This window comes from Pseudomonadota bacterium (assembly GCA_016719885.1).
In the GTDB taxonomy this organism is placed as follows: Bacteria; Pseudomonadota; Gammaproteobacteria.
The window spans coordinates 283,209-398,551 of sequence record JADJYF010000026.1 but is presented as its reverse complement, the minus strand read 5'-3'; the positions used below and the strand labels follow the sequence as shown (position 1 = coordinate 398,551).

Sequence of the window (115,343 nt, the reverse complement as noted above, 5' to 3'; positions counted from 1 at the left end):
CGAGGTCGCTGACGTGGATGTAGTCGCGTACCCCGGTGCCGTCCTTGGTCGGGTAGTCGGTGCCGAAGATATAGAGCTTGTCGCGTTTGCCTAGCGCCGCCTCGACCGCGACCTTGACCAGTAGTGTCGATTCGGGGGTGGATTGCCCTATGCGGCCATCGGGATCGCTGCCCGCGACGTTGAAGTAGCGCAGGATCACCGAGCGCAGGCCATGGGCGATGCCGGCATCACGCAGCATCAACTCGCTCATGAGTTTCGATTGGCCGTAGGGGTTGATGGGGCTGGTGGCGGTGTCTTCGGCGCAAATGCCATCGCCGGGCATGCCGTACACGGCCGCGGTCGACGAAAACACGAATTTTTCAATGCCGGCCGCGACACAGTTCGCCAGCAGACTGCGCGTCGAACAGGTGTTGTTGGCGTAGTACTTGAGCGGATCGCTGACCGATTCAGGAACTATCGTAAACGCGGCGAAATGCATTACCGTATCGATTGCATACTCGCGCAGGACCCGCGCCACCAGGTCGCTGTCGCCGGTGTCTCCGACCACCAGTTCCCCGTACAGCACCGCGTCGGCGCGGCCTTTGCTCAAGTTGTCGAGGGTGGTCGGTTGGTGTCCGGCCTCGCCCAGCAGTTTGACGACGTGACTGCCGATATAGCCGGCGCCGCCGGTTACCAAGACTTTATTGCCCATTTCCTGTTTCGGCCTTTAGTTGCGTTTATCGAACGGAGGAAGCCGCGGCCGCCATGCCGCGACCGCGACACGAGTCTTGCACAGCCGCGCGAGCGCGGACCGTGTATTCGGTCACGCACCGAGAGGCAAGCGCAGGCTTGCCATTGGTGTCGGCCCCGCGCACCAAAGGTTGAGTGGTCTGCGCGGCTGCGGAAGACCGCAATCTGCTCATGTGTGGTGCGAAACCTCTCGGGCCGCGTGTCCATGTTTCGACTCGGTACGCTGCAGGCTTTGCCCGATTTGGAGACCGGCGACCAGCAGGCCAATGCACCATAGCTGGATCTCGGCCTTCATGTAGTTGGCGAACAGACCTGCAACGAACGCCACTGTCAGCGAGCCGCAGATGGCGGCGAGCATGGAGGAAAGCACGATATTGGTCCCGGTTTGCGCCACGCGCTTGGCGCGCAGTCCCAGTCGCAAGACCGCCAGCACACCGAAAAATGCCAGAAAGATGCCGGGAATACCTTGATCAGTGACGATGGTCATGAGCGTGTTGTGGGATGCGCGCCCGCCTTGCGCGGTCAGCCACGTGGTATCGAGGTAGACGGGGCTCAGTTCGGTGGTGGTATCGAAGCCCAGACCAAAAGGGTGGTCGAGGAACATCTGCCATTGCGCCTGGATGATCACCAGACGCGAGCGCGCGCTCTTGTCGGCTCTTTCTTCGTCGCGTGCGGCTTCGGATATGGTGCCGATGCGCTGCCAGTACTCGAGGGGGGTGTACGCCACCAGCGCGACCAGCGAGAGCGCGGCAAGCGCCATGATCGTTTTGCGATGAATCTTCGGTGAAAACATCAGGTAGACAAAGCCACCGCACACCGCCCCCAGGAACGCGCCGCGGCTCTCGGTCTGCACCACGCCATTGGCGATGAGCGGCACGGCCAGCACGACCAGCCATCGCCGCCAACCTTTTTGCGTCAGGATCAGCGAACCCGCGAACAGCAGGCCGGTCGACATGTGCATGCCCAGCGTATTGGAGTCGCTCACGCCTGGCCCGCCGACGCCCTCGAGGCGCCCGTGGCCGGCGGCCTGGTAGGCCAGCAAGCCGAAATACAGGCAGCCTGCCACATGAGCGTAGGCGAAGCCGACCAATCCCTGCTCGTCGCGAATCAGGCGGTACATGAGGTACAGGAGCACGATGTACTTGGTGAAAAGGATTAGTCCGTCGAAATGGCGGGCGCTGGCCCACGGCAACTGGATCCACATCCAGACGACATAGAAGACCGCGAGCTTGGTCACGGTGTGGGAGAACCAGGGTGTCTGGTTCTTCAATGAACTCGCACTTGGCAGCGCAATCAGCGTCGCCACTGCCGCGGTCAGCGACCAGCGCAGATCGGGCAGGCCCGCACCCCACCAGCGCATCGGAGGGTGAAGATAGAAGGCGCCGATGTAGGTATAGAAGCCCCAGCGTGGGTCGGTGGTGAAAGTCTTCAGCAGGCCAAACAGGTAGGCCAAGACGAAGGCTATCCCGGTTAATGACATTGCGGTTCGACTCCAATCCCGGGGCGCGCCGACGCTACGCGCAAATCCGTCCCTGTGCCTGCGGGCGTATTGACAGGTGGCCGCGGCCATTATCCGTGCAACGATCGCTCTGATACCATAGCTCGATGCGAGGTATTGCCATGAAAACTGTGCTTCCGCTGATAGCGCTGTGGCTGCCCCTGACGGCAGCGGCGAACGATTATCCGACACTCGAGCGGGTCGACCACGTCTTGACCTGCATGCGAACCAATGGCGGCCAGAATGTCGACAATCTTTATGCCTGTTCCTGCGAGATAGACATCGTCGCCCAGCAGCTCAGCTTCGAGGATTTCACCGAGGCGCGTACTTTCGAGATCTACAAGCGCATGCCGGGCGAGAAGGGCGGGCTGTTCCGGGACAGCGACCGCGCCAAGGACGTGGTCGGCAAGCTTGAGCAGGCGCGCGCCGACGCCAAGAAGCGCTGCTTCGTGGGCAAGAAAGTACCGCACGCCGATCCGGCAAAAGGCAAACCTGAAGGGGGGGCGGCGAACGGCGTGCCGAGCGCGATTACGCCTGCCCCGGGCGGTTCCTGAGGGTGCTTTCAACGCTTGTGCAAGGGCTCGCAATGGCGGCGCCAAAGCGGTTGCCGCCTAGGAAAATATCCCTATAATTGATTTCAACCTGGGTCAGGATCGCTCGTTATTTCCTGCCCGGGATCAACAAGAAAACAGCGCCCGCGACATGCTTCATGCGCGGGAACGCGAATCGAGAATCGTGCCGGGCAGCGCGCTTCTCGGAGCGACAAAGCGTCGCTAACCGTTGTGCTCTTACTCGCCGATGCGGTCATGATGACGCAATGCGAGGCAGGCGCGACCAGAGGGGTGGATCAACATTGGGCGAAAACTCGTTTTCGTACATGTCATCCGGCTCGCTTACGCGGGTCTGCGCCCCGCTCAGCCTCGCCCCCAGCCATTCGGCACCGTATTCTGAATTTCACCCTACCGCTTTCCTATGCTCTGAGCCGGCTTATCGATCTCGGGTCGGTGCGGAGCTAAAACTTTCAAGAGATCCATGAAGTGATTGTTAACAAGAAAGTGTGAAGGAGGAGGTCATGAGGAAAGCATCGTTGAAACGATGGCTCATTGCGGCAGCCTCTCTGGTAGCGTTTACCGGCACCGCCCAGGTGTTGGCCAACGAAGGACTCGAGAAGCTGATGAAAGATCCGAACTACTGGGTCTATCCCGGTGGTAACTACTGGAACTGGCGCTATTCGGAGTTGAATCAAATCAACAACACGAATGCCCAGAAGCTCCAGGCGGCGTGGACGTTCTCCACCGGCGTGCTGCGCGGCCATGAGGGTGGTCCGCTGGTGCTGCCGGCTTCGGCCACGGGCCTGAAGAACGACACGCTTTACATCCACGCTGCGTTCCCGAACAACGTATTCGCGATCGACCTCGATACCCTTGAGGTCTTATGGGAATACGTGCCTGTTCAGGACTACGACCAAACCGTGCCGGTCATGTGCTGCGATACGGTCAACCGTGGTCTGGGTTTCGGCGACGGCAAGATCCTGCTGCAACAGGCCGACACCACGCTGGTCGCGCTGAACGCGAAGACCGGTGAGAAAGTGTGGTCGGTCAAGAACGGCGATCCCAAGCTGGGCCAGACCAACACCAACGCACCGCACGTCATGAAGGACAAGGTCATCACCGGTATGTCGGGCGCCGAATTCGGCGTGCGCTGCTGGATCAATGCCTACAGCCTGAAGGACGGCAAGCGCGTGTGGCGTGCCTACAGCATGGGTCCCGACGCGGATATGCTGGTCGATCCGGCCAAGACCACTGCTCTCGGTCAGCCGATTGGCCCCGATTCTTCGCTGAAGACCTGGAAGGGTGACCAGTGGAAGATCGGTGGCGGCTCGGTGTGGGGCTGGTGGCCGTACGACAAGGAGCGCAATGCGCTCTACTACGGTACGGGTAACCCCTCGACCTGGAACCCGGTCGTTCGTCCGGGCGACAACAAGTGGTCGATGTCGGTCTGGTCGCGTGACGTCGATACCGGTATGGCCCACTGGGTCTACCAGATGACGCCTCACGATGAGTGGGACTACGACGGCATCAATGAAATGATCCTGGTCGATATGAAGGTCAAGGGTCAGGACACCAAGGCCCTCGTGCACTTCGATCGTAACGGCTTCGGCTACACCCTGGACCGCACCAACGGCGCCTTGCTGGTTGCCGAGAAGTTCGATCCGGCGGTCAACTGGGCCACCCACGTCGACATGAAGACCGGCCGTCCGGAAGTGGTTGCGAAGTACAGCACCCATCACAACGGCGAAGACGTCAACAGCACCAACATCTGCCCGGCGGCTCTCGGTTCCAAGGACCAGCAGCCTGCCGCGTACAGCCCCAAGACTGGCCTGTTCTACGTGCCGACGAACCACGTCTGCATGAACTACGAGCCCGTCAGCGGTGGTGAGTATGTCGCTGGTCAGCCCTATGTCAACGCGGTCCTGAGCATGTTCCCGGCTGGCCGGGTCTCGCCCGGTGCCGAGTTCGGCAACAACGCCGACAACAACAACCTCGGCAACTTCATTGCCTGGGATGCGGACAAGGGCAAGATCGTATGGTCGATTCCGGAGCGTTTCTCGGTGTGGTCGGGCGCCCTGGCAACCGCCGGTGATGTCGTGTTCTACGGCACCCTCGAAGGTTACCTGAAGGCCATCGACTCCAAGACCGGCAAGCTGCTTTGGAAGTTCAAGACGCCGTCCGGCATCATCGGCAACGTCAACAGCTGGGGCCATGGCGGCAAGCAGTACGTCGGCGTGCTGTCGGGCGTCGGCGGCTGGGCCGGTATCGGCATGGCGGCAGGCCTCATCAACGCTACCGACGGTCTGGGCGCCGTGGGTGCGTACAAGGGCCTTTCCAGCTACACCCGCCTCGGCGGTGTGCTGAGCGTGTTCAGCCTGCCCTGAGGCAGATTGGACAGGCGACGGCTCGGACCTTGATCCGAGCCGTTGGATCCTCGAACCCGGCGCTCACAACAGCGCCGGGTTTTTTTTGGAACTCGCGTACGAGGGCCCGGTCTTGGCAATGACGCGCGACCAACCGCGAGCCGTTGCGTTGGCCAAGGTGCGGCTCGCGAGCCGCGGCACGAGACATGGATTTGATCCGGATTAAGCGCGCCGCGCGTAAGCAGCTTTCCAAGACGCGACGTCGGCGGCATGTTGGTTGACTCGCGAACGACCTCTGGTATATCAAGGCGCCGCGAAGTTCAGCACGAATTCACCGGTTCACGCTTAGCGTCAACATGACTGCGGCCAGCAGCCGCATTCTCAATTCAACTCACGGGGAGTCCAGATCTGATGATTAAGAACGCGGTCGTTATTGGCGTTGGCGCAATGCTGCTTGGAGCCGCTACGTTTGCCCAGGCCGACGAGCACATCGTGCAGGCCGTGGTGACCCAATGGCGTCCGATGGTGACCTTTGCCAAGCCCGGCGACACCATCCGTTTCACGGGCATGGCCGGCCATGATACGCAGACCATCGAGGGCATGATCCCCGAGGGCGCCACCACCTGGCAGTCCAAGCTCGGCGAAGAAGGGTTCGTGGCCACGGTCGACAAGGAAGGCGCGTGGATCTTCAAATGCAATCCGCACATGACCACCGGTATGGTCGGCGTGGTGGTGGTGGGCGATGCTCGGCCGCCGGTCAACCGCGCGGCCATGGAAGCGGCTCTGCCCAACGTCAAGGTCGGCAAGAACATGGTGCAGCGTGCGCTCAAGAAGATGGATCAGGCGCTGGCCTCGGGCTCGAGCGCGGAGTAAGCGGTCGTGGTGAAAGACGACACCGCCTACCCGCGCGCCGCCGGTGACCAGCGGTGGCGTCGTAAGTGGCAAGTGGCGGTGTCCGTCGTGCTGTGCGTGCTCGCGCTCGAGTGCGCTCGTGCCGAGGCGGGGACCGAGCGCACCGCGCTCAAAGTGTGCGCCGACCCTTACAGTCTGCCGTCGTCCAACAAGCAGCTCGAAGGTTACGAGAACAAGATTGCCGCCTTGTTCGGTCGCAAGCTCGGACTGCCGGTTACCTACGAGTGGTTCCCGCAACGGATCGGCTTCATTCGCAATACCCTGACGAACAACGACACGCCGGATGGCAGCTACCGCTGTGACCTGGTATTGAGCGTGGTCGAGCATTTCGACATGGCGGCGACCACGCGGCCCTGGATGCGCTCGGCCTGGTCGATGGTGTACGTCAAGGGGCGCGGCCTGGACTACCTCAAGACCCAGGACGACTTGGCCAACAGCACGCCGGAGCAACGCGCCGCGCTGCGCATCGGTATCTGGGACAAAGGGCCGGCGACGCAGTGGCTGGCGCAAAACGACCTGATGGAGCGCGCTACGCCCTACCAGAGCATGACCGGTGACGTGCAGGAGAACCCTGGCAAGATCATCGAACGCGACCTGGTCGACGACAAGATCAACCTTACCTTCGTGTGGGGGCCGATAGCCGGCTTTTACGCCAAGCAGATCAAGAATGTCGACGTGGTGGTGGTGCCGCTGCACAACGAGCCCGGCATGCGTTTCGATTTCCAGATCGCCATGGCCGTGCGCTTCGCCGATAAGGCGTGGAAGGCGGAGGTCGAGAAGCTGCTGGCGGACAACCAAGCCGAGATCGACGCCATCCTCAAGGACTATGGCGTTCCCTTACTGCCCCTCGTGAACCAGGACAGCTCGCATGACGACGATGATTAAACTGCTGGCCGTCGGTTGGCTGACGTTTGCCTTGTGCGCGCCGGCACTGGCGGCGGAAGTGCAGGCTGCTCCGCAACCGGCAGACGCGAAATTCTCCGAAGCCGAGACGCGCATGTGGATGACCGACCAGCTGCGCAATGTCACGCGACCCATCAATTTGCACTACGAATTCCACAAGACCGGCAGCTTCGAGCCGGACTTCAACTTCGATGACGGCGTCGAACTAAAGGTCGAGAAAATCAACGCCGACGGCAGCAAGGACGGCACGGTGCAGTTCTTCACCGGTGAGCACAATTTTCCGGCGCCGCCGATGGAAAGCGTGACGGTCAACCCGGTGTTGGGCCACTACCTGTACGGCGACGTGATGCAGATGAACCGCCTCACCGATCCCAACGGCGAGGCCCGTGAACGCTGGCGCTATTTCCAGCGCCGTATCAAGTTTGCCTTGTCGGACGACGCGACCGTCAAGCCGGTGAGCTTCGAATTCGACGGCCGCACCTGGCAAGGCCATGAGATCAGCTTCATGCCCTACGCCAAGGATCCCAAGCGCAACATGTTCGAGAAGTTTGCCGACAAGCGCTATAGCGTGACGGTCAGCGACGAGTTGCCGGGTTACCTCTATCGTATCGAAACCGTCATTCCGGATGCGAAGCCGGAGCAGCCGCCGCTGATCCGCGAAGTGCTGCAACTGACGAAGGCCCAGCCGGCAAGCTGAAGGCCTCGCGCCGAGGCGCAGAGGACGGGGTGACCGCTCAGGCCTGCGCGGCCACCAGGATCTCGCCCTTGCCGCCGTAAGCGATGTCGCCGCACAGGCGACGCGCGCTGGCAAAAGCCGCCAGGCGTTTGGCGAAGGCCGGATGAAACCCGGCGAGGTACTGGCGCAGCAGCGTCATCACGCCCAGTTCGAATTCGCCGCATTCGCGGAAGTTGCCACTCACGGACGAAGGTGTCTCGCTCAGGAGCAGGGTGCCACGCCGCATGCCCATGCCGGCGTGCGCCGCGGTGTGGCCGAACACCACGATGGTGCCGGCCAACATGCGGTCGCCCAGATACTCGCCGGCGTTGCCGCCGACCACCAGCAGGCCGCGGCGCATGCGTTCGCCGCAGCTCGTGCCAACGTCGCCGTTGACCACCAACACGCCGCCGTTCATGCCGCGTGTGGCGCCGGGCGCGAGGCCGCCCACGGCGCGGCCGGCCGAGCCGCCGATGTGGACATGGCCACCCAGCATGCCCATGCCCGCGCCATCGCCGGCGTGACCGCTGACGCGGAGTTCTCCGCCGCGCATCTCGCGACCGAGCTCATCGCCGACCCGGCCGCGAACCTCGATAAGACCTTCACGCATGCCGTTGCCGACCCGGTGACACCCGCCATGCAGATTCACCAGACGCAGGTGGCCGGCATCGTCACCGCTCAACTCGAACAGCTCACCGAGCGCGCGCTGACGGCCGCCCGTCGGGATACGCAGACGACGCAGGGCAGCGGGCGTGAGGCCGCGCAGCGCGGCGGGCGTGAGCACGCCGAGATCCAGCGAGCCGCCCTTGTCCATGAGCTTGAGGGTCAGCGCACTCATTTCAATATGGTCCGCAGCTTGAAGTGGTAGGGGCCGAGATTGCCGCCGTAATTGCCCGCGCTGATGCGCAACACGCCATGCTTGCGCCCACGACAGGCGGCGATCACACCCACCCGCGTTGCTTCGGAGATGCACTCGGCATCCAGGCCATCGATGACGATTTCGAGCACCGCGCCGACCTCGGCGCCGAGTTCGCTGTTCACCGCGCCTTTCAAGGTCGGGCAGAACAGATGATTGGTCGAGGCCGGCAAGGTCTTGTACTTCGAACCGACCTTGGATCCCGAGCGCACCACGCCGCCCGGAAAGGGCATGATCACGCCCGGCACTTTCTGCATCGCCACGATGGCGCGCTCGGCCGAGGCCAGCGCGCTGTCCTGGTCGGTGGCGAGGATGAGGAAGTTACCGCCGCCGATGGCCTTCACCACCCGCGTGTTCTCCTCGCACAGAAACTCGCCATCCATCACCGGTACACGCCAGTAACGCTTGGCGCCGAGCTTCTTGGAAAGCTGCCAGCCATCGCCGAAGAACCTCAGGTTCTTGCCCAGCGGAATCGGGTCGCCGGCATCGAGTCCAGCGAAACAGGCGCTGGTCGGCGAGGTCAGCACGCACTGACCAACGCGGTTCTGCACCTGCTTGATGAGTTCCTTGTTGCTCATGGTGAACAACAGCACGGCGGCGCCTGGGCGTCCGTCCGGCGTCTCGGCGCCCTTGAGACGGCGCTCCACACCGGCTTCGCAGCCGCAGGCGATGACCGAGGTCGCGAAGCCGGTCATGGCACGCACCGCGTGATCGACCCAGGTCTCGTTACGGGCGGTGACGATAATGCGCGTGGCCTTCATCGGAAAGGCCTCGGCGAAAGTGTTATCGATGGCGACGCCGTTGATTTTCATGCGGGCCTGGTCGCGTGCACCTCGAGCGCGCCGCGTCCCCCGTCGCGGATCTCGTCATCCGCGAGTCGTTGATTGTCCTTGCGCACCGTCATGTAACGCTCGAAGTACTGGTCGAGTTCACGTTCGATGGCGTGGTCGTAGTCGGGATGCACCGCATGGGTTGTGCCCCATACTTCTTCCACCACGCGTCCATCCCTGACGATGAGCTGGCCGTTCTTGAACACCAGTTCCGGCGTGCTGAACATCTTTTCGCGATCGGCATCGTCGCGATACACGGTGATGTGAGCCGCCGCGCCGATGGCCAGCGAGCCGAAACCGTCCAGGCCCAGGGAGCGGGCCGGCGCCGCGCGCGTCAGGATGGCGATGTCGTAGAGCGAATACTCGCGGTCCAGCGCCGCCAGGCTGCTGGCCGCCGCCGCATCGGGGTGGATGGTCGCCAGCATGTCGTTACGGAAACTCCTGTCCATCAGCAGGCGGATGAGGTGCGGGTAGCTCGTGAACGGCGCGCCGTTGGGATGATCGGTCGTCAGGAAGATGCGCCACGGGTCGTCGACCTTGAGGAACAGTTCCAGGCCGATGGCCCATTGCAGCGCATTGACGAAGTTCTGGTTCTTGTAACGGAACGGCACCACGCCACAACCGGCATCGCATTCGATATCCATGCCCACCCATTTCTTCGGATTGGCAAAGGCGCTGCCGGCATACTGCCGCATGCTGTCGCCGGATTCCGTGACGGTGCGGCCGAACATGATCTGGCCGACGTCCAGCGAGATGTTCTTGTGGTGGTTGACGGCTTCGGCTATTTGCGCCGCGCCCGACGAGAACTTGCGATCGCCCTCGGTGCCGTAGCTGTGAAACTGCACATGGGTGAGATGGGCGCGCAGGCCGTCGAGGGCCTGGATGGTGGCGAGCGTCGTTTCGAAATTGCCCGGCACGCCGAGATTGCAGCCATGGATATGCAGCGGATGGGCCACGCCGAGTTCACGCACCGCGTTGGCGAGGGCCAGCAGGATGTCGCGCGGCGTGATGCCGTAGCCGCTGTTCTGTTCATCGAGATCGAGCTTGCGCTGGTTGAACTTGAAGGCGTTGATCCCGCCAGGATTGACGACCTTGATGGCCATCGCCTGCGCGGCGTTCAAGGTCCACGCCACGTAGTCGCGGATGAAGGCCGGCGAGCGTTTGTCGCGCAGCGCGCGCAACAGGAAGTCATCGTTGCCGAGCAACACGTAGGCGCCCTTGTCGACCATCGGCGTGTCGGCCATTTCCATGTGGGCCTGGCGCGCGTTGGCGGCGAGCATCGCCGGTTCGAAGCAGGCGACGTAGCCCATTTCCGCGTAGCGATAACCGGTGGTGCGAGTGGCGGGCGCGGCGTGACCGCAGCCGGCATGGGGATGGCGCCCGCCGTCGACCAGCGACGCGGCGTGGTCCTCGGGCAGCATCAGGCGTGCGATGTTGACCTTGCCGCCGCCGATGTGGGTGTGCAGATCGATCGCACCCGCCATGATTACCCGGCCGGCCAGCGCGAACTCCTGGTCGGCCGGCCGGCCGTCGCGCGGTGGCGCGACCAGGCGGCCGGCCTCGATGTAGAGATCGCGCACTTCGCCGTCGACGCCGTTGGCCGGGTCGTAGATGCGCGCGCCACTGAGCTTGATGAGCGCGCTCACAGGGCGGCCTCGATGGCGCTCACCACGCTCGCAACCGACGGCAGGCAGCTGTCGCGCTGGCGAGCGAGCGGCAGGCTGACGACGGTATCGGCGCGCAGCAGGCGAGCGGCGTGATCGAGGCCGGGCGTGCCGACCGGGATGAACACCGCTGGTTCGGCGCCGGGCGCGACATCGCTGGCGCCTAGCACGACAGTCTCGGTCAGCGGCGCACCGCGTGGTAGCTGGCCGAGTCTGCCGAACGCATCTATCCACAGCAGCGCGTCGACGCCCGCGGTCTCGAGCAGCTTGGCGGTGGCGATACTGTGCGGCTGGTAATCGATGCGATTGCCGTAACGTATGCGCAGCGGATAACCCGTCAACCATGCGCAGGTGCCCACCGCCGTCTGGCCGCCATCGTCGCCGCCCAGCGGCAGCAAGGCCGCGCGCGTGTCGCGATTGAGTTCATCGATGATTTCGCACAGCAACGTCAAGGTCGGGTCGCGCGGTTCGGCGAGGCGCCCGGGAGCGAATACCAGGCCGCTATAGTGGGCGCCGCGCAAACTGTCGGCGAGTGTCACGAGCTTGGCCATCGGCAGGCCGGCCACGCGCGTGGCGGGCAACGGCTGTTTCTTCAACAGCGCGAGCAGCGCGTGCAGCACATCGACGATGGCATCGTTGCTGCACTTCAGCGTTTCACAGTCGAGCAGGGCGGGCGCGGGCGGCGTATTGCCGAGATAGACGATGCGCCTCGCCGCCAGCGTGTCGGCATCGAAGGCGTGTTGCGGACGCAGGCATCGGCGCGCGAGATTCTCGTAGCGATCGGCCAGATCGAGGCCGATGAGCAAGACGAAGTCGGCGCGATTGCGCAGTTCCGACAGCGTGGTCGCATACCAGCCACGGGTTTGCAGCAGACGCGCCATCGCCGCCAGCGCTTCGCCGTGCGCATGATCGAGGGCGGCGCCGCAGCGCTCGGCAAGATTGACGACCGAACGCATGCCGTCGACGTCGGTGGCGAGGCCGGCGAACAGCGCTTGACGTGCGGGCTTCAAGATTTTCGCCGCGGCGCGTATCGCGGCATCGAGCGTGACTTCGCGTCCGCCTACGCGCGGTGTCGGAGACAGCGGCGCGCGTGCGAAGTCCTGGCTCGCGCGGCGGCACGCGTTGCGCGTGACGGTGAAGCCGCGATCGGGCGTCGGGGCGAGCGCGATGTCATCGCACAGCAGGGCGCAGAACGGACATACGGCTGCGTGTGGTGAGCCTTTGTCGGCGCTCTCTACCAGTGGCTGAGTTTCGCTCACGCTATGCAATCCCGATCCGATGACACCGGTGCCTTGGCGATGTCCATGTTTGCCATCGCCGTGGGCGCGTCCTGCAAGCAAAACTAACACAGCTCGCGATGCCACTCTAGGCTTGCCGTCGACCTCGATCGAGGGCGCGCGCCTCTGTCCGAAGATCGTCACCGCATCCTATAATCCAAGGCATTCCATGGATCACGAACAGCGATGGCGACAGCACCCCGCAGTACGCGCATTGAAGCCCCGGCTCGCCTGCACCTGGGCTTTCTCGATCCGAGCGCGAGCCGTGGCCGGCGCTTCGGCAGCATCGGGCTGGCGCTCGACAACATCGCGACCGTTGTCAGTGCGGCACCGTATGCCGAGTTCGTGATGACCGGAGCGGGCAGTGAACGCGCGCGCGAACACGCGGCAAACGTCATCAGCCACTACGGTTTGAACGACGGCCTGCGCGTCGAGATAGAACAAAGCATCCCGGCCCACGCCGGGCTCGGCTCAGGCACGCAGCTCGCGCTTGCGGTCGGCACCGCGCTGCTCGAAGCCAATGCGCGCAGCGCCGACATCACGGAGCTCGCGAGCCTGCTCGGGCGCGGCAAACGCTCGGGCATCGGTCTTGGCCTGTTCGAGCACGGTGGTCTCATCGTCGACGGCGGCCATGGTCCGCTGACCAGCAGTCCGCCCATCATCAGTCGCCTGCCGTTTCCCGCGCACTGGCGCATCGTGCTGATTTTCGATCATGCCAGCGAAGGCCTGAGCGGGCGCGCCGAGAGCGCGGCGTTTGGCGCGCTCGAGCCGATGCCGCGAGCACAGGCGGCGCGCCTATGCCACGCCACGCTCATGACGCTGCTGCCGGCGGTGGCGGAGCAGGATTTCGACGGCTTCAGCACTGCCATTGCCGAAGTGCAGACCATCGTCGGCGATTATTTCGCGGCCATGCAGGCGGCTGGCGCCTACACCAGTCGGCGCGTGCGCGCGGCCGTCGACCACGTGCAGGCGGTGTGTGGCCTGGCCGGCGTGGGACAAAGCAGTTGGGGCCCGACCGCCTTCGTGTTCACGCCATCGCAAGCAGCGGCCGAAGACGTGGTCGCCGAGTTGCGGCACGCCTGTGTCGATATGCCCGGCCTCGATTACATGATCACGGCGGCACGCAATCACGGCGCCCGCATCGAGCGCGACGCGCCGAGCACGGCGCCTCGCATTGCCTTGGCCTGACCGCGCGCGGCGCGTCGACAGTCGCGCGAAGTTTTGAAATCTGCGGGAGCAATCAGCATGCAACATCCCCACCTGCTGCACATCTTCAGCCCCACCAAGTACGTCAGCCCGTTCGACATCAACATGGCCTATGAAGCCAAGTTCGACGCGGTGATCCCGTATTGCAACGTCGAACTGGAGGAGATCCAGGCTCTCACCCAGGACACGATTTTCTCGCGCAGCCCGGAAGGTGTACGTCGCACCGGCATCTTCATCGGCGGCCGTGAATTCGATCTGGCCTTGAAGATGCTGGAGGCCGCGCGGGCCGCGATGGTGCCGCCCTTCACGGTGTCGGTGATGGCCGATCCCAGCGGCGCCATCACCACGGCCGCGGCAATGGTGGCGCTGGCCGAGCACTGGGCGCGCAAGAAGGCCGGCGGCGATCTCGAGGGGCGCCGCGTGTGCGTGTTCGGCGGCACCGGACCGGTGGGTGTGTGCACGGCCTTGCTCGCCGCGCGCTGCGGCGCCGAGGTGGCGATCGTCAGTCACCAAGGACGTGGCGCGGCGCTGGTGGCGGCCGATCGTCTGAGTCGCGCGCACGAGGTGAAACTCGACGGCCTGGATGGCAGTTCGCCGGCGGCGGTGCGCGCTTGGTTGCCGGATATCGAGGTGTTGTTCAGCGCCGCGCGCGCCGGTGTCGAAGTGGTGAGCGCCGATACCTTGCAGGTCGCCTCCCGTCTGGCGGTGATCGCCGACGCCAACGCCGTGCCGCCCGCCGGCATCGCCGGCGTCGGCGTCAAGGACAAGGGGCGTGCGCTGGCGCTGGCCGGCGGTCATGAAGCCAGTGCGCTAGGCGCGCTCGCCATCGGCGACATCAAGTACAAGGTGCACACCGCGTTGCTGCAACAGATGTACGCAGCCCCGAACCCGGTGTTCCTGGCCCACGAGGAAGCGTTCGCGACCGCGCGTGAGATTGTTGCCCGCCAAAAAAAATAGCCTCTTGATCGTTGCCCGCACCGCGCGGCCACTGGTCGAGATGGCGCGTGAGGCGGGTTATGTGCCGCACGCCATCGACCTGTTCGGCGACGACGACACGCGCGCCGCGGCGTGCAGCACCACGGTCCTCGAGCCCGACAGGCATTTCGATTTCGATGGCCGCCAACTGTTGGGCGCGGTGGCCGCCTACCAGGCGTTGCAGGGGCCGCTGCCGGTGGTGTGTGGCAGCGCCTTCGAGCGCGCGCCCGGCGTGTTGGCGAAGCTTGCGCGGCACGTCACCGTGCTCGGCTGCGATGACTATGCCTATCGTTGCCTGCTCAATCCGCCGGCGCTATTCGCAAGCCTGCGACGTGCCGGCATCGCGACACCCGCCACGCGCTGGCAAGCGCCACGTCGCGTGCAAGGCTGGTTGAGCAAGCAGGCGGGCGGCAGCGGCGGCGCGCACGTGAGCGTGCTGGAAGAGGACGGCAGGCGAGGCATCGCGCGCTACTACCAGCGGCACGTCGAGGGCGCGAGTCGTTCGGCGCTGTTCATCGGCAATGGTCGCGAAGCGCGTTTGCAGGGCTGCTCCGAGCATCTGCGTTGGCATCGTCAATCGCGCTTTCGCTACGAGGGCGCGCGTCGTCTTGACGAAGTGCCTGGCGAGTTGCGTCGGCAACTCGTTCACATCGGCGCGGTGCTCGCCGCAGCGCTGCGTTTGCGCGGCTGCTTCGGCATTGATTTCCTGTGGCGCGAAGGGCACGCGCCGCTGCTGGTGGATATCAATCCGCGACCGACGGCCACACTCGAGCTGTGGCCCGAACGGCAGCGTATGTTCAGCGCGCATCTCGCGGCTTGTACCGACCAGACGCTCTTGTATAGTAGCCGCGAAGATTCGCGCCAGCGTGCGCACCTGGTGTTGTACGCGGAGTGTGACTGGCGCGTGCCGCGCGCCGTGGCCTGGCCCGAATGGATAGCGGATCGCCCGCCGGCCGGCAGCCTGATAGTGCAAGGTGCGCCCCTGTGCACCGTGCGCGCGGAGTCGGCCACGCACGCCGCGCTGGCGCAACTGCTTCGCAAGCGTTATGCCGACCTGCGCGCATTACTCGACATGCCCGCGCGCGCGCCGCTGCCGGCAAGCATAGACATAAGAAACATGTGAGGGGAGGTCAACATGTCGGAACTCAAGCTCGACAGGAACTGTAACGTCAATCTCGCGGTGCAACCCTTGGTCAGCGCTTTGCGCGAGCACGCCGCGCGCTACCGTGTCGGTGTCAGCCGCCTCGACAACGGCGTGACCATCATCGATGCCGGCATCGCCCACGTCGGTGGCCTCGAAGCGGGACGCATCATCAGCGAGATCTGCATGGGCGGCCTGGGCTGCGTCACGATCACCAGTGGTTCGCCGTTCGCGCAATGGCCGTGGCAGGTCAATGTCACCGCCAGCCATCCGTTGATCGCATGCCTCGCTTCTCAATACGCGGGTTGGAGCCTCAATCACGGCGAGGGCAAGGAGGCGTTCTTCGCGCTCGGCTCCGGGCCGGCGCGCGCGATGGGCAGCAAGGAACCCTTGTTCGATGAACTCGGTTATCGCACGCCGGCCGGCGACACGGTGATCGTGCTGGAAGTCGACAAGCTGCCGCCCGCGCCGGTAGCCGACAAGATCATCGAACGTTGCGGCATCCGCCCCGAGCAGCTGACCATCATACTCACGCCCACCACCAGCCTTGCCGGCGGCGTGCAAATCGTGGCGCGCGTGCTGGAAGTGGCGTTGCACAAGTTGCACGAATTGAAATTCCCGCTCGCTGACCTGGTCGACGGCGCGGCCAGCGCGCCGCTGCCGCCGCCGTCGCCGAACTTCATGAAGGCGATGGGGCGCACCAACGATGCCATCCTGTTCGGCGGCCAGGTGCAACTCTACGTGGCGAGCGACGACGATGCGGCGCGGGCCTTGGCCGAGCAGATGCCGTCGTCGGCCTCACGCGACTTCGGCAAGCCATTCGCCGAAGTGTTCAAGGGCTATGGTTACGATTTCTACAAGGTCGACCCGATGCTGTTCTCGCCGGCCATGGTCACCGTGACCAACGTCAAGAGCGGCCGCAGCTTCAGCGGCGGCGCCTTGAATGCCGGCTTGCTGGAGCAGTCCTTCGGCGCGTGAATCGGTCTGCCCGCGCGCCGCGCATCGTTATTTTCACGGACGAACCGGGCTGGCACGGTGCGCAGCTGAGCGCGTGGTTCGCCGCACACGGCGCGCATGCCAGCTACGTGTCCTTGACCGAGTGCCACGTCGATCTCGAGGCCAATGCCGCCGGCTTCGTCGTCGGTGCGCTGGGCGATGCCTTGCCCGACGGCGTGTTCGTGCGTGGCATTCCCGGCGGCTCGCTGGAAGCCATTACCTTGCGTCTCGATGTGCTGCATCGACTCGCCGCGCTCGGCGTACCGGTGATCAATTCGGCGCGCACCATCGAACGCACCGTAGACAAGGCCATGACCAGCCTGCTGCTGCACGGCCATGGCATACCCACGCCCGCGACCTTCGTCAGCGAATCGCTGGAGCGTACGCGCGCCTACGTGGAGGATGCGTTGTCGCGGGCGTGACGCTGGTCAAGAAGCCATTGTTCGGCTCGCAGGGCAAAGGGCTGCGGCGCATCACCGCCATGTCGGATCTCGGTTACCTGATGCCGGGCGAAGTCTGTTACCTCCAACACTTCATCGCGCTCGACGCCGAGCATTACAGCGATTATCGCGTGATGGTGGTGGAGGGGCGGGCGCTGGCCGCCATGCAGCGCATCAGCAGTCATTGGATCACCAATCGCGCGCAGGGCGCGAGTTGTCATGCCTTGCCGCTCAGCGATGAACTCGCGCACTGGGCGGAACAGGCGGCGCGCGCGGTGGACGCTGATTACGCCGGTGTCGATCTGCTGCGCGATGCCGACGGCCGTTGGCTGGTGACGGAAGTCAACGGCATTCCCGCCTGGCAAGGCCTGCAATTCGCCACCGGTCTCGACATCACCGCGGCGCTGGCCGCGGCCTGTCTGCGCCGCGTGCACGCGGCGCACGCATGAGCGTATCGCTGGACCAAGGCCAGGTGGCAGCGGCACTGGCGAAAGCCTGTCGCATGGACGTGGTCGCATTCAAACCGGGCAATGTCAGCCTGTGGTCGGCCGGCCACGGCATGGCGGCGAGCGACTTCCTGCGCAGCGCCGAGGTCGCGGTGCCGTGCTTGAGCGCACCCGCGGCCAGCATCGGCGCACGCATCGAAGGCGCGGTCGCGGCCACCATCGCGACGGTGGGATGCAATACCAATCTCGGCATCGTCCTGCTGTTGGCGCCGCTCGCGCGCGCCGCGCAGGACCTCGCGCAAGGCGACCTGCGCGCGCGACTCGCGCGCCAGCTGTGCGCGCTCGACGCCGAGGACGCGGCGGCCTGCTTTCGCGCCATCTGCGTGGCCGCGCCGGCCGGGCTCGGCGAAGTGCACGAGGGCGATGTGCGCACGCCGCCCGCCATGGGGCTGCGCGATGCGATGCAGCTCGCCTCCGTACGCGACCGCATTGCCGCTGCCTATGTCAGCGACTACGCCGAGATCTTCGAGGTGGGCGTGCCGCTGCTGGTGGCGGCACGTCAACGCTGGCGTTCGCTGGCCTGGGCAAGCACCGCGTGTTATCTCCACCTGCTTGCGCGTGCGCCCGATACGCACATCGAAAGGAAGTGGGGAAACACGCTTGCCATGGAGGTTTCCACGCGCGCCCGAGCGGTGGAATCGACCCTTAAAGCGTGCGAGAATCCAAGAGCGGCCGTCGCCCATCTACGGGACTTCGACGACGAATTGAAAGCAAGAGGCGTCAATCCGGGAACCAGCGCGGACCTGACCGTGGCATGCGTCGCGGTACTGCTGCTGCAATCGCGTCTCGCAGGACAATAACAAAGCGGGCGCGTGCCGATTCCTAAGCCGCACGCGTATACGAACGCTGACGAGGGGTTGGCGCAATGTCGATTTTCAAAGCACTCTTCACAACTCAGACTGCACACTCAGCAGCATTAGAAGGAGAACAAGGCATGGCAGTGGTAGATCGTGTTCTGGTAGGCGAATCCTTGGTCGGCGATGGCAATGAAGTCGCCCACATCGATTTGATCATGGGGCCGCGCGGCAGCGCCGCGGAAGCCGCTTTCTGTAATTGCATCACCAACAACAAGGACGGCTTCAGCAGCCTGCTGGCGGTGGTTGCACCCAACCTGGCGTGCAAGCCGAACACCGTGATGTTCAACAAGGTGACCATCAAGGGTTCCAAGCAGGCCGTGCAGATGTTCGGCCCGGCGCAGCGCGGTGTGGCCATGGCCGTTGCCGACAGCGTCGAGGATGGCACCATCCCGGCCGCCGAAGCCGATGACATCTTCATCTGCGTGGGCGTGTTCATTCACTGGCTGGCGGAAGACAACGCCAAGATCCAGGACTACAACTACCAGGCCACCAAGCAGTCGATCCAGCGCGCCATCGCGCGTTCGCCGAAGGCTTCGGAAGTGGTCGCCAAGAAGGGCTCGGTGGATCATCCGTTCCAGGCCCACAGCTAAGGCACACTGCCCGATGCGAGCGGCGGCATCAGCCGCCGCGAGACGCCCCGCCCATGCGGGGCGTTTTTTTTGGTGTCGCGCTCATACCGTCGCCGTCGATATGCGGCCTTCATGCAAGGCGGTCGCCACCAATGCCCCGGCCACGCCCTGCGCGGCGAGTGCGCGAAGGTCGGCGTCGTCGCGTACGCCACCGGCCGCGTACAGCGCGCAATGCGGCGCACGCGCGCGCAGCGCGGCAAGCCCCTCGAAGTCCGGCCCGCCACCGCTGCCGACGCGCGCGAGCGTCATGTGGATGAGGCGCGTGGGCCACAGTGCCGCGTCATCGAACAGCGCAGCGCAACCCAAGGGGTCACCTTGCGCGGAGCTGTCGAGCGACAGCACGCGGCGCGTGGCCGGCACCAGGTCGCACAGGGCGTGGTAGTCCTCGATGCCGGGCAGCGATTCACTGCCCAGCACCACGTCGATGTTCGGCAAGGCCGGCAAGGCCGTGTACTGCGTCGGTGTGCGTAACCCCGAGTCCAGCCACAGGCGCAGGCGAGGGTGGCGCAGGGCCAGCGCGTGAATGATGGCGAGGTGCGGCGCGCCGCCGCCGATGGCGTCGAGATCGGCGATGTAGAGCTGGGAGAAATCGCCATGGGCGAGGATGCCGTCGACCACCGCGCGTGGCTCGGCGCTGTTCGCCAACGGCGTCACCAGCGGGCGATAATTGCCGCGGTCGCCGCGCCGTGCGTGCACCACCACGCCGCCCTTGAGATCGATGACAGGAATGATGTCCATGCGAATGAGTGACAAGCCAAGGTTGTGCGCGGCGCATGGTAACGCAGGCATCGCTGGCATGCCGCGCGCGCCGTACGTGACGAGCATGGCATGACGGGCGAGTTTTTTGGCTGGGACATCGGCGGCGCCCACCTGAAATTAGCGCGCCTCGACGCCAGCGGGCGGCTGCGCGACGTGCGCCAGGTGGCGTGTCCGCTGTGGCAGGGCGTGGCGCGACTGGAAGAGGCCTGCGCCGCGCTTGGTGTCGGTGCGCTTGCTTCGTCAGCGGTGCATGGCATGACCATGACCGGCGAGTTGTGCGATGTGTTTCCCGATCGCGCCAGCGGTGTGCGCGCCATCCTCGAATGCCTGGGCGCGGCGCTCGGGCCACGCGCGGCCGTACAGGTCTACGCCGGCGAGCAGGGCTGGCTGAGCGTCAGCCAGGCGATCGCAGCCGGCGCCGCGGTGGCGTCGGCCAACTGGCTCGCCACCGCCCAGCTCGCGGCACGCGGCGTCGAGGCCGGCGTGCTGCTCGACATCGGCAGCACCACCACCGACGTCATCCTCATCGAGAACGGCAAGGTGCGCTGCACGGGACGCGACGATGCCGCGCGTCTGGTCAGCGGTGAACTGCTGTATACCGGGGTGGTGCGCACGCCCTTGATGGCCGTCGCGCGGCGCGTGCCGGTGCGCGGCGCGTGGCAGACCGTGGCCGCCGAGTACTTCGCGACCATGGCCGATGTCTACCGGGTGCTCGGATGCCTGGACGAACGACACGACCAGATGGCGACGGCCGACGGCCGCGCCAAGGACAAGCCATCGAGCGCGCGTCGCATTGCGCGCATGTTGGGACGCGACCTCGGTGTCGACGCAAGCATTGACGATATCGACGCCGTGGCGACCCATCTCGCCCGTTGCCAGGCGCGCGACATCGAGGATGCGCTGGCGCTGCAAACAGGGCGCGCCGCCGAGGCGGGCCGTGGCTTGCCCGTCATTGGCGCCGGTGCCGGCGCAATGCTGGCCGCCCGCATCGCAGCCCGGCAAGAGCGGCCCTACCGGTCCTTCGCCTCGCTGCTGGACGCCGATGCGTCGTTGGCCTCGGACATCGCGCTGGCGGCGCCGGCCGTGGCGGTGGCGAGACTCCTGTGGCTCGCGCGATGAAGAACCTTACGCAGCCCGCGCGCGTCGAGCTCGAATATTGGCCGGACACGGCCGTGCGCGTGCAGCGTCTCGCGTCACGGCCGTGGTTCTCATTCCTCGACAGCTGCCGTTTCGCGCCGGGCAGCGGCCGTTACGACATCGTCGCCTGGGACCCGCCGGTGCGTCTGCGCACGCGCGGCGCGACGACGCTGATTGAGCAGGACGGTGTCGGGCGGCACAGCGATGAGGATCCATTCGCGCTCCTGCGCGCCCACCTTGGGCCGAGCGTGGACGGCTTCGACCTGCCGTTCTGCGGCGGCGCCATCGGCGCCTTCAGCTACGACCTGGCGCGCCGCTGGGAAAGCTTGCCCGCCACCGCCGCGCGCGACATCGACCTGCCGGAAATGGCGGTCGGCATCCATGACCGTGCGCTGGTGGTCGACCACCAGCAACAGCGCGCGTGGTTCGTGCATCGCGGCCTGTCCTCGCAGGCCGTGGCCGAGGCGCTGGCGCTGGTCGCGATACCGCGCACGCTCACGCCGCCGGTGCTGGCGCCGCGCTTCGTGGTCACCTCGGCGGTCGCGCCCGATCTCGGTTTCGCCGAATACGCGTCGGCCTTCGCGCGCATCAAGCGCTATCTCGCCGACGGCGATTGCTACCAGGTGAACTACACCCAGCGCTTCTCGGCGCGCGCGGCCGGCGATCCCTTCGATGCGTATTTGCGGCTGCGACGCCTGAACCCCGCGCCTTTCGCCGCCTTCCTGCGTCTGCCCGAAGCGGCGCTGCTCAGTTCCTCGCCCGAGCGTTTCATCGAGGTGCGTGGCCGCACGATCGAGACGCGTCCGATCAAGGGCACGCGGCCGCGCGCCGCCGATCGGGCTCGCGACCAGGCCTTGGCCGCCGAACTCGCGGCCAGCGCCAAGGACCGTGCCGAGAACGTCATGATCGTCGATCTCCTGCGCAACGACCTCGGCAAGACCTGTGCGGTCGGCAGCGTGACGGTGCCGACACTGTGCGCGGTGGAATCCTATGCGCGCGTGCATCACCTGGTCAGCCGCGTGCGTGGCGAACTGCGCGCCGATGTCGACGCCTTGCAGGCGCTGCGCGGCTGCTTTCCCGGCGGTTCGATTACCGGCGCGCCGAAACTGCGCGCCATGCAGATCATCGAAGAGCTGGAAGCGACGCGTCGTGGCATCTATTGCGGCGCCATCGGCTACCTGTCGCAGGACGGGCAGATGGACACCAACATCGCCATCCGTACCTTGCTCTACCAGAACGAACGCCTGTACTGCTGGGCGGGCGGCGGCATCGTGATGGATTCCGAACTCGAGGCCGAATACCAGGAGAGCCTGGACAAGGCCGCCGCGCTGCTCAACGTATTCGCCGATGCCGCCGTTCAATACATGGGTGATTAAGCTCGGCGGCGCGTTGCTCGCCGCCGACGAACTCCGCGACTGGCTCGCGGCGTGTAGCGCGCCGTCGCCGCAGGTACGCTGCGTGGTGGTGACGGGCGGCGGCGCGCTGGCCGACGAGGTGCGCACGCTGCAGGCCCGCTGGCACTTCGACGACCGCGTGGCGCATGAACTCGCGCTCGACACCATGCGCCTCAATGCGCGCGTGCTGCAGGCGCTGGCGCCCGGGCTGGCGCTGTGGTCGACGCCGTCCGGCGACCAGGCGCCGGCGTCATTGCCCGAGGGCGATTGCCTGTGGGTGCCGCCGCCGGATTTCGCGCCCACCGAGCTGCCGATGTCGTGGGCGGTGACGTCCGACAGCATCGCGCTGTGGCTGGCGCGGCGCCTGGACGCGCAGGCCTTGCTGCTGGTGAAGTCCCTGGCGCCTTCTGCCTTGCACGCCGCCGCGAACGCCGGCCTCGCCGCACAAGGCGTGGTCGACGATTATTTCTCGACGCTGCTCGCCGCCGGTAGCGTAGCGCTACGCGTGACCAGCAAGCATTGCTTTCAGCAATTCATCGCGCGGCGTCAGCAGGGCGCAGTTGCCGGGGGCAGGCATCGAACGGGTGTGAACGGCAATCGCGCGGCGGCGCGACGAAGGGGTGGGCAAGCGAGAGGATTAAAAAGGCTGGTGAGGCTGTTGCCAGCCTCACCAGCGAATGCAGCGCATCTTAGCTCCCATGCGAGGAGGTCTGGTCTAATGCCCAATTAGTCCCAGCTAAGAGCGCCGCCGGTCTGGTACTCGGTGACCCGAGTTTCAAAAAAGTTCTTTTCCTTCTTGAGGTCGATGACCTCGCTCATCCACGGGAACGGATTGCTGGCGCCCGGGTACTGCTCCGGCAAACCGATCTGGGCGCAGCGCCGGTTGGCGATGAAACCCAGGTAATCCTCGAACATGTTGGCGTTGAGGCCGAGCACGCCGCGCGGCATGGTGTCGTGTGCGTAGGCGATTTCCAGATCGACCGCCTCGCGAATCAAGCCAATCATTTGCTTCTGGAAGGCCTCGGTCCACAGGTGCGGATTCTCGACCTTGATCTGGTTGATGACGTCGATGCCGAAATTCATGTGCATCGATTCATCGCGCAGGATGTACTGGAACTGCTCGGCGACGCCGGTCATCTTGTTGCGGCGGCCCATGGACAGGATCTGCACGAAGCCGACGTAGAAGAAGATCCCTTCGAACACCACGTAGAAGGCGATGAGATCGCGCAGCAGGCGCTGATCGGCTTCCATGGTGCCGGTGTTGAAGGTCGGATCGCCCAGGCTCTGGGTGAAGCGCAGCGCCCACGCCGCCTTGTTGTGCACGGCCGGCACTTCGCGGTACATGTTGAACACTTCCGCCTCGTCGAGGCCGAGGCTCTCGATGCAGTACTGGTAGGCGTGGGTGTGCAGCGCTTCCTCGAACGCCTGGCGCAGCAGGTACTGGCGGCATTCCGGGTTGGTGATGAGGCGATACACCGCCAGCACCAGGTTGTTCGCGACCAGCGAGTCGGCGGTCGAGAAAAATCCCAGGTTGCGCTTGATGATGGTGCGCTCATCGGCGGTCAGACCGTCCGGGTCCTTCCACAGGCTGATGTCCGCATTCATGTTGATTTCCTGCGGCATCCAGTGGTTGGCGCAGCCATCCAGGTATTTCTGCCACGCCCACTTGTACTTGAAGGGCACGAGCTGGTTGAGATCGGCCCGGCAGTTGATCATCTTCTTGTCGTCGACCGCCAGCCGGCGCGCGCCGAATTCGACTTCTTCCAGGCCGGTGGCGCCGTGATCGGCATCGTCGTGCTCGACCGGCGTCGGCGCCGGTGCGCTGACCGCGCGCATCACGGCGTGCTCGACGCGCGTTTCCACGCGTACTTCCTGGCGCATTTCTTCGCGTTCAATCTCGACCAGCGCCTCGGTGGCCGCCATCGCGCGTGCATGGCGTTCCACCGCCACGGGCGTCGGCGCCGGTGCCGGGGCGCTCGCGCCGGACTTGAACTTCGCTATCGGGTCGTCCCAATTCAACATCGTCTATCCTCTCAAAGCGTCTCGTCGTGCGTGCCGCGCTTACTGGCAGGCTTCGCAATCGGGGTCGAGTATCGAACACACCTTCGGTCCTTCCTCGGCCACCGGCATCTTCTGCACGGCATTGAGGCGACCGTCGGCCAGGGTGCTCTTCTCGACGTGCGTGGCGCCCATCGTGCGCAGGTAGTAGGTCGTTTTCAGACCGCGCACCCACGCCAGCTTGTAGAGGTTGTCGAGCTTGGCGCCGCTGGGCTCGGACATGTACAGGTTCAGGGACTGCGCCTGGTCCAGCCATTTCTGGCGACGCGAACCGGCTTCCACCAGCCAGCGCGGATCGACTTCGAAGGCGGTGGCGTACAGTTCCTTCAACTCGTTCGGAATGCGATCGATCTGGGCGACGCTGCCGTCGTAGTACTTCAGATCGTTGACCATCACCTCGTCCCACAGCTTGCGGCGTTTCAAGTCGTCGACCAGGAACATGTTGATGACGGTGAAGTCGCCCGACAGGTTGGCCTTGACGAACAGGTTCTGGTAGGCCGGTTCCACCGATTGGCTGACGCCGCAGATGTTGGAGATGGTCGCGGTCGGCGCGATCGCCATGCAGTTGGAGTTGCGCATGCCGACGCTGCGCACGCGCTCGCGCAGGCTTTCCCATTCCATGCTGGCGTCGTGGTTCATGTCGATGTAGCCGCCGCGCCCTTCCTCGAGCAGGCGAATGGAGTCGATGGGCAGGATGCCCTTGCTCCACAGCGAGCCGTCGAAGCTCGCGTACACGCCACGCTCGGCGGCGAGATCGGTCGAGGCCTTGATCGCGTAGTAGCTCACCACTTCCATCGAGCGATCGGCGAACTTCACCGCTTCTTCGGTGGCGTAGGGGATGCGCAACTGGTACAGGCAGTCCTGGAAACCCATGATGCCGAGACCGACTGGGCGATGGCGCAGGTTGGCGGCACGCGCGGTCGGCACGCTGTAGTAGTTGTAGTCGATGACGTTGTCGAGCATGCGCATGGCGATGCTGACGGTGCGCGCGATCTTGGCTTCGTCGAGTTGGCCGTCGGTGACGTGCTGGGCAAGGTTGACCGAGCCCAGGTTGCACACCGCGATCTCCTGGCCGGCGCGGGTGTTGAGCGTGATCTCGGTGCACAGGTTGGAGCTGTGCACCACGCCCACGTGCTGCTGCGGCGAGCGCAGGTTGCAGGCATCCTTGAACGTGATCCAGGGATGGCCGGTTTCGTACAGCATCGCGATCATCTTGCGCCACAGGTCCACCGCGCGCAGACGCTTGACGTTGCGGACCTGGCCACGCTCGGCCATTTCTTCGTACTGCGTGTACTTGCGCTCGAATTCGGGACCGATGGCGTCGTGCAGATCCGGCACTTCGTCGGGCGAGAACAGCGTCCACTGGCCGTCTTCGACGACGCGCTTCATGAACAGGTCCGGCACCCAGTTCGCGGTGTTCATGTCGTGGGTGCGGCGGCGATCGTCGCCGGTGTTCTTGCGCAGTTCGAGGAATTCCTCGACGTCCATGTGCCAGGTTTCGAGGTAGGCGCACATCGCGCCCTTGCGCTTGCCGCCCTGGTTGACGGCCACCGCGGTGTCGTTGGCGACCTTGAGGAACGGCACCACCCCCTGCGACTTGCCGTTGGTGCCCTTGATGTGCGCGCCCATGCCGCGCACCGGCGTCCAGTCGTTGCCGAGGCCGCCGGCGTATTTCGACAGCAGGGCGTCGTCACGGATGGCGCTGAAGATGCCCTCCAAATCGTCCGGCACCGTGGTCAGGTAGCACGACGACAACTGCGGACGCAGCGTGCCGGAGTTGAACAGCGTCGGCGTCGAGCTCATGAAATCGAAGGACGACAAGAGGTCGTAGAACTTGATGGTCCACTCTTCCGGCTCGATCTCGTTGATGGCGAGGCCCATGGCGACGCGCATGAAGAACGCCTGCGGCAGTTCGAAGCGCGTGCCGCGGCTCTGCAGAAAGTAACGGTCGTAGAGGGTCTGCAGGCCGAGGTAGGTGAAGTTGAAATCGCGCTCGGGCTTCAAGGCCGCGCCGAGACGCTTGAGATCGTAGTTGCCGAGGCGCGGGTCCATGAGTTCGAGGTCGATGGCGCGCTTGACGTAGGCTTCGAAGTAGAGCGGGTAGCGCTCTTCCATCTCGGTCTGGGTCGCCTCGTCGCGGCGGTGGTTCAGGAAGCTCAGCGCTTCCTGGCGCAGGGTGTCCAGCAACAGGCGCGCTGCCACCAGCGTGTAATTCGGTTCGCGTTCGATGAACAGGCGGCCGGCCATGGTCACGCCCTTGGAAACGTCGGACTCCGACACGCCATCGAACAGCGAGCGTAACGCTTCCTCGATGACGGTGGCCGGCACCGCGCCTTCGACGCCGTGGCAGGCTTCTTCCACGACCTTGCGCAGACGGTTCTCGTCCAAGGGCACCTTGCTGCCATCGGCCAGCGTCACGCGCAGCGCGCTGCGGGTCGGCGCCGGCGCCTGCTTGTCCTTGGCGGCCTGACGCTCGCGCGCGCGCTCTTCGCGGTACAGCACGTAGGAGCGCGCGACCTTGTGTTCGCCGGCGCGCATCAGGGCCAGTTCGACCTGGTCCTGGATGTCTTCGATGTGGGTGGCGCCGCTGGCGGGCATGCGGCGCGTGAGCGCGGACAGGATCTGATCGGTCAGTTCGTCGACGCGCTGATGGATACGGGTGGAGGCGGCGGCGCTGCTGCCCTCGACGGCCAGGAAGGCCTTGGTCAGGGCCACGCGAATCTTGTTGCCGTCGAAGCTGGTGACCTTGCCGTTACGGCGGATGACCTTGAAATCACCCGGTGCGGTGGCGCTGATTTCCGCGGTGGACTCCGCGTGGGCATAGGCTGCCGGAGCCGAAATCACATCCCTGCGCACGGCCGCATTCTCAAATTCCATGTCGCCTCCCGATATCAATTGCGTGGCTGCTGGCGCGCTGTCGTGAGCACGCCTGTTGTTGTTCTGGTCGCGATGCAGGCGACTATATAGCACCCACAACAAAATGTGGTCAAGAAAATTAACAACCACAAGATAGTGTGGTTCTTTTGTGGATTAACGACCCGCAATCTGGGTAAAAACTGGGTATAAATCCTGTATGGATCGGCAGATCGCGTGGGGGATCAGGGGCTTAGCGCGGGCACGCGCAAACCGCCGCCGACCGCGCCGCTGAGGCCCGTCTTGTGGTGCTGGAAACACCCTTGCCGGGCGGTCCGGCGCGGCGCCCGGAGCGCCTCGCCGGCCGCGCTCAGTCGAGGGCGCCGCGCAGGTAAAGGGGCAGGGCGTGGGCCACGTCGACGCTGTCGCCGCGCGCATGCATGGCGGCGCCGAGGTGCGCGACGTCGGTGGCGTGGGGGAACAGCAGCGGCACGCGCCGTACCGCCGCCAGGTCGTCGGCGAAGCGCGTTGCGTACACCGACCAGCCATTGCCGACCGCCAGCCACGCGGCGGGCGCGGCCACCGTCACCGCCTCGGGCGCGAGCACGCAATCGGCTATCGACTGCTGTTCGAGTTCGCCGCGCGCATCGAAACGGTAGGCGGCGAAATAAATCTCGTCACGACGCGCATCGATGGCGGCCAGCACCTCGCGTCCACCATGCAGGCGCGCGCCGCCGGCGGCCAGCGCGGCGAGGGTCGAGACCGGCGCCAGCGGCAGGTCGCACGCCAGCGCGATGCCCTGTGCCACCGAGGATGCGACGCGCACGCCGGTAAACGCGCCGGGGCCGCGACCGAAGGCGACGAGATCCAGCGCCTGGCGCGCGATGCCGGCCTCGGCCAGCACGCGATCGACCATGGTGAACAGCAGGTCGGTGTGCTGGCGCGGCGCAACCTCGTGAAGTTCGAACACGCCGCCGGCGGTCGCGAGCGCGACCGAGCAGGCCTCGGTCGCGGTCTCGAGGGCAAGAACGTTCATGCGCGTGTACATGCGTCGCGGGCAGGGACAAGCTTTTCGCTATAATCCGCGCCCATGATCGCGCCGGTAGATTGGTTCATTGGCATTCGCTACATCTATGCGCGGCGTGGCAATCATTTCAGCGGCTTCATTTCACTGACCGCCATCGTCGCCACCGCGCTGGGGGTGACGGTGCTGCTGACCATATTGTCGATCATGAATGGTTTCGAGGGCGAGGTGCGCGATCGCATTCTCGGTCTCGCCGCCCACCTCGAGGTCGACAGTCCACCCGGCGCCGACTGGCACGCGCTGCTCAAGCAGGTCGGCAGCCAGCCGGGCGTGGTGGCCGCCGCGCCCTACGTGACGCGCGACGTGCTGATTGCCGATCGCGGCGCGGTGCGTGCGGTCGAGGCGCGCGGCATCGATGCCGCGCGTGAGATCGGCGTCACCCAGCTCGAAGCGCATCTCAAGGCCGGCAGCCTGGCGGCGCTGGCCGACACGCCGTTCGGCGTCATCATCGGCCGTGAACTCGCCGAATCCCTGGGCGTCGACGTCGGCGCCACGCTGACGCTCATCACGCCACAGCCGAGCGTCACGCCGGCCGGTCTCGTGCCGCGACTCAAGCGCTTCGTGATCACCGGCGTGTTCGAATTCGGCCTGCAGGAATACGACGCCAGCCTGGTGCTGATCAATCTCCGTGACGCGCAACGCCTGTTCCGCAGCGCCGACGCCATCGATGGCGTGCGCGTCAAGCTTGCCGACGGCGGCGCCGCCACGGCCGTCAAGCACAGCCTCGCCGCCAGCCTTCAGCGCCGCGCCGACGATGGCAGCATCCGTGACTGGACCGACACCCACCGTAACCTGTTTCGCGCGCTGCACATCGAGAAGACCGTGATGTTCGTCATACTCGCGCTGGCCATCGGCATCGCGGCGTTCAATGTCGTTTCGATCCTGGTGGTGGCGGTCACCGACAAGCGTGCCGACATCGCCATGCTCGGTTCACTGGGGCTCGAACGGCGCGACATCATGTGGGTGTTCCTGGTGCAGGGCGGCGTGACCGGCGCCATCGGCGTGGTGCTGGGCGTCGTATGCGGCGGCCTGCTGTCGGCCAATATCGATGTGATCGTGGCCGGCGTCGAGCGGCTGTTCGGCTTCAAGGTGCTGTCGCCGGAGGTGTACTACATCAGCAACATCCCGTCCGAATTGCGTAGTGGCGATTTCGTTCTCACCACCGTGCTGGCGGCATTGTTGAGCCTCGCCGCACCCCTGTATCCCGCGTGGCTGGCCGCCACCACCAACCTCAGCGAAGGCCTGCGGCATGACTGAACAAGTGATCGATTGCCGTGGCGCCGGACGTCGCTTCGACGATGGCGCGAGCGTGGTCGAAGTGCTGCGCGGCGTGGACCTCGGTGTCGCGGCGGGCGAGACCGTGGCCATCACCGGCGCGTCGGGCTCGGGCAAGAGCACCTTGCTGCATATCCTCGGTGGCCTGGATGCGCCGGACAGCGGCAGCGTGCTGCTGTGTGGCCACGATCTCGCGCGCGCCAGCGAGCGTGAACGCGCGCGCCTGCGCAATCAGAATCTCGGCTTCGTCTACCAGTTCCATCATTTGCTGCCGGAGTTTTCCGCGCTCGAGAACGTGGCGATGCCGCTGCTGATCGGGCGCCGCCCGGCGGCGGAAGCAGCGCGCCTCGCGCGCGCCATGCTGGAACGGATCGGGCTTGGCCATCGTATCGAACATCGGCCCGCGGAATTGTCCGGTGGCGAGCGCCAGCGCGTGGCGATCGCGCGCGCGCTGGTCACCGCGCCGCGCTGCCTGCTGGCCGACGAACCGACCGGCAATCTCGACGCGCGCAATGCCGCGACCGCCTGCGATCTGCTGCTCGAGCTGTGTCGCGACCAGAATGCCGCGGTGGTGGTGGTGACCCACGACGAGCGCATCGCCGCGCGCATGCAGCGCCAGCTGTGGCTGGAGGAGGGCGCGCTGCGGACCGCGGGCCCGCGCTAGCGGTGCGGGTCAGCGCGTCAGCGGCGTCGATGGCGGCGCTGCTTCAGACGTCGCAAGAGATGCAGGCGCCACAGGCCGCGCACCGCGGCATTGCCGAGCGCGCCGGCCGCCGCGCCGCACAGCAGGCAACCGACCACCAGCGGCAGCCACAGCTGAGCGAACACGTCGCGGACATTGTCCCAGGTGGCATCGAAGTCAAGTGCGCCAAAGTCGATGTCGTGATGGGTGACGAGGCCGCCGACCTTGAGCGCGAAGATGAACATCGGCGCGACCGTGACCGGATTGGCTATCCACACCGCGGCCACCGCCACCGGCAGGTTGACGCGACACACCAGCGCCAACAGCACCGCCATCACCATGTGCATGGGCAGCGGCACGAAGGCGAGGAAGAAGCCGATGCCGACGGCGCCCGCCACCGCCCGCCGGCCGAAGTGCCAGATCTCCGGATCATGCAGATGCGCGCCCAGCCAGCCGCCCACGCGTGAATTCAGAATCGCGTCGCGATTGCTGAAATAGCGCTGGAGCTTTTGCTTGGGACTCATGTCGCGGGGCCGGGATTTCTGCACTGCATGGCCGGGTGTCGCCGTTCGCGCACCGCCGCGCCATGTTCGGGGCGCGGCGTGCAAAGGTCAAATCCGCTACACTGCCGCGCGCTTGTTCCGCACCTGTCATGGATGACGTATGCGACTTGTCGGCCTGTGCTTCGTGGTGGGTGCGCTGTGCGGTCTCGTCACCGCCGCGCGCCCCGCGCTCCTGTGTTGCCTGTTGTTGTTGTCGCTGCTGCCGTGTCGGCGGCGCTGGCGCCTGCTGGCTTTGTGGCTGTGCCTGGTCGCGGGCAGCGGCTGGGCGCTATGGGCTAAAGCACGTGCGGAACATGAACTGCTGCCCCGCGTTCACGAAGACCAGGCGCTCGTCATCGGTGCGCGCGTGACTGGCTTTCCCATGCCCGGCCCTGCTGGCGTCGTGCTCGAACTCGGCGACGTGCAAGCGCGCGGCGCGCGCCACGCGCCTCTGCCGGCGCAGGCGCGCGTCAGTTGGCGAGATGCGTCCCACGCGCCGCGCCTCGGTGACTGGTGCGAACTGCACGTGCGACTGCGGCGTCCGCGCGGGCTGGCCAATCCCGGTGGGCGCGACGTCGAACGCGCGGCGCTGGTCAAGCACCTCGGCGCCAGCGGCCATGTCGTCGCGCACCCCGGCAATCGCTGTGAACACATCGCCACGCGCCGCGATCTCGCGGGGCTGCGCGCATGGCTGTCGCGCGACATCGCGCGCGCGGTGGTCAACCCGCGGGCGGTCGGTCCACTCAAGGCACTGGCGGTGGACGATCGCAGCGCGCTCGACGATGCGCAGTGGCAAGTGATGCGTCGCACCGGCACCGCGCACCTGTTGGCCATCTCCGGCCTGCAGATCACGCTCGCCGCCGGCACCTGCTTTGCGCTGTGTCGTTGGCTGCTGGGCCTGGCTTGGGCCTGGCGCCAGGACTACCTGGTGCTGCGTGCCGCGTGGATCGCGAGTGCCCTGTGCGCGTGGGCCTACACCTGCGTCGCCGGCGCCGGCGTGCCGTCGGTGCGCGCGGCGGTGATGGTCGCGTTCGCGGCCATCGCGGCATTGCGCGGGCGCCGCGCCGTGAGTTGGGACACCTGGCTCGCGAGCCTCACGGTACTCGTGGCGTGGGATCCCTTGTGCCTGCTCGGCAGCGGACTGTGGCTGTCGTTCGGCGCGGTGGCGGTGCTGGTGGCGCTGGCCGGCCATCGCGAGCGCTTGACGCCATGGCGTCTCGCCTGGCGCACCCACCTGATCATGGCCATCGCGCTCACGCCACTGACGGCCCTGCTGTTCGGCGAAGTGCCGTGGTGCGCGCCGCTCGCCAATCTCATCGCCGTGCCGTGGAGCAACGTGCTGGTGGTGCCGCTGGTGTTGCTCGGCATGGTGTGCGCGCCGCTTGCGCCGATGGCCGCAGCCCTGGCCTGGGATTGCGCCGCGCGACTGTGGGCGCCGCTGGAGGCGCTGTTGACGTGGATGGCGCAAGCGCCGACCTGGCAACTGCACCATGAGCTCGGGCTGGTCGGTGGCGCGCTGTGGAGCGTGGGACTGGCGCTGCTGGCCTTGCCGCGCGCCGTGGCCGGTCGCTGGCTGGGCGCGCTGCTGTTGACCATCGCGCTGGTGCCGCGTGAGCGGCCGCTGCGCGACGGCGAGTTCCGCGTCCTGCAACTCGATGTCGGCCAGGGCCTCGCGGTACTGGTGCGCACCCGCCACCACGCGCTGCTGTATGACGCCGGGCCGCGCTGGTTCGATGGCGGCGATGCCGGCGAAAGCGTGGTGGCGCCGGCGCTGCGTGCGCTCGGCGTCCACCGGCTCGATGCGCTGGTGGTGAGTCACGCCGATCTCGACCACGCGGGCGGCGCCGCCTCGCTGCTCGCGCGCGTGCCGGTTGCGCGCGTTCTCGCCAGCGAGGCGATCGCGAGTCTGCGCGCCGTGGCCACCGAGACCTGTCATGCGCCATTGACCTGGAGTCATGACGGCGTGGTTTTCGAGGTCCTGCATCCACACCCCGGCGCACGCAATGCGCCGCGCAACGACAGCTCCTGCGTGCTGCGTGTGCGCGGCGCCCACGGACGCGCGCTGCTGGCCGGCGACATCGGCATCGAGGCCGAGCGTGAGCTGCTCGCGCGCGGGCCGTCGGCACTGGCGGCCGACGTCCTCAGCGTGCCGCACCATGGCAGCAGCAGTTCATCCAGCCCGCGCTTCGTCGATGCCGTGCATCCGCGCGTGGCGCTGATCGCGGCCGGCCATCACAACCGCTACCGGCTGCCGCGAGACGAAATCGTGGCGCGCTACCGGGCGGCCGGCGCGCGGGTCATGAACGGCGCGGACCTCGGCGCCATCGAGGTCGAAGTGTCGAGCGATGGCTTGCATGTCGAGAGCTATCGCGCGCGTCATTGGGGCTGGTGGCATCATCGACCGCCATGAGGCGCCGCGAGCCTCGCCACTTTCGAGGGGAGGCGCGGTTTGCTAATGTCTGCCCGCCGTCCGGTCGCGGGCCGACGCTTTTCAGGAGAATTTCAACTCGTGTTAGAAATGGTGATTGCCGGCGGCATCGTGATGCTGCCGCTGTTGGCCTGCTCCGTCGTCGCGCTCGCGATCGTCATCGAGCGATTCTGGACCCTGCAGCGCAAGCGCGTGGTGCCGGACAACCTCGTCGCGCAGGTCTGGCAGTGGGCGCAGGCGGGAACGCTGGACGAGCGCCGCGTGCAGGCACTGAAAAGCGGATCGCCGCTGGGGCGGGTGCTGGCCGCGGGTCTTGTCCATCGCCACGCCGATCGCGCGAGCATGAAGGAAGGCATCGAGGAAGTCGGGCGGCACGTGGTGTTCGAACTCGGGCGCTACGTCAACGTGCTCGGCACCATCGCGTCCATCGGCCCGCTGCTCGGCCTGCTGGGCACGGTGATGGGCATGATTCGGATCTTCTCGGCGGTGACCAAGCAGGGCGTCAGCGACCCTTCGATCCTGGCCGGCGGTATCGCCGAGGCCTTGATCACCACCGCCAGCGGATTGACCGTCGCCATTCCGGCCTTGATTTTCTACCGCTATTTCAACCGCCGCATCGAGGGCTTCGTGGTGAGCATGGAAAGTGAAGCGCTGAAGCTGGTGGAAGCGATGCACAGCCAGGGCGGCGCGGACACGGACCGGCCGACATGAATTTCCGCGCGCCGCGCAACGACGAGTTCGAGCTCAACGTCACGCCGCTGATTGACGTGGTGCTGGTGTTGCTGATTTTCTACATGGTCTCCACCACCTTCGTCAGCGAGTCGAAGATGGAGCTCACGCTGCCGCAGGCGAGCAAGGAGGTGCCGAGCGAGCCACCGGACAAAATCGAGATTGCCATCGACCACCAGGGCAATGTGTTCGTCAACAACCAGGCCCTGCTCAACACCCAGCTCGAGACCATTCGACGGGCCCTGAACGACGCGCACAAGAGCGGCGCCGAGCCGGTGGTCATCATCAGTGCCGACGCCGCCGCGAGCTACCAATCGGTCATCGACGTGATGGACGCCGCGCGCCAGGCCGGACTCTACAAGATCACCTTCCCGACGCGCGTGCGCGCCGACAAATGAGGGGCGTCAACGAGGCCGGGGGCGGCGCGCGATGAACGACACGCTGCGCAACCTGGTCGACGACATCTGGTACGGCCGCCATCCCGCGCGCCTCGCGCTCATGCCTTTGACCTGGCTGTATCGCGGCGTGACGGCGCTGCGACGCACGGTCTACGAATCGCGCCTGCTGAACGTCTACCGCGCGCCGGTGCCGGTGATCGTGGTCGGCAACATCACGGTCGGCGGCACCGGCAAGACGCCGCTGGTGATCTGGCTGGCGCGCAAGCTCGAGGAATACGGTTTCAAGCCCGGCATCGTGGCGCGCGGTTATCGCGGCGCGGCGCGCAGTTGGCCGCAGCAGGTGCGCGCCGACAGTGACGCGGTGGCGGTCGGCGATGAAGCCTTGCTGCTGGCGCGTCGCACTGGCCTGCCGGTGGCGGTCGGCCCGCGGCGCGGCGACGACATCGCCGCGCTGCTCAAGCATGCCGGCGTCGACATCATCGTGTGCGATGACGGCCTGCAGCATTACGCGCTGGCGCGCGACCTCGAAATCGCGGTGCTGGACGGCGTGCGCCGCTACGGCAATGGCCATTGCCTGCCCGCCGGGCCATTGCGTGAGCCGCAGACGCGCCTGGCCGCGGTCGACCTGGTGGTCACCAATGGCCTGGCCGCGCGCGGTGAGTTCGCCATGCGCTACCTCGCCAGCCACGTGCACCGGGTCGGACATCCCGAGCAAACGTTCACGCTCGCGGAGTTCGCGACCAAACAGGTGCACGCGGTCGCGGCGATTGGCAACCCCGACAGTTTCTTCGCGCTGCTCAAGCGCAACGGATTCCGCATCACCCAGCACGTGTTTCCGGATCATCATCCGTTCGTGCGCGAGGATCTCGACTTCGGTGACGACCTGCCCGTTGTCATGACCGAGAAGGACGCGGTCAAATGCGAGCATTTCAACGATGCACGGCTGTGGTACGTGCCGATAGACGTGGAGCTGCCCGAGGTGTTCGAACGGCGCTTCAAGACCCTGTTGCAAGAGGTGTTCGATGGACAAGAAGCTGCTTGACCTGCTGGTGTGTCCGGTCACCAAGGGACCGCTGATTTACGATCGCGAGCGCGACGAGCTCATCTCGAAATCGGCGCGCCTGGCCTATCCGATCCGCGATGGCATTCCGGTCATGCTCGAAGACGAGGCGCGCGAATTGAGCGAAGAGGAAGTGGCGCGCCTGTCGGCATGACGTTCAAGGTTTATATCCCGGCGCGCTACGGCGCCACCCGCCTGCCCGGCAAACCCTTGCTCGAGATCCACGGCAAGCCGCTCATCCAGCATGTCTACGAGCGCGCCGTGGCGAGCGGCGCGGCGGAAGTGGTGATTGCCACCGACGACGAGCGCATCGCCGCGGCGGCACGCGCGTTCGGCGCCACCGCCTGCATGACCGCGCCGGCATTGCCGTCCGGCAGCGATCGCATCGCGGCGGCGGCGCGCCAGCGTGGCGAGGCCGAGGACCAGGTGATCGTGAACGTGCAGGGCGACGAGCCGCGCATGCCGGCGGCGGTCATTCGCCAGGTCGCGCTGCTGGCGGCCGAGCCTGGGTGCGACATCGCGACGGTGTGCGAGCCGCTGGCCGCCGCGCACTTGTTCGATCCGAACGTGGTCAAGGTGGTACGCGACGACCGCCGCCGCGCGCTCTATTTCAGCCGCGCGACCATCCCCTGGAGTCGCGATGAATTCGCCGCCGGGCAGACCGACACCGCGCATCTTGCGCTGTACCGGCGCCATGTCGGCATCTATGCCTACCGGGTCGGCTTCCTCGCGCGTTTCGTCGCCACGCCGCCAGGCGAACTCGAGCGCGTGGAAAGCCTCGAACAATTGCGCGCCTTGGGGTTCGGCGCGCGTATCATCGCCGCCGACGCGCTCGAGCCTTGCGGCATCGGCGTCGATACGCCGGCCGATCTGCAACGCCTGCGCGAAGACCGCGCCTGACCCGACCGCGCCGCGTGGCGAGCGGGCGTCAGCGCCTGAATGGGAAGCCCTCGATGTCCAATATCCTGTTCGTCTGCACCGGCAACATCTGTCGCTCGCCCATGGCGCAAGGCATGCTGATGGCGGGGCTGCGTGAAGCGGGCCAGGCCGGCTTGCACACGGTCGAGTCGGCCGGCATACACGCGGTGGTCGATGCGCCGCCGACCGCCAACGCGCTCAAGGTTGCGGCATCCTATGGTGTCGACATCGGCGCACACCGCGCACGCACGTTCGACAAGGCTGACTTCGCGCGCTTCGAATTCATCTATGCCCTGGACAGCGGACACCTGGACTTCCTGCGCGAGATCCGGCCGCGCGACTACGCCGGGGAACTCGATTTGCTGCCGTCGGGCAGGGGCGGGCGCAGGCTCGAGATTGCCGATCCCTATGGCCGCTCGCGACGGGCGTACGAGCGCTCGGCACGCTTGATAGCGCTGGGGGTGGGAGTGATCCTGGCCGGTATGCTGGAACGCGCGAGTGCGGCGCGTCTGCCGGAACTCAACGGGCGCGGTAGGTGATGCGGCCCTTGGACAGATCGTAAGGGGTCAGTTCGACAGTGACCTGGTCGCCGGTCAGGATGCGGATGTAGTTCTTGCGCATCTTGCCGGAGATGTGGGCGGTGACGAGGTGGCCGTTTTCGAGTTCGACGCGGAACATGGTGTTGGGCAGGGTCTCCACGACTTTGCCCTGCATTTCGATGTGATCTTCTTTTGCCATATTGCTCTGTTGGTTGGTCTCCGGGTGGTGCGCCGGATGGCAGGCGCGCGAGTGGGCGGCATTGTGCCTCAATCACTTGGGACGGCCAAGCCCGGATAGGGGGGGCGGAATCAGACCCGCTCGGGGTCGCGCGTCCATTCGCCGCCCACGTAGAACTCGAGCGGCGCGTATTCGTGCTTGTAGGCCATTTTGCGGCAGTCTCGGATCCAGTAGCCGAGGTAGACCCATGGCAGGCCCATGGCGGCGGCCCATTCCACCTGCTTGAGGATCGCGAGGCGACCCAGGCTGCGTTCGGCCTCGCCGGGCGCGAAGAAGGTATAGACCGATGACAGGCCATCGCCGAGCCGGTCGACCACCGCCACCGCCAGCAGCTCCTCGGCGCGGCGAAACTCGTAGAACGTGGTGTCGCACCACAGCGCCGTCAGAAAGCTCATGTAGGCGCTGGGATTGGTCGAATCCATGTGCGAATCGGGATGGCGCGCCTTCAGGTAGCGCTCGTAGAGATGGAACTGCTCGCGCTCGAAGCGCGGCGCGCGCGCATGGATGTCGAGGTCCGCGTTGCGCGCCAGGGTGCGACGCTGGGCGCGATTGGGCGCGAACTCCGGCACCGCGATGCGCACCGGAATACAGGCATTGCAGTTGGCGCAGTGCGGGCGATAGACATGCGTGCCGCTGCGGCGAAAGCCATGCGCCGACAGCCAGGTGTAGGCATCGACGCTGAGATTGATGCGCGGATCGGCGAACATGGTCACCGCTTCGCGCTGTGGCAGGTAGCCACACTCGTGGGGCGGCGAGGTGAAAAAGCCGAGACGGGGTGCGCTGGGCGGCTCGGTCATGACGCGGGCGCCTCGGGTTGCCACGCGCCTGCCGCCGGCGCCTCGGCAACCAGCGCGGTCACCTGCGCCTCGAATTCGACGCGTGGCATCGGGTGCGCGCCGAGGCTCGCGAGGTGCGCGGTGTGCATCTGGCAATCGAGCATCGCGTAGCGCCACGCGCACAACCAGCGACACAGCTTCGCGAGCACGATTTTCGACGCATCGCGTTCACGCGAGAACATCGACTCGCCAAAGAACACGCGACCGACGGCCACGCCGTACAGCCCGCCCCGCAATTCACCGTCGCGCCAGTACTCGATGCTGTGCGCGTGCCCCTCGGCATGAAGCGCGAGGTAGGCGCTGCGCATTTCGGTGGTGATCCAAGTGCCGGCTTCGCTGTCGCGCGGCGCCGCGCAGCCGTCGATGGTGGCGGCGAAATCCTGGTCGACCGTCACTTCGAAGCCGCCCTTGCGCATGCTCCTGGCGAGACTGCGCGAGACATGCATCGCGGCCGGCAACAGCACGGTGCGCGGATCGGGCGACCACCACAGTATCGGCTGCCCGGCCGAGTACCAGGGAAAGATGCCGCGCCGGTAGGCGCTGAGCAGGGTCGCGACCGACAGGTCGCCGCCGATGGCGAGCAGGCCGTTAGGTTCATCCAACGCCTGATCGAGTGGCGGGAAGTCGGTGGCCATGCGACGCGAGCCGACCCAGTACAAGGGTTCCTGGAAGCGCTGGCTGTTCATGGCGCGCGCAGCCGCGGCACTATGACTCGGCTTTGAACGCGACATGCGCGGACAATTCCTGCATGTGCAACTCCATCGCCTGGCGTTCGCGCTTCAGAAAGTCGCCAACCGCCCTGCGAAAGCCTGGCTCGCGGATCCAGTGCGTGGACCAGGTGCTGACCGGGATGAAACCGCGCGCGAGTTTGTGTTCGCCTTGCGCGCCGGCATCGAGTTTGGTGAGCCCGTGCTCGATGCAATATGCGATGGTTTGATAGTAGCACAGCTCAAAATGCAGGTTGTCGAACTGCGCGTTGCAGCCCCAGTGACGGCCATACAGCACGCTGTCGCTCTTCAAGGCAAACGCGCCGGCCACGTAGCGCCCGCCGCTGCGCGCCATGATCAGCACCGCGCTGCCTGGCAGGCGTTGTTCCAGGGTCTGGAAAAACTCCTCGGTGAGGCGCGGTTCGCCCCACTTGCGTTCGAAGGTCGAGCAGTAGAAGCGGTGAAACACGCGCCAGTGTTCGCTGTCGATGTCGGCGCCGGTCAGCACCTCGATATCGACATCCTGCTCGGCGACGATGCGGCGCTCGCGCTTGATCTGTTTGCGCTTCTTGGAATTGAGCGAGGCCAGGAAATCATCGAAGTCGCGATAGTCATGGTTGAACCAGTGGTACTGGCAACCCAGGCGCCGCATGAGACGCGCGTCGTCGAAGGCCGCGAGTTCCGATTCCGCCGGGAACAGGCAGTGAAAGGACGACAGCTCGTTGCTCTCGACCGCGTCGACGGCGGTGCCGATGAGCAGCCTGGCGATGTCGGCGCGCTGCCCATGGCGCGGGTCGATCAACAGGCGCGGCCCGGTTACCGGTGAGAAGGGGATGGCGCTCACCAGCTTTGGATAGTAGCGGCCGCCGGCACGCTCGTAGGCCTCGGCCCAGCTCCAGTCGAATACGAATTCGCCGTAGGAGTTGTCGCGCAGGTACAGCGGCAGCGCGCCGCACAGGGCATCGCCGTCGTAGACCACGAGATGCTGTGAATACCAGCCCTGCGGTTCCAGGCAATGGGTGGCCTCGAGCCCGTGCAGGAAGCCATGCCGCAGGAAAGGATGGTCGCCCACCAGCGCGTCCCAGGCGCCGGCCTCGACGGCGGCCAGCGATTCGAGCACCGTGACGCGCAGCATCGATCGCGGGCTCGCGCTACTTGGCGCGCACGCGTACGTCGCGTCCGAGCGCGCGACGGATGGCCGCCGACGAGCCCTTCAAGGGAAAATCCGCTTCGTGGTAGCCGCCGTCGGCGCTCTGGTAGCGGAATTCGATTTGCGTGCCGTTCATGAGCTGGTCGACCGCCGCCGACACCAGCACGCGGTTGCGCACCGCGCCGAGATCGATCAGCGCGTGCTTCTTGTCGACGTGACAGGTCTGGTCGAGCGGCAGGTGATAGAGCGGCGATGCGCCGTCGAATTGGAAGGTCGGGCAGTGGCTGGGCGCCAGGCGATTGAAGGTGCCGGCGATCGAAAAACGCAGGTGCACCTGGTTGTCCTTGCCGCGATACACCGCCAGCTCGTCGCCGGCCGCGCTGCTGACCACTGCCCAGGGATAGGCCTTGGCTTCCGGCGCCGGCCGCACGTTCCACAGCGCCGCGCTGGCCGCCAGCGGCAGCAGCAGGGCCAGCGCCGCCAGCAGCGCTCGCGGTGGCCGCGGCGCGTCAGGACTTGGGCGATTCGTGGCCGGGTGCGAACACAGGAAAGGGTGCGACCTTGTCACTGCTGCCCTCCGCGCGGGTGATCTTGCCGGTCCCGGTCTTCTCGACTTCGTCGATGCGGATCACGGAATGCATCGGGATATAGGTGCGGCTGACGCCGTTGAATTCCGATTTCAGATGTTCTTCGGACGGATCGACCAGCAGCGTGGACTTCTCGCCGAACAGGATCTTCTCGACCTCGATGAAACCGAACAGCCCGCTCTGATGTACGTTGCGCGCGTAGATCTCGTAGACCTTGCCCTGGTTGAGAAAGCTGATGCGGTAGGTCTTCTTGGCGGCCATGTCGATGTTGCAGACGTTGATTGAAAGCGGACGCCGAATCCTAGCATACCCACGCTCGCCCGCTGGCGACGGAGCGGCGCTCAGTCCACTTCGACGAAGCGCGTGATATCGAAACCGTCGACCAGTTGATAGCCGTCGTAGCCACGCGGATTGCATACCACGCGCAGGTCGTTGGCCTGGTAGTCCGAGCGCGCGTGCACGTGGCCGTGCACCCATAGCGCGATGGGATACTGCTGGACGAGGCGGCTCAGGTCGTTGCAGTAGGCGGCCTTGAACAATGAACCGGGATTGGCGCGCCAACTGGCGAACAGCGGCGCGTGGTGGGTCACCACCACGGTCGGGCCGGCGAAACCGCTGGCCAACTGATCTTCCAGCCAAGCGCGTGATGCGCGGTTGATGTCGGCCAGATCGCCCGGCTCCAGCAGCCGGCCGCGATAGGTGATCTGCTGGTAGTCGTTCATGTTCTCGCGCAGGTTGTCCATGACTTCCTGATCGCCGCCCATGAAGTCGGTCCACAGGGTGGTGCCGAGGAAACGCACGCCGTCGATTTCCGCGCTGTCGCATTCCAGGAAGCGCACCGCGCTGCCGGCCACGGCGGCGCGGATCTCGCCCTGCACTTCGTGTAGGTCGCCGCCGTAGTACTCGTGGTTGCCGGCCACGTAGATGGTCGGTTTACCGCTGGCTTTCAGCCACGCCACGCCGCTGGCGCCGACGTTCACGTCGCCGGCCGCGATGATGACGTCCGCATCGGTATGGGGCAGGGGGGCGGGACCGAATTCCAGGTGGACGTCGGAGAAAAACTGGATCTTCACGAATCTGGGCTTGAGGCAGTCGGGGGTCGGAACTAGGTCAATCTCGCAGATGCGCGACTAGGGGTCAATCAAGCGCCCATGGCGCAGGAACTGATCGAGTTGTCGGTAATAAGCGCTTCCACCTTGAATGAAGGCGTCGTTGTGGCCGCCCGGCAGGGCGATGAAGGTCGCGCGCGCGCCGGCCGCCGCGGCGAGGGCACGACCGAAAGCCTGCGGCACGGTGGTGTCGGTGGCGCCGTGCGCGACCAGTATCGGGCAGCGCACGTCGGCGATGCGCGCCACCGAGTCGAACAAGTTGCGCGACAGCAGGCGCACCGGCAGCCACGGATAGCGATAGCTGCCGACGTCGCCGAGGCGCGTGAAGGTCGATTCGACGACCAGCGCGCCGGGCCGCCGCTCGGCGGCCAGCCAGGTCGCGACCGCGCCGCCCAGCGAACGACCGTAGACGACGATGTCGGCCGGCCGCACCTGGCGCTGCTCGACCAGGTAATCGAATGCCGCGGCGGCGTCCTGGTAAAGGCCGTGCTCGGAGGGCGTGCCCGAACTCGCGCCGTAGCCGCGGTAATCGAGGGCCAGCACGCTGTGCCCGAGACCGTGCAGCACCGCCACGGTGCGCAGGTAGCGCGAAATGTTGCCGCCGTTGCCGTGCAGCAGCAGCACCTGGCGGCCATCGGAGCGGCCCGGCACGTACCAGGCCGCGAGGCGGGTGCCATCGGCCGCCTGCAGGCGCAGCGCTTCGTAGGCCAGTCCGTCACGCGCCGGGGTGGCGGTGACCGCGGTGTCGGGTTTGAACACCAGGCGGTTCTGCCACAGGTAGAAACCGGCACATACGGCGCTGTATGCGAGCAGCGCCACGGCCACCGCGAGCCACAGCCAGCGCGCCCGATGTCGGGGCCGGATCGTCGATTTTTCCTCAGCTTTCATACTGGAGTTCATGCAGATTCCGAGATACTATTGCTTTTCTTTACATAACAGCCGCTTATTGGATCTATCGGATCAACAGTATCAACGCCATGACGCACGCGGTCCGCAGCAAGGAATCCGATTTCACCCTCTCCATCACCCGCCAGGCGGTTCAGCGCCTGCGCGAGGCCGCCCTCATCGCGCTGGGCGGTGTTTCGCTGTTCGTCTTGATTGCCCTGTGGACCCATCACCCGGCGGATCCGGGCTGGTCCCATACCGGCACCGACAGCGTCATCCATAACCAGGGCGGCCTGGTGGGGGCCTGGATAGCCGACATCGCGCTGTACCTGTTCGGCCAGTTTGCCTACCTGTTCCCCCTGATGGTGGTGTTCAGCGCCTGGGTCGTGTACCGCGAAGGCGCCGAGGATTTTTTCGCCGATTACTTTCACATGAGTGTGCGCTTCGTCGGATTCGTGTGCACGCTGGTCACGGGCTGCGGCCTGTTCTGGGTACGTGCCAGCGGCACCGTCGCCGAACTGCCGCACGATTCCGGCGGCATTCTCGGCCACGTGGTGGGCAGCGCGGCGTTCGGAGGCTTTGGCGTGACGGGCGGCTGCCTGCTGCTGATCGCGGCCTTTTTCACCGGTTTCACCCTGTTCACCGGCCTGTCCTGGCTGTGGCTGATGGACACCCTCGGCGACTATGCGCTGCGGGCGTGGGACTGGGCCGCGCTCAGGCGCGACGATTTCGTGGATTACAGCCGCGGCTGGCGCGCCAAGCGTGAGCGCGTGGCCATCGTCAAGGAAGAAATCGAGAAGATCGAGCAGCGCGCGCCGACCCGCATCGAGCCGCGCATCGTCGCACCGCCGCCCAGTGAGCGCGTGGAGCGCGAGCGCCAGGAAGCCCTGTTCGGGCATCGCGAACCGACCGAACTGCCGGAACTGAGCCTGCTCGATACGCCGGTGGTGCGCGGTGGCGGCTACTCCGCCGAAGCCCTGGAGGCGATGTCGCGCCAGGTCGAGATGAAACTGCGCGATTTCAACATCGAAGTCGAAGTGGTGGCGGTGCATCCCGGCCCGGTGATCACGCGTTTCGAACTGCAGCCGGCGCCCGGCATCAAGGCCAGCCGCATCACCGGGCTGGCCAAGGATCTCGCACGTTCGTTGTCGACGGTCAGCGTGCGCGTGGTCGAAGTCATTCCGGGCAAGACCTGCATCGGCCTCGAAATTCCCAATGAACAGCGTGAAATCGTCGCGCTGTCCGACATCCTGAAATCCGACGTCTACGAGCGCAGCAGTTCGCACCTGACCATGGCGCTCGGCAAGGACATCGCCGGTCAGCCGACGGTGGTCGACCTCGGGCGCATGCCGCACCTGCTGGTGGCGGGCACCACCGGCGCCGGCAAGTCGGTGGCGCTGAACGCCATGATCCTGAGCCTCTTGTACAAGTCGGCGCCGACCGACGTGCGGCTCATCATGATCGACCCGAAGATGCTCGAATTGTCGGTCTACGAAGGCATTCCGGCCCTGCTCGCGCCGGTCGTCACGGACATGAAGGAAGCCGCCAACGCCTTGCGCTGGTGCGTGGCGGAAATGGAGCGTCGCTACAAGCTCATGGCGGCGCTCGGCGTGCGCAACATCGGCGGCTACAACCGCAAGGTCGAGGAAGCGCTCGAGAAGGGCACGCCCATTCCCGACCCTACCTACCGCGTGTTCGATCCGGAAGCCGGCCCGCCGCCGGATCTCGCGCGCCTGCCTTACATCGTCGTGATCATCGACGAGCTCGCCGACATGATGATGGTGGTCGGCAAGAAGGTCGAAGAATTGATTGCGCGCCTCGCGCAGAAGGCGCGTGCGTCCGGCATCCATCTCATCCTCGCCACCCAGCGTCCGTCGGTGGATGTCATCACTGGTTTGATCAAGGCCAATATTCCCAGTCGCATCGCGTTCCAGGTGTCGTCGCGCATCGACTCGCGCACCATCCTCGACCAGCAGGGCGCCGAAACGCTGCTCGGCCACGGCGACATGCTCTACCTGCCGCCCGGCACCGCGATCCCGCAGCGCGTGCATGGCGCATTCGTGTCGGACGACGAAGTGCACAAGGTGGTCGAGCGACTGCGCGCGAGCGGCACGCCGGAATACATCGACGCCATCCTGAACGGGCCGATGGACGGCTTCGAGGACGGCGGCGCGGGCGGCGCGCCGGGTGCGGAATACGGCGATGGTGAACAGGACGAACTCTATGACCAGGCAGTGCGCATCGTGACCGAGTCGCGGCGCGCCTCGGTGTCGGGCATCCAGCGTCGACTCAAGATCGGCTACAACCGCGCCGCGCGCATGGTCGAGGAAATGGAGCGCGCGGGCGTGGTGGGCGAGTTGCAATCGAACGGCAGCCGCGAAGTGCTGGCGCCGCCGCCGCCCAAGGATTGATGGCGCGCTTGCCGGCCATGCGCGAGTGGCGCGCCGTGCTGCTGCTCGGCGCGTCGCTGATGGCGGCCCAGGTGCGCGGCGACGACACCGCGCCCATCGTCGAATACCTCGATACGCTTCATTCCTACACGGCAAGCTTCGAGCAGCAGCGCTTCGACGAAACCGGGGAACTGCTGGAAACCGCCCACGGCGATTGCAACATCGAGCGCCCGGGTCGCTTCCGTTGGAATTATCTTGATCCTTACAAGCAGGTCATCGTCTCGGACAGCCACAAGCTGTGGATCTACGACGAGGATCTGGCGCAGGTCACGGTCAATGACGTGGCGGGCGGCGCGCCCGGCACGCCCGCCGAATTGCTGAGCGCGGAGTTCGAAGTCACCACGCGCTACGCGGTGCGGCACATCGGTGTGAAGGACGGCGTCGACTGGTACGGCCTCACGCCCAAGGACGCGACCACGCAGTTCCAGCAGGTGGAACTGGGGCTGGCCGATGGCGACGTGAAAGCCATGCGCTTGAAGGACAACCTGGGTCAGACCACCGTGCTGCGTTTCGATGCGGTCAGGCGCAATGCGCCGCTCGCGGCCAGCCTGTTCGAATTCACGCCGCCCGCTGGCGTGGACGTGGTCACCGGCGGCGCGCCTTGATCGGCCAAGCTCAACTGCCGACCACGATGTGGCGGCGGATCTCGTCCGACTTGAAGCCCAGCGCCATCGGCCGCTGCACGCCTTCCAGCACCGCGACATCGTAGAGTTCGCGCACGAAGCCTTCGATGCGCAGCCAGTGCACGGCATCGCCGCTGCGCAGATCCACCACCGCAATCGCACAGCGCGGCTCGGCATCGCGGCGCGCGAGTTCGGCATCGAGCGGGAGTCCCGAGAAGGTGCGATTCTCGCGGCAGGTCGACAGCCCGACCAGGGCAAAATCGCCGCAGAAGGCCAGGCCGCGCAGGTAACCCGGCAGGAACGCCACCGCTTCGAATACGCCGCGTGCGAGGTCGACATAGCCGAACTCGCCGGCGCCCGAGTTCAACACCCACAGCCGCCCCTGGTGAAGGCGCGGCGAGTGCGGCATGGATAATCCTTCACATACCACCGTGTTGCTCGCGACGTCCATGACGAGGCCGCCGTTGGTGCGCCGGTCGCGCCAGCCGTCGGCGACGTCGGAACGGCTGACGGCGGTGACGTAGCGCGGTTGTGCGGCCTCCATCGCGAGGCCGTTCAGATGGCAGCGATCTTCCGCCGCGAGGCGCGATATGAACGGTGGGCGCCATACCGGCACGAAACTGGCGGTGGCGCTGGGGCGTGCCAAACAGCCGAACAGGGTGTTGACGAACAGCGGCTCGCCGTCCGCATCGATGCCGAGATCGTGGATGTCCAGGTCGCCGGTGGTGTAGGCCAGGCGCGGCACGTACAGGGCGTCATAGCCCTGGTACTGCTGGCCGGCGTCGAGGCTGTTCTCGAAGCGCCATAGTTGATAAAGCGTGCTCATCCATAGCGAACGACCATGCGCCACCAGGCCCATGCAGCGATTGAAGGTGCGCTCGAATACCGACAGGCGCCCATCGTTCTGCAGACCGATCAGGAACAGCTTGCCGGCCTGGTAGGTGGTGAAGGTGAACGACAGCTTGTGCTCCGCCAGCCACGCGGTGAGCTGGCGCGAGCCTGTGATCTCGAGTTCGGGTTGCGCTGGATTCTGCACGCGACTTTCCATGCTTGGGCGGGACGTGGGCGTCACTATAACCGTTCACGCTTGTTCCTGGCCGCGTGGCTGTGCTATCAGGACGCCATGCCGCCGCTCGCCGATCAACTGCGCCCCACCACCTTGGCCGATTTCCAAGGCCAGCAACACTTGCTGGGCGAAGGGCAGCCCTTGCGCCGCGCGCTCGAAGAAGGCGCGCTGCATTCGATGGTGCTGTGGGGCCCGCCCGGGACCGGCAAGACCACGCTCGCGCGCATGCTGGCCGTCAACGCCAAGGCCGAGTTCGTGCCGCTGTCGGCGGTGCTGTGCGGCGTGAAGGACATTCGCGCGGCGGTCGAACAGGCCGAGCAGTGGAAAGCCATGGGGCGCGCCACCGCGGTGTTCGTCGACGAGGTGCATCGCTTCAACAAGTCGCAGCAGGATGCCTTCCTGCCGCACATAGAGAACGGCACCATCACCTTCATCGGCGCCACCACCGAGAACCCTGCGTTCGAGCTCAACAACGCCTTGCTGTCGCGCGTGCGCGTGTATGCCTTGCGTTCGCTGCCGGCCGACGCGGTGCGCCAGGTCATCGATCGCGCGTTGGCCGGCGTCGGCGGCGGGCCGGCGGTGGCCATGGCCGAGCCGCTGCGGCGGCGTCTCGCCGAAGTGGCGGACGGCGACGCGCGTCGCGCGCTCAACCTGCTGGAACTGGCGTTGTCGCTGGGCGATGGCCGCGAGATCAGCGAGCGCGCTGTCAAGCAGGCGGTGGAGGGCGCCGAGATCCGGCGCTTCGACAAGCGCCAGGACGATTTCTACGACCAGATGTCGGCCATGCACAAGTCGGTGCGCGGTTCCAATCCCGATGCCGCGCTGTACTGGTTCGCGCGCATGCTCGACGGCGGTTGCGACCCGGCCTACATCGCGCGGCGCGTGGTGCGCATGGCGAGCGAGGATGTCGGCAACGCCGATCCGCGTGCCTTGAGCCTGGCCATCGATGCGTGGGAAGGATTTCGCCGTCTCGGGCCGCCGGAAGGGGAGTTGTGCATTGCCCAGGCCTTGGTCTATTGCGCCTGCGCGCCCAAGAGCAACGCGGTCTACGCGGCCTTCAACAGCGCCATGGCGGAAGTGAAGAGTCGCGGCTCCGATCCGGTGCCGGCCCACATCCGCAACGCGCCGACCTCGCTCGCGAAGAGCATGGGCCACGGCGCCGGTTATCGCTATGACCACGACGAGCAGGACGGCCTGTCCGCCGGCCAGACCTATTTCCCCGACGCCATGGGCGAACGTGTCTATTACGAGCCGGTCAATCGCGGCCTCGAGATCCAGATAGCGGAAAAGCTCGCGCGTATACGCGGCAAGCGCGCCGATTGAAGCCCGTCGCGCGCGTCGTGCCTACAGTGCACCGCGCCACCACCAGCGTGCGCTCAGCATGCCCAGCCAGGTGAGCGTGAGCGAGCCGCCGAGATGCACTCCCGCGCTCGCCAGTGCCCAGCCCAGCTGACCTCTTTGCAGGAGCGTGACGACCTCGGCCGAGAACGTCGAGAAGGTGGTGAGCCCGCCGAGAAAACCGGTGATGACCAGCAGCCGCATCTCGGGTGGCAGTCCCGATTTGACCGACAGCCCGATGGCTGCCACGCCCACCAGGTAGCCGCCGATGAGATTGGCCGCCAGCGTGCCGAAGGGCAAAGTCGGAAAGACCGGGTTCAGCGCCAGCCCCAGCCACCAGCGCAGGCAGGCGCCGATGCCGGCGCCGACGAACACCGCAATGATGGAATTGAAGCTCATGCTGTCAGCGTGCCGCGCCTGGCTGAACGGTCAAGCCCGGATTCTAACGGACTCGTGCCGACACGCGGCAGGGCTTCGAGCGGGCATGGCCCGGCGCGGATTGTTATCATCGCGCCTGCGCTGGCGCCGCTCGGGCGGCCTCGCGCGCATGTCCGTCTCCAGCACACAGGAATTCCGATGCTCGACCCACAACTGTTGCGCACCCAAGTCGAAACCGTGCGCACCGCGCTCGCCCGGCGTGGCTTTGAACTCGATGTCGACACGCTGGCGCGCCTGGAGGCTGCCCGCAAGCAGTACCAGACCACCACCGAGAACCTGCAGGCCGAGCGCAATCGTCGCAGCAAGGCCATCGGCGAGGCCAAGGCGCGGGGCGAGGATATCGAAGCGGTGCGCGCCGACGTTGCGCGTCTCGGCGAGGAGCTGAAAACCAACCAGGCCCTGCTGGAACAGACCCAGGAAGAACTCGAGGCCTTTGCCCTGGGCTTGCCCAACCTGCTCGATGGCTCGGTACCCGACGGCCCCAACGAGGAATTCAACCGCGAGGAGCGGCGCTGGGGCACGCCGCGCGTGTTCGACTTCAAGCCGCGCGACCACGTCGAACTCGGCGAGATGCTGGCCGGCATCGATTTCGACGCCGGCGCCAAGATCGCCGCCGCGCGGTTCGCGGTGCTGTCGGGCGACGTGGCGCGCATGCAGCGCGCGCTGATCCAGTTCATGCTCGACATCCACACGCGCGAGCACGGCTACCGTGAGGTCTACGTGCCGTTCATGGTCAATGCGCGCAGCATGCGCGGCACCGGCCAGTTGCCGAAATTCAAGGAAGACCTGTTCGAGATCCCGACCCAGGGCTTCTTCCTGATCCCGACCGCCGAAGTGCCGGTCACCAACCTCGTGCAGGACACCATCCTCGAAGACGCACAGATGCCAACGCGTTACGTATGCCACAGCCCGTGCTTCCGCAGCGAGGCCGGCTCCTACGGCAAGGACACGCGCGGCATGATCCGCCAGCACCAGTTCGAGAAGGTCGAACTGGTGATGATGGTGCGCCCGCAGGACTCATGGGCCGCGCACGAAACCCTGACCGGCCATGCCGAGGTCATCCTGCAGCGCCTGGGGCTGCCCTACCGGGTCATGGCCTTGTGCGCCGGCGACGTGGGTTTTTCGTCGGCCAAGACCTACGACCTCGAAGTGTGGCTGCCGGCGCAGGAGCGCTACCGCGAGATCTCTTCGTGCAGCAACTTCCTCGATTTCCAGGCGCGTCGCCTGAAAGCGCGCTGGCGCAACCCCGAGACCGGCAAGCCCGAACTGCTGCACACCTTGAACGGTTCGGGACTCGCGGTCGGCCGCACGCTGATTGCCGTCATGGAGAACTATCAGCAGGCCGATGGCAGCGTCACCGTGCCGGAGGCGCTGCGTGGCTATATGGGTGGATTGGAAGCGCTGACGCCGACGCGCTAGACCAGCTTCATCAGCAGCACCACGAACAAGGCCACGGCAACCAGCGGCAGGACGAAACCCTGCCAATCGCCGGGCTGCGCGGCCGGGGACTCGTGCATCATCTGACGTGCGCGCGGCACCAGCAGCACTATCAAGGCAACCAGCAGCAGCGCCGAAATGATGTTGATTGCCGTCATGGTGGGGGAGTGAGGCGCGGTGTAGCGCGGAGGGTCGGTCGGCCCCGGCCGTCCTGCGTCGCTACACCATCAGGATTCAGGCGACACTCTAGGTGCGAATTCACTCGCCCATCGAATCGCGAGGCCCCATACCGGGCCCCGCTTTCAATGCGCGAATGCCTGCGCACCCGTCGCCCAAGCAGCTCACTCGTCCCTGGCGAAGCCCAGCAGCTGCAGCAGGCTGATGAACAGGTTGAAGATGTTCATGTACAGGCCGACGGTGGCGACGATGTAGTTGTCGGTACCGCCGTGGATCATGCGGCTGGTATCGAACAGGATGAAGCCGCACATCAACATCACCACCGCCGCCGACACCGCCAGCGACATCGCCGGCATGGCCAGGAAGATGTTGGCCAGCGACGCGCCCAGCACCACCAGCATGCCGACGAACAGGAAGCCGCCCATGAAGTTGAAATTGCGGCGCGTGGTCAGCGCGTAGCCGGACAGGCCTAGGAAAATCACGCCGGTGCCGCCCAATGCGGTCGCCACCAGCTGCGGGCCGTGGGGCAGCTTGAGGTACATGGCGAGTATCGGCCCCAGTGCAAAGCCGAGCAGGCCGGTGATGGCGAACACCACACCTATGCCACTGGCCGAATTGGCGGTGCGCGGCAGCACCAGCCACATGAGCGCGATCGAGATGCCGACCGACACCAGGTAGGTGATGGGTGGCATGCGCAACATCACCGACAGGCTGGCGGTCACCGCGCTGAATAGCAGGGTCATGGCCAACAGCGTGTAGGTATTGCGAATGAGCTTGTTGGTACTGGTCACCGCCGACGAGGCGGTGCTAATGCTGGCGATTTGAGTCGGCATGATGATGCTCCTGTTTGATACTGCGGTCGCCTTTCGGCCTTGGTGCGCCGTCGGTCGATCGTCGGTTCGACCCGATGATAGGGCCGCCCGATCAAATTACAACCATTCCCGTACGCTTCGTGGGTGTAGCGACGCGGTGGTAATACGATGAGTGTGACCGTCGCGCGCGCCAGACGTTCGCGGTCCGATGGCCACAAGCATGGACATTGCGCGTCATTGCGGCCTAAATACCCCTTTGCCTCGTGCGCTGGGTACGAGCATCCGAACGTTCCAGGGGATGTCACTCATGAATGCCTCCACCGATCCGGTCGCAGTCGAGCTGGAGCGCGATTTGCCGCGCATGTTGCCGGCGCTGGCAGCAGCGGAGCTCGAACGGCGCACGCCCCAGGAAGGCGCCCGCATCCTCGCGATGCACGCGGGGCCGACAGCCGCCCCGGTGTGGGAGCGCCTGGCACCGGCCGTGGCGCAACGCTGTCTCGCCGAACTCGCGGTGGCCGACAGCGCGCAGGTGCTGGGCAGTATCGATCCGTCACGCGCGGCGGCAATCATCGTGCGCCTGGACGAAGACGATCGGGCACGGCTGCTGGCGGCGGTGAGCGACGAGGCGCGCGCCCTCATCGATCTCGTGATGAGTTTTCCGCCCGGCAGCGCCGGCGCCATCATGGACCCGCGGGTCTGGCATCTGCGCGGATCCACGCGTGTCGGTGAAGCGATCGCGCGCGTGCGCCAGGTCGCGCCGGTGCCGGGCCGCTCCGCCGGGCGGCGGCTGTTCTACCTGGTCGATGATCAGGGGCGTCTGACTGGCATCGTCGAAGCCCAGGACATGATCCTGGCGCAGGAGGACGACACCCTTGGTCAGTACGCACGGCCGGTACCGGCCGTCGCGCAGGTCACCATGAGCAACGAGGAAGTGGTCGATTTGATCGACCGCCACGGCCTGAGCAGCCTGCCGGTGGTGGACAGCATCGGCCGCCTGATCGGCGTCGTGCGTTACGACTCGCTGGTGGCGGCCACCCGCGCCGAGGCCTCGGTCGACCTGCAGACCATCTTCGGCGCCAGCAAGGAAGAGAGCGCGCTGTCGCCGCCAGCCTTCGCCGTGCGCAAGCGCCTGCCGTGGCTGCAGATCAACCTGGTCACGGCCTTCATGGCGGCGGCCGTGGTCGGCGTGTTCGAAGACACCATCGCCAGCAACGCGCAGCTCGCGGTGCTGTTGCCGGTGGTGGCCGGACAATCCGGCAACACCGGCGCGCAGGCCCTGGCGGTCGTCATCCGGGGCCTCGCGCTGCGTGAAATCAACGCCTCGCACTGGCGCAAGGTGGTCGGCAAGGAATTCTTCGCCGCGCTCATCAACGGCATCGCCATCGCGCTCACCACCAGCGCCGGTGTGTACCTGTGGAGCCGCTCGAAAACCCTGTCCGCCATCATCGGTATCTCGATGGTGCTGTCGATGGTGATCGCCGGCCTGTCGGGCGCGGCCATTCCGCTGGCCCTGACCAAGCTCAGGCAGGACCCGGCGCAGTCCTCGTCCATCGTGCTGACCACCGTCACCGACGTGTCGGGTTTCTTCTCTTTCCTCGGCATCGCGACCATGCTGCTGCACTCCGTGTAGGTGCGAATTCATTCGCACCTACACCTGGCACGGTCACCGAGGCCGCAGCCGCAACCCCAATGCCCTCGACCTTTGCTAAACTGCCGGCCTCCGGAGAGGTGGCAGAGCGGTTGATTGCACCGGTCTTGAAAACCGGCAAGGGTTAAAATCCTTCGTGGGTTCAAATCCCACCCTCTCCGCCATTCAAGATGATGCGACGGCCGCGATCGCGCGGGCCAAGTCCAACATTTCCGCTGAGAGCCAGACGTCGCGCACCCAATTCCCGGGTAACGACGCCAGACCACATCGCGCTCCCACCACCGCACCCACCATCGACGCGATGCTGTCGCTGTCGCCTGGACTGTTGGCGCCTTTGAGAATGGCACCGGCCTGCCTGTCGCCGGCGTCGGCGATGGCCCAGCGTGCGGCCTCCCATACCGCCGAGTCGTAGACGTCCGCGTCGGCGGGATCGCGATCGTCGAGGCCAAGCCGTCGATGAGTTCATCGAGGGCCGCGCCGGGGGCAAGGAATTCCGCGTGCAGAAATCGCGCGCCTTCAGCGTCCATCACCCGGCGAAGTGAGGCGGCATGCATGTCACGCGCACGCGCGGGGGCCCAGATTAAATTTGCGTGCGGCGCAGGCCTGGCTCCGATGGCCGCGAACACGCCAACGGAGCGGCGCGTTGTCGACGCCGGCCTGAACGATCTGGAGGCCGCCATGACGGTCGCGTTACCACCTATCGCGCGGTGTCGGTTCGCGACGGATGCCGTACAGTAGCGACCGACACGTGCTGGTGCTCAGGGGACGAGCGTGGAGTGACGAGCGCATCCGCCAGGAGTGCCCCTGGAGCACGGTCCGATTGCCGCGACGCGATGGCAATCGCCGAGCGCTCTTGCGGAGACCGCCGTGCTATCCAGATCCCGTCGTCGTTTCCTCGTCACCGGCAGTGGACTCGCCGCGAGCCTGTTGGGCGCGGGCGCGAGCGCGGCTGCCGCGGTCCGCAGTCCCGGCCTGCCGGTCAGCGGCTACGGCCAGCGTGCGCGCTTCGAAACCAGCCAGCGTTGGCTGACGCCGGCTCGCTATCTGTCGAGCACCGCATCGTGGTCGCCGCTGGCCGATCAACTCGGCGTCATCACGCCGTCCGCGCTGCATTACGAACGTCATCACGCCGGCGTGCCGGACATCGAACCGGCGAACTTCAGTCTGCTCGTGCACGGCCTGGTGCGGCGGCCCTTGGAATTCACACTGGACGATTTGAAACGTTTCCCTGCCACCGAGCGCATCTGCTTCATCGAATGTTCGGGCAACAGTTACCGCGAATGGCGCGGGCCGGGCGGCGCCGACGTGCAGCAGACCCATGGGCTGACTTCCTGCAGCGCCTGGAGCGGTGTGCGGCTGGCCGACCTGTTGGCCGAGTGCGGCGTGATGGCGGACGCGCAGTGGCTGGTGGCCGAAGGCAGCGATGCGGCGCGGCTCACACGCAGCGTGCCGCTGGCCAAGGCGCTGGACGATACCTTGCTGGCCTACGGCCAGAACGGCGAAGCCCTGCGTCCCGAACAGGGCTATCCCTTGCGACTGCTGGTGCCGGGCTACGAGGGCAGCATCAGCGTGAAGTGGCTGCGGCGCATCAAGCTTACCCGCGCCGCGGTCTACAGCCGCGAAGAGACTTCCAAGTACACCGATCTCATGCCCGATGGTCGCGCCGAGGCGTTCACGCTGGCGATGGATGTGAAATCGGTGATCACCTCGCCGTCGCCGGGACGCGCGCCGCTGGCGCAAGGCTTCCAGGAGATCCGCGGCCTCGCCTGGTCGGGGCGCGGGCGCGTGACGCGCGTCGAAGTCAGCACCGATGGCGGCGCGCACTGGCAGGACGCGACGCTGCACGGACCAGTGTTGCCGGTGTGCCATACGCGCTTCTCGTTGCCGTGGCGCTTCGATGGGCGGCCGACGCTGCTGGCGAGTCGCGCCACCGACGAAACGGGCGACGTGCAGCCGACCCGCGCGGCGCTGGTCGAGGCGCGCGGTGTGAATGCCTTCTATCACTACAACGCCATTCAACAATGGCGTGTCGACGCTGACGGCAGTGCGCACAATGCGTGAGCGCATCTGCCTGCTGTTGTTGCTGCTGTGCGCGTACTGCGAAGCGCAGGCGCAAGGACTGGGTCTCGGTCACGCGCCGAGCGCCGCGACGCTGCGCGATGCGGATACCGCGATTGGCGCCGATGGCGCCGAGCTGCCGCCGGGCAGCGGCAGCGTGGCGGCCGGCGCCGCGCTCTTCGCGCGGCAGTGCGCCGCCTGCCATGGCGCCCGCGGCACCGAAGGGCCCGACCCGGTGCTGGTGGGTGGCCAAGGTTCGCTCGCCGGCGATCATCCGCTGCAGACCATCGGCAGCTATTGGCCTTACGCCACCACCGTGTTCGATTACATCCGTCGCGCCATGCCGTTCATGGCGCCGGGTTCACTCACGGATGACGAAGTCTACGCGCTCACGGCGTTTCTGCTGGCGGCGAACGGCATCGTGCCGCAGGATACGGTCCTCGACCGCCAGCGTCTCGCCGCGCTGCGCATGCCGAACCGTGACGGCTTCATGGCCGACCGCCGGCGGCCCGCGCAACCCGGCGACACGGCACTGGCGCCGTCACACACGAGGGGAGAGAAAGCACCATGAAGTTATTCCACGCCTGCCGCGCGGCGCTCGTCGCGTGCGGCCTCGTCGCGGCGCAATCCGTCGTTGCGCACGGCACCCACGGCGGTACCGCGCAGCTCGACAGGTACAACAACGATCGCACCATCGCCATCCAGGTCTACGGCGGTACACGCAAGGACGCCGTCAAGGTGACCTTGTCCTACTACGGCAACATGGCGGTGCAGATCGAATCGCCCAAGGGCGTGAAGGTGTTCGTCGACCCGTGGCGCAACGACATCGTCGGCATGTATCCGCCCTGGTACATGCGCGAGATGCCGATAGTGCGCACCGACGTGGCGCTCGTCACCCACGCGCATTTCGATCATGACGCCATCGAACGCGTGCAGGCCGACCAGGTGCTGGACCGCATGGCCGGCGAATTCACGCTCGGTGACGTCAAGATCACCGGCATCGCCGACAAGCACGTGTGCGAGACCCAGGGCGATATTCCCTATCGCAAGCTGGTCAAGTTCTTCATCGATCAAGACCCCTGTCCGCCCAACGAAACGCTGCAATGGGACAACAGCCTGTACGTGATCGAGACCGGCGGCCTGCGCATCCTGCACTGGGGCGACAACCGCCAGAATCCGCCGGAGCGCGTGTGGGAAAAGATTGGCAAGGTCGATGTCGCGATCCTCGCGGTCAGCGATGAAGGTCACATCCTGTCGCAGAAATGGGCGGACGTGGTGATGCAGAAGAGCGGCGCGCGCATCGTCATTCCCAGCCACTACTACATCAAGGGCGTGCACATCCCCGGCGCGCTGGGTCTCGAATCGGCGGACAAGTGGGTGGCCAAGCACGAACACACGCGGCTCGACAGCGGCGTGCTGGAACTGACGCCGGCGATGGTGCAGAAGTACCAGCAGCACGTGATGTATTTCGGCGATCACGTGGCGTTCGACACCGAGGTGAAGCTGCCGGCCGACGACGGCAAGCTGCCCGAGGTGCCGGCGCCGGACAAGGCCTACGAGCGTTTCGCGCCGGACCAGCACTGAGCCCATGGCCATCACGTCCGACGAACTGGCCGACGCGCATGGCGCGCGCGGCTACCTCGTCGGGCTGTTGGCCTTCATTGGTTTCGTGACGCTGTTCGAGGGCTACGACCTGCTCATCATCAACCTGGCGCTGCCGGCGCTGGGCAAGGAGTTCGGCGTCGACGCCGCGGTGCTTGGCAAGGCGGTGGGACTCATCAACGTCGGCACCATCGTCGCCTTCCTGCCGGTGCGCCTGGCCGACAGCTACGGTCGGCGCCGCGTGTTCCTGTGGGCCATCGCCGGTTACACGGTGTTCACGCTGCTGTCGGCGTTCTCGACCCGTCTCGAGGATTTCGTGCTGTGGCAATTCCTGGCGCGCATGTTCATGGTCACCGAAATAGGCGTCGGCGCCATCATCCTCACCGAGGAGATGCCGGCGCGCTGGCGCGGCGCGGCGGTGACCTTCATGTTCGCCCTGAGCCTGGCCGGCGGCATCTTGGGCTCGGCATTGCATCCCTACCTGTCGGGCGGTGAGCTCGGCTGGCGCGCGCTCTACCTGTTCGGTGGCGTGGTGTTGCCGGTGCTGGTGTTGTGCTGGCCGTGGCTGCGCGAGACGCGCCGTTACGCCGCCCAGGGTACGGCCGCGCGCGGTGCATCGCTGGCGGCCTTGTTCGGTGCATTTGTCGCGCTGTGGCGTTCGCGTTACCGCCTGCGGGTGGTGGCCGGCGCCTCGCTGTGGTTCGCCGTCAACGCCTGGAGTTCGAGCTGCCTGTTCTTCTTTTCCTACTACGTGACCAATGAACGACATTGGACGGCGGCCGAGGTCGGGCACGCGCTGACCCTGGGCTACAGCCTCGCCATCATTGGTTATGCCTGTGGCGGCGCGCTGCTCGACCTCATCGGCCGACGCGTCACCGCCAGCCTGTTCTTCGTCACCGGCGCGCTCGCCGCGTGGATTTGCTTCACGTCGCATGATGCCACCATGATCACCGTCGCCTACGTGGTGGTGCTCGGCATGCATGCGCTGTGGCCGGTGGCCGCCACCATCACCAGCGAGATTTTTCCGACCGAGCAGCGCGCCACCGCCAATGCGCTGGTCAACAACCTCCTGGGGCGCACCGGCATGGCGATCGCGCCGGCGGTGGTCGGCGCGCTGTCGGCATGGTTGGGCAGCGTGGGCCAGGCGGTGGCGCTGGTGGCGCTGGTGCCACTGCTGTGTCTGCCGGTGATCCTGTACGCGGTCAGTGAAAGCCGCGGCCAGGAACTCGAACGCTTGAGTGATTGATGGCGCGCACGCCGCGCCGGGAGTGGAAGTAATGAGCGAAGGGCTACTTGAAATCCAGCCGCGCACCGCCGCCATCGGCGCGGACGTGGCAGGCGTCGATCTCGCACGCGTCGACGACGCGCTGTTCGCACGCTTGAAGCGCGCGCTGCACGAACACCTGGTGCTGTTCTTTCACGACCAGGCGCTGACGCCCGAGCAACACATGGCGTTTGCCGGGCGCTTCGGGCGCATGGAAGTGCACGAGGTGTTCACGCCGCTCGACGGTCACGCCGAGATCTCGGTGCTGGAACACGACGCGGCGCGTCCGCCCATCAGTGATTCCTGGCATTCCGATGTCAGCTACCGGCCGCTGCCGTCGATGGCGGCGGTGCTGTACGCGCGGCACATTCCGCCGCGCGGCGGCGATACGCTGTGGTTGAGCGCCTACGCGGCCTACGAAGGACTGTCGCCGGCGCTCGCCGACTTCCTGTGCGGACTCAGCGCCGAGCATGATTTCCTGCAGGCTTATGGTGGCTACCTCGGCGCCAAGGCCGATGGCGCCGAAAGGCTACGCCGTGCGCGCGAGGAAACGCCGCCGGTGGTGCACCCGCTGGTGGTGGTGCACCCGGTCACCGGCCGGCGCCTGCTCTACGTCAACCCGACCTTCACCAGTCGCATCGTGGAACTGTCGAAGAAGGAATCCGACGCGCTGCTGCGTCACCTGTTCGAACATCTCCTCAAGCCGGAGTACCAGGTGCGGCTCAAATGGTGCGCCAACGACGTGGCGATGTGGGACAACCGCGCCACGCAGCACTACGCGACCGGCGACTACTACCCTGAATTCCGTCGCATGCATCGCATCACGGTGGGGGGCGATCGACCGGCGGGCGTCGCTGTTCGGCGCGCGGACAAGCAGGCATCGTGAACGGCGGACGCCGCGTGTACCGCGGTCGCGGGTTAAACTCGCCGGCGCGCGGGCCGCTCGCCCGCGTTGAAACTGGGGGAAGAGGCCGGGCGGCCTCCCGTTGACGTGTCGTCGCTGCCTCGCCGTGCGACTGATGGAGCAGTTCACTTGATGCCCAAAGCCAACAGGTTCTCGTTGGAGACGCGAGTGCACGTGGTCCGTCAGCCCGACAAACCCTTCGTGCCGGGTTCCAAGCGCGCGCGGGCATGGCTGATCATGCAGGCCATGGATGGCTATCCCTTGAAGTTCATCCTCGAAGCGTGGCTGGTGATGGAAGAAGCGCAGGGCGCGCCCGGCAAGCCCATCACCTGGCTGGAACTGTTCCTCGGCGAACGCGACCCCTTGAAGACCGAGCGCCTGGTGCGGCTCGACTGAAGGAAGCTCTGAATAAGCTACTGCGCTGCTCGGGCGCGGTGTCGCGTGCTCGCTCGCTCCTCGCCTATCTATCTGATATGTCTCGTCGCTCGCTGCGCGGCTCCTAGCGCGCGAGCATGCTCGCTACGCTTATTCAGAGCTTCCTGAACTCTGGCGCGCTACCAGTAGCGCGGATAATGCCGCGAACGGAAGGCGTTGTTGTAGAGCAGCGCCACCAGCACCAGCAGCAGCGCGCCGCTCAAGGTCGGAAACCACAGGAAGTCCCAACCCGGTCGCGTAAGGTAGATGATCACCGCGTTGGAAGCCGCCGGCGGATGCAGGGTGCGCGTCAGCATCATGAGCATCACCGCCACGCCCACCGCCGGGCCCACCCACGCCAACTGCGGTCCGCACACCGCCAGCGCCACCAGCCCCACCAGTGAGCACAGCAAATGGCCGCCGATCACGTTGCGTGGTTGTGCGAAGGCGATTTCGGGATAGGCGAACAGCATCGCCGAGGACGAGCCGAACGAGCCCAGCAGCAAGGCCAGGCCATAACCCTGCTCCAGCATGGCGAGCAGCGCGACGCCGAGCGCCGCGCCCACGCCCGCCACCGCGATTTTGGTGAGCGGCGGGCGCGGCGGCGCGATGGAATCGGTGCCGCGGAATTTTTCCAAGTAGCCGGCCACGCGCGTGCTCAACTCGAGCGCAGCGTGATGCCGGCCATGCGCTTGAGCTTGGGCGCCACCACCGGAATGGTCAGCATGGTGCTGCCGACCGCCATCAGCAACAGCGCCGTGAAAGTGGTGCTGGTGATGATCTGCTTGTCGAGCAGGACGTTCGAGAAAATGATCATGATGAGGGCCTTGGTCTGCAGCAGCCAGCCGATGAGACTCGCTTCGCCCGGCTGCCAGCCGAGCAGCTTGCCCGCCAAGTGCACGCCCAGCAGCTTGCCGCCGACCGAGGCCACGAGCAGCGCGGCGGCCGCCACGAATACCGCGCTGCCGCCCATGCTCCAGCCGGTACGCAGGCCGGTGCTTAAGAAGAACACCGGCATCAACACCAGCAGCACGTTGTGGCGCAGGGCGTCCATGTCTTCGAGCGTGAACCAGTCGGTGTCCATCACCGCGCCGGACAGGAACGCGCCGACCATGAAATGCAGGCCCGACCAGTCGGCGCCGAAGCCCGAAATGCCGAGCCACATGAGACCGACATACCAGCGGTCCTTCTCCTCGAGCTTGACCATCAGGCGCCGGAACAACCACGCCGCAATCGCGAACACCAGCAGGAAACCCAATTGGCGCCCGACACGCTGCCAATCCATGAGGATCAGCGCCAGCACGCCCCAGATGGCAATGTCGTCGAGGCTCGCGTAACGCAGGATGCGCTGACCGATGGGCTGGCGCAGGATCTCGAGCTTTTCCATCAGCAGGATCAGGATGGGCAGGGCGGTGACGGCGCAGGCCATGCCGATGCCGAGCACGAATTGCCAGGTGTGCGCGCGGTCGCCCATCCAGCCCGGGAATTCAAGCAGGCCGAGCGCCGCCACGCAGCCGAACAGCAAGGGCACCGACAGCGCCATGCCGGCGGTGATACCGCTCTCGCGCCGGTTGCTCCACGCCTGGCGCAGATCGAGTTCGATGCCCGCTATCCACACGAAGATCATCACCGCCCACCACGCGATGCCGTTCAGCGCGCCGATCACCTGTGGGTTGAACACGAAGCTGTAGTAGCCGGGGAAGAGCGCGCCGAGCACGCCCGGCCCGAGCAGGATGCCGGCAATGATCTGCACCACCACCAGCGGCGCGTAATAGTCGGTACGGCCGAGGCGCCACACCAGGAAGGGCATGGAGAAGATGATGATCATCGCGATGAGGAAGATTTCGCTGGTGTTCATCGCGGGGTGCATGACGGCGTCTTGTGTTCGTGATGGGCGTGGGTGCGAATCCTGTCACACGTTCATTGCGCCGTTGATTGAATGTGCGAATGCATTCGCACCTATGACGAGGCTGTCGGCAGCTCGCAGTACTGTGATGTCTCCACCTTCTGGTGCACGGCGATGTTGCCGTGGGGGCCGGCGCACCACGACGGCATGACCATCGAGTACAGGCCCGGTCCGCCCGCCACCAGCACGTGGATGTTGGCCGGCTTGCGCACCGCCGGGATGAGCTCTTCCTTGCCCACCAGCATTTTCGGGTTGAGACGGATGAGCAACTCGCGCGGCGTGACGGCGCGTTGGGCCAGGGTTTGCTGGATGCGCGCGCGGTCGTAGTGATTGCGCCTCAAGACCTCGGCGTGATCGGGATTCAAGACCACCACCACCGCGGACTTGCCGCCGAGCTGGGAATTGTTGTTGCCGGGGCTCGCGATCACCGCGGCCAAGGTGTCGAGCAGCGCTTCGGCGGAGGCCGGGTCGTCGGCGTCGCCGGTGAAGAAGGTCGAATGGGGACTGTCGACGCCGACCACCGTCACCACGCTGTCGCTTACATCGAAACCAACGCTGGTATGCAGCGGCGGAAACGGTGAGGCCTCTTCGTCCTCGGCAATGCAGAACGTGAACTTGGCGGGAGAGCCGTGGATGGCCATGTCGGATACGCCGGGCCGCGCGCCGCCGATGTTCATCATCGCCAGGCGCAGTGCGCGCCCGAGCGTGGCGTTGGCGCGATGGCCCGGGCCCATCAGGCCGAAGCCCGCGGCGAAGCCGCCGCAGTTCATGCGCGCCGGACCGTTGACGATGACGAGCGGCGCGATGCAGTGGGTGGTGCATTGCATTTCGGTGAGATCGAAGGCGTCCTGGCAGACCGCGCGCACCGCCGCCACCACCACCGGCATGGCGTCGGGCACGCAGCCCGCCATGACCGCCGCCACCGCGACTTTCTCCACCGTGGCCACGCCGTAGGCCGGCCCCATTTCGCCGAGCACGATGTCGGCGTCGAGACCGCTGGCCAGCACCATGCGCGCGACCTTGTCCACGGTCGGCACGATCACCGGCAGGCCATCCGTGAGGCCCTGCGCGTGCAGCAGCTCCTGCGCGGCGTCGAGATCGGCGGCGCTCAGCATGGCGCTCATGCTTCACGCAGCCGGCGGATGATTTCGGCCGCGACCGCGTTGGCGGTCCGCATCATCGCGTCGGCGCCGCTGCCCGCCACCGGGTGCGGCACTTCCACGCGCGGAATGTCGGGCATGCCTTCGGCGCCCGCCACGAAATCGCCCTGCACGCGGAATTTGCTGGTCACGATGGCGACCGCCGGCTTGCCTTTGCGGGCCACTGCAATGCCGTCACGCACGGTGCCGGAAGTGCAGCTGCCTCAGTGGCCGTAGGCGGTGACCAGGGCATCGCATTCATTGGCGATACGCTCGACCAGCTCGGCGCTGGCCGGTATCGAGGCGCTGGGTTTGAGATAGCGCGCGAAACGCGCGTCCGGCAACGCGCTGGCCAGCGCGCGCTCGACGGCATCGAGGAAGGCCTCGGAGTCGGGGAAGTTGTTGGCGAGCAGGCCGATGGTCGGGCTGCCGCTCAACGCACTCTTGCAGGTATAGGGTTCGACCGCGACACGCGAGGCGCCGCGCGGATCGTGAAAGCTGATACTCATCGCTGACTCCCGTGGCCGCGCGGCCCTCGATAGGAATTCAAAGGCGCGCGATCGCCGGCCGGCATTCGCGCGCGTCGTGTCATGCCGGACGGAACACCGGCACAGGTTGTTCGTCGCGTGTTTCGAACGCGAGCTTGACCTTTTGGCCAATGGCCAGCGCATCGAGATCGCAATCGACGATGTTGGTCAGCAGCGTGGGGCCTTCCGGCAGGCTCACGAAGGCGATGGCATAGGGCGGCGTGCCGCGTCGCTCCACGCTCCACGAATAGATGCTGCCGTCGCCGCTCGCTTCCAGCCACTCGGTGTTGGCGCTCATGCAGAACGGGCACAGCGGGCGCGGGTAGTAATGCGCCTTGCCGCAGTCGGCGCATTGCTTCAGCAGCAGGCGGCCGGCGCGCGCCGCTTGCCAATAGGGTTCCAGCGCCACGTCGGCGCTGAAGGCGTCTTTCTTCTTGTCGCTCATGATTACATTCTCTCCATGATCAGCGTGCCGCTGCCGTGGCGGGTACCGAGGTAGCCGCCGGTGCCGTGGGCCAGCGCCAGATCGCAATTTTTCACCTGCACCGCCGCATGCGCTTCGCCGCGCAGTTGACGCACGGCTTCCAGGATCTTGGTCATGCCGCCGCGATTGCCGGGATGGTTGTTGCACAAGCCGCCGCCATCGGTGTTGAACGGCAGCTTGCCGACGCCGGAGATGAGGCCGCCGTCGGCGACGAAGCGTCCGCCCTGGCCGCGCGCGCAGAAGCCGATGTCTTCCAACTGCATGAGCACGGTGATGGTGAAGCTGTCGTAGAGCGAGGCGTACTTGATGTCGGCCGGCTTGACGCCGGCTTCGGCGAAGGCCGCGGCCGCCGACCACTGGCCCGCCGAGTAGCTGAGGTCAACCTGGCCGCCACCCATGTGCTTGATGGCTTCGCCGGCGCCCATCACGCGCACCTTGGGACGCTTGAGCTGCGCGGCGATCTCCGGCGCCACCACCACCACCGCGCCGCCGCCATCGGACACCACGCAGCAATCGAGGCGATGCAGCGGGTCGGCCACCACCGGCGAATTGACCACGTCCTCGACCGTCACCACGTCGCGCAGCATGGCGTGCGGATTGTGTTGCGCGTGGTGCGAGGCCGCGACCTTGATCCAGGCGAGCTGTTCGGCGGTGGTGCCGTGGTCATGCATGTGGCGGCGCGCGACCATCGCGTAGATGTTGAGCACGGTCGGCTTGAAGGGGCTTTCGAAGGGCAGGTCGGGCGGTTGCACCGCCATCGGCGGACGCCCGGGCGGCGCGCCGCCGGTGCGCGGCTTGCCGGCCAGCGTGATCAGCGCGACCTTGCACTTGCCGGCGGCTATCGCCGCCGCGGCGTGATTGACGTGCAGGATGTAGGACGAGCCGCCGGTCTCGGTGGTGTCGCTGTGGCGCACGTCCAGTCCCATGTAGTCGGCCATCGACAGGCCACCGAGGCCGGGCGCGTCGCCCGCGCAGTAATAGGCATCGACATCGCGCAGCCCGAGGCCGGCGTCTTGCAGCGCGCCCTTGGCGACTTCCGCGTGCAGTTGCGCAATCGGGATGCCTTCGGCCTTGCGCGTCGGATGTTCGTAAATGCCGGCGATGAACGCCTTGCCCTTGATGCTCATGTGTCGAGGGTTCCGTTGAAGTTGTCCATGGAGCCTGACGTCGCAGGCGCGACGCCGGGGCCGCAGCTTACAACAGCTTGAGGCGGGGGGGAGGGATCTTTGGAGGTGCGAATTTATTCGCACGCAGAAGGCACGACCTTGTGCATCGTCGTGCCACCAATGAGCGAATAAATTCGCACCTATGGGGAGTTCATTGTCGCACCCCCCACCTACGCCCGCGCCTTGATGTACTCCGAGCGGATGGTCACGACCGAATTGAACCACGCCTCCATGGCCGGCACGTCCATCGTCGACCAGTCGGGGATGGCGGTGACGAAGGCTTCGCCCAACTGGTTGCCGAAGCGCACCAGTTCGTTGTTGGCGGCGGTGCGCTGTCGGTCCCAAGTGTCGAGGGCGGCGTCGATGTCGTCGCTGTCGCGCAGCGCCTCGCCGAGGGCAATCGCGTCGTTGATGCCCTTCAGGGCGCCGGCGCCGCTATGCGGCCGCGCGAAGGCGCCCGCGTCGCCCGCCAGGCACACCCGGCCGCGTCGGTAGGCCGGCACCTGGCAGTCGTAGATGGCATAGGCGAAGGTGTCGCTGCCGCGCGCGATGATGTCGGCGTAGTAGTCCGGCATCACCGGCATGAGCCTGGCCTTCAAGGCCTGCTCGGTGGCGAGCGGCATCATGCCCGGCGGCAGCGAGCCTTGATGGACGCGGCCGGTCTTGTCGGTCATGAAAGCGTCCAACTCGGCGGCTGGCACCGCCACGTACACGCCCCAGTTGACCAGTCGCTCGCCCGCCGCGATCGAATCGTTGGCGCCGGGCACGAAATAGAAGATGCCGTGGCCACCGCGGTAGCCCACGCAGCGGATGCCGACTTCCAGCGGCGGCGATTCCGGCAACGCTGCTTCCGGCATGTGGCCGCGCCACAGCACGTAGCCGGAGTAATTGAGCGCCGCGTCGGGAAACAGCGTGTGACGCCCAAGCGAGGCATAGCCGTCGGCGCACACCACGAGGGAAAACTCCGCCGTCTCGCCATCGGCGAAGCGCAGGCGCGCCGACGATGCCTCGACCTGCTCGATGGCCGTCACCTGGCGGCGCGTGCGATATACACCGTCGGGTACGCGCTTGCGCAGGTTGCGATACAGCCCGCCCCAGTTGAGCGCGGCGAGGGTGGCGGGTTGCGCCCAGGCCAGGCGCCCGTAGCGCGGCTGGTCGGCGGTGCGACAGATGCGCAGGAAGGCGGGGGCGGGGAAGTAGGGCAGGTCGGCGTCGACCAGGTCGCGGGCGATGAAAGTTTCGAACACCGAGGCCGGCACGCCGAGGCCTGCGCCACGATCCTTCAATTCCTCGCCCGAGCGTTCGAACAAGGTCACGCGGGCGCCCAGCCGCGCCAGTTCGATGGCCGCCGTGCAGCCGGCGATGGAGCCGCCGACGATGGCGATGTCGAGATCCCGCACCGCGCCGTCGGACGGTGACGCTGCCGCCATGGTGAACTCTCCCCTGGTCCGTACCGGCGGCCACTATAGCGCAGGCCAGGGCGCGACCGTGGCCGCATGGCTCTGGCAGAATGGGCACGCACTTCAATGGGAACCGGCATGGACAGACAGGACATCTTTTTCGAAAGCGAGGGCGCCGCCCTGTGCGGCTGGCTGGCACGGCCGGCGGGCGACGGCCCGCACCCGGTCATCATCCTGGCCCATGGCCTGTCGGGCATCATCGATCTGGATCTCGCCGAATACGCCGAACATTTCGTCGCCGCCGGCTACGCCTGTTTCGCCTACGACCATCGCAACTGGGGGCGCAGCGCCGGCTGGCCGCGCAGCGAGACCGATCCGTGGCGCCAGGTGGCCGACATGCGCGAAGCCGTCTCCTTCGTGCGCACGCTGCCCGGCATCGATGGCGAACGCGTCGGCCTGTGGGGCACGAGTTACGCCGGCGGCCACGTCTTGACGGTCAGCGCGCTCGACCGGCGCGTGAAATGCGTGGTCTCGCAGGTACCGCTCACCAGCGGCTCGCGCACCTTCGACAGCTGGGTGCCGGCCGACAAGCGCGCGGCCTTCCTGGCGCGCATCGATGCCGATCGCGACGCGCGGCGTCGCGGCGCGTTGCCGGCCATCACGCTGGCCGCCACCAAGGGCTCGGAAACCGCCGAGTGGGTGGCGCGCAAGGACGGCGCGGGACGCTATCGCAACGAACTGACGCTGCGCTCCTTCGACCTCCTGCGCGGCTATGAGCCGGAGTCCTTCGTGCCGCGTATCGCGCCGACGCCGCTGATGATGATCATCGCGGCGCGCGACACCACCACGCCGACCGCCTGGCAGGAGCAGGCCTTCGCCAGCGGCGCCGAACCGAAGCAGCTCGTCAGCATCGATTGTCGGCACTACGACGTGTACATGGACAAGCTGGACGAGGCGGCGCAGGCGGCGCTGGCCTGGTACCGGGCGCACCTCTGAGGCGCACGACGAGGACGTCGCACGCCATGCGAGCAACCGACCGATGAGCACGACGCCGCGCGACCTTGCCCTGGTGCTGAAAGCCACCGAGTTCGCCGCGCGCAAACATCGCAACCAGCGGCGCAAGGACAGGGAAGGGTCGCCCTACATCAACCATCCCATCACGCTCGCCAGCATTCTGCTCAACGAAGGCGCGGTGGACGATCCGAAAGTACTGGCGGCGGCGCTCCTGCACGACACCATCGAGGACACCGAGACCAGCTACGAGGAGATCAAGGGCCAGTTCGGCGTGCTCATCGCCGACATCGTCATGGAAGTCACCGATGTCAAATGGCTGCACAAGCACGCGCGCAAGCGCCTGCAGGTGTCGCGCGCCGCGCGTTCGACGCGTGGCGCCAAGCTGGTCAAGCTCGCCGACAAGATTGCCAACCTGCGCGACATGATCGCGCATCCGCCGGACGGCTGGTCCGTCGAGCGCAAGCGCGAATATTTCGATTGGGCGAAGAGCGTCGTCGACCAGATCCGCAACACCAATGCGCGCCTCGAGCGGCGCTTCGATCGCATCTACCGGCAGCGACCCTGAGCGATGGCCGACTGTCCCTGCGGTGGTGGCCCCTACGGGCGTTGCTGTGGCCCCCTGCACGAGGGCGCGCCGGCGGCCAGCGCCGACCAGCTCATGCGCTCACGCTACAGCGCCTATGCGCTCGGCAAGTTCGATTACCTGCGCGCCACCTGGCATGCGTCGACCTTGCCCGATGACCTCGGCGAGGCCAATGGCGAGGCGGTGAAGTGGCTGGGGCTCAGCGTCAAGCGCCATGTCGCCGACGGCGACGAGGCCAGCGTCGAATTCGTGGCGCGGTTCCGCGTCAAGGGCCGCGGCCAGCGCCTGCACGAGATCAGCCGTTTCGTGCGTGAGGGTGGGCGCTGGTTTTACGTTGACGGGGAAATCCAGGAGTGAGCGTACGCAGACTCCGATGTTTGTGGGTCAGACTGAAGTCTGACCCACAGTGCCAAGGCTCGGCTCAGAATTTCTTCAGCTTGTGCCCGCCGGCCACGTACTCCTTCATCATCTCCAGCGCGCGGTCCGAGCCGCCGATGACATTGGCGAACAGGTCGCCTTCCTCGTCGACGCCGTCGGCGGTGGTCTTGCCCCAGCTCGAACGGATGACCTGCTTGATGGCGGCCAGCGCCGCCGCCGGCTTGTCGAGGAACTCACGTGCCATGTCGTGGGCAGCGGCCAGCACGTCGCCGTCGATGTAGTGATGCACGAGGCCCTCGGCCGCCGCTTCCTTGGGCGAGAACGTGCGGCCGCGCAGCACCCATTCCAGTGCCTTGCCCGGTCCGACCAGGCGCGCCAGGCGCGTGGTGCCACCGGCGCCCGGCAGGATGCCGACCAGGATCTCCATCTGGCCGATGGTGTAATCGCCGGGGCCGGCCAGGCGGATGTCGCAGGCCAGCGCCAGTTCGCAGCCGCCGCCGCCGCAGAAGCCGTTGATGGCGGCGATGGTCGGCTTGCGGAAGTTGTCCACCTCTTCCCACAACAGGCGCAGCGGCGTGCGCGCGAAACGCGGATCGGCCAGGCCCTTGGCGCGGCGCGCCTTGAGGCCGGCGGTCATCTCGATGATTTCCTCGACCGAGAAATGGCGGATGAAAACGTCCGGCAGGCCGCCGGTGAACACCACCACCCTGACCTCGTCGTTGTTGTCGAGGTCGGCGAGGATGGTGCGGGTCTGCGCCACCATGTCGGACGTGAAGAAGCCCTTCGGCGGATTGGTGAAGGTGACGGTGGCGATGCCGTCGGTGATTTTGCAGGCTACGGTGCCCATGGTGACTCCCCTTGATGCGTGGATACAATCGGTGACAGGTCATCGCACCATAACGCCTTTGCGCGGCCCCTGAAAATGGCTGCGTGGTTCCGCCCATCCGAGGACGCCCCATGAGCATCGCCAACTGCTGGAACGACACCACCGAGTACGACTACGAAGCGTTGACCGCCGGGCTCACGCGCTATCTCAAGCTCAAGACCATGGCGGTCGGCATGAAGCGCTTCAAGACCGTCGCCGACATGGAGGCCGTGCCGCGCATCCGTCGCCCCAGCCCGGCCGAGAAGCTCGCCACCGACCAAGTGGTGGGCCAGGCGCGCTGGATAGGCTGGACCATCGGCGTCACCATGGACAACCTCATGGGCCAGCAGTGCGGCGCGGTGGTCGGCCTCGCGCCGCGCGACCCGGAGTTCCTGTCCGGTGAGCGCATGAAGGGCGTGTGGTACGGCACCCTGGAGGACAGCGCCGCGCACCAGGCGGCCATGACTTGCGCTTCCCACGGAGACTACCAGGCGCTGGCGGTGTCGCCGCTGACAGCCAAGCGCCTCGACAATCCCGACATCTGCCTCATCTACGCCACGCCCGGCCAGATGATCACGCTCATCAACGGCCTGCAGTACACCGGCTATCGCAAGTACAGCTTCACGGTGGTCGGCGAGAGCGCCTGTGCCGATTCGTGGGGGCGGGCGCTTTCCACCGGCGAGCCGTCGGTGTCGATCCCCTGCTATGCCGAGCGCAAGTTCGGCGGCGTGCTGGACGACGAGCTCTTGATCGCGCTGCCGCCGAGCTACCTGCCCGGCCTGGTCGAAGGGCTCAAGTCGCTCGACAGAAACGGCTTGCGTTACCCGATCCCGAATCACGGCATACAGAAGTCACCCCTGGACAGCATCGAAACCAGCTACGGCAAATCCTGACGCCGACACCACCCCTGAAGAGGAGCCGCGACATGCGCGTACGTAAAGACATCATCCCGCCCGGCATGGAAATTATCTTCGAGCGCTTCCGCTATGCGCCTGGCGTGCTGGTGGACGACACCCTGTACATCGCCGGCCAGGTCGGCCGCAACGAGAAGCTGGAAGTGGTGGAGGGCACCGAGGCGCAGTTCACGCAGGCCTTCGAGAACGTCGGCAAGGTATTGCGCGCCGCCGGCGCGAGTTTCGACGACGTGGTGGAGATGGTGACCTACCACACCGACATGCGCGATCTCGCGCTGTTCATGGAGGTCAAGAACCGCTACTTCACCGGCCGGCTGCCGACCTGGACCGGAATCGGCACCACCGCGCTGGCGATGGCCGGCCTCGAGGTCGAGATCAAGTGCACGGCGCGCCTGCCGGATTGAGCCGGCCGGCGCGTTAGCTGGTGCGCAGTCCGGCAATTGTTCACGATACGAGGGCTCACCCGGACGCACTGATGGGCTAGGCTGGCGGTCGCTACCCGCAATAACAACATGAACGAATCGAAGCCCCATCCCGAGCGCGCGCCGACGCTCGATGCACGCAGCGATGTGAAGCGCGAGCAGTGGCAACTGCTGCTCGCCAACGTGCGTGCCTCGACCGTGCCGACCGCGCTGGTGGGCGGTTTGTTCGCGTTCTTCTTCGCGCGCTTCGCCATGGCACCGCTCGCCCTGTGGTGGTGGGCGGCCTTGGTGGCGGTGTTGGCGGCGCGCTGGTGGGTGGCGCAGGCCGGCGCCGGTGGCCATGGCCTGCGTGTCGGCCCGCCGTGGTTGCTGTACCTGACCCTGTTCGCCAGCGGCTTGCTGTGGGGCGTGGCGCCGCTGTTGGTCATGCATCGCGCCGACGACACCATGCTGTTCACCGCCGTGCTGCTGGCCTCGGGCGTGGCGCTGTCGGCGTTCGCGTCGTTCGGCGTCAGCGTGGCGGCGGTGGTGGCGATGGTGCTGCCGGTGGCGCTGGCCAATCTCGCCATGGTCGCTTTCGTCCACAGCACCGCCTACTACGCCCTCGGCGTCGCCTTGCTGCTGCTCTACAGTCACCAGGCGGTGGTGATGGCGCAGTCGCGCCGCGTGCTGGCCAACCAGATCCGCCTGCGCGTGGAGAACGCCCTGCTTGCCGCGCAATTGAGCGCGCAGGCCGAGAAGACCTCCGCCGAGCTGGAACGGCGCATGGACACCGAGCGCGTATTGCGCGCTTCGCGCGACAAGGCCGAGCGCATGTCCGGCACCGACAGCCTCACCGACATCGCCAATCGTCGCTACTTCGACAGGCGACTCAAGCAGGAGATCTCGCGCGCGTTTCGCGAGCGCACGCAGCTGTCGCTGGTGTTGTGCGACATCGACTTCTTCAAGCAGTACAACGACACCTACGGCCATCAGCAGGGTGATGAATGCATCAAGTCCTTGGCGCGCGTCCTGACCGGCTTTTGCCGTCGCGGTGGTGATCTCGCGGCGCGCACCGGCGGCGAGGAGTTCGCGCTGCTCTTGCCCAATACCGATCACGCGGCGGCCCTGCGCCTGGCCGAGAACGCGCGCACCGCGTTCGACGGCCTGGCCATCGTGCACGCCGGCTCGACGCTCAAAGCCAATACCACCGCCAGCTTCGGCGTGGCGACGGTGGTGCCGGCCCATCTCGAAGCCGGCGACGCTTTGATCGGTCGAGCGGATCAAGCGCTTTATCTCGCCAAGTCGCGCGGTCGCAACCAGGTGGTGAGCGAAAACGAACTCGAACAGAACGCACGCGCAGGCTGATCTCACCGTATCGCAGTAAGGAGTGCGTTCTTTCGCAGAAACGCACGCGGGCCGGCGTTACACTTTTTCTCAATCATCCGCATTGATGTGAGAGCCAGTAGGTGAGCGCGGCCAGTCAGTCACAGTCCCCGGCGGTCGAGATGATCGATATCGTCGATGCCGACAACCGTGTGATCGGCTGTGGACCGCGACGTGAAGTGCACCGTCTCGGCCTGCGCCATCGCGCCGTGCACATGCTGGTGCTCGATCGGCATGAACGCATTTACCTGCAGCGCCGTTCCCCCCATAAAGACGTCGACCCGAACCTGTGGGACACCTCGGCGGCCGGTCACGTCGATGCCGGCGAGGATTATCACGCCGCCGCGCTGCGCGAACTCCACGAGGAGCTGGCGCTCGAAGACGTCGAATTGCGCGCGCTGTGCGATCTGCCGGCGCGGGTCGAGACCGGGCAGGAATTCGTGCGTGTCTACCTTGGCCATACGCGCGGCGAACCGCGTCCGGACCCGCGCGAAATCGCCGCGGGCGGCTGGTGGGAGCGGGCCGAGCTCGAGGCGTGGATGGCACGCAGCCCGGCGGACTTCACCGGCACTTTTCATCTGCTCTACGCCGAGTTCCGCGCGCGGAACCCAAGGAGTACGTCGTGATCGAGATCATGGTGGTCGACGACCAGCGCCTGGTACGTCGCTGCATCAGCGCCAAGCTCAACGCGGTGGAGGACTTCAGCGTGACGGCCGAGGCCGCCAGCGGCGAAGAGGCGCGCGACGCGGTGCGCGCCAAGCACTTCGACGTGATCCTGATGGACCTCAACATGCCCGGCATCGGCGGCCTGGAAGCTACGCGGCGTGTGCTGGCGGTGCGCCCGGAGTGTCGCATCCTGGGACTGTCGATGTACGTCAGCGGCCCGTATCCCAAGCAGTTCCTGCGTACCGGCGGCGCCGGTTACGTGAGCAAGAACACCGACACCGAGGAACTGGTGTCCGCCATCCGCAAGATTCACGGCGGCGAGTGCTACATCAGCGCCGACGTCGCCCAGCACATCGCCACCAGCGATTCGCTGCGCGTGCAGCGCCATGGCATCGAAGCGCTGTCGCGTCGCGAGATCCAGGTGTTGCAGAAGATCGCCATCGGCCTGCCGCACGAAGAAATTGCGCTGGGCCTGTGCCTGAGCGCCAAGACCGTCGCGCAGTACCGTCGCCAGCTGTTGGAAAAACTCGGTGCGCGCAACGACGTGCAGCTGGCGGTCATCGCCCGCGACCAGGGCCTGGCGGATATCGATTCGCTGCCCGACCCGGCCTGACCGCCACGGGGTCGAAGCGCGGCCGCTTCGTCCGTATCATGGCGGCGATGAGCAAGCCCGCCGCCGCCCCGATTTTCGATCGCGATTGCACGCGCTGCGCGCGCCTCGCGGACTTCCTCTGCGAGGTCCGGGCCAGCCATCCTGGCTATTACGCACGCCCGGTGCCGCCGTTCGGCGCGGACCGCGCGCGCCTGCTGGTGGTCGGTCTCGCGCCCGGCATGCATGGCGCCAATGCCAGCGGCCGACCATTCACCGGCGACCACGCCGGCATCCTGCTCTACCAGACCTTGCACGCCTTCGGATTTGCCAGTGCGCCGCAATCGCTGGGGCGCGACGACGGTCTCGAACTCATCGACTGCCGCATCAACAACGCGGTCAAATGCCTGCCGCCGGCCAACAAGCCGACGCCCGCCGAAGTGCGCGAGTGCAATGCCTACCTGGCCGCCGATCTCGCGCGCCTGCCCGCGCGCGGCGTGGTGGTGGCGCTCGGCCAGATAGCCCACGCCGCGGTGCTGCGCGCGCTCGGCATGCGCGAACGTGAGCATCGCTTCGCCCATGGCGCCACGCACCTGCTGCCCGGGGCGGCGCTGACCTTGCTCGATTCCTATCACTGCTCGCGCTACAACACCCAGACCCGGCGCCTGACGCCGGCCATGTTCGAAGCGGTGTTCGCGCACGCGCGTCGCATCCTGGACCAACTCGCGTGAGCGACGAGGAACGCATGGAAGGCCTGCGCGCCTTCAGCCGCGAACTGCCGAACGACGCCGGTGTGTATCGCATGCTGGACGAACGCGGCCAGGTCATCTACGTCGGCAAGGCGCGCAATCTGCGCAAGCGCGTCAGCCAGTACTTCAATCGCCAGGCCAGCCATGCCATCAAGGTGTCGGCGATGGTGGCCCACGTCGCGCGTTGCGAGGTCACCGTCACCGCCAATGAAACCGAGGCGCTGATCCTCGAGAGCAACCTCATCAAGGAACTCAAGCCGCGTTACAACGTGGTGCTGCGCGACGACAAGAGCTACCCCTATATCTACGCCGACCTCGAGCACGAATTTCCGCGTCTGCGCTTTCATCGTGGCGCACGCTCCGGCAAGGGCCGCTACTTCGGGCCGTTTCCCAATGCCGGTGCGGTGCGCGAGACGCTCAACCTGTTGCAGAAGCTGTTCCTGATCCGCCAGTGCGAGGACAGCTTCTTCAAGAACCGCAGCCGGCCATGCCTGCAGCACCAGATCGGTCGCTGCACCGCGCCCTGCGTGGGCCTCATCGAGCCGCCGGCCTACCAGTCGGACGTCGAGCACGCGCTGATGTTTCTCGATGGTCGCGGCGAGGAGGTCATATCGCACCTCGTCGCGCAGATGGAGCAGGCCGCCGAGGCGCTCAACTTCGAGCGCGCCGCGCGCCTGCGCGATCAGATCACGAGTTTGAAACGCGTGCAGCTCGAGCAGAACGTCGAAGGCGAGGAGGGCGAGTTCGACGTGGTGGCGGCGGCGGTCAAGGGCGGCATCGGCTGTGTGCAGGTGTTCTTCATCCGCCACGGTCGCGTGCTCGGCAACAAGGCCTATTTCCCCGCCCATACCCAGGACAGCACGCCAGCCGAAGTGCTGGAAGCCTTCCTGCCGCAGTTCTACCTGGCGGCGCACCGTGACCGTGACGTGCCGCGCGACATCATCGTCAGCGAGACCCTCGATGACACCGAGTGGCTGGCGCAGGCCTTGAGTGAAGCGCTCGGCCGCCGTATCGGCATTCGTGACGCGGTGCGCGGCGAACGCGCCAAGTGGCTGCGCATGGCGCAGGACAACGCCCAGCTGGCGCTCGATCAACGCCTGTCCAGCGAGGCCGATCAGCATCTGCGCATCGCCGCGCTCGCCGAGGCGCTGGAGCGTGACTCACCCATTGAGCGCATCGAGTGCTTCGACATCAGTCACATGGGCGGCGAAGCCACGGTCGCCTCGTGCGTGGTGTTCGGCGAGAACGGGCCGCGCAAGTCCGACTATCGCAAGTTCAATATCAAGGACGCGGTGGCCGGCGACGATTACGCAGCCATGCACGAGGCGCTCAAGCGCCGTTACAGCCGCTTGAAGCGCGAGGAAAGCCCCTTGCCGGACATCATCCTCATCGACGGTGGCAAGGGCCAGGTCACGCAGGCGGTGGAAGTGCTGGCGGAGCTGCAGATCAGCGACGTGCAGGTGATCGGCATCGCCAAGGGCACCACGCGTAAACCGGGCCTGGAAACGCTGCTGCTGCACGACGGCGCCGAGGAACGTCGCCTGCCTCCCGATTCGCCGGCCCTGCACCTGCTGCAGCACGTGCGCGACGAGGCGCACCGCTTCGCGATTGCGGCCCACCGTCGCGCGCGCGGCAATGCGCGCAAGGGCTCGCCGCTGGAACAGGTGGCCGGCATCGGCGCCAAGCGCCGCAAGAGTCTCATGCAGCACTTCGGCGGCTTGCAGGGTATCGCGCGCGCGGGCGTGGACGATCTCATCCGTATCCCCGGCATCAACCGCGAGCTTGCCCAACGGATTTATGATGTGATGCACGACTGATGATGACCCTGCCGAACATCCTGACGCTGCTGCGCATGGCGCTGATTCCGTGCTTCGTGGTGGCGTTCTACCTGCCGTTCAAACGCGCGCACCTCGTGGCGGCAGGCTTGTTCCTGCTGGCGGCGGTCACCGACTGGCTGGACGGATACCTGGCGCGGCGCTTGAACCAGACCTCCAAGCTCGGCGCCTTTCTCGACCCGGTCGCCGACAAGCTGATGGTGGCGGTGGTGCTGGTGGTGCTGCTCGAAGCGCGTCACAGCCTGTGGCTGGCGGCGCCGGTGGCGGTGATCATCGGCCGCGAGATCGCGGTGTCGGCCTTGCGCGAATGGATGGCCGAGATCGGCGCGCGGCGCAAGGTCGCGGTGTCGATGCTGGGCAAGGTCAAGACCACGCTACAGATGGTTGCGCTCATGATGATGGTGGTCGGCGTCGGGCCCGACATGCCGGGCATCCTTTACGGCGCGGGCATGGCCATGCTGTACGTCGCGACCATCATCACCCTGTGGTCGATGGTGGACTACCTGGTGCTGGCATGGCCGGACTTGCGCGAGTCCTGAAGTCGAGCAGTTTCCTTGACAGAGCGATATGCGAAGCTACAATGGCGCTCCGACCGAGGATGGGGCCCAAGGGCCGCTTCCGATCCGATGTCAGCCCCGGGTCCTGGCGGTCGTGTGAACGTGCTGACGACGCGGGAATAGCTCAGTTGGTAGAGCACAACCTTGCCAAGGTTGGGGTCGCGAGTTCGAGTCTCGTTTCCCGCTCCAAATCTTTCGTCGAAACCCCGCCAACGCGGGGTTTGCGCTTTTTGCGGCTTCGATAGCTGACTTCAGCTCGAAGCGCGCGAACCACCGGCTGGGTGGCAGAGTGGTTATGCAGCGGCCTGCAAAGCCGTGTACGCCGGTTCGATTCCGACCCTAGCCTCCATTTTCATGATCAACGGCGCTGCGCGCCGTCGGCCCGCTCGCACGGACGCCGGGCACACCGACCTGCCCGGGTGGCGCCTGCACGGCGTGCCACCGCCGATCTCCCCTTTCTCGACGGCTCACATGACGGTCAGGAATCCGAAGCTTGCCCACGTTCCTGCGTGGAGCCTGGTGCCCGTCTGAAATGCTCTTCCTGGTCGTCAAAATGGCTACGCATCGCGTCGCTATTGCCTGGCTGAACCGGCATGACGCGGATAGCGGCCGTCGTGGTGCGCTACTGTTGTCGGTGTGGGACTTGGGGCGAGGTCGCCGCCACGCGAACGTCGCTTTCCAGGGTGTCGCGCAGTGGTTTTAGGATCTCGTCGCAGACCGCGTAGATGTCGAGTTTGCCGGCCGCGATGTTCGGCACCGACGCGAGTATTTCGGGTGTGGCATCGAGCTTGCGCAGCAGCGCCTGTTGCAGGCCCTCGCGCAGGAACGCGCGCAATTCGATTTCGCAGTTGGCGCGCTGTCGCGCCACCTGCGACGGCGGCTTGCTATCGCGGTACGCCTTGTGACGTGCAATGGCCTGCCAGATGTCGTCGATGCCCTTGTGGTGCAGCGCCTGCGCCTTGAGCACGGGCGGCGCCCATGCACTTGGCGGCAGGCGACGGAAAATGTTCTCCAGGTAGCCGACGGTCTCGTCGGCGCCAGGGCGGTCGGCCTTGTTGACGACGAACAGGTCGCCGACTTCGAGGATGCCGGCCTTCATGGCCTGCACGTCGTCGCCGAGGCCCGGCACGGCGACCACGATGGTGGTGTGGGCGAGGCGCGCGATATCGACTTCGTCCTGACCGACGCCGACGGTTTCGACCAGGATCACGTCCTTGCCCATCGCATCCATGACGCGAATGGCGCCACGCGTGGCGGGCGTGACGCCGCCGAAGTGTCCACGGCTCGCGAGCGAGCGAACGAATACCGCGTCGTCGAGCGCGAAACGGTTCATGCGTATGCGGTCGCCGAGTATCGCGCCGCCCGACAGCGGACTGCTGGGATCCACCGCCAGCACGCCCACGCTTCTGCCATCGCGGCGTGCACGCGCGATGAGGCAATCGGTCAGCGTGCTCTTGCCGGCCCCGGGCGGACCGGTGATGCCGATGACGAGCGCGCGGCCGCTGTGCGGGAACAAACGCTTGAGCGCCTGCCAGGCCGCCGGCGAACCGTCGTCGATGAGGCGGATGAGGCGCGATGCCGCGCGCAGCTCGCCGGCCAGGGTGCCGGCGACGAGCGCATCGACGGACGATTCAGCTCGCGGTGTCACGCGCCGCCAGGCTCTTCACCGCATCGACCACCTTGGACATCACGCTGCCCGAGCCGAACACCGCCGCCACGCCCTTGGCGCGCATCGCGGCGGCGTCTTCTTCGGTGATCACCGAGCCGCCCAGCACCACCGGAATGTCGAGTTCGTTGCGCTTCAACAGCTCGATGAGTTCCGGCATGTAGTAGAGGTATTCCCACGAGTGGCTGCTGATGCCGATGACATCGGCATCTTCCTCGACGGCGGTGCGCACGATGGTCTCCGGCGTGTTGAAGCAGCCGGTATAGATGACTTCCATACCCTCGTCGCGCAGGGTCTTGGCGATGGCGACCGCGCCGACTTCATGCTGGTCCATGCCCAGCACGCCCACCAATACGCGGATGGCGCTCATTGCTCACCTCCGAGCGGCGATTGCAGGTAGCCGTAGGGATCGTAGGGCGTGCCCCAGGCCTGGCGCATCACGCCGGCTATTTCGCCCATGGTGGCATTGGCGCGGGTGGCCTCCAGCACCGCTTCCATCATGTTCTCGCCCGATTGCACGACGTCGTGCACGCGCGTCAGGGCATCGATGAGCCGGCTGTGGTCACGCGCCGCGCGCCAGGTTTTCAGCTGCTCGATGCGATCGAACAAGGGCGGGATCTTCTCTTCGCTGATGTCACGCAGCAGGGTGTCTTCGGCGGCGGGCATCTGGTGCACGTTCATACCGACCTTGATCACCTGGCCGTCCTGCACCTGGTGATGGTAGCGGCCCATGGTGCCGTGGAAGAACTGCTTGAAAAAGCCGCTCGCGACCAGCTCGGCCGGGTCGCCGCGCGATTCGATGTCGCGGATCATGTCGAGGATCCTGGTTTCCACCTGGTCGGTCAGGGACTCCATGAACCACGAGCCGCCGAAGGGATCCTGCACGCTGTTGATGTTGGTCTCCAGATCGATCACCTGCTGGGTGCGCAGGCCGACCAGGTGGGCTTCCTTGCTCGGCGTGCGATAGCCTTCGTCGAAGGTCGAGATCTCGAGCGCGCTGACACCGGCGAGGCCGAGCGCCACCGTCTGCACCGCGCCACGCACGATGTTGTTGGCCGGCTGCTCGGTGGTGAGCGACAGGCCCGAGGTATGCACCGCGATGTTGACCGCCTGCGAGCGCGGGTCCTTGGCGCCGAACTCCTCTTTCATCATGCGCGCGTAGATACGGCGCATGGCGCGGATCTTGGCTATTTCCTCGTAGAAATCCATGGAGCAGTTGGTGAGGATGGCGATGCGCGGCGCGAAGCTGTCGATGTCGAGGCCGCGGGCCAGCAGCGTGCGCACGATGTGGCGGATCTCGACGAAGCCCAAGGCCGCTTCCTCGACGGCATTGAGGCCGGCCTCGCTGAAGAAATAGGTGTCCTCGAGAAAGCCGTGGAAGCGCGGCATGTGCTTGCTGCAGAACTCGATGACGTCGCAGGACATGCGCAGGTGCAGGTCGAAGGGCATCTTGTAGGCATAGGAACAGTGCTCGGCGTAGAACGGCCACTCGATTACCGAGCCACGCAGCACCGTCGGCGAGATGCCGCGCTCCTGGGCGACCAGGTACAGGCCCGCGACCGTGAACATCGACGGCGCCGAACTCGAAATCGACATCTGGTCGAGCGGGATGCCCTCCAACAGCTGGCGATAATCCTCCTGGCAGCACAGCGACACGCCCTGCGTGCCGACGGTGTAACGCGCCAGCGGATGATCGGGATCCATCAGCGACATGGTCGGGCTGTCGCCGATCACGTCGAGTCCGGTCTGGCCGAGACCCATGAGGTATTTGAACTGCTCGTTGGAACGGCGCGCGTCGCCTTCGCCTGACAGCTCGCGCTGGATCCAGCCCTGGCCGGAGTAGGCGCGCGTGCCGCGCGTGAAGGGGTATTCACCGGGATTGCCAAAGCGTTTGCCGTAGTCCTCGTCCACGGTGGCCGGCCGGTACACCGGCGACAGCTTGATGCCCGAGCGGGTCGAATTCTCTTTCATGGCGATTCCCCTTGGGTGATTCGCGGAGCGATTCACCACGCTGCGTTGTGATGACGGGTAGGCCCTTCGCGACAGTGGCGCGTGCTATCCATCATAGGCCGGGCAGCACGGAGCCTCCCTGGATCCCGGTCAAGTTCCAAGGGATCGGCACGCGCTCAGCGATGCGCGGCGACGGCGGTCGAGGCGCGCAGGCGCGCGTACCACAGCACCATGCCAGCGGTCAGGGCAAGCACCACCAGCGCCGCGCGGTTCATGAATTCCCAGCCGGCCGACGACACCAGCGCACCCGACGAAGCGGACGACACGCCCATGACCGCGAACACCAGGAAATCGTTGGCGCCCTGCGCGCGGGCTTTCTCGGCCGGCGAGTGCGATTCGGCCAGCAATACCGTGCCGCCGGTATACATGAAGTTCCAGCCCACCCCGACCAACACCAAGGCGGCCACGAAATGCGCGACGCTGATGCCGTGCAGGGCCACCAGCGCGCCGCCCGCCAGCACCACGATGCCCGCGCCGATCACCGGCAGCACGCCGAATCGCTTGATGAAGTTGCCGGCCACGAAGCCCGGCGCGTACATGCCGACCACGTGCCATTCAATGACCAGCACGGCCTGGGCGTAGGGGTAACTGCAGAAATTCATGGCCAGCGGCGTGGCGGTCATCAACAGGTTCATGAGTCCGTAACCGAGTGCGCCCGACAGCGCTGCCACCAGGAACGCGGGTTGCAGCACCACGTCGGGCAGCCTGCGCGCGTCGCCGTGGCGCTCCTCGGCGCTGGGCTTCGGCACCTCGACCTGTGACTGGAAAGCCAGCGCCACCAGGGCCGCGGCCGCCAGCAGCATGAAAGAACCGAGGAAGGGCGTGGCGAACAGGTGCTGACCGTAACGCGTCATCTGCGGCCCCAGGAAACCTCCGACGATGCCGCCCGCCAGCACCAAGGACGTGGCGGTGGCCCTGTCGGCGGGCGCCGCGACCTCGGCCGCGGCAAAGCGATATTGCAGCCCGACGGCGTTATAGATGCCGATGACGGCGGTCGCCGCGCAGAACAGCACGAAGCTGTGGGCCAGCAACGCCACCACCGCCAGCGCGCAGCCGGCGACATTGATGAGCGCGCCGGCCATGAAGCCGCGTCGCCGTCCGACCTTGGCCATCCACAGCGACATGGGCATGGTCGACAGCGCCGAGCCGATGACGTAAGTGGTGACACCCAGGGTCGCAAGGCTCTTGTTGCTCGCGAGCTGGTAACCGACCAGGCCGTTCAAGGCCACGAGGCCGGCGGCATTGGTCAACAGCAAGGCCTGGCAGCAGGCGAGCAGGAACAGCGTGCGATAGGCGGTGGTGCTGGGCGTGGTCATGGTGAGCTGGCGCAACGGGCGAGGCGGCAGTGTCGCCGCTTATGCGCGGCATGACCATTCCGACAGCGGGGAGGTGAAGCGCGGGCAGGCGTCGCACTGCCAACCCGGCGGCGATTGGGTTACTCTGCGCGCCCGACCGCGAGCACAGGACGCACCACGGTCGCGCGCCATTCCACATGGCGCCTGCCCCTCACCAGCTCGGGCAGTTCATGGCTATGACGGCGCTACGCGCCGCGCATGCCGACCCGGCCCGGGTGGCGGAACTGGTAGACGCAGCGGACTTAAAATCCGCCGACCGCAAGGTCGTGCCGGTTCGATTCCGGCTCCGGGCACCATCGCTTTCTTCTCTGAGCTTCGCTACCTGTCGGGGTGATGCAAAAATACGCGGTATTTCGCGCACATGAGAGGGCTGAGTTCTCCGGAGATACTCTCGGGGCTTCTTTGGCATTCGGGGGTAACTGGGGGTAGAAAGGGGGGTAACGGCAATTCGATTCCGAGTGTTACCCCATGCCGCTTACTGACGTTGCGCTCAAGAATGCCAAGGCTGTCGACAAGCCAATAAAGCCTTTCGATGGGGCCGGGCTTTTCCTGTTGGTCACGCCCAGCGGAGGCAAGTGGTGGCGATTCAAATATCGCTTCGACGGCAAGGAGAAACTGCTGTCACTCGGCACCTATCCAGAGGTGCCGCTTGCCGGCCATAAAGACAAGAAGACAGGTGCCTGGATCGAAGGCGCCCGTGAGAAGCGCGACCATGCTCGCAAGCTCATCAAGCAGGACATTGACCCTGGCGTTGTTCGGAAGTCGGAGAAGGCGGAACGACGAGCTGCCAACGCCAGCACTTTCGAGGTCGTGGCCCGCGAGTGGCATGCGCTACCTGCACGGACGGCGCGGCGAGGGTGGTCGACCGAGACAGCCGCTGCGCGCCTCAAGCGTCTCGAGAGCGACGTATTTCCGAACCTGGGTAACCGTTAGATCAGCGACATTCGACGTTCGGATATCGAGAAGCTGCTTCAGACCATCGCCAAACGCGGAAATTTCGAGGTTGCAAGGCGCGTCCAGCATTTATAGGTGTGCCTGAAGGTCCAAATCGCCGATTTGCGCCGAGCATGTTCGCAGTCAGAAAGTTGGAATTGCTTGACCAAGATTGCCTTAGTCTCGGTCACTGGGCCAGTTCCCGTCCCGCACTTGCATAGCCAGTCCATCGGAGCTGCGCCATCCATCGCCAAATTTCCCGGCGACCAATGCTGCAAAGGCTTCGCCTTGTGCTCGAGGTGCTTTGACCATCGCGCCGCGTGACGCTTCAGGCGCCAGGATTGCGATGTCCGATAGTCCTGATTTCCGCCACTCGGCGCGACTGACTACCTGATAGTAATCAGTTGATGCGGACACAAACGCCCTGACGGCCTGCAGCTGGTGATGTGCCGCATAGGCCAGCAGCACATCTTCACGGGTCGAGACGCGGGCGGACCGCGCCAAAGCCTTCTCGGCGGCTCCGGAAGGGGGCCCGCCCGGGATCGGCGGGCTGCCGCCCCTCCCCAGACGCTCGCGGTAGCCGTTGCGGCTGTCCCATCGCCCGCCCACGCCACGCCATGCCCACGACGGCTTGGTCGGCCCCTTCGACCCCCTGTCTGTCTCCGGCTGGTAGCGAACTCAACCTAACCCGCCCCCCCCTCCTGGGCAACCGGCGCCACCTTCAGTTCTTACACCACTCGGCGGGACGCAACCTTCGGTTGAGCCGCATCGCGTAATTCCCGATGGCTTCGCCCGCTGTTACCAGGCCGTAGCCACCACTCAGAATCAACACATGCAGACCGATGGCGACGGCGTCGACAAGTGCCTTGTTGGCAGCGGCATAGAATGTTCCTGCGTACCGTTGCCACGCAGGCATCAGGTGATTCTCATCAAGCTCGGCTTTCGCCAACACGGTGGCGCGGGCATCTTGCAGGCGCTGGGTCAAAGTAGCGGGCAAGGAGTCGGTGATTGGCGCTCCTCCACGACCAATCGTGGTGGCGGTGTTTTTCCGCCCTGAGCAGGGAATGATGAGCAGGGTGTCCCGCAGGTTCTCGGCGCTATCAAACGGAAGGTCAGCGTTGGAGACAATCGACGTGGACGAAATGTCGGGCTGTAACGGGCTACGCGACCGAATATCAGGCCTAACGGGCGCGCGTTCGGGAAGCAGGGCGTTTGAAATCTTCCCCGAAATACCGCGCGCCCTGACGATGAGCCCCGCCGCCGCAAGCCGTCTGCAAATTTGATTAACCTGCTGCCGCGGGCTGATGCCGGCAAGCTTCGCGAGCTCGTCATCATCAAGGCCGGAGTGTTGCCCGAGCAAGGCAAGAATTCGGTCTGCGTTATTCATGCGATTGCCCGCTCAGAGGGCCCCGACGAGCGCTTGCAGGGCATCAAGAAATGCAGGGTCATACCCTTCGTCCGTATGGTTTTGATTCCAGAGGCCAGACCGACGCACGCGCTCGCGTTCGCAGTGATGTCCGAGCCACGATGACGACGGCGCGTCGAGTGGCGCACCCAGGGAGTTGCTCAAGAGGGCAATGGCATTGCGTTCGATGTATCCCCGTTGAGACTGCGGCCCCGCTGCGTCACCCACGGCCAGCCATAGAAATGGCATGGCACCGATATGCGAACTCACCTCCGCTTCGAGGGCAGCCTCGGCGCGAAGTATGTCGGCACGTTCGAGCCCCAGGCGGCGCCCGGCGGCACCGGGGTCGGCACCCACGCCCCAGGACATTGGGCCACCAATGCCCGCACGTGATTTCAATGCGGTCCCCACCGGCAAACGGAAAATGGACCCGCGATGGTTACCACCACCGCTGCCGTTACCTCGATGGCTCGAAAGTCGATTCCACAGGGATGTACGCGAACCGGCGGCGAGGGCATGGGTTCCTACTCGAACCACTCGCAATCCGTCCCCTGAGTTCGAGCGGTCCTGCCCTTCCTCATAGAAGAAATACACGCCGCGTGGTGGCCAAGCCAAGCGCTCATGACAGTGCACAAGGTGGCGCGGCCCGCCAACCTGTTGCGCCAGCTGGTCGAGCACGGCGTAGAACCGGCGGAGATCTGCCAGGCGGCGTTTTACTTGCTCGTTGTCCACGGGCAACCGACGGTCCCCCTCCAATATCCAGTGAGTAGGCGCTGGGGCAAGCCTGGAATAGTGGGTTCGCCAGGCGCCGATGCTACTCAAACCGCGGTGCGCAGTCTGCTCGCGGACCATGGGGGTGCGAGTCGTACGCTGCGCTGTGTAATCCCATCGGGTTTTCTTACACTTACACGGCTCCCGAACAGCCCAACCGTCCGTACCTGCACCAGAAAAGATCCATGGCCGTCAAAAAATCCGAACTCTATTCCTCGCTGTGGGCGAGTTGCGATGAACTGCGCGGCGGCATGGATGCCAGCCAGTACAAGGATTACGTGCTGGTGCTGCTGTTCGTGAAGTATGTCAGCGACCGCTATGCCGGCCAGCCCTATGCCGCCATCACCATTCCGCCGGGAGCGAGCTTTACCGACATGGTGGCTCTGAAGGGCAAGAGCGACATTGGCGACCAGATCAATAAAAGCATCCTCGGGCCGTTGGCGCAGGCCAATCAATTGGCCGACATGCCGGACTTCAACGACCCGACCAAGCTCGGCTCGGGCCGCGAGATGGTGGAACGGCTCACCAATCTCATCGCCATCTTTGAAAACGCCGCTCTGGATTTTTCCAGGAACCGCGCCGATGGCGATGATCTCCTGGGTGACGCCTATGAATATCTCATGCGTCACTTCGCGACCGAGAGCGGCAAGAGCAAGGGCCAGTTCTATACACCGGCGGAAGTCAGCCGCGTGATTGCGCAGGTGCTGGGCATTCGTTACGCCAGCACCAGCAACGCCACCACCGTGTATGACCCGACTTGCGGCTCGGGCTCGCTATTGCTGAAGGTGGGCGAGGAGGCGCGCCATGGCAAAGACGTGCGCGTGACCTTGTACGGCCAGGAGAAAGACAACGCCACTGCCGGTCTTGCGCGCATGAACATGATTCTGCATGACTACGCGACCGCCGAAATCAAACAGGGCAACACCCTGGCCGCGCCGCTCTTCACCGAGGGCGCGGCGCTCAAGACTTTTGACTACGTGGTGGCCAACCCGCCGTTTTCCGACAAGCGCTGGAGCACCGGCCTCGATGCCGAGCACGACACCTGGGAGCGCTTTCAGCATTACGGCACACCGCCCGCCAAGCAGGGCGACTACGCCTACCTGCTGCACATATTGAGGTCGCTGAAGAGCAGCGGCCAGGGCGCCTGCATCCTGCCCCACGGCGTGTTGTTCCGCGGCAATGCCGAGGGTGTGATCCGCCGCAATCTTCTGCAACGCGGTATGGTGGCGGCCATCATCGGTCTGCCGGCCAATCTCTTTTACGGCACCGGCATTCCGGCCTGCATCCTTATCCTGGATAAAGCCGGCGCGGCCACGCGCGACAGCCTTTTCATGATTGACGCCGCCAAGGGCTACATCAAAGACGGCAACAAGAACCGCCTGCGCGAGCAGGACATCCACAAAATCGTCGACGTCTATACCCGCCAGCTGGAAGTGCCGCGCTATTCCCGGCGCGTACCGCTGGCCGAGATTGCCGACCCGCGCAACGACTACAACTTGAACCTGCCGCGCTACATCGACAGCAGCGAGCCCGAAGACCTGCAAGACATCGACGCGCATCTGCGCGGCGGCCTGCCGAATCGCGACCTCGATGCGCTTTCAAACTACTGGCAAGTAATGCCCGGCTTGCGCGCGAGCCTGTTTGAGGACGCCGGCCGCGCCGGCTACAGTCATTTGAAGCGGCCCATGGACGAAGTGAAGGCCGCGATCATCAATCACCCCGAATTTGCCGCCTTCAATGCCAGCGCCGGCCAGCGCTTTGCAGACTGGCGCACGCGTAACACGCCGCGCTTGCACGCCCTCGCCAAAGGTGACCACCCCAAGGCCCTGCTCGAAACCCTGGCCGAGGATCTGCTGAAAGCCTTCGAGGGCGCACCGCTGCTCGACGCCTACGACATCTATCAGCACCTCATGGACTACTGGGCCGAGACGCTGCAGGACGACTGCTATCTCATCGTCGACGAAGGCTGGCTGGCCGCCGCCAAGCCGCGCCTGTTGCTGGACGACAAGCACAAGAAGACCAAAGACAAACCCGATCTCATCCTCGGCAAACAGAAATACAAGGCTGAGTTGTTGCCACCAGCGCTGGTCATCGCGCGCTATTACGCCGAGCAGCAGGCCGCCATTGAGCAGGCTGAAGCGCAGCTTGCCGCGCTCACCCAGCAACTCGAAGAACTGGCCGAGGAGCATGGCGCGGAAGGTGGTCTGTTGGACGAAGCGCGCAACGACAAGGACAAGATCACCAAGGCCTCGGTCGCGGCGCGCATGAAGGAGATCAAGGGCGATGCCGAGGCGGCGGAGGAGCTTGCGGTATTGGCCGACTATCTGCGCTTGTGTGAGCAGGAAGCGGCCGCCAGTGCCGAGCTCAAGGCGGCGCAGGAGGAACTCACGGCGCAAGTGTTTCAGCGCTATGGGGAGCTGGGTGAGAGTGAAGTGAAGTCCTTGGTGGTGGATGACAAATGGTTCGCCACCATCAAGGGCGCCGTGCAGGGCGAGCTTGACCGGGTTTCGCAGACGTTGACTGGGCGACTTCGGCAGCTTGCTGAACGGTATGCGACGCCGTTGCAGTCGCTTATTGATGAGGTTGATTCGCTCAATGATCGGGTCGATGAACACCTTGCTAGGATGGGGCGATTTTGAAGTTATGCCCGGCTTTAAGCAGACTGAAATAGGGACCATTCCAGATGACTGGGACGTCCGCTTGTGCTCGGATCTGAGCGACCGAATTATGGTCGGGATTGTGATTCGGCCGACGCAGTACTACGTTCGGGACGGCATACCGGCATATCGATCGGCGAACATTCGTGAGAGCGGAATCAGCGATATTGATTTGGTTTTTATTAGCGAGAAATCCAACGCGCTACTTGCAAAGAGTCAAACGCGATCTGGTGACGTGTTGACTGTGCGCACGGGATATCCAGGAACCAGCGCGGTTGTTAGACCGCATCAAGCTGGATCCAATTGCATTGATATCTTAATCACGAGGCCGAAGGCGACAATCTTAGACTCGTCGTATTTGGCCATTTGGGTGAATTCGCCGCTTGGGAAGGAGCAGGTAATTCGAACTCAGGGCGGCTTGGCGCAACAACACTTCAATGTCGGAGACATGAAGAATCTCATCATTGCTTTGCCGTCCATTGCCGAACAACGGAGTATCGCCACCGCGTTGAACGATGTGGATGTGCTGCTAGGCGCGCTGGACCGACTCATCGCCAAGAAGCGCGACCTCAAACAGGCCGCCATGCAGCAACTCCTCACCGGCCAAACCCGCCTCCCTGGTTTTGATAGCCAATGGGAGGTTAAGCCGTTGGCCAGCCTTGGCGTATTGATTAAAGGTTCAGGGGTGAAGAAGGACGAGGCCACGAGCGGAGACCTTCCCTGCGTTCGCTACGGCGAGATTTATACTCACCATCACGACGTGGTGCGCGTGTTCAACTCATTCGTGTCACCGTCGGTTGCCTCCTCTGCAACTCTGCTGCGAAAGGGCGATGTTCTATTCGCGGGTTCAGGTGAGACGAAAGAAGAAATAGGGAAGGCAGTTGCCTTTGTGCACGATTGCATAGCGTATGCGGGCGGCGACATCGTGATTCTCAGGCCGGCCTATGCGGACTCGGTATTTCTGGGCTATTACCTCAACAGTCGCTCAATACAAAGGCAAAAGGCTAGTCTCGGTCAAGGTGATGCAGTCGTTCATATCAGCGCTGCTTCCCTTGCTGCCATTGAACTGGTCGTCCCTCCCCTCCCGGAACAAACCGCCATCGCCGCCGTCCTCTCCGACATGGACGCCGAGCTAGCCGCTCTCGAACAACGCCGCCGCAAAACCCAAGCCCTGAAACAAGCCATGATGCAAGAACTCCTCACCGGCAGGACACGTTTGGTATGAAGATCTCCACCATCCTCGATCACATCGACAACGGCCACATGGCGCTGCCGGAATTCCAGCGCGGCTATGTGTGGAACCGCGAACAGGTGCGTGGATTGTTCGATTCTCTCTACCGCCGCCATCCGGTTGGGGGCTTGCTGGTATGGGCCACCGAGTCACGCACCGCCACCCATCGTGGCGACGGGCCCTTGGCCGCGGGCGTGGTGAAGCTCTTGCTCGATGGCCAGCAGCGCATGACCTCACTCTATGGCGTGGTGCGTGGCCGGCCACCGAAGTTCTTTGATGGCAATGCACAGGCCATCAGCGGCCTGCGCTTTCATCTTGAGGGGCAGAGCTTCGAGTTCTATCAGCCGGTCAAGATGAAAGACGACCCGCTGTGGATAGACGTGACCGAACTCATGCAGAAGGGCACGGTCGGGCTGGGGGAGTTTGTCACGCGCCTGGCCGCGCAGCCCGAACTCGCGGCGCAGGTGGGTGAATACGTCGCGCGCTTGAGCCGGCTGTTGGGCGTCACAGAGATTGACCTCCACATCGAGGAAGTGACCGGCGCGGATAAATCCCTGGATGTGGTGGTGGACATCTTCAACCGTGTGAACAGCGGTGGCACCAAGCTTTCAAAGGGTGATCTTGCACTGGCCAAGATCTGCGCCGAATGGCCCGAAGGCCGCGACACCATGAAAGCCAGGCTCAAGAACTGGGGCGAAGCGGATTTCCATTTCAATCTCGATTGGCTGCTGCGCTCGGTGAACACCGTGCTGACTGGCGAAGCCAAGTTCCAGTTCCTGCACGAGCAGAGCGCCGAGGCCATACAGGACGCGCTCGAGCGCACCACGCGCTACATCGACACCTGTCTCAATCTCATCAGCGGCCGGCTCGGTCTTGATCACGACCAGGTGTTCTTTGGCCGCTATGGCGTGCCGGTGATGGCGCGCTATCTGGACCAACGCCAGCGTCTGAAACTCGGCGCGATGGGCGAGAAAGAGCGCGACAAGCTTCTGTTCTGGTTTGTGCAGGCGGGCATGTGGGGGCGTTTCTCGGGGTCAACGGAGTCTTCCATCGACCAGGATCTCGCGGCCCTGGAAGGCGACGATGGCGGGCTCGACAAACTGCTCGACCAATTGCGTTTGTGGCACAGCGGTCTGCGCGCCGAGCCTGGCCACTTCACCGGCTGGAGCATGGGCGCGCGCTTCTACCCGGTGCTCTACCTGTTGACGCGCATGGGCGAGGCCAAGGATTGGGGCACCGGCATCGCGCTCAAGGCCAGCCTGCTCGGCAAGATGAATCGGCTCGAAGTGCATCACATCTTTCCCAAGGCACAGCTTTACAAGCGGCACTACCGCCGCCCCGAAGTCAACGCGCTGGCCAATTTCTGTTTTCTGACCAAAGACACCAATCTCGTCATCAGCGACAAACTGCCCGAGGTGTATTTCCCGCAGGTCGAAGCGGCCCATCCCGGCGCGCTGGCCTCGCAATGGATCCCGATGGACCCGGCACTGTGGAAGGTGGAGAACTTCCGCGACTTCCTCGAAGCGCGCAAGTCGCTGCTCGCGGCAGAACTCAACCGTCGCATGGAAGACCTGCTGCATGGTGACCTGCGATGGCTGGAAGGGCCGGCCGCGACGGTAACGAGCGCGGCTTCGGTGGCCGGCGGCATCACGAGTGAAGACGAGGAAGAACAATTGGAAGCCCTGAATGCGTGGATGACCGCGCGCGGCCTGCCGGCCGGCCAGATGAGTTATGACTTTGCGGATGGCGCGACGGGCGAGCAGATGGCGGTGTTTGACCTGGCTTGGCCGAATGGCGTGCAGGAGGAGTTGAGCCAGCCGGTCACGCTGCTGCTGAATGAAAGCGCGGAGATGATCGCCATCGCGAGCCAGGCAGGATTTCGCTGCTTCACCGCGGTCGCTGAATTCCAGCGTTATGTGAAAGTCGAGGTTTTGATGGAAGACATCCCGGCATGAGCGGCAGGCATTGGCCGGCATTCGCGGGAGGTGCTTACGCGAGCCTCGTCACTCACGGCTGTTGAAGCCAGGGCCAAACCTCAATGCAGATCGCGCGCGCCAATGGGAAGGACTATCGGTTGCCGGGGGGCATGAGCCGCTTTCAGGAAAGTCTCTATATCCATCTGATCGATTGGAAGTGGGCGCACATCACCACCGAGCCTGGTTACTCCGGGGCTATCGCATACGACGCAATCCTGCCGGACGACTACGCGCGGCACGGGATAATGCCGCACCTCTACCCACCGATACTGGAGAGCCTGGCCGCGCATCTAGCGCGCAATCCCTTTCGCATTCACAAGCACTTCTATCACATGGCGAGTTCGCAGGTGGCGAATATCAATATGTTCCTGCCGTTACTTCACCATCCTGCCGCCGCTGATGTCTTGCGGGCGATCAAACCCGATTTCGCGTCCTTGGCAGTGGACGTGCTCGACCACGGCTACTGCCTCGAATTCTGGGGCGGGAATTTTGCATCGAATGTCGCCCATCGTGGCCCCTTGGGAGACAAGGCCGGCAGCCACGGCACGGATTGCGATATCGCTATCGCCTATCGAAACCCTGCGAATGAGCTTTGCCTGTGGCTCATTGAGCACAAGCTGAGCGAGCGGGAGTTCACGGTTTGCAGCGGGCCGAAGAGCAAGAACCGCGACAATCGCCGGCATGACTGTTCACGGAGCTATACAGAAATCCTGCAGAACAAGGCGGCGTGTTTTCATCATGAGCGCGAGAAGCGCCATTACTGGGATATTACTGAACGTAATCCCGGCCTCTTTGTTGGCGGCGCCGCGCATTCCGAATGCCCATTTCAGGGCGGCATGAATCAGCTCTGGCGCAATCAACTGCTGGCCCAGGCGCTCACGGCTGAGCAGGGCGGACCATACGTGGATACCGCGTTTTCAGTGCTCAAGCACCCGGCGAACCCGCATCTCGATGAAACGCTTGAGGCCTACAAAAGTCTGGTGGCCGACGCTGGCAAATTTACCGTGTTCAATTCCGATGATGTGCTGCGAGCCGTGGAGGCCCTTCATGATGATGCACTGGACAAGTGGGCGCGCTGGTATCGGGGCCTGTACCAGCTGTGAGCCATGATGAACACAGATTTCAAGCAGGGCCGGCTGCCGGCATTATCTTGCGGCGGAGGCCAATGAAATGAGGAACTATTATCGCTTGATGCTCGGGCGCAAGAGCAGCCACGCGGCGGAGTGCTTCGCCGGCAATTTCGTCGGGGTTGATTACGGCATTGAGCAGGACTTGAGCGACAAGCTCTACGAGCAATGGCGGGACTTCAATCACGAGATGATCCCGGTCTATCTTGCCAGCCACCCGGACAAGACGCGCATAGGCGCAGGGCTTGCCTGCGGCGCGCTGTGGACCGTGATCGCAGGCATGCAGCATGGCGATCAGGTTTTGTGTCCCGACGGTGAGGGCAATTATCGCGTCGGCCAGATTTGCGGGGACTATGTGTACGCCGCTGGTCAGAGCCTGCCGCACCGGCGGCCGGTGCTTTGGCTGGCGGAGAGCATTGCGCGGGGCGATATGTCGGAGGCGTTGGCACGCTCGACCGCCGTACCTTTAACGGTGGTGGGGCCAAATGCCTTCACTGTGTATCGAGAGGAAATCGAGCGGTTGCTGGGAGCGACGGCGTCCGGGCGGACTTTGGCCGTGCCGGCTGCCGATGTTGAAGACCCTTATGCCTTTGCCCTGGAAAAGCATCTGGAAGATTTTCTGGTCGCGAACTGGGAGCAGACCGCGCTCGGTCGAGAATTTGACATTGTCGTCGAGGACGGCGAACGGGTCGGCCAGCAATATCAGACGGGCGCCGGGCCTATCGACATCCTCGCCATCAGCCATGACCGCACCCGGTTACTGGTTGTGGAGCTCAAACGTGGCCGGGCGTCGGACGTCGTGGTCGGCCAGATTCTGCGATACATGGGCTATCTCAAAGGCGAAATAGCTGAGGCGGGCCAGAGCGTCGAAGGCGCCATCATTGCGCTGGAGGACGACCAGAAGCTGCGTTGGGCGCTGGCAGCGGTACAGGGGGTGCAGTTCTACCGGTACCAGATGAGCTTTTCCCTGGTGAAGGGCTGAAGGGGAGAGTGCGTCCCCAAGGTGGCGCGAAGGCATGTAGTACGTACTACAAGACACGCGCCGAGCCGCGATACCGTTGCCGACGAGTAACTTCTTCATGAGCTGTGCTATTTTCAGTAAAACCCGTTCGGTTTTCTGAAAATTCTGGCGGCCCAATATCGATGCAAGCTGTTGATAAAAAAATATTATCGAGGATTCATGGGCGCGGTAGGGGGTGGGCGTTTACCAAAACCGATTTCGTGGCTGAATTCGGGACGGCAAATATCCATCAGGCGCTGTCTGGCCTGGTCCGTGCCGGGAAGATTCGGCGCGTATGCCATGGTGTCTACGATTACCCCCGCACCAGCGCACTGCTCGGCGCTTCCCTCAGCCCGGATATCGACCAGGTGGCGCAGGCGCTGGCCCGCAAATTCAATTGGCGGATTCTGCCCTCGGGGGAAGCGGCGCTGAATCTGCTCGGTCTCTCAACCCAAGTGCCCGGCCGGTGGGTCTACCTCTCGGATGGTCCGAGCCGCCAGTACACCATCGGCAATCACCTGCTGGTATTTCGCAAGTCCCCGCTCAAGGATGCAGGCTTCCAGTACCGCGAGAGCGGCCTGGTAGTGCAGGCCTTGAAGGCCTTGGGCAAAGACCACGTCGGCCCGGCGGTGGTGAATGCGGTGCGCCAACGACTCGACCCCAGGCAGCGAGCTCGCGTTCTCAAGGACACCCGCGCCGTCACGGGCTGGGTCTATCAGGTCATCAAGCAAATCTGTGCGACAGCGGCCTGATGGACGGCGTCGCCGCGCTGCCCGCCGCCGAGCGCAATGCGCTGTTCTCGGAGACCGCCGCCCGCATGGGCACCACGCCAGCGGTGATCGAAAAGGACTTCTGGGTGACCTGGGTGTTAAGCCGCCTGTTTGAAGACCCCACACTCGCACGCCTGTTGTTGTTCAAGGGTGGCACCAGCCTCTCAAAGGTGTACCAGGTCATCGAGCGGTTTTCCGAGGACATCGATTTGATCCTCGACTGGCGTGAGCTGACCGGCGGTGACCCGCGCGCCGACCGCTCGCGTTCGGCGCAAGCCAGGGTAGTGTCGGATATCACGACCGAGGCGCTGGCCTATATTGGTCGCGACCTGATGCCACGTATCGTCGGCGCGCTAAGCCCTTTTTGCACCTGCGCACTCTCGCGGGACGACGGCCACGTGATCGACATTCGTTATCCCGGTGCGTTTCCCGATACCTATCTGCGGCCGGAAGTCCGGCTTGAGATTGGCCCGCTCGCGGCATGGATGCCCCACGAAGAGCGCGCCATAAGCAGCTACGCTGCCGAGCACTTCCCCCGCTTGTTCAAGCGCGCGCAGGCCACTGTTCGCGTGATCCGCGCCGAACGCACATTTTGGGAAAAGGCGACCATCCTCCACCATGAGGCGTACCGACCTGCGGGCAACCCGCAGCCACTGCGCTATTCGCGGCACTACTATGACCTGGCGCGCATGGCCGTCAGCCCGATTAAAGCGGCCGCACTCGCCGACCTGCAGTTGCTTGCCGAAGTGGTCGATTTCAAAGACCGCTTTTACCCGCGTGGCTGGGCGCGCTACGACCTGGCCCGGCCCGGCAGCCTGCGGCTGGTGCCGGACGGCGAAGTGCTGCGCGCGGTAACCAACGACTACGTGGCCATGGCCAATATGATTTTCGGTGCCACACTCACATTCGATGAGATTCTCGGCGTGCTTGCGAAACTGGAAGCTGAAATCAACGAGGGCGCATGATGAATGTCATCGGCAAGCCAGAACGCGCCACCCAGGACAGAGTCATTGCCCTGTTTCGTGACGAACTCGGCTATCGCTTCCTGGGCGACCGCAGCGACCGGGACAACAGCAATATCGACGAGCCTTTGTTTGCAGCGGCCCTGGCGAACCGCGGCTACTCGTCGGCGCACATCGCCCGCGCGCTTTATCTCCTGCGCCTGGATGCGGACAACCAGACGCGCAGTCTCTACGACAACAACAAGGCGGTTTACAGCCATCTGCGTTATGGCGTGCAGGTAAAGCTCGACGCCAGCGAGTTGACCGATACCGTGCACCTGGTCGATTGGGCAAACCCAGAGGCCAATGATTTTGTGCTGGTCGAGGAAGTCACGCTGCGCGGCAATCACGAGCGCAGGCCGGACCTGGTGCTGTATCTGAACGGTATTGCGATCGCGGTGATCGAACTGAAGAACGCTGCCGCCGATGTCGGCACCGCCATTCGCCAACTTCTCTCCAATCAACAGCCGCTCTTCAACGCATGGTTCTTCAGTACCGTGCAGCTGGTGATTGCGGGCAATGACAGCGAAGGACTGCGTTACGGCACCATCGAGACCGAAGAAAAATTCTTTCTGACATGGAAGGAAGACGAGGCTGACAATCGTCTGTTCAAGCTCGACAAATACCTCCTCAAGCTGTGCGCCAAGCAGCGCTTGCTGGAACTCATTCACGATTTTGTGCTGTTCGACGGCGGCGACAAGAAGCTGCCACGTGTGCACCAGTACTTCGGTATCAAGGCCGCCCAGGCGCGTATCAAGGACGGGCGCGGCGGCATCATCTGGCATACCCAGGGCAGCGGCAAAAGCATAGTGATGGTGCTGCTGGCGCGCTGGATCCTGGAAAACAGGCCGGCTGCGCGGGTATTGGTGCTGACCGACCGCGACGAGTTGGATAAGCAGATCGAAGGTGTGTTTCTCGATGCAGGCCAGACCATCTTTCGCACCCGCAGCGGCAGCGACCTTCTGGCTCAATTAGGCCTGGCGAAGCCACGCCTGCTGTGTTCTCTGGTGCACAAGTTCGGGCAACGCGGCGTGGACGACTTCGAGGCCTATATAGCGGCCCTGAAGAACGCCCCCAGCCCGGCGGTCGGCGAGCTGTACGTGTTCGTCGATGAATGTCATCGCACCCAGAGCGGCAAACTGCACGAGATCATGAAAGCCCTGCTGCCGGGAGCGGTGTTCATCGGTTTCACCGGCACACCCTTGTTGAAGCAGGATCGCGCCACCAGTCTCGAAGTGTTCGGCAGCTATATCCACACCTATAAATTCAATGAGGCGGTGGAAGACAAGGTGGTGCTGGATCTCGTTTACGAGGCGCGTGATATCGAGCAGAGCCTGGGCTCCAAACACAAGGTCGATGCGTGGTTCGAAGCTAAAACCCAAGGGCTGAACGATTGGCAGAAAGCCGCATTGCGGGAGCAGTGGGGCACCATGCAAAAAGTCTTGAGCTCGCGCTCGCGCATGGAGCGGGTGGTTGAAGACGTGGTTTTTGATTTCGGCGTCAAGCCGCGTCTCATTACCACTCGCGGTAACGCGATGTTGGTGGCGGCCAGCATTTATGAGGCCTGCAAATACTACGAGCTATTCCAGAAAACACCGCTCAAGGGCCTGTGCGCGGTGGTGACCTCCTACAACCCACAAGCAAAGCAGGTGACCTTGGAGGAGACCGGAGCCAATACTGAAACGGAAAAGCAGTATCTGTTCAACGTGTATACCGCGCTCCTCGCGGGTGTGGACGCGAAGCCCGGCAAGACCAAAACCGAAACCTACGAGGACGCGGTCAAAGAACGTTTCATCAAGGAGCCTGCACAGATGCGTCTGTTGGTGGTGGTCGACAAATTACTGACTGGCTTCGACGCCCCAAGCTGTACTTATCTATATATCGACAAGTCCATGCAGGACCATGGCCTGTTTCAGGCCATCTGTCGCACCAATCGCCTGGACGGCGAAGACAAGACCGCCGGCTATATCGTCGACTACAAGGACCTGTTCAGGAAGGTGCAGGGCGCGATTGCGGTCTATACCGCCGAGCTTGACCACAGCGACGGTGGCGCGAGCCCCGAAGTGATGATGCAAGACCGCCTGGCGCAGGGTAAGGAACGGCTCGATGACGCCCTGGAAGCCTTCGCCCTGGTGTGCGAGCCGGTGCGGCCGCCCAAGGGCGAGCTGGAACACATCCACTATTTCTGCGGCAACGTGGAGATCCCGACCGATCTGCAGATGCGCGAGCCGCAGCGCGTGGCGCTGTACAAAGCAGTGGCGGTGTTGCTGCGCGCTTATGCGGCGATTGTCGGTGACCTGCCACGTGCGGGTTGCTCGCCAGCGCAATGCGCTGGCATCAAGACCGATGTGGAACGGGCGGTCAAACTTCGCGAGATTATTCGCAAGGCGAGCAACGAGACCATCGATCTCAAAGCTTACGAAGCCGACATGCGTCACCTCATCGATACCTACATCGAAGCGAGCGGGCCGCGCCGCATTTCGGACTTCGGTGAAGTGGGGCTGCTGGATCTGATCGTCAAGAGTGGCATGGCGGCGGCCATCAGCAGTTTGCCTAACGGCATAAAGAACCAGCCACAAGCCGTGGCTGAGACCATCGCCAACAATGTGCGTAGCACCATCATCAAGGAACATCTGAACGACCCGGCCTTCTACGACCGCATGTCGGCCTTGCTGGCCGAGATACTCGCTGACCTGAAGGCCGCACGAATCGACTACGCCGAGTATCTGAAGCGCATCGCGACGCAGGTGGTCGAGCCGATGAAGGCGGGACGCACCCCGACTACACCGAAGGAGCTTGATACGCCGGGTAAGCGTGCGCTGTTCAACAATCTGCAACCCGGGATCGCTGAGCCGGCCGCGGAGGTCGCCGAGCCGAAATCCGCCTATGCCGGTGACGCGACTGTTGATGTGCTGGCCTTGGCTCTGCGCATTGACGACACCGTGCGCCGCGTTCGGCCCAACGGGTGGCGCGGCAACCAAGCCAAAGAGAACACCATCAAGGCCGCGCTGCTGCCACTGCTGGGCAACGATGAGGCCGAGGTGGAGCGTGTGTTTCTGATCATCAAGGCGCACTCTGAATATTGATGGCCACCATGATCTCGCTTGGCGATATCACCATCGCTGTTACACGCAAGGACATAAAGAATTTGCACCTGAACGTCCATCCTCCAAACGGACGGGTGACGATTTCAGCGCCCAGGCACTTGAGTCTCAACGCGGTGAGGTCGTTTGCCATCGGGAAGCTGCGTTGGATACGGCAGCAACAAAAAAATCTGCAGGACCAGGAACGCGAGACCCCGCGCGACTATCTCAACCGCGAAACCCACTACGTCTGGGGGCGGCGTTGTCTTTTGACTGTGGTCGAAGCGAACGAGCGGCCGTCGGTCGAGTGGCGTCATGGCCGGCTCACGCTACGCATTCGGCCCGATTCCGAGGTGGCGAACCGTGCGGCGGTGATGGACGCCTGGTATCGCGAGCAACTGCGTGCTGCGGTGGCGGCCCTGTTGGCGAGGTGGCAGCCAGACCTTGGGGTACGCGCCGAGCGCATATTCGTGCAGCGCATGCGCACCCGCTGGGGGAGTTGCAACCCCAAGGCGCGCACCATTCGACTCAATACGGACTTGGCGAAGAAGCCGCACGAGTGTCTGGAATACATTCTGGTGCACGAGCTGATTCATCTTCTGGTGCCGAACCATGGACCGGGGTTCATCGATTTAATGAACCGCCATCTTCCTGGATGGCCCCGTCATCGCGAGTGGCTCAATCGATTGCCGGTGCGGCATGAGGACTGGGGTACTGAGCTGGTGAAGTCGTTTTTTATCTTGCGCGATCGACCGCCGGTGCTATCGACGGCAGCGAACCTGAAGGTCCGAGACGCATTTCGACGAACCTATACCCTCAAGACCGGGCTGGACCTCATCGTGCAGTCGGACGCCAGCCTAGCCAACGACCCGAGCTATCAACGCCTTCGCGAGTACGCCAGACGACGAGGAGGATGAAGACGAGCACCTAAGAGATGGTGCCGGGGCATTCCCGAATGCGAGGAACGGCAGGCTGATGAGAAGTTTCCCGAGTATCGGTTGCGCCAATGGGCGTCGAACCTCCCGGTCCTACTTTCAATGCTTCTCAGCACTCGTGGGGTAATTCCGGGGGTAACCGGAGCGGACGAATGTCGAGTATCTCTTAAAACTCAATGCCCTACGTAGACTTATCGATTCCGGCTCCGGGCACCATCGCTTCTTTCTCTAAGCTTCGCCGCTTATCGGGTTTGTTAAAAATCGTGCGAAATATAGCGCACCTGTGCGGCGACGAGTCACCGGAGATGTTGTCGGGGCTTGTTTGACATTCGGGCTGGCTGCGGGTGGAAAGAGGGGTAGCGGAGATTCCATTGCGAGTGCTACCCCCATGCCTCTTACCGATGCAGCACTCAAGCTTGAATCAAGGCATGGACAACCGGGCTGGAAATCTACGGTGAGGAAAACCGAAAGAGAGCCGCGCGGAAGAAGCGCATTGGATGCCGGACCGCACTCACATGGTGCTCGCCCTATCGCATCAGTAGGCAGTCGCTCGGTCGACATGACTCTTCGAATGGCAAGGTGCCATTGATCTGCTACAGCGCTATTGCACGTCGAAGCGCACCGTTTTGGATCGGCAACGTTGGGCCGGCGAATGCTTCGCGTCGACGGCAGGGCGAGGCGAGGGACAGCAATCCGCGCGAACATGCGCCCCGATCGCGAAGACCGACGATTAGATGAGCTGACTCTTCAGCGTTGACGGCCAGCGTAAGGCGGCTGGAAAAATGGCTGCTGCGTATGAATTCGCAGGCACCTGCATATATTACGAAGCACCTACCGAAAGTGACTATTCCCATCGAACCTGAAAGTCGAAGGTAACCACGCGGCCTGTGTGTCAATTTACAAAAAAATACAGATTTAACGAATAGTCGACTGATTTTTTCAGTTTTTGTTGAGAGGACACGCTAGTCTTCAAGCAAAGACTCATCCAGGTCGTACGCTTCTCGAAAGCGGGCCCGCCCGTGTGGCGCAGCCTCCTCCCATCGCCCACGCCCCCGGCGAATCCCATACGAACGCGAAAGGAGTGACAGCGTGCGCGCGTTTTCCCCGGAATCGGCGCTTCCGCCGGACCACCACCTCCTGTGGTACGAGATCACATCAATTCTTGGCGAAGGCGGCTTCGGCATCACTTACGCCGCCACCGACCTCAACCTCAATCATCGTGTGGCCATCAAGGAATACTTTCCTCGAACGATTTGTTCTCGCGACACGATGCTCGAGGTCCAGACGCCCGACGGCCAATCGGAATCCCAGTATCAGTGGGGGCTGCGCAGGTTCCTCGACGAAGCACGCACGTTGGCCCGTTTCAACCATCCGAATATCGTCCATGTTCGAACTGCGTTCGAGCAGAATAAAACCGCCTACATGGTGATGGACCTCGAGACGGGGCGCCCGCTCGATGTAGCTTACAACGCTGGCGAGTTTTCGACGGAGGAGCAGATCCTCGGCCTCCTTGGGCCTCTGTTGCACGGTCTTGCCCAGGTGCATGCCGCCGGCTTCATCCATCGAGACATCAAGCTGCAGAACATCATCATTCGTCCCGACTCCACGCCTGTTCTTGTCGATTTCGGATCGGCTCGCAACGTGTTTGGCGCGGGATCCAGAGGCCTGACCGCGCTCGTCACGCGTGGCTACGCTCCAATTGAACAATACGCGCACGAAGGCGCAGTCAACCCTCAAGGCCCGTGGTGCGACATCTACAGCCTATCCGCGGTTCTCTACGCACTGGTGGTTCGCAGAATGCCGCCCGATGCGCTTATTCGTGCTGCGCACCTTTCCGCCGGTGCGCCCGATGTCTATGCCTCGATAGCCGCCATGAGTCCGCCGGGATTCTCGCAGGAGTTCCTGGAGGCCATTGATGCGGGCCTCGCCTTCAGTCACCGCGATCGCCCCGCGACAATCCAGGATTGGTTGACCCGTTTCCCCGCCAATCTCAATTTCCAGCACTCCACGGCAATTCATGTCGGTTCGACACCGGAGGCGCTCTCGTCCCTGCGCCCGCGCCTCAATACCGAGGTCTCGGAGCGCGCGACCACTATCGGCTTGCCCAGCGGCGAGAGCGATTCGGCAGACTTCGCCAATCAGCAGATCAAGGCGGACCTGCGAGTGCTCGTAATCGACGACGAAGCCTATTTTCGTTCTCTGCTGCTGCGCGTGCTCGAGCGCATCGGCCTGAACAGCAGGTACGCCGCCGCCAACGGCAAAGAAGCCCTCGACCTGATCGCATCAAACAGCGTTGCGATCGACGTCATTCTGCTTGACCTCCGCATGCCTGAAATGGACGGCATCGAGTTCTTGCGTGCGCTGCACGACTCTCCCTATCGCCCAGCCATCGTCTTGCTCAGCGGCGTCGATGTGCAGTTGCTGCGAGCGGCCACCGAGTTCGCAAGATCCAATCATCTCAAGGTCCTCGGATACGCAAGAAAGCCCGTCGAACCCGAGGTGCTGCTAAGGCTGCTGGCCGGTCATGTCGCCGCAATCTCGCCTGGTTCGCAAACCTCGTTTGCGAGTTCGCATCGCATTTCCGAGGAGGAACTGGCAGCGGGCTTGAATACCGGCGCCCTGCTGCCTGTTTACCAGCCGAAAATCTCGCTTGCCAGCGGCGGGATCGTCGGTGTCGAGACGCTTGCCCGCTGGCAGCACCTTGATGGCAGCATTCTCGGGCCCGGGGCCTTCATACCCCTGGCCGAAACGACCGGGCTGATTCACGAACTCACGCTCGCCCTCATGCAAAAGGCCTTCGCCGATTGCGGAGGCTGGGCCGCCCAAGGCCTGCTGGTTGATCTTGCGGTGAACGTCTCCGCCGCCAGCTTTGCCGACTTGCGATTCCCGGATGTCATCAAGACTCTTGCCGATACCGAGGGAGTGCCAACCAGCCGGCTTGTCCTCGAGGTCACCGAGCGCACCGTGGCCGACGACTTTATCGCGATGATGGATATCCTCGTGCGCCTGCGGCTGAAGGGCGTCACCTTGTCGGTCGACGACTTCGGCACTGGATATTCATCCCTTCAACAGCTTCACAAGCTCCCATTCACAGAGCTGAAGATAGACAGGGCGTTCGTTGCTGGCGCCATAAATGACAATCGCGCCTACTCCATACTCGAGGCAAGCATTCGGCTCGCTAAAAAACTCGAAATGACCACCATCGCCGAGGGCGTTGAGACGCTGAGCGATCTGGAGACCGTTCGTAGCCTGGGGTGTGACGTTGCTCAAGGCTTTTATTACGCGCGTCCAATGTCCAGCGATTCATTCATTGCTTGGGCGCGCGACCGGTCAAAGGAATTGTCGTGAGTGGCGCCTGGATCGATGCCGCCACTGACCTGGACTCGCGGCGAATTCTGCAGTCATTTTCGAAATATGTGCCGGGCGCGCTTTTCGTCTACCAACGCTATCCCGATGCCACGGCCAAGTTGCACTACATCAGCGATGGCGCCGAGGCCATCTTCGACGCCAGCGCTGAAGACATATTGATCAACCCCGCCATCCTTGACGGCTATATCCATCCCGACGACAAGGAGCTGTTCCGTTCGTCCATCGAACAGTCGTTCCTACGCGCAGGTGGATGGAAGCATGAGTACCGTATTGTGCTTCCGCGCCGCGGGGTCCGCTATCTCGCCGCGGAGTCCGAGGCTGAACTGCAAGCTGACGGCAGCCTGATTTGGTACGGGCATATTTCGGATGTCACCTCGGCAAAGGAGGCATCCAATCTCAAGGAGGAGACCTTTGCGCGTTTCCAGTCGGCGATAGAGAAGATCGGCGACGGCGCGTGGTTCTACGACGTCCTCGCCGACCGGTTTTCTTTCTCCAATAACTGGTGGCCAATCCTGGGCTACGATGCCGCGCCCGAGGACCGCAATCAAATGTCCTGGATAGACCGCATCGATCCTGCCCACCAGCAATCGGTGCTGGATGCTACCGACGACCTCATCGCCGGAAAAATCGACGTGTTGTCGTGCGAGTATCGGATCCGCATTCCCGACGGCACCTACCGCTGGCTGCACGCGCGCGGCGCCGTGACCGATCGCACCCCCGATGGCCATAGCCGCATCCTGTCCGGCACGTTTGCCGATGTATCCGACCGCAAGGAGTTCGAACGGCGGATCCGCGTTCAGTCGCGCGCGATGGACGCGGCGCCTATCGGTATTTTTGTTGCGGACGCCAGCGACGACTCCTTTCCCTTGCTGTACCTGAATCCATCGTGCCAGCGGGCCTTCGGTCTTGCCGCGGAGGAGTCGCGCCGGGTCGGGGCGTCCTTGATTTCGTTTGCCGACGACCCGCCTGGTTTCAAATCCGACTTGGTTTCATGTCTTGAGACACGGCAATCCGTGAAGCATTACTGGTCTTCCTCGCATCGCGAAGGTGGGGTGTACTCGCTGCGCATCACCGTCACGCCCGCGGACATCGGCACCGATCAACCACGCATCATCGGGATAGTCGAAGATATTACCAGCGACCAATTGATGCGCGACACATTGGTGCGGGCTCGGGAAGACGCCATTCAGGCGAACCTTGCGAAGTCTCGGTTCATCGCACACGTGAGTCACGAGCTGCGGACGCCGCTGCACGGAATCATGGGGCTTGCCGAACTGATGGCGCAGGATCCGGCTGTGCCGGCCGAAGTACGTACGAGGTCTGGGGAAATCAACAAGGCAGCCGGCCATCTTCTGCGCCTTATCGGTGACATCATTGACCTCTCGGCAATCGAGGCCGGAAGGCTGGCGCTGTCCGTCGAATCCGTGGAAATCTCTCGCGTCATTGATGGCGTCATGCAATTGGCGCTTCCGGTTGCCAGTCGCAGTTCGATCGCGCTGTACGCGGACGAGCGTCTTCGCGTCGGGCGGCGCATCACGGTGGACGCCACCCGCGCAACGCAAGTCCTCCTCAATCTCGTGTCGAACGGGATCAAGTACAACAGGCCGAATGGACACGTGGCGCTGCGATTGCTCGATGGGCAGCCAGGCATGTTGCGGATCGGAGTCGAGGATACCGGCCCAGGACTTTCGACCGATGCGATGGATCAGCTATTCGACCAGTTCAACCGTCTGGGTCGGGAAATGACCGCGATCGAGGGGAGTGGGATTGGGCTGACCATTGCCAAGAGCTTGACCGAGGCCATGGGCGGGACGCTCGGCGTATCCAGCGCCCCTGGCCAGGGAAGCACGTTTTGGGTGGAATTTGCACTGGCGCCTGACGGTGAATGGAAGCAAAGTTCATCGGTGCCACCGCCCGTCGACGTCGTGCGACTTGAAGGGTTGCGCGTGCTTGTCGCGGAAGACAACCTGCTGAGTCAGTCGGTGTTTCAAAGCCAGCTTGACCGGCTCGGCTGTATCGCAACGATTGTGGGTGATGGGCTGGATGCATTGCGCGAGTGGCTCAACAACCCCTTCGATGCGCTGCTTACCGACGTGCACATGCCGAGCCTCGACGGGCTTGGCTTGGCCACCCGCATTCGCGAAATCGAGACACTCGAAGGCAGGCCGAGGACCTACATAGTTGGTGTGAGCGCCAACGCGATGAAGGACGCTGAGCGCAGCGCGCTTGCCCACGGCATGGACGCCTACGCGACCAAGCCGCTTACGCTCGAGTCGCTGCAGCGAGTTCTCGCGAGCAGGCCGGATTTCGCTCCCGTTCCAACGACCACGCCACTTGAGCCGGGCGCACCTTTGCCGCCGGACAGTGACCTCGGTGTGATTGACACTCGCGTACTCGAGCGGCTGGTCGGCGATGACCCCGAGATGGTGGCGACCTTTCTGGAGCGGTTCGTCGCAAGCCTGGAAGAAGATGCGGATGCTCTTGTTGTCGCGCTCCGTGCGGGCGCCGCGGGGGAGACTTCCCATCTTGCCCATCGCCTCAGGTCTGCCGTGCGGACCGTTGGTGCTTCGCAATTGGAGTCGCTGCTGGACAAGATTGAAGGCGAAGCGGGGCTAGCGGACATGGCCAATGGTGAGACGCTCATCAGCATGCTCGACGTATCGGTAGCGAAAGTTCGCGTCGCGGTCGCCGCTCAGCGTCTCGCCCTTGCGGGCACCGAGGACAAAAGTCCTTTTGCTTGACGGCAAGCCACCCCGCCGCATTTCGCCATCGACTTCGAGACGCTGACGGTCGGCGAGCACGGCGTCGGGACCAATTGCTTGGCGGTCTGCATGACCCCAAGCGTGATGTTGAAGCGTCCGTCCTCCCGCAAGTCCTGATTGATGAGCGGGCATTCCCCTGGTGCCGACTCCCGCGCGGTACGCTAGGCGTGATTGCCCAGGAGAAATGCGTCGTGTGTTCAAACTACCGCCTGCCGACCGCGACCGACCTGGTCGTAGATTTCGACTGCGAGGCGCCGGTCGAGGACTTCGAGACCATCGCCTACCCGGGCTACCGGGCGCCGATGATGGTGATGAACCGCGCCGGCACACGCCTGGTCGCGGAGGCGGCCGTGTTCGGACTGGTGCCGCCGTGGGCCAAGGACATGAAAATCGTGCGCAGCACCTATAACGCCCGCGCCGAGACCGTGGCCGAGAAGCCCGCCTTCCGCGGCGCGTGGAAAAAGCGCCAGTTCTGCCTGGTGCCGATGCTCGGCTTCTTCGAACCGAATTACGAATCGGGCAAGCCGGTGCGCTGGCAGATCCGGCGCATCGATGCCCAGCCGTTCGCGCTTGCCGGCCTGCGCGAATGGCGGCGCCAGGACGACGGGCGCGAGCTTCGGTCCTTTACCATGCTCACGGTCAATGCCAGCGACCACCCATTGATGTCACGCTTTCATGCGCCGGGCGACGAGAAGCGCTCGGTCGTGTACGTTCCCGCCGAAGACTACACGGGATGGCTGGGCGCCGCGTCCGATGAAGAGGCGCGCGCCTATCTCAAGCTCATGGCGCCCGACGAATTCGAAGGCATCGCCGACCCGGCGCCGCCGCGGACGAAGCGCAGTGCGTGACAGGCGATGACGAGCGTGTCGCCGATGTTGCGTGTGTGCGGGCAATGTTGCCGGCGGACGCGCTTCAGTCGCTGCGCCGATCGGCGCTACAGTTAGCCGACGAAGCCCGGTGCGCGAGAATGGGCCGACGGGAGCCATCCAGGGGACCGGCCGTCACCGGTTTGTGCGCGACATCGAGCTGTCGCAAAAGAGTGGGGGACGCATGGAAAATCACGATGTGCTGGTCGGCTTGTGTCAGGACTTGTTCGCGCGCGGCTTGGGCGAGCTGTTGATGATGCGCGCGCGCGGTCCGCAGGTGATGTTGGGCAACCTCGTCATGGACAAGGGCGCGCTGACCTTCAAGGACCGCGGCCTGTTGAGTGATGTCGAGCCCGCGCGTGTCGCGCCGTGCTGGGACATTGGCATCACGGGCGCCATTTGCAATCTGCACAAGCGGGATTGGGACAGCCTCACCTACCTCGGCCCTGACCTGTGCCACATCCCGGTCAGTCTCAGTTCCACCCGCCATCGGCTGCTGCGCAGCGTGGTGAACGTGGCCGGCGAAGACATGATTACTTTCGAGGGCAGTGCCTACCGGGGCTTCAAGATGCTGCTCGACGCCCACCTCCTGCCCATCGTTCTGCCCTTGGTGATAGAAACCCGCAGCGGTGCCAAGGGACTGGCCGTGACGGACTTCCGCTATGCCTCGGTGCCACTCGAAACGGTGCTGGCGGTCAACGATGCGGTGCGCGCGTCGGTCGAGCGCCAGGTGTCCCTGACCGTAGAGGATTTCGAGGTCAGCGCGGAAGAGTTCGGTTCCTTGTTCAGCGGCTATCTCAAGGAAAACCCGCAGTAGGTGGGGCGCAAGCCTCGGGATATTCCCTTTCGGGAAAAAACGAACATCAATAGCGTGTTAAATGCAATTTGTGATAAGTTCGACAAGGAAGTTCTCGTTACCTAATAAAAAATATGAAGAAACAGAGCGGCAGTGGTGAGCGCTCGACGCGAGCCAACCTGCCACCACGGATTGCGGCCGCGAAACTGTCCAGCGGGCGCGCACAGCCCAAGCTGCGCGCCGTCGGCGAATTGCGTGTGCTGCTGCTCGACCAGGACGCGCGTGCCGTGAGCGCGCTGCGTCGCCAGGTACGCAACCTGCCGGGCGCGATGTCGGTCAGTTTCCAGTCGGTCGCCAAGCTCACGGCGGCGCTCGGTCACCTGGCGGGGCACAAGTTCGACGCTATCCTGATCAGCCTCGGCGTGAGCGATGTCGACGTGCTGACCGCGGTGCGCGATGTGCACGCGGCGGATGCCGGATTGCCCATCATCGTCACCACCCCCTCGGCCGACGAACCGGCGGTGGCGGCCGCCCTTGCCGCCGGCGCCGACGATTTTCTCGAACTCGGGCTCGACGACGGCGCACTGCTGGTGAAGACCCTGCGTTACGCCATCGAGCGCAAACATACCTCGCGTCACCTGGCCTTCCTGTCGCAGTTCGACAAGCTCACCGGGCTCGCCAATCGCGAATTGTTTCGCGACTGCGTACAGCAGGCCTTGCGCCGCGCTGAGCACGCCATGCGCTCGCTGGCAGTCATTTCGCTGGACGTCGACCGCTTCAAGGCCATCAACGAAAGCTTCGGCCACGGCGCCGGCGACGAATTGCTGGTCACGGTGGCTTACCGCCTTAGCGCCTGCGTGCGCAAGGGCGACACCATCGCCCGCACCGGCAGCGATGAGTTCGCGATCCTGCTGGAGAACTTGCACGACCAACGCGAAGTCGAGCGGCTGTGCCAAAAGATTTTGAATGGTCTGTCTGAACCGATATTCGTGCGCGGCGAGGAGATCGCGGTGACCGCCAGCATCGGCGTCAGCTTCTGCCCCGGCGGCGAGGCCGAGGTGGCCGACCTGCTGCGCCGCGCCGACAACGCCCTCAATCGCGCCAAGAAAGACGGTCGTGGGAGTTTCTGCGTGTTCACCGAGGCACTGCAGGCGGCCTCGGATGAAAACCTGCAGATGGAGTCGGCGCTGCGGCGGGCCATCAGCGAGGACGCCCTGTTCCTGTGCTACCAGCCCAAGCTGTGCCTGCAGACGGGGCAGGTGGTGGGCGCCGAAGCGCTGCTGCGCTGGCGCCATCCCCGGCTCGGGGTGGTGATGCCGACCCGCTTCGTGCCGCTGGCCGAGGAGTGCGGTCTCATCGTACCGATAGGCGAATGGGTGCTGCGTCGGGCCTGCCAGGATGTGCGCCGCTGGCGCGAACTCGGTTTCGACGACTTGACCGTCGCGGTCAATCTTTCCACCCAGCAATTCCGTCACGGCGGCCTCGGCGCCACCGTGGAACGTGTGCTGGAAGAGACCGGCGCCGATCCCAATCAATTGGTGCTGGAAATTACCGAGAGCCTGCTGTTGGACGACGACGACAGCAGCCGCAGCCAACTCGACGCGCTGAAAGCCATGGGCATTGCCGTCTATCTCGACGATTTCGGTACCGGCTACTCGTCGCTGTCCTACCTCAAGCGCTTCCGTATCGATGGCTTGAAGATCGACCGCAGTTTCGTGCACGACCTGCCCGGCAATCCCGACGAGGAAGCCATCACCCGCGCCATCATCGCGCTGGGGCGCGCCCTGCGCCTGGGCGTGATCGCGGAAGGCGTGGAGAGCCGTGAGCAGCTTGAACTGCTGCTGCGCGAGGGCTGCGATGCGGTGCAGGGCTACCTGTTCAGCGCACCCTTGCCGTTCGACGAATTCGTGGCCGGGCTGCCGGCCGGGTTCGGCCGCCACGCGGTCGGCGCGCTGGCGTCCATCGAACATCTGCAATAGGTGTCGCGGCCGGTGCGCCGCCCGCTTGTTGCATTTGTGCCGCAAAGGCGCGTGGGATCTGTCTGATTTTACGCGTAAAACCTTGCATCGACGCCCCGGATCGGGGATTATCCGCGTATTAATAAAACAACGACGGCCTAGCCCGCGTCAGCGTCGCAGGCCAAATGAAGAACGCGCATCAAGGTTTTCTGGCCCGGACGACCCGCGTTGATACAGCGACAGGCGAGGCATCGCCAGCGGGGCACAACTTCCACGGACTTTTGGCGAGAACGATAGACCAGCAGCGACGCGTGGCTTGCGTCAGGTCATATGTTTGCGCACCAAGTACTGGAATGTTTGGCCTTTTAGGCTGTCGGTAGTCGACAGACACGGCCATGCATGGTGGAATGCTGCAGAACAGCATTTCGCGCATGCGAGGCGCGGTCTTCAGCGCACCGACGCGATGTGTGCACGGCGTTTGCCGCGCGGCCTGTCGCCATACGCAGGAAACAATTGAGCGCGCCCGTCAGGGAGCGCGCCGGCTGGACTCATCGGAAAATGATCGAAGAACGACAAAAAGCTTATTCGCGAGTAGTCACCGAACACGGTGTTGAAGTGCAACCCGGGCTGTGGCGTGAACGCGCCGTGCAGCCGCTCGAGCGCGCCGTGGACGCTGTCCAGGATTGTCTCAACCGCGCCTCGCAGGCTTTGCTCGGACGCCAGGCCAACGACGGCCACTGGCGTTTCGACCTCGAGGCCGATGCCACCATCCCCTCGGAATACATTCTTCTCCAGCATTTCCTCGGCCGCTCCAACAAGGAACGTGAAGAGGGCATCACCCGTTACCTGCGCCGTCGCCAGAATCGCAACGGCAGTTGGTCGCTGTACCACGGCGGCCCGGGCGACATGAGCGCCACGGTCAAGGCCTATTTCGCGCTCAAGATGATGGGGCAGTCGCCGGACGCACCGTTCATGGTGCGCGCGCGTGCCTGGGTTCTGGCCAACGGCGGCGCCGAGAAGGTCAACGTTTTCACCCGCATCGCGCTGGCGGTGTTCGGGCAATTGCCGTGGCGCACGGTGCCGGCCATGCCGGTCGAAATCATGTTCCTGCCGCGCTGGTGGTTCTTCAACCTCAGCAAGGTGTCCTACTGGTCGCGGTGCGTGATCGTGCCGCTGCTGATCCTGTTCGCCAAGCGGCCGGTGGTGCATGTCGATGCCGAACTCGGTATCGCCGAACTGTTCCATTCGGCGCCGATGAAGCTGCGCAACCTCGACAGTTTCGACATTCGCAGCCCGCTCAAGAGCTTCTTCATCCTGCTCGACCGCACCATCAAGGTGTTCGAGCCGCTCATTCCAAACGCGATCCGCGGACGGGCGCTCAAGCTCGCCGAGAACTGGATGCGCGACCACACCAAGGGCAAGGGCGGCATCGGCGCCATCTACCCGGCCATGGCCAATGCCGCGATGGCGCTGCGCATCCTCGGCGCGCCCGAAGATGACGCCGACTTCGTGCGTACCGTGCAGGCCATCGAAGACCTGGTGCTGGATAGCGAGAACGAGACCTACGTACAGCCCTGCGTGTCGCCGATCTGGGACACCTGCCTGTCCCTGAGCGCGCTCACCGAAGCCGGTGCCCAGAGCGATCATCCGGCCGTGCAGCAGGCGGTCGAGTGGTTGTTCGATCACCAGATTTTCGTGATGGGTGACTGGGCCGATCGCGCGCCGGGCCTCGAATCCGGCGGTTGGGCGTTCCAGTACGAGAACGACAAGTACCCGGACGTCGACGACACCGGCATGGTGCTGATGTCGCTGCTGCGCGCCGGCGCGCACGACAAGCAGCACAAGCGCAAGCGTCTCAACCAGGCACTGAACTGGCTGCTCGGCATGCAGAATCCCGATGGCAGCTGGGGCGCGTTCGACATTGGCAACAATAATGAATACCTGAACAAGATCCCGTTCGCCGATCACGGCGCGCTGGTCGATCCGGGCACCGCGGATCTGACCGCGCGCTGCGTCGAATTGCTGGCGATGCTGGGCCATGACGCCAGCTTCCCGCCTGTGCAGCGCGCCCTCAAGTTCCTGGTGGAAGACCAGGAAGAGGACGGTTCCTGGTACGGTCGCTGGGGCGTGAATTACATCTACGGCACCTGGAGCGTGCTGGCGGCACTCGGCGCGATCAGCGAAGACGTCGCCAAGCCCTACGTGCGCAAGGCCGTGCAGTGGCTGCAGGACCATCAGAACGAAGACGGCGGCTGGGGCGAAAGCTGCAATACTTACGACGATCCGGCGCTGACCGGGCACGGCATCAGCACGCCGTCGCAGACTGCGTGGGCCTTGCTCGGCCTGATGGCGGTTGGCGCGGCCGGCACGCCCCATGTGCAGCGTGGTGTCGATTACCTGGTGCGTACCCAGAACGCGGCGGGCGAGTGGGACGAAGAGGAGTACACCGGCACCGGTTTCGCCAAGGTGTTCTACCTGCGCTATCACGGCTATGCCCGCTACTTTCCGGTGTGGGCGCTGGCGACCTATGCACGGGCGCGCCAGGGTCTGCCGACGCGCCAGGTGGAAGTCATCACCGAAGGGCCGATAGATCTCGGACCGATCCCGGTCCTGGCCATGGCCTGAGCGCCACGTCGCGGCGAGACCGCGGCGCGGCGAGCGCGCCCGCCATCCCCGGTGGGCGCTCAAGGGCGCGCCGCGCTTGACGCAATAGCACTGTTGACGATGATCAGAACTCGGCCTCGTGCCGAGTTTTGCGTGATGGGGAAGCGGCCGCGGCCCGACGGCGCGCCTTCGAGGTAAGAGGGCAGCAGGGACGGCGCGCCGCGCGTGCACTGAACGGGCCGATGGTCCGCCCAGGATCAGAATAACGAATCAATCCGGAGACCAGAGATGGCCGAGTACACAGCGCCGCTGCGCGATATGCAGTTCGTGATCAACGAGCTGATCGGCATGGCGCGCATGCAGCAGTTGGCGGGGTTCGACGAAGTGAGCGCCGATTTGAGCGATGCGGTGCTGGAAGAGGCCGCCAAACTCGCCAGCGAGGTGCTGTCGCCGCTCAACCGGGTCGGCGATACGGTCGGATGCCGGCTCGAGGGCGACGTCGTCCACACCCCGCCCGGCTGGCGCGAGGCCTACCAGGCGTTCTGTGATGGTGGCTGGAACGGCCTGGCGATGAATCCGGAATTCGGTGGCCAAGGTCTGCCCAAGGTGGTGGCGACCGCGGTCGGCGAAATGTGGGACAGCGCCAACATGGCTTTCGGTCTGTGCCCGATGCTGACCGGCGGCGCCATCGAAGCGGTCGAGCAGCACGGCGACGACAACCTGCGTGCGACCTACCTCGCCAAGCTGGTTTCCGGCACCTGGACCGGCACCATGAATCTCACCGAGCCGCAGGCCGGCTCCGATCTCAGCGCGGTGCGCTCGCGCGCGGTGCCGAACGGCGATCACTACCTCATCAGCGGTCAGAAGATCTTCATCACCTACGGTGAGCACGACATGACCGACAACATCGTGCACCTGGTGCTGGCGCGCCTGCCCGACGCGCCCGAGGGCACGCGCGGCATTTCCCTGTTCGCGGTGCCGAAGTTCCTGGTCAATGCCGATGGCACGCTGGGGCGGCGCAACGACCTGCGCTGCGTGTCGATCGAACACAAGCTCGGCATCCACGGCAGCCCGACGGCGGTGATGTCCTACGGTGACAATGGCGGCGCGGTCGGCTACCTGGTGGGTGAGCTGAACAAGGGCCTCATGCACATGTTCACCATGATGAACGCGGCTCGCCATGCGGTCGGTCGCGAGGGCGTGGCGATTGCCGAGCGCGCCTATCAGAAGGCCTTGCAGCATGCCCGCGAGCGCGTACAGGGCCAGGTGCCGGGCGCCGGTCCGCGCGCGACCATCATCGAACACCCCGACGTCAAGCGCATGCTCATGAGCATGAAGTGCCAGATCGAAGCGATGCGTGCGCTGTCCTACGTGTGCGCGCTCGAGTACGACACCGCCGAGCTCGATGCCGATGCCGAGCGTCGTGCGCGTGCGAGTCGCCGCGGCGACCTGCTGACGCCGATCGTCAAGGCCTGGTGCACCGAGACCGGCGCCGAGCTCGCCTCGCTGGGCGTGCAGGTGCACGGCGGCATGGGATACATCGAAGAGACCGGCGCCGCGCAGTTCTTCCGCGATGCGCGCATAGCGCCGATCTACGAGGGCACCACCGGCATCCAGGCCGGTGACCTGGTCGGTCGCAAGACCTTGCGCGACAGCGGTCATGCCATGCGTGAGCTGATTGCCGACATGCGCGCCACGGTGGCCAACATGCAGCAACTCGATGGCACGGCGGCCAAGGTGCGCGACGCACTGGCGGTCGCGGTCGATCATCTCGAGGTGGTGGTGGGCTGGCTGTGCGGCGCCGCTTCCGATCCGCGCCTGCCGGCCTCGGCGGCGGTCTCCTATTTGCAGCTGGCGGGGCTGGTGTGCGGCGGCTGGATGATGGCCGAAGCCGCCGCGCGCAGCGCGTCGCAGCTCGCCAGTGGTGACGATTTCTATCGCGCCAAGCTCGCCTCGGCCGGTTTCTATGCCGCGCAGATCCTGCCCCAGGCCGGCGCGCTGGCCGACATCATCGTGCATGGCTCCGCGGCGGTGGCCGAACTCGATACAGCGCTGCTGTAGGGCGTCGCGCGCGGCCCCGGGCACGGGTGCCGCGCGGGAATGCTTCTGCTATCGTTCCGCCTCACGCGCGTCGGCGCATCCCTGTCATCGTTGCGAGGCAGGACGCGACGCGCTTCCTGCGCCGGAGAACGACAGTGGCAAGCCTTGCCGATTTCGAAACAGACATTCCAAGCCTGCGGCGTATCCTCGCCGAATCTCGCACCATCGCCGTGGTCGGCCTCTCGCAGAACTGGCATCGGCCGAGCAACTTCGCCGCCAAGTATCTCAAGCACCACGGCTACCGCATCATCCCGGTCAATCCCGCCTACGACGAAGTGCTGGGCGAGAAATGCTATGCCAGCCTCGCCGACATTCCCGAGCCGGTGGACGTGGTCGACTGCTTCCGTCGCTCGGAAGACATTCCGCCGCTGGCTGAAGCCGCCATCGCCATCGGCGCCAAGGTGCTGTGGATGCAGCTCGGCGTCATCAACCTGGAGGCGGCCGAACGCGCGCGTGCCGCCGGTCTCGACGTGGTGATGGATCGCTGCATCAAGATTGAACACGCGCGGCTCATGGGCGGACTCAATTTCGTGGGCGTCAACACCCGCGTGATTTCTTCCAAGCGACCCAAGGTCATCGTCAACTAGACGCATCGTCAATGAATGCGCGTGCGCGGCATCGATGCGATGGCGCGCAGCGCCAGTAGAGACCACCATGGCAGATCACGAATTCGGTTTTGAAACCCTGGCGCTGCATGCCGGCCAGATCCCCGACCCGGCGACCGGCTCGCGCGCGACGCCCATCTACCAGACCACCTCCTACGTGTTCGACGACACCGAGCACGCCGCGAGCCTGTTCAACCTGCAGACCTTCGGCAACATCTACACGCGCCTCAGCAATCCGACCACGGCGGTGTTCGAGGAGCGCATGGCGGCGCTCGAAGGCGGGCGCGCCGGTCTGGCCGTGAGTTCCGGCATGGCGGCTTCCGCGATCGCGCTGCAGACCCTGTGCGAGGCCGGCGATCACATCGTCGCGGCGCGCACCCTGTATGGCGGCACGCACACCTTGCTCGATTTCAACTTCAAACGTTTCGGCATCGAGGCGACCCTGGTCGACGCCGATGACCCCAAGGCCTTCGCCGCCGCCATCAAGCCCAACACCAAGGTGGTGTATGCCGAGACCATCGGCAATCCGGTGATCAACGTGCTGGATATCGAAGCGGTGGCGGCGGTCGCGCACGAGGCCGGCGTGCCACTCATGCTCGACAACACGTTCCCGACGCCTTACCTGTGCCAGCCGTTCAAATGGGGCGCGGACATCGTCATCCATTCGGCCACCAAGTTCATCGGCGGGCACGGCACCACCATCGGTGGGGTGATCGTCGAGTCCGGCAAGTTTCCGTGGGACAACGGCAAGTTTCCCGGCATGACCGAGCCGTCGGACGGCTATCATGGCGTACGCTTCTACGAGACCTTCGGTGATTTCGGCTACACCATGCGCGCGCGTCTCGAACAGCTGCGCGTGATGGGCTCGTCCATCAGTCCGCTGTCGAGCTTCCTGCTGTTGCAGGGGCTGGAAACCTTGCCGGTGCGCATGGACCGTCACTGTGACAACGCCTTGGCGGTGGCCGAGTTCCTGGCCGCGCATCCGCGCGTGGCGTGGGTGCGTTACCCGGGTCTGAAGAACGACAAGTACCATGACCTCGCACGCAAATACACGCCGCGCGGCGCCAGCGCCATCCTGAGTTTCGGCATCAAGGGCGGCGTCGCGGCCGGCGCGCGTTTCATCGAGAGCGTGCAGTTCCTGAGCCACCTGGCCAATGTCGGCGACGCCAAGACCCTGGTCATCCATCCGGCCTCGACCACCCATCGCCAGATGAGCGAGGAACAGCAGATCGCGGCCGGCGTGATGCCGGACATGATCCGTTTGTCGGTGGGCATCGAGACCCTGTCCGACATCCTGTGGGACATCGACCAGGCACTGGCGAAATCGACCTGAGCGGGAAGGGCGACGACATGAACGACTTGCTGGCGGCGATCAAGGGCGTGTTGACCGACGGAGACGTGTTGTCGGGTCGCGATGCCACACAGCGCGCGGCGGGCATCTGGCGCAACGACACCATCCTGGCCGAGATCATCGTGCGGCCGACCTCGACCGCGGAAGTCGCGGCGGTCATGAAACTGTGCCACGCGCGCAACCAGCACGTGGTCGTGCATGGCGGTTTGACCGGCCTCGTGCATGCCGGCGACACGCGCAGCGACGACGTGGTGATCTCCACCGAGCGCATGAACCGCATCGAGGAACTCGACACCCTGGGCCGCACCATGACCTTGCAGTCCGGCGTGCCGCTGCAACTGGTGCACGAAGCGGCGGAAGCGGCCGGCCTCATGTTCCCGGTCGATCTTGGCGCGCGGGGCTCCTGCCAGATTGGCGGCAACGTTTCGACCAATGCCGGTGGCCTGCGCGTGATCCGCTACGGCATGACGCGCGACAACGTACTCGGACTCGAAGCGGTGTTGAGCGACGGCAGCGTGGTGTCGTCGATGAATCAGATGCTGAAGAACAATTCGGGCTACGACTTGAAGCACTTGTTCATCGGCTCGGAAGGCACGCTCGGCATTGTCACGCGCCTGGTGTTGCGCCTGCGCAGCGCCTTGCCCGCGCGCCACACCGCGCTGGTGGCCTTTCCCGAGTTCAGCGCGGTGTTGAAATTCCTGTCCTACGTGGACGGCGCGCTGTCCGGCAACCTGTCCGCCTACGAAGTGATGTGGCCGGATTTCTTTCTCTACCAGCGCGACAAGGTCGGCGGCGCCGCCCACCAGATAGGCGGCGAGCATCCGTTCTACGCCATCGTCGAAAGTCTAGGCGCTGACCAGGAACGCGAAGCGGAGGTGTTCGAAGCGGCGCTCATGCGCGCCCACGACGAAGGCCTGCTGGCCGACGCGCTGGTCGCCAAGTCCGGCGCCGAGAGCGCCGCCATCTGGCGCATTCGTGACGAGGTCGAACACCTGTTCAAGCTCGGCCAGGTGATGTTCTTCGACGTCAGCCTGACCACCGCGCCGATGGCCGACTATGTCGCCGAAGTGCGCGCGCGCGTCGACGCGCTGCCCTTCGACGGCCATTTCTTTGCCTACGGCCATCTCGGCGACGGCAACCTGCATTTCTCGGTGGCGCTGGACGGTGACATCGAAGCGCATCGCCATGCGATCGAGGAAGCGGTGTACGTACCGCTACGCGCGCTCGGCGGCTCGGTGTCGGCCGAGCACGGCATCGGTCTGGAAAAACAGCCGTGGCTTGGCATTTCGCGCAGCGACACGGAGCTGGCCCTGATGCGCCGACTCAAGCATGCGCTCGACCCCAAGGGCTTGCTCAACCGCGACAAGATCTTCCAATACGACGGCGAAGAGCTGCCGCGCCCGTAGGTGCGAATTCATTCGCACATCGACACGCACGCCGCGCTGGCCGCGCCGAGCCCAAATGTGCGAATGAATTCGCACCTGCGGAAATCCTGATTCATGTTCGCCGACGCTGCCGCGCTGCTCGGCGAAATCGAGGCGCGCGATCTGACGCATGTCTCGCTCGCTTGTCTCGACTGGGACGGGCGTTTGCGCGCCAAGCATTACAGCGCGCACGCCCTGGCGGCGGCCCTGCGTCACGGCGTGGCCATGACCACCACCATCTTCGCCCAGGACATCGCCGACACGCCGATAGACATCGGCCCGTTCGAGGATGCCGCGGGCGGCTATCGCGACGGTCGTTTGC

104 protein-coding genes, 4 tRNA genes and 1 pseudogene (2 of these 109 cut by a window edge) are annotated in these 115,343 nt (G+C 64.8%); 71 read left to right on the top strand and 38 right to left on the bottom strand.

Going from position 1 to position 115,343, the window contains the following annotated elements; all coding sequences use genetic code 11:
* Positions 1–691: the 5' portion of a UDP-glucose 4-epimerase GalE gene (gene galE, locus IPM80_22565; GenBank protein MBK8961129.1), read on the bottom strand. It extends 302 nt beyond the left edge of the window; only the first 691 of its 993 coding nucleotides appear in the window; the start codon lies at positions 689–691; its stop codon lies beyond the left edge, outside the window.
* A gap of 207 nt (positions 692–898) precedes the next feature.
* Positions 899–2,182: an O-antigen ligase family protein gene (locus IPM80_22560; protein MBK8961128.1), complete on the bottom strand. Its 1,284-nt coding sequence runs from the start codon at positions 2,180–2,182 to the stop codon at positions 899–901.
* 152 nt (positions 2,183–2,334) lie between these two features.
* Here IPM80_22560 and IPM80_22555 point away from each other — a divergent pair, with 152 nt between their 5' ends.
* The 5 genes from IPM80_22555 (at position 2,335) to IPM80_22535 (ending at position 7,653) form a co-directional block, all read left to right on the top strand.
* Positions 2,335–2,781: a hypothetical protein gene (locus tag IPM80_22555; protein ID MBK8961127.1), complete on the top strand. Its 447-nt coding sequence runs from the start codon at positions 2,335–2,337 to the stop codon at positions 2,779–2,781.
* A 518-nt stretch (positions 2,782–3,299) separates the two neighbouring features.
* Entirely contained in the window at positions 3,300–5,162 is a 1,863-nt protein-coding gene (locus IPM80_22550; protein MBK8961126.1) for a methanol/ethanol family PQQ-dependent dehydrogenase, read from the top strand.
* 426 nt (positions 5,163–5,588) lie between these two features.
* On the top strand, positions 5,589–6,014 hold the full coding sequence (locus tag IPM80_22545) for a copper-binding protein (GenBank protein ID MBK8961125.1): 426 nt from the start codon (positions 5,589–5,591) through the stop codon (positions 6,012–6,014).
* A gap of 6 nt (positions 6,015–6,020) precedes the next feature.
* Positions 6,021–6,938: a quinoprotein dehydrogenase-associated putative ABC transporter substrate-binding protein gene (locus tag IPM80_22540; GenBank protein ID MBK8961124.1), complete on the top strand. Its 918-nt coding sequence runs from the start codon at positions 6,021–6,023 to the stop codon at positions 6,936–6,938.
* Entirely contained in the window at positions 6,922–7,653 is a 732-nt protein-coding gene (locus IPM80_22535) for a hypothetical protein (protein MBK8961123.1), read from the top strand. Before IPM80_22540 ends, IPM80_22535 begins: the two co-directional genes overlap by 17 nt.
* 37 nt (positions 7,654–7,690) lie before the next feature.
* On the opposite strand, the gene IPM80_22530 is transcribed toward IPM80_22535, so the two are convergent.
* The 3 genes from IPM80_22530 to IPM80_22520 are packed head-to-tail and all read right to left on the bottom strand — an operon-like array spanning position 7,691 to position 11,426.
* Complete coding sequence (locus tag IPM80_22530) at positions 7,691–8,509, bottom strand: formylmethanofuran dehydrogenase subunit C (protein ID MBK8961122.1); 819 nt, start codon at positions 8,507–8,509, stop codon at positions 7,691–7,693.
* Positions 8,506–9,399, bottom strand: a complete 894-nt coding sequence (gene fhcD, locus IPM80_22525; GenBank protein MBK8961121.1) for a formylmethanofuran--tetrahydromethanopterin N-formyltransferase — start codon at positions 9,397–9,399, stop codon at positions 8,506–8,508. The genes IPM80_22530 and fhcD overlap by 4 nt, the downstream gene beginning before the upstream one ends.
* Positions 9,396–11,426, bottom strand: a complete 2,031-nt coding sequence (locus tag IPM80_22520) for a formylmethanofuran dehydrogenase subunit A (GenBank protein ID MBK8961120.1) — start codon at positions 11,424–11,426, stop codon at positions 9,396–9,398. Before IPM80_22520 ends, fhcD begins: the two co-directional genes overlap by 4 nt.
* A gap of 1,118 nt (positions 11,427–12,544) precedes the next feature.
* On the opposite strand from IPM80_22520, the gene IPM80_22515 reads away from it, so the two are divergent.
* The 7 genes and pseudogenes from IPM80_22515 (at position 12,545) to fae (ending at position 19,069) form a co-directional block, all read left to right on the top strand.
* The gene (locus IPM80_22515) at positions 12,545–13,546 is read left to right on the top strand and encodes a GHMP kinase (GenBank protein MBK8961119.1); all 1,002 of its coding nucleotides are present in this window, start codon (positions 12,545–12,547) and stop codon (positions 13,544–13,546) included.
* Positions 13,547–13,603: 57 nt separating this feature from the next.
* Positions 13,604–14,521: a methylenetetrahydromethanopterin dehydrogenase gene (locus IPM80_22510; protein MBK8961118.1), complete on the top strand. Its 918-nt coding sequence runs from the start codon at positions 13,604–13,606 to the stop codon at positions 14,519–14,521.
* Between the two features lie 4 nt (positions 14,522–14,525).
* Positions 14,526–15,662 carry an ATP-grasp domain-containing protein gene (locus tag IPM80_22505; protein MBK8961117.1) on the top strand — a complete coding sequence of 379 codons (1,137 nt, stop codon included), beginning with the start codon at positions 14,526–14,528 and terminating at the stop codon, positions 15,660–15,662.
* A 12-nt stretch (positions 15,663–15,674) separates the two neighbouring features.
* Positions 15,675–16,658, top strand: coding sequence for a methenyltetrahydromethanopterin cyclohydrolase (locus tag IPM80_22500; protein ID MBK8961116.1), 984 nt, complete (start codon positions 15,675–15,677; stop codon positions 16,656–16,658).
* Positions 16,655–17,565, top strand: a pseudogene (locus tag IPM80_22495) (RimK family alpha-L-glutamate ligase). Before IPM80_22500 ends, IPM80_22495 begins: the two are co-directional and overlap by 4 nt.
* Positions 17,562–18,422 carry a triphosphoribosyl-dephospho-CoA synthase gene (locus IPM80_22490; GenBank protein MBK8961115.1) on the top strand — a complete coding sequence of 287 codons (861 nt, stop codon included), beginning with the start codon at positions 17,562–17,564 and terminating at the stop codon, positions 18,420–18,422. Before IPM80_22495 ends, IPM80_22490 begins: the two are co-directional and overlap by 4 nt.
* A 134-nt stretch (positions 18,423–18,556) precedes the next feature.
* Positions 18,557–19,069, top strand: coding sequence for a formaldehyde-activating enzyme (gene fae / locus IPM80_22485; GenBank protein ID MBK8961114.1), 513 nt, complete (start codon positions 18,557–18,559; stop codon positions 19,067–19,069).
* An 81-nt stretch (positions 19,070–19,150) separates the two neighbouring features.
* Here the strand turns inward: fae and IPM80_22480 are convergent, their stop codons facing one another.
* Entirely contained in the window at positions 19,151–19,846 is a 696-nt protein-coding gene (locus IPM80_22480; GenBank protein ID MBK8961113.1) for a nickel transporter, read from the bottom strand.
* 90 nt (positions 19,847–19,936) lie between these two features.
* Between IPM80_22480 and IPM80_22475 the strand changes: the two genes are divergently transcribed.
* The 3 genes from IPM80_22475 to IPM80_22465 are packed head-to-tail and all read left to right on the top strand — an operon-like array spanning position 19,937 to position 23,128.
* Entirely contained in the window at positions 19,937–20,986 is a 1,050-nt protein-coding gene (locus IPM80_22475) for a hypothetical protein (protein MBK8961112.1), read from the top strand.
* Entirely contained in the window at positions 20,983–22,380 is a 1,398-nt protein-coding gene (gene pabB / locus IPM80_22470) for an aminodeoxychorismate synthase component I (GenBank protein MBK8961111.1), read from the top strand. The genes IPM80_22475 and pabB overlap by 4 nt, the downstream gene beginning before the upstream one ends.
* Complete coding sequence (locus tag IPM80_22465) at positions 22,373–23,128, top strand: hypothetical protein (GenBank protein ID MBK8961110.1); 756 nt, start codon at positions 22,373–22,375, stop codon at positions 23,126–23,128. The genes pabB and IPM80_22465 overlap by 8 nt, the downstream gene beginning before the upstream one ends.
* On the opposite strand, the gene IPM80_22460 is transcribed toward IPM80_22465, so the two are convergent.
* From IPM80_22460 to tsaB, 3 genes are all read right to left on the bottom strand, one after another.
* Entirely contained in the window at positions 23,125–24,321 is a 1,197-nt protein-coding gene (locus tag IPM80_22460; GenBank protein MBK8961109.1) for a ribonucleotide-diphosphate reductase subunit beta, read from the bottom strand. The two genes, IPM80_22465 and IPM80_22460, sit on opposite strands and share 4 nt — an antisense overlap.
* A 138-nt stretch (positions 24,322–24,459) precedes the next feature.
* Positions 24,460–27,333, bottom strand: coding sequence for a ribonucleoside-diphosphate reductase subunit alpha (locus tag IPM80_22455; GenBank protein MBK8961108.1), 2,874 nt, complete (start codon positions 27,331–27,333; stop codon positions 24,460–24,462).
* 346 nt (positions 27,334–27,679) lie between these two features.
* Complete coding sequence (gene tsaB / locus IPM80_22450; protein ID MBK8961107.1) at positions 27,680–28,345, bottom strand: tRNA (adenosine(37)-N6)-threonylcarbamoyltransferase complex dimerization subunit type 1 TsaB; 666 nt, start codon at positions 28,343–28,345, stop codon at positions 27,680–27,682.
* 54 nt (positions 28,346–28,399) lie between these two features.
* On the opposite strand from tsaB, the gene IPM80_22445 reads away from it, so the two are divergent.
* Positions 28,400–29,650, top strand: a complete 1,251-nt coding sequence (locus tag IPM80_22445) for a lipoprotein-releasing ABC transporter permease subunit (GenBank protein ID MBK8961106.1) — start codon at positions 28,400–28,402, stop codon at positions 29,648–29,650.
* Complete coding sequence (gene lolD, locus IPM80_22440; GenBank protein ID MBK8961105.1) at positions 29,643–30,332, top strand: lipoprotein-releasing ABC transporter ATP-binding protein LolD; 690 nt, start codon at positions 29,643–29,645, stop codon at positions 30,330–30,332. Before IPM80_22445 ends, lolD begins: the two co-directional genes overlap by 8 nt.
* Positions 30,333–30,349: 17 nt before the next feature.
* Here the strand turns inward: lolD and IPM80_22435 are convergent, their stop codons facing one another.
* Positions 30,350–30,874 (bottom strand): DUF2062 domain-containing protein, encoded by a 525-nt coding sequence (locus IPM80_22435; GenBank protein ID MBK8961104.1) that lies wholly within the window; start codon positions 30,872–30,874, stop codon positions 30,350–30,352.
* Between the two features lie 139 nt (positions 30,875–31,013).
* On the opposite strand from IPM80_22435, the gene IPM80_22430 reads away from it, so the two are divergent.
* From IPM80_22430 to IPM80_22400, 7 genes are all read left to right on the top strand, one after another.
* On the top strand, positions 31,014–33,302 hold the full coding sequence (locus tag IPM80_22430) for a DNA internalization-related competence protein ComEC/Rec2 (GenBank protein MBK8961103.1): 2,289 nt from the start codon (positions 31,014–31,016) through the stop codon (positions 33,300–33,302).
* A gap of 99 nt (positions 33,303–33,401) precedes the next feature.
* Positions 33,402–34,031, top strand: coding sequence for a MotA/TolQ/ExbB proton channel family protein (locus IPM80_22425; GenBank protein ID MBK8961102.1), 630 nt, complete (start codon positions 33,402–33,404; stop codon positions 34,029–34,031).
* Positions 34,028–34,447, top strand: a complete 420-nt coding sequence (locus IPM80_22420) for a biopolymer transporter ExbD (GenBank protein ID MBK8961101.1) — start codon at positions 34,028–34,030, stop codon at positions 34,445–34,447. The genes IPM80_22425 and IPM80_22420 overlap by 4 nt, the downstream gene beginning before the upstream one ends.
* A 31-nt stretch (positions 34,448–34,478) precedes the next feature.
* A complete protein-coding gene (locus IPM80_22415; protein ID MBK8961100.1) occupies positions 34,479–35,489 on the top strand; it encodes a tetraacyldisaccharide 4'-kinase in 1,011 nt (336 codons plus the stop codon).
* Positions 35,470–35,661 carry a Trm112 family protein gene (locus IPM80_22410; GenBank protein ID MBK8961099.1) on the top strand — a complete coding sequence of 64 codons (192 nt, stop codon included), beginning with the start codon at positions 35,470–35,472 and terminating at the stop codon, positions 35,659–35,661. The genes IPM80_22415 and IPM80_22410 overlap by 20 nt, the downstream gene beginning before the upstream one ends.
* Positions 35,658–36,407, top strand: a complete 750-nt coding sequence (gene kdsB / locus IPM80_22405; GenBank protein MBK8961098.1) for a 3-deoxy-manno-octulosonate cytidylyltransferase — start codon at positions 35,658–35,660, stop codon at positions 36,405–36,407. The genes IPM80_22410 and kdsB overlap by 4 nt, the downstream gene beginning before the upstream one ends.
* A gap of 53 nt (positions 36,408–36,460) precedes the next feature.
* Positions 36,461–36,964: a low molecular weight phosphotyrosine protein phosphatase gene (locus IPM80_22400; protein MBK8961097.1), complete on the top strand. Its 504-nt coding sequence runs from the start codon at positions 36,461–36,463 to the stop codon at positions 36,962–36,964.
* Here IPM80_22400 and infA read toward each other — a convergent pair.
* The 8 genes from infA to IPM80_22360 all read right to left on the bottom strand — a co-directional run bounded on the left by infA (position 36,945) and on the right by IPM80_22360 (position 42,410).
* Complete coding sequence (gene infA, locus IPM80_22395; GenBank protein MBK8961096.1) at positions 36,945–37,163, bottom strand: translation initiation factor IF-1; 219 nt, start codon at positions 37,161–37,163, stop codon at positions 36,945–36,947. The two genes, IPM80_22400 and infA, sit on opposite strands and share 20 nt — an antisense overlap.
* Positions 37,164–37,273: 110 nt before the next feature.
* Positions 37,274–37,999: an arginyltransferase gene (locus tag IPM80_22390; protein MBK8961095.1), complete on the bottom strand. Its 726-nt coding sequence runs from the start codon at positions 37,997–37,999 to the stop codon at positions 37,274–37,276.
* Positions 37,996–38,673, bottom strand: coding sequence for a leucyl/phenylalanyl-tRNA--protein transferase (locus IPM80_22385; GenBank protein ID MBK8961094.1), 678 nt, complete (start codon positions 38,671–38,673; stop codon positions 37,996–37,998). Before IPM80_22385 ends, IPM80_22390 begins: the two co-directional genes overlap by 4 nt.
* A gap of 70 nt (positions 38,674–38,743) precedes the next feature.
* Positions 38,744–39,880 carry an N-acetyltransferase gene (locus IPM80_22380; GenBank protein MBK8961093.1) on the bottom strand — a complete coding sequence of 379 codons (1,137 nt, stop codon included), beginning with the start codon at positions 39,878–39,880 and terminating at the stop codon, positions 38,744–38,746.
* Positions 39,881–39,896: 16 nt separating this feature from the next.
* A complete protein-coding gene (locus tag IPM80_22375; protein ID MBK8961092.1) occupies positions 39,897–40,463 on the bottom strand; it encodes a hypothetical protein in 567 nt (188 codons plus the stop codon).
* Complete coding sequence (locus IPM80_22370; GenBank protein ID MBK8961091.1) at positions 40,405–40,743, bottom strand: DUF1820 family protein; 339 nt, start codon at positions 40,741–40,743, stop codon at positions 40,405–40,407. The genes IPM80_22375 and IPM80_22370 overlap by 59 nt, the downstream gene beginning before the upstream one ends.
* Before the next feature lie 80 nt (positions 40,744–40,823).
* Entirely contained in the window at positions 40,824–41,555 is a 732-nt protein-coding gene (locus tag IPM80_22365; GenBank protein MBK8961090.1) for a metallophosphoesterase, read from the bottom strand.
* A gap of 57 nt (positions 41,556–41,612) precedes the next feature.
* A complete protein-coding gene (locus IPM80_22360; protein MBK8961089.1) occupies positions 41,613–42,410 on the bottom strand; it encodes an alpha/beta hydrolase in 798 nt (265 codons plus the stop codon).
* Between the two features lie 158 nt (positions 42,411–42,568).
* Between IPM80_22360 and IPM80_22355 the strand changes: the two genes are divergently transcribed.
* Positions 42,569–44,887, top strand: a complete 2,319-nt coding sequence (locus IPM80_22355) for a DNA translocase FtsK 4TM domain-containing protein (GenBank protein MBK8961088.1) — start codon at positions 42,569–42,571, stop codon at positions 44,885–44,887.
* Positions 44,887–45,531: an outer membrane lipoprotein chaperone LolA gene (lolA, locus tag IPM80_22350; protein ID MBK8961087.1), complete on the top strand. Its 645-nt coding sequence runs from the start codon at positions 44,887–44,889 to the stop codon at positions 45,529–45,531. The genes IPM80_22355 and lolA overlap by 1 nt, the downstream gene beginning before the upstream one ends.
* Positions 45,532–45,541: 10 nt before the next feature.
* Here the strand turns inward: lolA and IPM80_22345 are convergent, their stop codons facing one another.
* Positions 45,542–46,597 carry a TIGR03032 family protein gene (locus IPM80_22345; GenBank protein MBK8961086.1) on the bottom strand — a complete coding sequence of 352 codons (1,056 nt, stop codon included), beginning with the start codon at positions 46,595–46,597 and terminating at the stop codon, positions 45,542–45,544.
* 75 nt (positions 46,598–46,672) lie between these two features.
* On the opposite strand from IPM80_22345, the gene IPM80_22340 reads away from it, so the two are divergent.
* Positions 46,673–47,938, top strand: a complete 1,266-nt coding sequence (locus tag IPM80_22340) for a replication-associated recombination protein A (protein ID MBK8961085.1) — start codon at positions 46,673–46,675, stop codon at positions 47,936–47,938.
* 21 nt (positions 47,939–47,959) lie between these two features.
* On the opposite strand, the gene crcB is transcribed toward IPM80_22340, so the two are convergent.
* Positions 47,960–48,352: a fluoride efflux transporter CrcB gene (crcB, locus tag IPM80_22335; GenBank protein ID MBK8961084.1), complete on the bottom strand. Its 393-nt coding sequence runs from the start codon at positions 48,350–48,352 to the stop codon at positions 47,960–47,962.
* A 177-nt stretch (positions 48,353–48,529) separates the two neighbouring features.
* Here crcB and serS point away from each other — a divergent pair, with 177 nt between their 5' ends.
* Entirely contained in the window at positions 48,530–49,810 is a 1,281-nt protein-coding gene (gene serS, locus IPM80_22330) for a serine--tRNA ligase (protein ID MBK8961083.1), read from the top strand.
* On the opposite strand, the gene IPM80_22325 is transcribed toward serS, so the two are convergent.
* Together IPM80_22325 and IPM80_22320 are read right to left on the bottom strand one after the other, a co-directional pair.
* Positions 49,807–49,986 carry a hypothetical protein gene (locus IPM80_22325; protein ID MBK8961082.1) on the bottom strand — a complete coding sequence of 60 codons (180 nt, stop codon included), beginning with the start codon at positions 49,984–49,986 and terminating at the stop codon, positions 49,807–49,809. The two genes, serS and IPM80_22325, sit on opposite strands and share 4 nt — an antisense overlap.
* A 183-nt stretch (positions 49,987–50,169) precedes the next feature.
* On the bottom strand, positions 50,170–50,838 hold the full coding sequence (locus tag IPM80_22320) for a Bax inhibitor-1/YccA family protein (GenBank protein MBK8961081.1): 669 nt from the start codon (positions 50,836–50,838) through the stop codon (positions 50,170–50,172).
* A 286-nt stretch (positions 50,839–51,124) separates the two neighbouring features.
* Between IPM80_22320 and mgtE the strand changes: the two genes are divergently transcribed.
* On the top strand, positions 51,125–52,447 hold the full coding sequence (mgtE, locus tag IPM80_22315; protein MBK8961080.1) for a magnesium transporter: 1,323 nt from the start codon (positions 51,125–51,127) through the stop codon (positions 52,445–52,447).
* A 92-nt stretch (positions 52,448–52,539) separates the two neighbouring features.
* Positions 52,540–52,629 (top strand) — tRNA-Ser (locus IPM80_22310).
* A 1-nt stretch (position 52,630) separates the two neighbouring features.
* On the opposite strand, the gene IPM80_22305 is transcribed toward IPM80_22310, so the two are convergent.
* A complete protein-coding gene (locus IPM80_22305; protein MBK8961079.1) occupies positions 52,631–52,840 on the bottom strand; it encodes an ADP-ribosylglycohydrolase family protein in 210 nt (69 codons plus the stop codon).
* Between the two features lie 492 nt (positions 52,841–53,332).
* On the opposite strand from IPM80_22305, the gene soxC reads away from it, so the two are divergent.
* The 6 genes from soxC (at position 53,333) to IPM80_22275 (ending at position 58,689) form a co-directional block, all read left to right on the top strand.
* A complete protein-coding gene (soxC, locus tag IPM80_22300; protein ID MBK8961078.1) occupies positions 53,333–54,526 on the top strand; it encodes a sulfite dehydrogenase in 1,194 nt (397 codons plus the stop codon).
* The gene (locus IPM80_22295; protein ID MBK8961077.1) at positions 54,519–55,094 is read left to right on the top strand and encodes a cytochrome c; all 576 of its coding nucleotides are present in this window, start codon (positions 54,519–54,521) and stop codon (positions 55,092–55,094) included. The genes soxC and IPM80_22295 overlap by 8 nt, the downstream gene beginning before the upstream one ends.
* Positions 55,091–56,107, top strand: coding sequence for an MBL fold metallo-hydrolase (locus IPM80_22290; protein MBK8961076.1), 1,017 nt, complete (start codon positions 55,091–55,093; stop codon positions 56,105–56,107). The genes IPM80_22295 and IPM80_22290 overlap by 4 nt, the downstream gene beginning before the upstream one ends.
* A gap of 4 nt (positions 56,108–56,111) precedes the next feature.
* The gene (locus IPM80_22285) at positions 56,112–57,371 is read left to right on the top strand and encodes an MFS transporter (protein ID MBK8961075.1); all 1,260 of its coding nucleotides are present in this window, start codon (positions 56,112–56,114) and stop codon (positions 57,369–57,371) included.
* A gap of 31 nt (positions 57,372–57,402) precedes the next feature.
* Complete coding sequence (locus IPM80_22280; GenBank protein MBK8961074.1) at positions 57,403–58,275, top strand: TauD/TfdA family dioxygenase; 873 nt, start codon at positions 57,403–57,405, stop codon at positions 58,273–58,275.
* Positions 58,276–58,425: 150 nt separating this feature from the next.
* Positions 58,426–58,689, top strand: coding sequence for a hypothetical protein (locus IPM80_22275; GenBank protein MBK8961073.1), 264 nt, complete (start codon positions 58,426–58,428; stop codon positions 58,687–58,689).
* A gap of 158 nt (positions 58,690–58,847) precedes the next feature.
* On the opposite strand, the gene IPM80_22270 is transcribed toward IPM80_22275, so the two are convergent.
* From IPM80_22270 to IPM80_22235, 8 genes are all read right to left on the bottom strand, one after another.
* The gene (locus IPM80_22270; GenBank protein ID MBK8961072.1) at positions 58,848–59,357 is read right to left on the bottom strand and encodes an HPP family protein; all 510 of its coding nucleotides are present in this window, start codon (positions 59,355–59,357) and stop codon (positions 58,848–58,850) included.
* An 8-nt stretch (positions 59,358–59,365) separates the two neighbouring features.
* Positions 59,366–60,577: a cation:proton antiporter gene (locus IPM80_22265; protein ID MBK8961071.1), complete on the bottom strand. Its 1,212-nt coding sequence runs from the start codon at positions 60,575–60,577 to the stop codon at positions 59,366–59,368.
* Between the two features lie 89 nt (positions 60,578–60,666).
* On the bottom strand, positions 60,667–61,737 hold the full coding sequence (locus tag IPM80_22260; protein ID MBK8961070.1) for a hypothetical protein: 1,071 nt from the start codon (positions 61,735–61,737) through the stop codon (positions 60,667–60,669).
* Positions 61,734–61,955, bottom strand: coding sequence for a hypothetical protein (locus IPM80_22255; protein MBK8961069.1), 222 nt, complete (start codon positions 61,953–61,955; stop codon positions 61,734–61,736). Before IPM80_22255 ends, IPM80_22260 begins: the two co-directional genes overlap by 4 nt.
* A gap of 21 nt (positions 61,956–61,976) precedes the next feature.
* Positions 61,977–62,261 carry a hypothetical protein gene (locus IPM80_22250; GenBank protein MBK8961068.1) on the bottom strand — a complete coding sequence of 95 codons (285 nt, stop codon included), beginning with the start codon at positions 62,259–62,261 and terminating at the stop codon, positions 61,977–61,979.
* Between the two features lie 79 nt (positions 62,262–62,340).
* Complete coding sequence (locus IPM80_22245) at positions 62,341–62,724, bottom strand: Zn-ribbon domain-containing OB-fold protein (GenBank protein MBK8961067.1); 384 nt, start codon at positions 62,722–62,724, stop codon at positions 62,341–62,343.
* Positions 62,725–62,726: 2 nt separating this feature from the next.
* The gene (locus IPM80_22240; protein MBK8961066.1) at positions 62,727–63,890 is read right to left on the bottom strand and encodes a thiolase domain-containing protein; all 1,164 of its coding nucleotides are present in this window, start codon (positions 63,888–63,890) and stop codon (positions 62,727–62,729) included.
* A 209-nt stretch (positions 63,891–64,099) separates the two neighbouring features.
* Positions 64,100–65,359 carry an FAD-dependent monooxygenase gene (locus IPM80_22235; GenBank protein ID MBK8961065.1) on the bottom strand — a complete coding sequence of 420 codons (1,260 nt, stop codon included), beginning with the start codon at positions 65,357–65,359 and terminating at the stop codon, positions 64,100–64,102.
* Positions 65,360–65,467: 108 nt separating this feature from the next.
* Here IPM80_22235 and IPM80_22230 point away from each other — a divergent pair, with 108 nt between their 5' ends.
* The 3 genes from IPM80_22230 to IPM80_22220 are packed head-to-tail and all read left to right on the top strand — an operon-like array spanning position 65,468 to position 67,283.
* Positions 65,468–66,325, top strand: coding sequence for an alpha/beta fold hydrolase (locus tag IPM80_22230; protein ID MBK8961064.1), 858 nt, complete (start codon positions 65,468–65,470; stop codon positions 66,323–66,325).
* Positions 66,326–66,368: 43 nt separating this feature from the next.
* Positions 66,369–66,908, top strand: coding sequence for a bifunctional (p)ppGpp synthetase/guanosine-3',5'-bis(diphosphate) 3'-pyrophosphohydrolase (locus IPM80_22225; protein MBK8961063.1), 540 nt, complete (start codon positions 66,369–66,371; stop codon positions 66,906–66,908).
* 3 nt (positions 66,909–66,911) lie between these two features.
* Positions 66,912–67,283, top strand: coding sequence for a hypothetical protein (locus IPM80_22220; protein MBK8961062.1), 372 nt, complete (start codon positions 66,912–66,914; stop codon positions 67,281–67,283).
* A gap of 64 nt (positions 67,284–67,347) precedes the next feature.
* Here IPM80_22220 and IPM80_22215 read toward each other — a convergent pair whose 3' ends face one another.
* A complete protein-coding gene (locus tag IPM80_22215; GenBank protein ID MBK8961061.1) occupies positions 67,348–68,151 on the bottom strand; it encodes an enoyl-CoA hydratase/isomerase family protein in 804 nt (267 codons plus the stop codon).
* Between the two features lie 110 nt (positions 68,152–68,261).
* Here IPM80_22215 and IPM80_22210 point away from each other — a divergent pair, with 110 nt between their 5' ends.
* The 10 genes from IPM80_22210 (at position 68,262) to IPM80_22165 (ending at position 75,615) form a co-directional block, all read left to right on the top strand.
* Positions 68,262–69,062 carry a DUF169 domain-containing protein gene (locus tag IPM80_22210; GenBank protein MBK8961060.1) on the top strand — a complete coding sequence of 267 codons (801 nt, stop codon included), beginning with the start codon at positions 68,262–68,264 and terminating at the stop codon, positions 69,060–69,062.
* Positions 69,063–69,094: 32 nt separating this feature from the next.
* Positions 69,095–69,487 carry a RidA family protein gene (locus IPM80_22205; GenBank protein MBK8961059.1) on the top strand — a complete coding sequence of 131 codons (393 nt, stop codon included), beginning with the start codon at positions 69,095–69,097 and terminating at the stop codon, positions 69,485–69,487.
* A gap of 108 nt (positions 69,488–69,595) precedes the next feature.
* A complete protein-coding gene (locus IPM80_22200; protein ID MBK8961058.1) occupies positions 69,596–70,852 on the top strand; it encodes a diguanylate cyclase in 1,257 nt (418 codons plus the stop codon).
* A 101-nt stretch (positions 70,853–70,953) separates the two neighbouring features.
* Positions 70,954–71,496 carry an NUDIX domain-containing protein gene (locus tag IPM80_22195; protein MBK8961057.1) on the top strand — a complete coding sequence of 181 codons (543 nt, stop codon included), beginning with the start codon at positions 70,954–70,956 and terminating at the stop codon, positions 71,494–71,496.
* The gene (locus tag IPM80_22190) at positions 71,493–72,149 is read left to right on the top strand and encodes a response regulator transcription factor (protein MBK8961056.1); all 657 of its coding nucleotides are present in this window, start codon (positions 71,493–71,495) and stop codon (positions 72,147–72,149) included. Before IPM80_22195 ends, IPM80_22190 begins: the two co-directional genes overlap by 4 nt.
* 47 nt (positions 72,150–72,196) lie before the next feature.
* Entirely contained in the window at positions 72,197–72,856 is a 660-nt protein-coding gene (locus tag IPM80_22185; GenBank protein MBK8961055.1) for a uracil-DNA glycosylase, read from the top strand.
* 14 nt (positions 72,857–72,870) lie between these two features.
* Entirely contained in the window at positions 72,871–74,691 is a 1,821-nt protein-coding gene (gene uvrC, locus IPM80_22180) for an excinuclease ABC subunit UvrC (GenBank protein MBK8961054.1), read from the top strand.
* Between the two features lie 2 nt (positions 74,692–74,693).
* On the top strand, positions 74,694–75,248 hold the full coding sequence (gene pgsA, locus IPM80_22175; GenBank protein MBK8961053.1) for a CDP-diacylglycerol--glycerol-3-phosphate 3-phosphatidyltransferase: 555 nt from the start codon (positions 74,694–74,696) through the stop codon (positions 75,246–75,248).
* A 131-nt stretch (positions 75,249–75,379) separates the two neighbouring features.
* Positions 75,380–75,455 (top strand) — tRNA-Gly (locus IPM80_22170).
* Between the two features lie 86 nt (positions 75,456–75,541).
* Positions 75,542–75,615 (top strand) — tRNA-Cys (locus tag IPM80_22165).
* Positions 75,616–75,888: 273 nt separating this feature from the next.
* Here IPM80_22165 and meaB read toward each other — a convergent pair.
* The 4 genes from meaB to IPM80_22145 form a co-directional block, all read right to left on the bottom strand.
* A complete protein-coding gene (gene meaB / locus IPM80_22160; GenBank protein MBK8961052.1) occupies positions 75,889–76,866 on the bottom strand; it encodes a methylmalonyl Co-A mutase-associated GTPase MeaB in 978 nt (325 codons plus the stop codon).
* 31 nt (positions 76,867–76,897) lie between these two features.
* A complete protein-coding gene (locus tag IPM80_22155; GenBank protein ID MBK8961051.1) occupies positions 76,898–77,302 on the bottom strand; it encodes a cobalamin-dependent protein in 405 nt (134 codons plus the stop codon).
* Positions 77,299–78,903: an acyl-CoA mutase large subunit family protein gene (locus IPM80_22150; protein MBK8961050.1), complete on the bottom strand. Its 1,605-nt coding sequence runs from the start codon at positions 78,901–78,903 to the stop codon at positions 77,299–77,301. The genes IPM80_22155 and IPM80_22150 overlap by 4 nt, the downstream gene beginning before the upstream one ends.
* Before the next feature lie 155 nt (positions 78,904–79,058).
* A complete protein-coding gene (locus tag IPM80_22145; GenBank protein MBK8961049.1) occupies positions 79,059–80,258 on the bottom strand; it encodes an MFS transporter in 1,200 nt (399 codons plus the stop codon).
* 248 nt (positions 80,259–80,506) lie between these two features.
* Between IPM80_22145 and IPM80_22140 the strand changes: the two genes are divergently transcribed.
* Positions 80,507–80,593 (top strand) — tRNA-Leu (locus IPM80_22140).
* 172 nt (positions 80,594–80,765) lie between these two features.
* Positions 80,766–81,230 (top strand): DUF4102 domain-containing protein, encoded by a 465-nt coding sequence (locus IPM80_22135; GenBank protein MBK8961048.1) that lies wholly within the window; start codon positions 80,766–80,768, stop codon positions 81,228–81,230.
* 721 nt (positions 81,231–81,951) lie between these two features.
* On the opposite strand, the gene IPM80_22130 is transcribed toward IPM80_22135, so the two are convergent.
* Together IPM80_22130 and IPM80_22125 are read right to left on the bottom strand one after the other, a co-directional pair.
* Positions 81,952–82,617 carry a MarR family transcriptional regulator gene (locus IPM80_22130; protein MBK8961047.1) on the bottom strand — a complete coding sequence of 222 codons (666 nt, stop codon included), beginning with the start codon at positions 82,615–82,617 and terminating at the stop codon, positions 81,952–81,954.
* 12 nt (positions 82,618–82,629) lie between these two features.
* Positions 82,630–83,301: a hypothetical protein gene (locus tag IPM80_22125; protein ID MBK8961046.1), complete on the bottom strand. Its 672-nt coding sequence runs from the start codon at positions 83,299–83,301 to the stop codon at positions 82,630–82,632.
* A gap of 290 nt (positions 83,302–83,591) precedes the next feature.
* On the opposite strand from IPM80_22125, the gene IPM80_22120 reads away from it, so the two are divergent.
* The 20 genes from IPM80_22120 to IPM80_22025 all read left to right on the top strand — a co-directional run.
* Positions 83,592–86,045: a type I restriction-modification system subunit M gene (locus tag IPM80_22120; protein MBK8961045.1), complete on the top strand. Its 2,454-nt coding sequence runs from the start codon at positions 83,592–83,594 to the stop codon at positions 86,043–86,045.
* Complete coding sequence (locus IPM80_22115) at positions 86,014–87,288, top strand: restriction endonuclease subunit S (protein MBK8961044.1); 1,275 nt, start codon at positions 86,014–86,016, stop codon at positions 87,286–87,288. Before IPM80_22120 ends, IPM80_22115 begins: the two co-directional genes overlap by 32 nt.
* Entirely contained in the window at positions 87,285–89,249 is a 1,965-nt protein-coding gene (locus IPM80_22110) for a DUF262 domain-containing protein (GenBank protein ID MBK8961043.1), read from the top strand. Before IPM80_22115 ends, IPM80_22110 begins: the two co-directional genes overlap by 4 nt.
* Positions 89,250–89,332: 83 nt before the next feature.
* Complete coding sequence (locus IPM80_22105) at positions 89,333–90,373, top strand: hypothetical protein (protein MBK8961042.1); 1,041 nt, start codon at positions 89,333–89,335, stop codon at positions 90,371–90,373.
* Between the two features lie 67 nt (positions 90,374–90,440).
* Complete coding sequence (locus tag IPM80_22100; protein MBK8961041.1) at positions 90,441–91,379, top strand: DUF91 domain-containing protein; 939 nt, start codon at positions 90,441–90,443, stop codon at positions 91,377–91,379.
* A gap of 161 nt (positions 91,380–91,540) precedes the next feature.
* Positions 91,541–92,149, top strand: coding sequence for a hypothetical protein (locus tag IPM80_22095; protein MBK8961040.1), 609 nt, complete (start codon positions 91,541–91,543; stop codon positions 92,147–92,149).
* A complete protein-coding gene (locus IPM80_22090; protein MBK8961039.1) occupies positions 92,149–93,132 on the top strand; it encodes a nucleotidyl transferase AbiEii/AbiGii toxin family protein in 984 nt (327 codons plus the stop codon). The genes IPM80_22095 and IPM80_22090 overlap by 1 nt, the downstream gene beginning before the upstream one ends.
* Entirely contained in the window at positions 93,132–96,254 is a 3,123-nt protein-coding gene (locus tag IPM80_22085; protein ID MBK8961038.1) for an HsdR family type I site-specific deoxyribonuclease, read from the top strand. Before IPM80_22090 ends, IPM80_22085 begins: the two co-directional genes overlap by 1 nt.
* Positions 96,254–97,168: a M48 family metallopeptidase gene (locus IPM80_22080; GenBank protein MBK8961037.1), complete on the top strand. Its 915-nt coding sequence runs from the start codon at positions 96,254–96,256 to the stop codon at positions 97,166–97,168. Before IPM80_22085 ends, IPM80_22080 begins: the two co-directional genes overlap by 1 nt.
* 1,107 nt (positions 97,169–98,275) lie before the next feature.
* A complete protein-coding gene (locus tag IPM80_22075; GenBank protein MBK8961036.1) occupies positions 98,276–100,534 on the top strand; it encodes an EAL domain-containing protein in 2,259 nt (752 codons plus the stop codon).
* Positions 100,531–103,296 carry a PAS domain-containing protein gene (locus tag IPM80_22070; GenBank protein MBK8961035.1) on the top strand — a complete coding sequence of 922 codons (2,766 nt, stop codon included), beginning with the start codon at positions 100,531–100,533 and terminating at the stop codon, positions 103,294–103,296. The genes IPM80_22075 and IPM80_22070 overlap by 4 nt, the downstream gene beginning before the upstream one ends.
* 212 nt (positions 103,297–103,508) lie before the next feature.
* On the top strand, positions 103,509–104,165 hold the full coding sequence (locus IPM80_22065) for an SOS response-associated peptidase family protein (protein ID MBK8961034.1): 657 nt from the start codon (positions 103,509–103,511) through the stop codon (positions 104,163–104,165).
* A gap of 202 nt (positions 104,166–104,367) precedes the next feature.
* On the top strand, positions 104,368–105,000 hold the full coding sequence (locus IPM80_22060; protein MBK8961033.1) for a hypothetical protein: 633 nt from the start codon (positions 104,368–104,370) through the stop codon (positions 104,998–105,000).
* 113 nt (positions 105,001–105,113) lie between these two features.
* On the top strand, positions 105,114–106,958 hold the full coding sequence (locus tag IPM80_22055) for a GGDEF domain-containing response regulator (protein MBK8961032.1): 1,845 nt from the start codon (positions 105,114–105,116) through the stop codon (positions 106,956–106,958).
* Positions 106,959–107,495: 537 nt separating this feature from the next.
* The gene (gene shc / locus IPM80_22050) at positions 107,496–109,562 is read left to right on the top strand and encodes a squalene--hopene cyclase (protein ID MBK8961031.1); all 2,067 of its coding nucleotides are present in this window, start codon (positions 107,496–107,498) and stop codon (positions 109,560–109,562) included.
* A 267-nt stretch (positions 109,563–109,829) separates the two neighbouring features.
* On the top strand, positions 109,830–111,602 hold the full coding sequence (locus tag IPM80_22045; GenBank protein ID MBK8961030.1) for an acyl-CoA dehydrogenase C-terminal domain-containing protein: 1,773 nt from the start codon (positions 109,830–109,832) through the stop codon (positions 111,600–111,602).
* 134 nt (positions 111,603–111,736) lie between these two features.
* Entirely contained in the window at positions 111,737–112,228 is a 492-nt protein-coding gene (locus IPM80_22040) for a CoA-binding protein (GenBank protein MBK8961029.1), read from the top strand.
* A gap of 67 nt (positions 112,229–112,295) precedes the next feature.
* Entirely contained in the window at positions 112,296–113,579 is a 1,284-nt protein-coding gene (locus IPM80_22035) for an O-acetylhomoserine aminocarboxypropyltransferase/cysteine synthase (protein ID MBK8961028.1), read from the top strand.
* 17 nt (positions 113,580–113,596) lie between these two features.
* Positions 113,597–115,003 (top strand): FAD-binding oxidoreductase, encoded by a 1,407-nt coding sequence (locus tag IPM80_22030; GenBank protein ID MBK8961027.1) that lies wholly within the window; start codon positions 113,597–113,599, stop codon positions 115,001–115,003.
* A 93-nt stretch (positions 115,004–115,096) separates the two neighbouring features.
* Positions 115,097–115,343 carry the 5' portion of a hypothetical protein gene (locus IPM80_22025; GenBank protein MBK8961026.1) on the top strand. 1,106 nt of this gene lie beyond the right edge of the window, so 247 of the gene's 1,353 nt are visible here — the first part of the coding sequence; it begins with the start codon at positions 115,097–115,099; its stop codon lies off the right edge, out of view.

What these genes read in the sequence shown, in the direction of transcription:
- IPM80_22060 (MBK8961033.1), top strand. Translation starts at nt 104,368, where the DNA reads ATGGAAAATCACGATGTGCTGGTCGGCTTGTGTCAGGACTTGTTCGCG.
- IPM80_22345 (MBK8961086.1), bottom strand. Translation starts at nt 46,597, where the DNA reads ATGGAAAGTCGCGTGCAGAATCCAGCGCAACCCGAACTCGAGATCACA.
- IPM80_22030 (MBK8961027.1), top strand. Translation starts at nt 113,597, where the DNA reads ATGAACGACTTGCTGGCGGCGATCAAGGGCGTGTTGACCGACGGAGAC.
- IPM80_22130 (MBK8961047.1), bottom strand. Translation starts at nt 82,617, where the DNA reads ATGAATAACGCAGACCGAATTCTTGCCTTGCTCGGGCAACACTCCGGC.
- lolA (MBK8961087.1), top strand. Translation starts at nt 44,887, where the DNA reads ATGGCGCGCTTGCCGGCCATGCGCGAGTGGCGCGCCGTGCTGCTGCTC.
- IPM80_22515 (MBK8961119.1), top strand. Translation starts at nt 12,545, where the DNA reads ATGGCGACAGCACCCCGCAGTACGCGCATTGAAGCCCCGGCTCGCCTG.
- IPM80_22400 (MBK8961097.1), top strand. Translation starts at nt 36,461, where the DNA reads ATGTCCAATATCCTGTTCGTCTGCACCGGCAACATCTGTCGCTCGCCC.
- IPM80_22550 (MBK8961126.1), top strand. Translation starts at nt 3,300, where the DNA reads ATGAGGAAAGCATCGTTGAAACGATGGCTCATTGCGGCAGCCTCTCTG.
- IPM80_22230 (MBK8961064.1), top strand. Translation starts at nt 65,468, where the DNA reads ATGGACAGACAGGACATCTTTTTCGAAAGCGAGGGCGCCGCCCTGTGC.
- IPM80_22285 (MBK8961075.1), top strand. Translation starts at nt 56,112, where the DNA reads ATGGCCATCACGTCCGACGAACTGGCCGACGCGCATGGCGCGCGCGGC.
- IPM80_22480 (MBK8961113.1), bottom strand. Translation starts at nt 19,846, where the DNA reads ATGGACATCATTCCTGTCATCGATCTCAAGGGCGGCGTGGTGGTGCAC.
- IPM80_22460 (MBK8961109.1), bottom strand. Translation starts at nt 24,321, where the DNA reads ATGGCGGCCACCGAGGCGCTGGTCGAGATTGAACGCGAAGAAATGCGC.
- IPM80_22535 (MBK8961123.1), top strand. Translation starts at nt 6,922, where the DNA reads ATGACGACGATGATTAAACTGCTGGCCGTCGGTTGGCTGACGTTTGCC.
- IPM80_22290 (MBK8961076.1), top strand. Translation starts at nt 55,091, where the DNA reads ATGAAGTTATTCCACGCCTGCCGCGCGGCGCTCGTCGCGTGCGGCCTC.
- IPM80_22320 (MBK8961081.1), bottom strand. Translation starts at nt 50,838, where the DNA reads ATGCCGACTCAAATCGCCAGCATTAGCACCGCCTCGTCGGCGGTGACC.
- pgsA (MBK8961053.1), top strand. Translation starts at nt 74,694, where the DNA reads ATGACCCTGCCGAACATCCTGACGCTGCTGCGCATGGCGCTGATTCCG.
- IPM80_22475 (MBK8961112.1), top strand. Translation starts at nt 19,937, where the DNA reads ATGACGGGCGAGTTTTTTGGCTGGGACATCGGCGGCGCCCACCTGAAA.
- IPM80_22430 (MBK8961103.1), top strand. Translation starts at nt 31,014, where the DNA reads ATGCGACTTGTCGGCCTGTGCTTCGTGGTGGGTGCGCTGTGCGGTCTC.
- IPM80_22120 (MBK8961045.1), top strand. Translation starts at nt 83,592, where the DNA reads ATGGCCGTCAAAAAATCCGAACTCTATTCCTCGCTGTGGGCGAGTTGC.
- IPM80_22215 (MBK8961061.1), bottom strand. Translation starts at nt 68,151, where the DNA reads ATGGGCACCGTAGCCTGCAAAATCACCGACGGCATCGCCACCGTCACC.
- IPM80_22150 (MBK8961050.1), bottom strand. Translation starts at nt 78,903, where the DNA reads ATGAAAGAGAATTCGACCCGCTCGGGCATCAAGCTGTCGCCGGTGTAC.
- IPM80_22355 (MBK8961088.1), top strand. Translation starts at nt 42,569, where the DNA reads ATGACGCACGCGGTCCGCAGCAAGGAATCCGATTTCACCCTCTCCATC.
- crcB (MBK8961084.1), bottom strand. Translation starts at nt 48,352, where the DNA reads ATGAGCTTCAATTCCATCATTGCGGTGTTCGTCGGCGCCGGCATCGGC.
- IPM80_22105 (MBK8961042.1), top strand. Translation starts at nt 89,333, where the DNA reads ATGCAGATCGCGCGCGCCAATGGGAAGGACTATCGGTTGCCGGGGGGC.
- IPM80_22205 (MBK8961059.1), top strand. Translation starts at nt 69,095, where the DNA reads ATGCGCGTACGTAAAGACATCATCCCGCCCGGCATGGAAATTATCTTC.
- IPM80_22240 (MBK8961066.1), bottom strand. Translation starts at nt 63,890, where the DNA reads ATGAGCATCAAGGGCAAGGCGTTCATCGCCGGCATTTACGAACATCCG.
- IPM80_22520 (MBK8961120.1), bottom strand. Translation starts at nt 11,426, where the DNA reads ATGGTTGACGGGTTATCCGCTGCGCATACGTTACGGCAATCGCATCGA.
- IPM80_22200 (MBK8961058.1), top strand. Translation starts at nt 69,596, where the DNA reads ATGAACGAATCGAAGCCCCATCCCGAGCGCGCGCCGACGCTCGATGCA.
- IPM80_22220 (MBK8961062.1), top strand. Translation starts at nt 66,912, where the DNA reads ATGGCCGACTGTCCCTGCGGTGGTGGCCCCTACGGGCGTTGCTGTGGC.
- IPM80_22145 (MBK8961049.1), bottom strand. Translation starts at nt 80,258, where the DNA reads ATGACCACGCCCAGCACCACCGCCTATCGCACGCTGTTCCTGCTCGCC.
- IPM80_22080 (MBK8961037.1), top strand. Translation starts at nt 96,254, where the DNA reads ATGGCCACCATGATCTCGCTTGGCGATATCACCATCGCTGTTACACGC.
- IPM80_22035 (MBK8961028.1), top strand. Translation starts at nt 112,296, where the DNA reads ATGGCAGATCACGAATTCGGTTTTGAAACCCTGGCGCTGCATGCCGGC.
- IPM80_22490 (MBK8961115.1), top strand. Translation starts at nt 17,562, where the DNA reads ATGAGCGTATCGCTGGACCAAGGCCAGGTGGCAGCGGCACTGGCGAAA.
- IPM80_22265 (MBK8961071.1), bottom strand. Translation starts at nt 60,577, where the DNA reads ATGCACCCCGCGATGAACACCAGCGAAATCTTCCTCATCGCGATGATC.
- fhcD (MBK8961121.1), bottom strand. Translation starts at nt 9,399, where the DNA reads ATGAAAATCAACGGCGTCGCCATCGATAACACTTTCGCCGAGGCCTTT.
- IPM80_22385 (MBK8961094.1), bottom strand. Translation starts at nt 38,673, where the DNA reads ATGGCCACCGACTTCCCGCCACTCGATCAGGCGTTGGATGAACCTAAC.
- IPM80_22555 (MBK8961127.1), top strand. Translation starts at nt 2,335, where the DNA reads ATGCGAGGTATTGCCATGAAAACTGTGCTTCCGCTGATAGCGCTGTGG.
- kdsB (MBK8961098.1), top strand. Translation starts at nt 35,658, where the DNA reads ATGACGTTCAAGGTTTATATCCCGGCGCGCTACGGCGCCACCCGCCTG.
- lolD (MBK8961105.1), top strand. Translation starts at nt 29,643, where the DNA reads ATGACTGAACAAGTGATCGATTGCCGTGGCGCCGGACGTCGCTTCGAC.
- pabB (MBK8961111.1), top strand. Translation starts at nt 20,983, where the DNA reads ATGAAGAACCTTACGCAGCCCGCGCGCGTCGAGCTCGAATATTGGCCG.
- IPM80_22085 (MBK8961038.1), top strand. Translation starts at nt 93,132, where the DNA reads ATGAATGTCATCGGCAAGCCAGAACGCGCCACCCAGGACAGAGTCATT.
- IPM80_22250 (MBK8961068.1), bottom strand. Translation starts at nt 62,261, where the DNA reads ATGAGTATCAGCTTTCACGATCCGCGCGGCGCCTCGCGTGTCGCGGTC.
- IPM80_22420 (MBK8961101.1), top strand. Translation starts at nt 34,028, where the DNA reads ATGAATTTCCGCGCGCCGCGCAACGACGAGTTCGAGCTCAACGTCACG.
- IPM80_22415 (MBK8961100.1), top strand. Translation starts at nt 34,479, where the DNA reads ATGAACGACACGCTGCGCAACCTGGTCGACGACATCTGGTACGGCCGC.
- IPM80_22435 (MBK8961104.1), bottom strand. Translation starts at nt 30,874, where the DNA reads ATGAGTCCCAAGCAAAAGCTCCAGCGCTATTTCAGCAATCGCGACGCG.
- fae (MBK8961114.1), top strand. Translation starts at nt 18,557, where the DNA reads ATGGCAGTGGTAGATCGTGTTCTGGTAGGCGAATCCTTGGTCGGCGAT.
- IPM80_22340 (MBK8961085.1), top strand. Translation starts at nt 46,673, where the DNA reads ATGCCGCCGCTCGCCGATCAACTGCGCCCCACCACCTTGGCCGATTTC.
- serS (MBK8961083.1), top strand. Translation starts at nt 48,530, where the DNA reads ATGCTCGACCCACAACTGTTGCGCACCCAAGTCGAAACCGTGCGCACC.
- IPM80_22510 (MBK8961118.1), top strand. Translation starts at nt 13,604, where the DNA reads ATGCAACATCCCCACCTGCTGCACATCTTCAGCCCCACCAAGTACGTC.
- IPM80_22445 (MBK8961106.1), top strand. Translation starts at nt 28,400, where the DNA reads ATGATCGCGCCGGTAGATTGGTTCATTGGCATTCGCTACATCTATGCG.
- IPM80_22135 (MBK8961048.1), top strand. Translation starts at nt 80,766, where the DNA reads ATGCCGCTTACTGACGTTGCGCTCAAGAATGCCAAGGCTGTCGACAAG.
- IPM80_22155 (MBK8961051.1), bottom strand. Translation starts at nt 77,302, where the DNA reads ATGAGCGCCATCCGCGTATTGGTGGGCGTGCTGGGCATGGACCAGCAT.
- IPM80_22325 (MBK8961082.1), bottom strand. Translation starts at nt 49,986, where the DNA reads ATGACGGCAATCAACATCATTTCGGCGCTGCTGCTGGTTGCCTTGATA.
- IPM80_22530 (MBK8961122.1), bottom strand. Translation starts at nt 8,509, where the DNA reads ATGAGTGCGCTGACCCTCAAGCTCATGGACAAGGGCGGCTCGCTGGAT.
- shc (MBK8961031.1), top strand. Translation starts at nt 107,496, where the DNA reads ATGATCGAAGAACGACAAAAAGCTTATTCGCGAGTAGTCACCGAACAC.
- IPM80_22545 (MBK8961125.1), top strand. Translation starts at nt 5,589, where the DNA reads ATGCTGCTTGGAGCCGCTACGTTTGCCCAGGCCGACGAGCACATCGTG.
- IPM80_22260 (MBK8961070.1), bottom strand. Translation starts at nt 61,737, where the DNA reads ATGAGCGCCATGCTGAGCGCCGCCGATCTCGACGCCGCGCAGGAGCTG.
- IPM80_22185 (MBK8961055.1), top strand. Translation starts at nt 72,197, where the DNA reads ATGAGCAAGCCCGCCGCCGCCCCGATTTTCGATCGCGATTGCACGCGC.
- mgtE (MBK8961080.1), top strand. Translation starts at nt 51,125, where the DNA reads ATGAATGCCTCCACCGATCCGGTCGCAGTCGAGCTGGAGCGCGATTTG.
- IPM80_22295 (MBK8961077.1), top strand. Translation starts at nt 54,519, where the DNA reads ATGCGTGAGCGCATCTGCCTGCTGTTGTTGCTGCTGTGCGCGTACTGC.
- IPM80_22100 (MBK8961041.1), top strand. Translation starts at nt 90,441, where the DNA reads ATGAGGAACTATTATCGCTTGATGCTCGGGCGCAAGAGCAGCCACGCG.
- IPM80_22380 (MBK8961093.1), bottom strand. Translation starts at nt 39,880, where the DNA reads ATGCTGCGCGTCACGGTGCTCGAATCGCTGGCCGCCGTCGAGGCCGGC.
- IPM80_22390 (MBK8961095.1), bottom strand. Translation starts at nt 37,999, where the DNA reads ATGACCGAGCCGCCCAGCGCACCCCGTCTCGGCTTTTTCACCTCGCCG.
- IPM80_22090 (MBK8961039.1), top strand. Translation starts at nt 92,149, where the DNA reads ATGGACGGCGTCGCCGCGCTGCCCGCCGCCGAGCGCAATGCGCTGTTC.
- IPM80_22225 (MBK8961063.1), top strand. Translation starts at nt 66,369, where the DNA reads ATGAGCACGACGCCGCGCGACCTTGCCCTGGTGCTGAAAGCCACCGAG.
- IPM80_22045 (MBK8961030.1), top strand. Translation starts at nt 109,830, where the DNA reads ATGGCCGAGTACACAGCGCCGCTGCGCGATATGCAGTTCGTGATCAAC.
- tsaB (MBK8961107.1), bottom strand. Translation starts at nt 28,345, where the DNA reads ATGAACGTTCTTGCCCTCGAGACCGCGACCGAGGCCTGCTCGGTCGCG.
- uvrC (MBK8961054.1), top strand. Translation starts at nt 72,871, where the DNA reads ATGGAAGGCCTGCGCGCCTTCAGCCGCGAACTGCCGAACGACGCCGGT.
- IPM80_22410 (MBK8961099.1), top strand. Translation starts at nt 35,470, where the DNA reads ATGGACAAGAAGCTGCTTGACCTGCTGGTGTGTCCGGTCACCAAGGGA.
- IPM80_22245 (MBK8961067.1), bottom strand. Translation starts at nt 62,724, where the DNA reads ATGAGCGACAAGAAGAAAGACGCCTTCAGCGCCGACGTGGCGCTGGAA.
- infA (MBK8961096.1), bottom strand. Translation starts at nt 37,163, where the DNA reads ATGGCAAAAGAAGATCACATCGAAATGCAGGGCAAAGTCGTGGAGACC.
- IPM80_22235 (MBK8961065.1), bottom strand. Translation starts at nt 65,359, where the DNA reads ATGGCGGCAGCGTCACCGTCCGACGGCGCGGTGCGGGATCTCGACATC.
- IPM80_22210 (MBK8961060.1), top strand. Translation starts at nt 68,262, where the DNA reads ATGAGCATCGCCAACTGCTGGAACGACACCACCGAGTACGACTACGAA.
- IPM80_22500 (MBK8961116.1), top strand. Translation starts at nt 15,675, where the DNA reads ATGTCGGAACTCAAGCTCGACAGGAACTGTAACGTCAATCTCGCGGTG.
- IPM80_22115 (MBK8961044.1), top strand. Translation starts at nt 86,014, where the DNA reads ATGAACACCTTGCTAGGATGGGGCGATTTTGAAGTTATGCCCGGCTTT.
- IPM80_22275 (MBK8961073.1), top strand. Translation starts at nt 58,426, where the DNA reads ATGCCCAAAGCCAACAGGTTCTCGTTGGAGACGCGAGTGCACGTGGTC.
- IPM80_22095 (MBK8961040.1), top strand. Translation starts at nt 91,541, where the DNA reads ATGCAAGCTGTTGATAAAAAAATATTATCGAGGATTCATGGGCGCGGT.
- IPM80_22455 (MBK8961108.1), bottom strand. Translation starts at nt 27,333, where the DNA reads ATGGAATTTGAGAATGCGGCCGTGCGCAGGGATGTGATTTCGGCTCCG.
- IPM80_22280 (MBK8961074.1), top strand. Translation starts at nt 57,403, where the DNA reads ATGAGCGAAGGGCTACTTGAAATCCAGCCGCGCACCGCCGCCATCGGC.
- IPM80_22370 (MBK8961091.1), bottom strand. Translation starts at nt 40,743, where the DNA reads ATGGCCGCCAAGAAGACCTACCGCATCAGCTTTCTCAACCAGGGCAAG.
- IPM80_22055 (MBK8961032.1), top strand. Translation starts at nt 105,114, where the DNA reads ATGAAGAAACAGAGCGGCAGTGGTGAGCGCTCGACGCGAGCCAACCTG.
- IPM80_22110 (MBK8961043.1), top strand. Translation starts at nt 87,285, where the DNA reads ATGAAGATCTCCACCATCCTCGATCACATCGACAACGGCCACATGGCG.